Annotated in this window: 100 protein-coding genes, 1 tRNA gene, 2 pseudogenes and 1 riboswitch (2 of these 104 only partly in view); of the genes and pseudogenes, 53 read left to right on the top strand and 50 right to left on the bottom strand. The window is 54.7% G+C overall.

The window, feature by feature from the left end; all coding sequences use genetic code 11:
* Positions 1–1,293: the 3' portion of a sensor histidine kinase gene (locus tag ACP4CD_RS07530; RefSeq protein ID WP_426994119.1), read on the top strand. 3 nt of this gene lie to the left of the window's left edge; the window shows 1,293 of its 1,296 coding nt (coding positions 4–1,296); its start codon lies beyond the left edge, outside the window; the stop codon is at positions 1,291–1,293.
* The gene (locus ACP4CD_RS07525; RefSeq protein ID WP_064028542.1) at positions 1,290–1,931 is read left to right on the top strand and encodes a response regulator transcription factor; all 642 of its coding nucleotides are present in this window, start codon (positions 1,290–1,292) and stop codon (positions 1,929–1,931) included. Before ACP4CD_RS07530 ends, ACP4CD_RS07525 begins: the two co-directional genes overlap by 4 nt.
* 6 nt (positions 1,932–1,937) lie before the next feature.
* On the opposite strand, the gene ACP4CD_RS07520 is transcribed toward ACP4CD_RS07525, so the two are convergent.
* From ACP4CD_RS07520 to ACP4CD_RS07505, 4 genes are all read right to left on the bottom strand, one after another.
* Entirely contained in the window at positions 1,938–2,768 is an 831-nt protein-coding gene (locus ACP4CD_RS07520) for an HDOD domain-containing protein (protein WP_426994118.1), read from the bottom strand.
* Positions 2,769–3,032: 264 nt separating this feature from the next.
* The gene (locus ACP4CD_RS07515; protein WP_064028545.1) at positions 3,033–4,784 is read right to left on the bottom strand and encodes a methyl-accepting chemotaxis protein; all 1,752 of its coding nucleotides are present in this window, start codon (positions 4,782–4,784) and stop codon (positions 3,033–3,035) included.
* 563 nt (positions 4,785–5,347) lie between these two features.
* Positions 5,348–6,178, bottom strand: a complete 831-nt coding sequence (locus ACP4CD_RS07510) for an MOSC domain-containing protein (RefSeq protein WP_064028547.1) — start codon at positions 6,176–6,178, stop codon at positions 5,348–5,350.
* An 8-nt stretch (positions 6,179–6,186) separates the two neighbouring features.
* Positions 6,187–6,585 (bottom strand): PilZ domain-containing protein, encoded by a 399-nt coding sequence (locus tag ACP4CD_RS07505; protein WP_082885517.1) that lies wholly within the window; start codon positions 6,583–6,585, stop codon positions 6,187–6,189.
* A 138-nt stretch (positions 6,586–6,723) separates the two neighbouring features.
* On the opposite strand from ACP4CD_RS07505, the gene ACP4CD_RS07500 reads away from it, so the two are divergent.
* Both ACP4CD_RS07500 and uvrB read left to right on the top strand, forming a co-directional pair.
* The gene (locus ACP4CD_RS07500; RefSeq protein ID WP_426994117.1) at positions 6,724–7,971 is read left to right on the top strand and encodes an ABC transporter substrate-binding protein; all 1,248 of its coding nucleotides are present in this window, start codon (positions 6,724–6,726) and stop codon (positions 7,969–7,971) included.
* 17 nt (positions 7,972–7,988) lie between these two features.
* Positions 7,989–10,082, top strand: coding sequence for an excinuclease ABC subunit UvrB (uvrB, locus tag ACP4CD_RS07495; RefSeq protein ID WP_426994116.1), 2,094 nt, complete (start codon positions 7,989–7,991; stop codon positions 10,080–10,082).
* Between the two features lie 2 nt (positions 10,083–10,084).
* On the opposite strand, the gene ACP4CD_RS07490 is transcribed toward uvrB, so the two are convergent.
* The 6 genes from ACP4CD_RS07490 to ACP4CD_RS07465 form a co-directional block, all read right to left on the bottom strand.
* Positions 10,085–11,323, bottom strand: coding sequence for a right-handed parallel beta-helix repeat-containing protein (locus ACP4CD_RS07490; RefSeq protein ID WP_426994115.1), 1,239 nt, complete (start codon positions 11,321–11,323; stop codon positions 10,085–10,087).
* 97 nt (positions 11,324–11,420) lie between these two features.
* Positions 11,421–11,627 (bottom strand): dodecin, encoded by a 207-nt coding sequence (locus ACP4CD_RS07485; protein WP_064028551.1) that lies wholly within the window; start codon positions 11,625–11,627, stop codon positions 11,421–11,423.
* Complete coding sequence (thiE, locus tag ACP4CD_RS07480) at positions 11,620–12,201, bottom strand: thiamine phosphate synthase (protein ID WP_426994662.1); 582 nt, start codon at positions 12,199–12,201, stop codon at positions 11,620–11,622. Before thiE ends, ACP4CD_RS07485 begins: the two co-directional genes overlap by 8 nt.
* A gap of 49 nt (positions 12,202–12,250) precedes the next feature.
* Positions 12,251–13,030 (bottom strand): bifunctional hydroxymethylpyrimidine kinase/phosphomethylpyrimidine kinase, encoded by a 780-nt coding sequence (thiD, locus tag ACP4CD_RS07475; protein WP_426994114.1) that lies wholly within the window; start codon positions 13,028–13,030, stop codon positions 12,251–12,253.
* Complete coding sequence (locus tag ACP4CD_RS07470) at positions 13,027–14,982, bottom strand: BRCT domain-containing protein (RefSeq protein WP_426994113.1); 1,956 nt, start codon at positions 14,980–14,982, stop codon at positions 13,027–13,029. Before ACP4CD_RS07470 ends, thiD begins: the two co-directional genes overlap by 4 nt.
* A gap of 227 nt (positions 14,983–15,209) precedes the next feature.
* Complete coding sequence (locus ACP4CD_RS07465) at positions 15,210–15,698, bottom strand: transcriptional repressor (protein WP_064026639.1); 489 nt, start codon at positions 15,696–15,698, stop codon at positions 15,210–15,212.
* Between the two features lie 194 nt (positions 15,699–15,892).
* Here ACP4CD_RS07465 and ACP4CD_RS07460 point away from each other — a divergent pair, with 194 nt between their 5' ends.
* The gene (locus tag ACP4CD_RS07460; RefSeq protein WP_313728242.1) at positions 15,893–17,101 is read left to right on the top strand and encodes a GGDEF domain-containing protein; all 1,209 of its coding nucleotides are present in this window, start codon (positions 15,893–15,895) and stop codon (positions 17,099–17,101) included.
* Positions 17,102–17,134: 33 nt separating this feature from the next.
* Here ACP4CD_RS07460 and ppdK read toward each other — a convergent pair whose 3' ends face one another.
* Positions 17,135–19,876 (bottom strand): pyruvate, phosphate dikinase, encoded by a 2,742-nt coding sequence (ppdK, locus tag ACP4CD_RS07455; protein WP_071159598.1) that lies wholly within the window; start codon positions 19,874–19,876, stop codon positions 17,135–17,137.
* Positions 19,877–20,224: 348 nt separating this feature from the next.
* Here ppdK and ACP4CD_RS07450 point away from each other — a divergent pair, with 348 nt between their 5' ends.
* The 8 genes from ACP4CD_RS07450 (at position 20,225) to queA (ending at position 26,477) form a co-directional block, all read left to right on the top strand.
* A complete protein-coding gene (locus tag ACP4CD_RS07450) occupies positions 20,225–21,559 on the top strand; it encodes a citrate synthase (protein ID WP_168031449.1) in 1,335 nt (444 codons plus the stop codon).
* Positions 21,543–21,716 (top strand): DUF1674 domain-containing protein, encoded by a 174-nt coding sequence (locus ACP4CD_RS07445; protein WP_426994112.1) that lies wholly within the window; start codon positions 21,543–21,545, stop codon positions 21,714–21,716. Before ACP4CD_RS07450 ends, ACP4CD_RS07445 begins: the two co-directional genes overlap by 17 nt.
* Positions 21,701–22,117 (top strand): succinate dehydrogenase, cytochrome b556 subunit, encoded by a 417-nt coding sequence (gene sdhC, locus ACP4CD_RS07440; RefSeq protein WP_368086610.1) that lies wholly within the window; start codon positions 21,701–21,703, stop codon positions 22,115–22,117. The genes ACP4CD_RS07445 and sdhC overlap by 16 nt, the downstream gene beginning before the upstream one ends.
* Positions 22,118–22,132: 15 nt before the next feature.
* Positions 22,133–22,510, top strand: coding sequence for a succinate dehydrogenase, hydrophobic membrane anchor protein (sdhD, locus tag ACP4CD_RS07435; RefSeq protein ID WP_426994111.1), 378 nt, complete (start codon positions 22,133–22,135; stop codon positions 22,508–22,510).
* A 3-nt stretch (positions 22,511–22,513) separates the two neighbouring features.
* The gene (gene sdhA / locus ACP4CD_RS07430) at positions 22,514–24,298 is read left to right on the top strand and encodes a succinate dehydrogenase flavoprotein subunit (RefSeq protein ID WP_426994110.1); all 1,785 of its coding nucleotides are present in this window, start codon (positions 22,514–22,516) and stop codon (positions 24,296–24,298) included.
* Positions 24,298–25,077 (top strand): succinate dehydrogenase iron-sulfur subunit, encoded by a 780-nt coding sequence (locus ACP4CD_RS07425; protein ID WP_071159588.1) that lies wholly within the window; start codon positions 24,298–24,300, stop codon positions 25,075–25,077. Before sdhA ends, ACP4CD_RS07425 begins: the two co-directional genes overlap by 1 nt.
* On the top strand, positions 25,078–25,317 hold the full coding sequence (locus ACP4CD_RS07420) for a succinate dehydrogenase assembly factor 2 (RefSeq protein ID WP_071159586.1): 240 nt from the start codon (positions 25,078–25,080) through the stop codon (positions 25,315–25,317). It abuts the gene before it with no gap.
* Positions 25,318–25,457: 140 nt separating this feature from the next.
* Positions 25,458–26,477 (top strand): tRNA preQ1(34) S-adenosylmethionine ribosyltransferase-isomerase QueA, encoded by a 1,020-nt coding sequence (queA, locus tag ACP4CD_RS07415; RefSeq protein ID WP_426994109.1) that lies wholly within the window; start codon positions 25,458–25,460, stop codon positions 26,475–26,477.
* Between the two features lie 6 nt (positions 26,478–26,483).
* Here queA and ACP4CD_RS07410 read toward each other — a convergent pair whose 3' ends face one another.
* The 7 genes from ACP4CD_RS07410 to nadB all read right to left on the bottom strand — a co-directional run bounded on the left by ACP4CD_RS07410 (position 26,484) and on the right by nadB (position 35,803).
* Entirely contained in the window at positions 26,484–26,954 is a 471-nt protein-coding gene (locus ACP4CD_RS07410) for a type IV pilin protein (protein WP_071159582.1), read from the bottom strand.
* A 64-nt stretch (positions 26,955–27,018) separates the two neighbouring features.
* Entirely contained in the window at positions 27,019–31,017 is a 3,999-nt protein-coding gene (locus tag ACP4CD_RS07405) for a pilus assembly protein (RefSeq protein WP_426994108.1), read from the bottom strand.
* Positions 31,018–31,090: 73 nt separating this feature from the next.
* Positions 31,091–31,573 carry a pilus assembly PilX family protein gene (locus ACP4CD_RS07400; protein ID WP_064026616.1) on the bottom strand — a complete coding sequence of 161 codons (483 nt, stop codon included), beginning with the start codon at positions 31,571–31,573 and terminating at the stop codon, positions 31,091–31,093.
* An 8-nt stretch (positions 31,574–31,581) separates the two neighbouring features.
* Positions 31,582–32,643, bottom strand: coding sequence for a PilW family protein (locus tag ACP4CD_RS07395; RefSeq protein WP_082885425.1), 1,062 nt, complete (start codon positions 32,641–32,643; stop codon positions 31,582–31,584).
* On the bottom strand, positions 32,640–33,113 hold the full coding sequence (pilV, locus tag ACP4CD_RS07390; RefSeq protein WP_064026612.1) for a type IV pilus modification protein PilV: 474 nt from the start codon (positions 33,111–33,113) through the stop codon (positions 32,640–32,642). The genes ACP4CD_RS07395 and pilV overlap by 4 nt, the downstream gene beginning before the upstream one ends.
* The gene (locus tag ACP4CD_RS07385) at positions 33,110–33,706 is read right to left on the bottom strand and encodes a GspH/FimT family pseudopilin (protein WP_064026610.1); all 597 of its coding nucleotides are present in this window, start codon (positions 33,704–33,706) and stop codon (positions 33,110–33,112) included. The genes pilV and ACP4CD_RS07385 overlap by 4 nt, the downstream gene beginning before the upstream one ends.
* Before the next feature lie 450 nt (positions 33,707–34,156).
* Positions 34,157–35,803 carry an L-aspartate oxidase gene (nadB, locus tag ACP4CD_RS07380; protein WP_071159576.1) on the bottom strand — a complete coding sequence of 549 codons (1,647 nt, stop codon included), beginning with the start codon at positions 35,801–35,803 and terminating at the stop codon, positions 34,157–34,159.
* A 182-nt stretch (positions 35,804–35,985) separates the two neighbouring features.
* Between nadB and rpoE the strand changes: the two genes are divergently transcribed.
* From rpoE to ACP4CD_RS07335, 9 genes are all read left to right on the top strand, one after another.
* On the top strand, positions 35,986–36,576 hold the full coding sequence (rpoE, locus tag ACP4CD_RS07375) for an RNA polymerase sigma factor RpoE (protein WP_064026608.1): 591 nt from the start codon (positions 35,986–35,988) through the stop codon (positions 36,574–36,576).
* 10 nt (positions 36,577–36,586) lie between these two features.
* The gene (locus tag ACP4CD_RS07370; protein WP_071159574.1) at positions 36,587–37,090 is read left to right on the top strand and encodes a sigma-E factor negative regulatory protein; all 504 of its coding nucleotides are present in this window, start codon (positions 36,587–36,589) and stop codon (positions 37,088–37,090) included.
* A gap of 4 nt (positions 37,091–37,094) precedes the next feature.
* Positions 37,095–38,045: a MucB/RseB C-terminal domain-containing protein gene (locus ACP4CD_RS07365; RefSeq protein WP_168031472.1), complete on the top strand. Its 951-nt coding sequence runs from the start codon at positions 37,095–37,097 to the stop codon at positions 38,043–38,045.
* A gap of 39 nt (positions 38,046–38,084) precedes the next feature.
* Entirely contained in the window at positions 38,085–39,491 is a 1,407-nt protein-coding gene (locus tag ACP4CD_RS07360; RefSeq protein ID WP_426994107.1) for a DegQ family serine endoprotease, read from the top strand.
* A gap of 18 nt (positions 39,492–39,509) precedes the next feature.
* Entirely contained in the window at positions 39,510–40,418 is a 909-nt protein-coding gene (cysK, locus tag ACP4CD_RS07355) for a cysteine synthase A (protein WP_426994106.1), read from the top strand.
* Between the two features lie 40 nt (positions 40,419–40,458).
* Positions 40,459–41,715 (top strand): hypothetical protein, encoded by a 1,257-nt coding sequence (locus ACP4CD_RS07350; RefSeq protein WP_064026601.1) that lies wholly within the window; start codon positions 40,459–40,461, stop codon positions 41,713–41,715.
* On the top strand, positions 41,708–42,772 hold the full coding sequence (locus ACP4CD_RS07345) for a hypothetical protein (RefSeq protein WP_426994105.1): 1,065 nt from the start codon (positions 41,708–41,710) through the stop codon (positions 42,770–42,772). The genes ACP4CD_RS07350 and ACP4CD_RS07345 overlap by 8 nt, the downstream gene beginning before the upstream one ends.
* Entirely contained in the window at positions 42,753–43,508 is a 756-nt protein-coding gene (locus ACP4CD_RS07340) for a hypothetical protein (protein WP_064026598.1), read from the top strand. The genes ACP4CD_RS07345 and ACP4CD_RS07340 overlap by 20 nt, the downstream gene beginning before the upstream one ends.
* Positions 43,509–43,625: 117 nt before the next feature.
* Positions 43,626–44,159 (top strand): hypothetical protein, encoded by a 534-nt coding sequence (locus tag ACP4CD_RS07335; RefSeq protein WP_281023000.1) that lies wholly within the window; start codon positions 43,626–43,628, stop codon positions 44,157–44,159.
* A gap of 10 nt (positions 44,160–44,169) precedes the next feature.
* Here the strand turns inward: ACP4CD_RS07335 and ACP4CD_RS07330 are convergent, their stop codons facing one another.
* A complete protein-coding gene (locus ACP4CD_RS07330; RefSeq protein ID WP_426994104.1) occupies positions 44,170–46,251 on the bottom strand; it encodes a carbon starvation CstA family protein in 2,082 nt (693 codons plus the stop codon).
* Positions 46,252–47,125: 874 nt separating this feature from the next.
* Here ACP4CD_RS07330 and ACP4CD_RS07325 point away from each other — a divergent pair.
* From ACP4CD_RS07325 to ACP4CD_RS07305, 5 genes are all read left to right on the top strand, one after another.
* Positions 47,126–48,127 carry a nucleotidyltransferase domain-containing protein gene (locus tag ACP4CD_RS07325; protein ID WP_426994103.1) on the top strand — a complete coding sequence of 334 codons (1,002 nt, stop codon included), beginning with the start codon at positions 47,126–47,128 and terminating at the stop codon, positions 48,125–48,127.
* Positions 48,127–49,425 carry a ThiF family adenylyltransferase gene (locus tag ACP4CD_RS07320; protein WP_426994102.1) on the top strand — a complete coding sequence of 433 codons (1,299 nt, stop codon included), beginning with the start codon at positions 48,127–48,129 and terminating at the stop codon, positions 49,423–49,425. The genes ACP4CD_RS07325 and ACP4CD_RS07320 overlap by 1 nt, the downstream gene beginning before the upstream one ends.
* Before the next feature lie 297 nt (positions 49,426–49,722).
* Positions 49,723–50,340: a Mov34/MPN/PAD-1 family protein gene (locus tag ACP4CD_RS07315; protein WP_426994101.1), complete on the top strand. Its 618-nt coding sequence runs from the start codon at positions 49,723–49,725 to the stop codon at positions 50,338–50,340.
* Complete coding sequence (locus ACP4CD_RS07310; RefSeq protein ID WP_426994100.1) at positions 50,340–51,428, top strand: SAVED domain-containing protein; 1,089 nt, start codon at positions 50,340–50,342, stop codon at positions 51,426–51,428. The genes ACP4CD_RS07315 and ACP4CD_RS07310 overlap by 1 nt, the downstream gene beginning before the upstream one ends.
* 655 nt (positions 51,429–52,083) lie before the next feature.
* Positions 52,084–52,545, top strand: coding sequence for a hypothetical protein (locus ACP4CD_RS07305; RefSeq protein ID WP_426994099.1), 462 nt, complete (start codon positions 52,084–52,086; stop codon positions 52,543–52,545).
* 612 nt (positions 52,546–53,157) lie between these two features.
* Here ACP4CD_RS07305 and ACP4CD_RS07300 read toward each other — a convergent pair.
* The gene (locus tag ACP4CD_RS07300; RefSeq protein ID WP_426994098.1) at positions 53,158–56,841 is read right to left on the bottom strand and encodes a PAS domain-containing protein; all 3,684 of its coding nucleotides are present in this window, start codon (positions 56,839–56,841) and stop codon (positions 53,158–53,160) included.
* Between the two features lie 1,139 nt (positions 56,842–57,980).
* Positions 57,981–58,058, top strand: a riboswitch (cyclic di-GMP riboswitch).
* A gap of 326 nt (positions 58,059–58,384) precedes the next feature.
* Between ACP4CD_RS07300 and ACP4CD_RS07295 the strand changes: the two genes are divergently transcribed.
* Positions 58,385–58,957 (top strand): hypothetical protein, encoded by a 573-nt coding sequence (locus ACP4CD_RS07295; protein WP_426994097.1) that lies wholly within the window; start codon positions 58,385–58,387, stop codon positions 58,955–58,957.
* Positions 58,958–59,509: 552 nt separating this feature from the next.
* Here the strand turns inward: ACP4CD_RS07295 and ACP4CD_RS07290 are convergent.
* Entirely contained in the window at positions 59,510–60,184 is a 675-nt protein-coding gene (locus ACP4CD_RS07290) for a TetR/AcrR family transcriptional regulator (protein ID WP_071159550.1), read from the bottom strand.
* Between the two features lie 162 nt (positions 60,185–60,346).
* Between ACP4CD_RS07290 and ACP4CD_RS07285 the strand changes: the two genes are divergently transcribed.
* From ACP4CD_RS07285 to ACP4CD_RS07255, 7 genes are all read left to right on the top strand, one after another.
* Positions 60,347–61,108 (top strand): MlaA family lipoprotein, encoded by a 762-nt coding sequence (locus ACP4CD_RS07285; RefSeq protein ID WP_281023010.1) that lies wholly within the window; start codon positions 60,347–60,349, stop codon positions 61,106–61,108.
* 226 nt (positions 61,109–61,334) lie between these two features.
* The gene (locus ACP4CD_RS07280; RefSeq protein WP_071159894.1) at positions 61,335–61,973 is read left to right on the top strand and encodes a TetR/AcrR family transcriptional regulator C-terminal domain-containing protein; all 639 of its coding nucleotides are present in this window, start codon (positions 61,335–61,337) and stop codon (positions 61,971–61,973) included.
* Positions 61,970–63,436: an efflux transporter outer membrane subunit gene (locus tag ACP4CD_RS07275; RefSeq protein ID WP_426994096.1), complete on the top strand. Its 1,467-nt coding sequence runs from the start codon at positions 61,970–61,972 to the stop codon at positions 63,434–63,436. Before ACP4CD_RS07280 ends, ACP4CD_RS07275 begins: the two co-directional genes overlap by 4 nt.
* Positions 63,433–64,560: an efflux RND transporter periplasmic adaptor subunit gene (locus ACP4CD_RS07270; protein ID WP_426994095.1), complete on the top strand. Its 1,128-nt coding sequence runs from the start codon at positions 63,433–63,435 to the stop codon at positions 64,558–64,560. The genes ACP4CD_RS07275 and ACP4CD_RS07270 overlap by 4 nt, the downstream gene beginning before the upstream one ends.
* Before the next feature lie 151 nt (positions 64,561–64,711).
* Positions 64,712–67,816 carry an efflux RND transporter permease subunit gene (locus tag ACP4CD_RS07265; RefSeq protein ID WP_426994094.1) on the top strand — a complete coding sequence of 1,035 codons (3,105 nt, stop codon included), beginning with the start codon at positions 64,712–64,714 and terminating at the stop codon, positions 67,814–67,816.
* A 133-nt stretch (positions 67,817–67,949) separates the two neighbouring features.
* Positions 67,950–68,867 carry a phosphate/phosphite/phosphonate ABC transporter substrate-binding protein gene (locus tag ACP4CD_RS07260; RefSeq protein WP_426994093.1) on the top strand — a complete coding sequence of 306 codons (918 nt, stop codon included), beginning with the start codon at positions 67,950–67,952 and terminating at the stop codon, positions 68,865–68,867.
* Between the two features lie 17 nt (positions 68,868–68,884).
* On the top strand, positions 68,885–71,488 hold the full coding sequence (locus ACP4CD_RS07255) for an ATP-binding protein (RefSeq protein ID WP_426994092.1): 2,604 nt from the start codon (positions 68,885–68,887) through the stop codon (positions 71,486–71,488).
* A 78-nt stretch (positions 71,489–71,566) separates the two neighbouring features.
* Here ACP4CD_RS07255 and ACP4CD_RS07250 read toward each other — a convergent pair whose 3' ends face one another.
* Positions 71,567–72,376, bottom strand: coding sequence for a response regulator (locus tag ACP4CD_RS07250; RefSeq protein WP_064031760.1), 810 nt, complete (start codon positions 72,374–72,376; stop codon positions 71,567–71,569).
* A 140-nt stretch (positions 72,377–72,516) separates the two neighbouring features.
* On the opposite strand from ACP4CD_RS07250, the gene ACP4CD_RS07245 reads away from it, so the two are divergent.
* Entirely contained in the window at positions 72,517–73,080 is a 564-nt protein-coding gene (locus ACP4CD_RS07245; protein ID WP_426994091.1) for a DUF447 domain-containing protein, read from the top strand.
* A pseudogene (locus tag ACP4CD_RS07240) lies at positions 73,077–73,753 on the top strand ((5-formylfuran-3-yl)methyl phosphate synthase). Before ACP4CD_RS07245 ends, ACP4CD_RS07240 begins: the two are co-directional and overlap by 4 nt.
* A 125-nt stretch (positions 73,754–73,878) precedes the next feature.
* On the opposite strand, the gene ACP4CD_RS07235 reads toward ACP4CD_RS07240, so the two are convergent.
* Positions 73,879–75,186: a DUF3422 family protein gene (locus ACP4CD_RS07235; protein WP_064031757.1), complete on the bottom strand. Its 1,308-nt coding sequence runs from the start codon at positions 75,184–75,186 to the stop codon at positions 73,879–73,881.
* Between the two features lie 432 nt (positions 75,187–75,618).
* On the opposite strand from ACP4CD_RS07235, the gene ACP4CD_RS07230 reads away from it, so the two are divergent.
* On the top strand, positions 75,619–75,792 hold the full coding sequence (locus ACP4CD_RS07230; protein ID WP_157198016.1) for a hypothetical protein: 174 nt from the start codon (positions 75,619–75,621) through the stop codon (positions 75,790–75,792).
* A gap of 96 nt (positions 75,793–75,888) precedes the next feature.
* Here ACP4CD_RS07230 and ACP4CD_RS07225 read toward each other — a convergent pair whose 3' ends face one another.
* A complete protein-coding gene (locus ACP4CD_RS07225; RefSeq protein WP_426994090.1) occupies positions 75,889–76,230 on the bottom strand; it encodes a hypothetical protein in 342 nt (113 codons plus the stop codon).
* A gap of 403 nt (positions 76,231–76,633) precedes the next feature.
* On the opposite strand from ACP4CD_RS07225, the gene ACP4CD_RS07220 reads away from it, so the two are divergent.
* The 10 genes from ACP4CD_RS07220 to ACP4CD_RS07175 all read left to right on the top strand — a co-directional run bounded on the left by ACP4CD_RS07220 (position 76,634) and on the right by ACP4CD_RS07175 (position 87,573).
* Positions 76,634–76,709: transfer RNA gene (locus ACP4CD_RS07220), tRNA-Phe, on the top strand.
* A 142-nt stretch (positions 76,710–76,851) separates the two neighbouring features.
* The gene (gene rimP / locus ACP4CD_RS07215) at positions 76,852–77,337 is read left to right on the top strand and encodes a ribosome maturation factor RimP (protein ID WP_064031755.1); all 486 of its coding nucleotides are present in this window, start codon (positions 76,852–76,854) and stop codon (positions 77,335–77,337) included.
* Entirely contained in the window at positions 77,327–78,838 is a 1,512-nt protein-coding gene (gene nusA / locus ACP4CD_RS07210) for a transcription termination factor NusA (protein WP_064031754.1), read from the top strand. Before rimP ends, nusA begins: the two co-directional genes overlap by 11 nt.
* Positions 78,839–78,852: 14 nt before the next feature.
* On the top strand, positions 78,853–81,522 hold the full coding sequence (gene infB / locus ACP4CD_RS07205) for a translation initiation factor IF-2 (RefSeq protein ID WP_064031753.1): 2,670 nt from the start codon (positions 78,853–78,855) through the stop codon (positions 81,520–81,522).
* On the top strand, positions 81,523–81,921 hold the full coding sequence (gene rbfA, locus ACP4CD_RS07200) for a 30S ribosome-binding factor RbfA (protein WP_426994089.1): 399 nt from the start codon (positions 81,523–81,525) through the stop codon (positions 81,919–81,921). It abuts the gene before it with no gap.
* Complete coding sequence (truB, locus tag ACP4CD_RS07195) at positions 81,921–82,832, top strand: tRNA pseudouridine(55) synthase TruB (protein ID WP_426994088.1); 912 nt, start codon at positions 81,921–81,923, stop codon at positions 82,830–82,832. Before rbfA ends, truB begins: the two co-directional genes overlap by 1 nt.
* A 105-nt stretch (positions 82,833–82,937) precedes the next feature.
* Positions 82,938–83,207, top strand: a complete 270-nt coding sequence (gene rpsO / locus ACP4CD_RS07190; protein ID WP_064031750.1) for a 30S ribosomal protein S15 — start codon at positions 82,938–82,940, stop codon at positions 83,205–83,207.
* Between the two features lie 84 nt (positions 83,208–83,291).
* Complete coding sequence (gene pnp, locus ACP4CD_RS07185) at positions 83,292–85,370, top strand: polyribonucleotide nucleotidyltransferase (RefSeq protein WP_426994087.1); 2,079 nt, start codon at positions 83,292–83,294, stop codon at positions 85,368–85,370.
* A gap of 674 nt (positions 85,371–86,044) precedes the next feature.
* Positions 86,045–86,692, top strand: a complete 648-nt coding sequence (locus tag ACP4CD_RS07180; RefSeq protein ID WP_426994086.1) for a helix-turn-helix transcriptional regulator — start codon at positions 86,045–86,047, stop codon at positions 86,690–86,692.
* A 251-nt stretch (positions 86,693–86,943) separates the two neighbouring features.
* Positions 86,944–87,573, top strand: a complete 630-nt coding sequence (locus ACP4CD_RS07175) for a hypothetical protein (RefSeq protein ID WP_426994085.1) — start codon at positions 86,944–86,946, stop codon at positions 87,571–87,573.
* A 345-nt stretch (positions 87,574–87,918) separates the two neighbouring features.
* Here the strand turns inward: ACP4CD_RS07175 and ACP4CD_RS07170 are convergent.
* Positions 87,919–89,003, bottom strand: a pseudogene (locus ACP4CD_RS07170) (IS5 family transposase).
* Positions 89,004–89,153: 150 nt separating this feature from the next.
* On the opposite strand from ACP4CD_RS07170, the gene ACP4CD_RS07165 reads away from it, so the two are divergent.
* The gene (locus ACP4CD_RS07165) at positions 89,154–89,414 is read left to right on the top strand and encodes a hypothetical protein (RefSeq protein WP_426994084.1); all 261 of its coding nucleotides are present in this window, start codon (positions 89,154–89,156) and stop codon (positions 89,412–89,414) included.
* A 1-nt stretch (position 89,415) separates the two neighbouring features.
* Here the strand turns inward: ACP4CD_RS07165 and ACP4CD_RS07160 are convergent, their stop codons facing one another.
* The 8 genes from ACP4CD_RS07160 to ACP4CD_RS07125 form a co-directional block, all read right to left on the bottom strand.
* A complete protein-coding gene (locus tag ACP4CD_RS07160; RefSeq protein ID WP_426994083.1) occupies positions 89,416–90,045 on the bottom strand; it encodes a DUF1353 domain-containing protein in 630 nt (209 codons plus the stop codon).
* Positions 90,046–90,082: 37 nt separating this feature from the next.
* Positions 90,083–91,333: a hypothetical protein gene (locus ACP4CD_RS07155; protein ID WP_426994082.1), complete on the bottom strand. Its 1,251-nt coding sequence runs from the start codon at positions 91,331–91,333 to the stop codon at positions 90,083–90,085.
* A gap of 321 nt (positions 91,334–91,654) precedes the next feature.
* Positions 91,655–93,004: an autotransporter outer membrane beta-barrel domain-containing protein gene (locus ACP4CD_RS07150; protein ID WP_426994081.1), complete on the bottom strand. Its 1,350-nt coding sequence runs from the start codon at positions 93,002–93,004 to the stop codon at positions 91,655–91,657.
* Positions 93,005–93,135: 131 nt separating this feature from the next.
* Positions 93,136–94,209 carry a molybdenum ABC transporter ATP-binding protein gene (gene modC, locus ACP4CD_RS07145; RefSeq protein WP_426994080.1) on the bottom strand — a complete coding sequence of 358 codons (1,074 nt, stop codon included), beginning with the start codon at positions 94,207–94,209 and terminating at the stop codon, positions 93,136–93,138.
* Positions 94,206–94,892: a molybdate ABC transporter permease subunit gene (gene modB, locus ACP4CD_RS07140; RefSeq protein WP_071159510.1), complete on the bottom strand. Its 687-nt coding sequence runs from the start codon at positions 94,890–94,892 to the stop codon at positions 94,206–94,208. The genes modC and modB overlap by 4 nt, the downstream gene beginning before the upstream one ends.
* Positions 94,893–94,894: 2 nt before the next feature.
* Positions 94,895–95,665, bottom strand: a complete 771-nt coding sequence (gene modA, locus ACP4CD_RS07135) for a molybdate ABC transporter substrate-binding protein (protein ID WP_071159508.1) — start codon at positions 95,663–95,665, stop codon at positions 94,895–94,897.
* A gap of 312 nt (positions 95,666–95,977) precedes the next feature.
* Positions 95,978–97,483 (bottom strand): alginate export family protein, encoded by a 1,506-nt coding sequence (locus ACP4CD_RS07130; protein WP_426994079.1) that lies wholly within the window; start codon positions 97,481–97,483, stop codon positions 95,978–95,980.
* A 352-nt stretch (positions 97,484–97,835) separates the two neighbouring features.
* The gene (locus ACP4CD_RS07125; protein ID WP_426994078.1) at positions 97,836–98,177 is read right to left on the bottom strand and encodes a cupin domain-containing protein; all 342 of its coding nucleotides are present in this window, start codon (positions 98,175–98,177) and stop codon (positions 97,836–97,838) included.
* A 30-nt stretch (positions 98,178–98,207) separates the two neighbouring features.
* Between ACP4CD_RS07125 and ACP4CD_RS07120 the strand changes: the two genes are divergently transcribed.
* Positions 98,208–98,852 carry a DoxX family protein gene (locus ACP4CD_RS07120; protein ID WP_426994077.1) on the top strand — a complete coding sequence of 215 codons (645 nt, stop codon included), beginning with the start codon at positions 98,208–98,210 and terminating at the stop codon, positions 98,850–98,852.
* A 4-nt stretch (positions 98,853–98,856) separates the two neighbouring features.
* Here ACP4CD_RS07120 and ACP4CD_RS07115 read toward each other — a convergent pair whose 3' ends face one another.
* Complete coding sequence (locus ACP4CD_RS07115) at positions 98,857–99,156, bottom strand: DUF2288 domain-containing protein (protein ID WP_064026028.1); 300 nt, start codon at positions 99,154–99,156, stop codon at positions 98,857–98,859.
* A gap of 87 nt (positions 99,157–99,243) precedes the next feature.
* Here ACP4CD_RS07115 and ACP4CD_RS07110 point away from each other — a divergent pair, with 87 nt between their 5' ends.
* Complete coding sequence (locus ACP4CD_RS07110) at positions 99,244–99,951, top strand: hypothetical protein (RefSeq protein ID WP_426994076.1); 708 nt, start codon at positions 99,244–99,246, stop codon at positions 99,949–99,951.
* On the opposite strand, the gene ACP4CD_RS07105 is transcribed toward ACP4CD_RS07110, so the two are convergent.
* On the bottom strand, positions 99,936–100,487 hold the full coding sequence (locus ACP4CD_RS07105) for a DUF1415 domain-containing protein (RefSeq protein ID WP_064026023.1): 552 nt from the start codon (positions 100,485–100,487) through the stop codon (positions 99,936–99,938). The two genes, ACP4CD_RS07110 and ACP4CD_RS07105, sit on opposite strands and share 16 nt — an antisense overlap.
* A gap of 15 nt (positions 100,488–100,502) precedes the next feature.
* On the opposite strand from ACP4CD_RS07105, the gene ACP4CD_RS07100 reads away from it, so the two are divergent.
* Complete coding sequence (locus tag ACP4CD_RS07100) at positions 100,503–101,327, top strand: thermonuclease family protein (RefSeq protein WP_426994075.1); 825 nt, start codon at positions 100,503–100,505, stop codon at positions 101,325–101,327.
* On the opposite strand, the gene ACP4CD_RS07095 is transcribed toward ACP4CD_RS07100, so the two are convergent.
* The 14 genes from ACP4CD_RS07095 to queF form a co-directional block, all read right to left on the bottom strand.
* Positions 101,324–101,632: a hypothetical protein gene (locus ACP4CD_RS07095; protein WP_313728190.1), complete on the bottom strand. Its 309-nt coding sequence runs from the start codon at positions 101,630–101,632 to the stop codon at positions 101,324–101,326. The two genes, ACP4CD_RS07100 and ACP4CD_RS07095, sit on opposite strands and share 4 nt — an antisense overlap.
* A gap of 433 nt (positions 101,633–102,065) precedes the next feature.
* The gene (gene tpx / locus ACP4CD_RS07090) at positions 102,066–102,569 is read right to left on the bottom strand and encodes a thiol peroxidase (protein ID WP_064026017.1); all 504 of its coding nucleotides are present in this window, start codon (positions 102,567–102,569) and stop codon (positions 102,066–102,068) included.
* A gap of 66 nt (positions 102,570–102,635) precedes the next feature.
* Entirely contained in the window at positions 102,636–104,027 is a 1,392-nt protein-coding gene (gene der / locus ACP4CD_RS07085) for a ribosome biogenesis GTPase Der (RefSeq protein ID WP_426994074.1), read from the bottom strand.
* Between the two features lie 3 nt (positions 104,028–104,030).
* Positions 104,031–105,242: an outer membrane protein assembly factor BamB gene (bamB, locus tag ACP4CD_RS07080; RefSeq protein ID WP_426994073.1), complete on the bottom strand. Its 1,212-nt coding sequence runs from the start codon at positions 105,240–105,242 to the stop codon at positions 104,031–104,033.
* Between the two features lie 16 nt (positions 105,243–105,258).
* Positions 105,259–105,915 carry a YfgM family protein gene (locus tag ACP4CD_RS07075; RefSeq protein ID WP_426994072.1) on the bottom strand — a complete coding sequence of 219 codons (657 nt, stop codon included), beginning with the start codon at positions 105,913–105,915 and terminating at the stop codon, positions 105,259–105,261.
* Between the two features lie 13 nt (positions 105,916–105,928).
* A complete protein-coding gene (gene hisS / locus ACP4CD_RS07070; protein ID WP_168031546.1) occupies positions 105,929–107,236 on the bottom strand; it encodes a histidine--tRNA ligase in 1,308 nt (435 codons plus the stop codon).
* Positions 107,237–107,243: 7 nt separating this feature from the next.
* Entirely contained in the window at positions 107,244–108,011 is a 768-nt protein-coding gene (pilW, locus tag ACP4CD_RS07065; RefSeq protein WP_426994071.1) for a type IV pilus biogenesis/stability protein PilW, read from the bottom strand.
* Complete coding sequence (rlmN, locus tag ACP4CD_RS07060; protein WP_426994070.1) at positions 108,001–109,122, bottom strand: 23S rRNA (adenine(2503)-C(2))-methyltransferase RlmN; 1,122 nt, start codon at positions 109,120–109,122, stop codon at positions 108,001–108,003. Before rlmN ends, pilW begins: the two co-directional genes overlap by 11 nt.
* Complete coding sequence (ndk, locus tag ACP4CD_RS07055; RefSeq protein WP_064026003.1) at positions 109,097–109,528, bottom strand: nucleoside-diphosphate kinase; 432 nt, start codon at positions 109,526–109,528, stop codon at positions 109,097–109,099. The genes rlmN and ndk overlap by 26 nt, the downstream gene beginning before the upstream one ends.
* A 153-nt stretch (positions 109,529–109,681) precedes the next feature.
* On the bottom strand, positions 109,682–111,529 hold the full coding sequence (secD, locus tag ACP4CD_RS07050) for a protein translocase subunit SecD (RefSeq protein WP_071159494.1): 1,848 nt from the start codon (positions 111,527–111,529) through the stop codon (positions 109,682–109,684).
* A gap of 75 nt (positions 111,530–111,604) precedes the next feature.
* A complete protein-coding gene (gene yajC / locus ACP4CD_RS07045) occupies positions 111,605–111,946 on the bottom strand; it encodes a preprotein translocase subunit YajC (RefSeq protein ID WP_064025993.1) in 342 nt (113 codons plus the stop codon).
* Positions 111,947–112,042: 96 nt separating this feature from the next.
* A complete protein-coding gene (gene asd, locus ACP4CD_RS07040) occupies positions 112,043–112,903 on the bottom strand; it encodes an archaetidylserine decarboxylase (protein WP_426994069.1) in 861 nt (286 codons plus the stop codon).
* A 3-nt stretch (positions 112,904–112,906) separates the two neighbouring features.
* Positions 112,907–113,185 (bottom strand): EscU/YscU/HrcU family type III secretion system export apparatus switch protein, encoded by a 279-nt coding sequence (locus tag ACP4CD_RS07035; RefSeq protein ID WP_064026042.1) that lies wholly within the window; start codon positions 113,183–113,185, stop codon positions 112,907–112,909.
* Positions 113,186–113,201: 16 nt separating this feature from the next.
* Complete coding sequence (gene queF, locus ACP4CD_RS07030; RefSeq protein ID WP_064025988.1) at positions 113,202–113,591, bottom strand: preQ(1) synthase; 390 nt, start codon at positions 113,589–113,591, stop codon at positions 113,202–113,204.
* A 576-nt stretch (positions 113,592–114,167) separates the two neighbouring features.
* Between queF and ACP4CD_RS07025 the strand changes: the two genes are divergently transcribed.
* A complete protein-coding gene (locus ACP4CD_RS07025; RefSeq protein WP_426994068.1) occupies positions 114,168–114,749 on the top strand; it encodes a TVP38/TMEM64 family protein in 582 nt (193 codons plus the stop codon).
* Between the two features lie 101 nt (positions 114,750–114,850).
* Here ACP4CD_RS07025 and ACP4CD_RS07020 read toward each other — a convergent pair whose 3' ends face one another.
* Positions 114,851–115,343 carry the end of a TIGR03118 family protein gene (locus tag ACP4CD_RS07020; RefSeq protein ID WP_426994067.1) on the bottom strand. The gene runs 650 nt beyond the window's last position, so the window shows 493 of its 1,143 coding nt (coding positions 651–1,143); its start codon lies beyond the right edge, outside the window; it ends in the stop codon at positions 114,851–114,853.

Raw genomic sequence — 115,343 nt, 5'->3', positions numbered from 1 at the left:
AGTTTAAGAAATCAGATCATTTCACGGATACTGCTGTCCTCGCTTTGCATCTTGCTGATCGGCGGCGCGATTGCGATTTGGCAGGCGCGGCAGGCCGTTAAGAAAGAGGTTGACGCCTCGATCAATATGGCGGTGCAGTTAATATCGCTGGGTTTGGATGCGCCGGTCGAAGATCTGTCGCGGTTCAGCGCATTACAACAAACCAGGCATCTGAGCATTCAGTTGCTAAAGCCGGACGGCCAATTGGTACATTTTTCCGGAGCGGGTCAACCGAGTCATCCCGAAGACATGCCGCCCGCATGGTTCGTGACCTGGGTGCGAAGCGATTATCCGAAGGTCGAACATCAGCTGCACACCAGGGACGGCAAACCGATGACCTTGGTCATTCAAGCCCAGCCGTTGGACGAGATTACCGAGGTGTGGGAGGAGAGTGTCGGTTTTTTCGCATCCCTGTCGCTACTGACTTTGCTGAGTTTTTTAGCGGTCAATTTGGTGTTGAGTAAATCGCTGAAAGCGATTGCCTCGATTGTGGAAGCCTTGCGTATCATCGAAACCGGCCAATATCGCTACCAATTGCCGCAATTTTCGACGATGGAGTTCGACAGTATCGCCAATGCCATCAATCATATGACCGTCGAATTGGAAAAGAGTCGTCAGGAAAATCGAGCATTGACGCAACACTCGTTAGCCATACAGGAAGAAGAGCGTCAACGGCTGTCGCAAGAATTACACGATGAACTGGGGCAGTCGTTAACCGCGATCAAGGTCATGGCGGTGACGGCGGCTCACCAGCGCGCGGATACGGCCAAGATTACCTCGGCCATCAGTGATATTTGCGATCACTTGATGACCGTCGTCCGTTCGATGATGCAGCAACTCCATCCCTTGGTTCTGACTGAGCTGGGTTTGAAAGCCACGTTGGAGGACTTGGTAAATCATTGGTCGGAGCGTAACCCCGATTTGAACCTAACCATCGATTGCGGCGATGAGGTCGACAGTTTGGACAAGGCGGTCACCATTCAGATTTTCCGGGTGATACAAGAGTGCCTGACCAATGTCGTGCGGCATTCTCAGGCTGGACGGGTCGCGATCGTTTTGCGTAAACTCAATCGGCCAGCCTTGTTGCAACTGCGCGTCGAAGACGACGGTCGAGGCTGCGATTTGACGACCGTCAATCGGGGGTTTGGATTGCGCGGCATCAAGGAGCGGATCAAGTCGCTTGACGGCGAGCTGGATATCCGGTCCGCACCCGATAGCGGGATGACCATACAAGCTAGGATACCTTTGGCATGAAACGCGCTGTCGGTATTTTGTTGGTGGACGATCACGCGGTAGTCAGAGCCGGATTTCGGATGTTGTTGTCGGCCAGTCCCGGCATTGAGGTGATCGGCGAAGCCGAACGGGGTGAACAAGCGATACAGTTATACCAAGAGGTAAAGCCCGACGTATTGGTCATGGATTTGTCGATGCCGGGCATTGGCGGTCTGGAAACGATTCGTCGCATCGTACAGCGTGACGCCGACGCGAAAATACTGGTATTCAGCGTCCACCAAGAGCAAGTCTACGTCAGTCGGGCCTTGGATGCCGGGGCCTTGGGGTATATCACCAAGAACAGCGCCCCTGGCATTTTAGCGGAAGCGATAGCTGCGGTCCTGCAAGGCGTCACTTACGTGGAGCGCGGCTTGATGAAGTCCTCCGGCGAGCACTTGTCCGGCAATCATCAGACGATTATTGCCGATTTTTCGCCTAGGGAATTTGACGTCTTCAGTTTACTTGCGCAAGGTTTGACGGTCCATAAAATTGCCGACCAACTGTGTTTGGGCCATAAAACGGTGGCCAATTATGCCACGCAGATAAAAAAGAAACTGCAAGTCGCGACGACGACCGAACTGGCGCACATTGCCGTCAATTTGGGGCTGATGCAGCGTTAATTTTACTCAATCGATCAATTCGTCCAAATCGCTGCCCAATTCCAGCATCTCGTGCAAGCGCGATTGAACGAAATCCACCGATAAACTCAAACCTTCGGCGACCGTTAGTGGAAAGGCTTTAATAATCTGGTCGGAGGATTGATTGGCTTCGAGAGCATTTGCGGTAAAACGACCTAAAAAGACCGCGCATGCCAAGCGATTTGGCGTTCCTGATGCCAACGGATCGGCCGATTGTTCGACGGCCTGGGTTAAGTCGTCGGGAAATTTCCAGCGGCGGCAGAGTTCCGCGGACGCAGTTGGCGTCACGAACCCCAGCCGGCGCAGCTCGATATCGGAACGCGAATTGCCGGCTTTGACGTGTTGATCGATCTCGTTAGCCTCGCTGGGTAGTCCTAAATGGATCAGCACGTTACCAAGGTCGGCTATCAAACCGGCCGTGTAGGCAATATCGGTTTGCAAGCCAGCTTGCGTGGCAAGCCAGCCGGCATGCGTAGCCGTTCGAAAGCTTGTTCGCCAAAATTGCTTGAGATCGAAATTGGCCAGCTTCGGAAACGAACCGACAAATCCGGAGGCAATGACCAAGGTTTTTAGTTGATTGGTGCCAAGCATCGTGACCGCTTCTTCTATCGAGCCCACTTTTCGGGATAGGCCGAAGTGGGCGGAATTGACCAGCCGCAATACCTTTAAGGTAATGACTTGTTCTTTTTCCACATCCTTGACGATTTGCGGCATGTGGAAATTAGGATCGTTGAGTTGTTTGACAATAGTTCGGACGACTTCGGGAATTTGCGGAAGTTGATGGATTTGATCGAATAGTTGGTTAATTGACGCTGGCATGGTTGCTCTCTTGTCCCTAAAAAAACCGCAAGCCCGGATGGCGTGGAGCGAGTCTGACGCTACCGGGACGCGGAGTGCGCGACGATCATCCGCGGCATTCGGCCATGGATGATTTTAAGTTCAACAAAAACGAATTTCTGTTTTTACGACGGCGCGAAGACACCGCTCACGATGTTTGGGCTCCGTGGTAAAAAGTATAGACGTCATTTGGCGACGCGATAACGGGGCGTAGCCTACCTAGGCTAGGTAGGCTGATTCGCTAGCCTAAGTTCTAAAGCTACCAACGGTCGTGCGAAGTTGATTGGCGAGTTCCAGCAATTCCCGGCAAGCGTCGGCGGTATTTTTCGCGCCAATCGAGGTTTCTTCGGACACGTGGCTGATGTTGCTGATATTCCGATTGATTTCCTCGGCCACCGCGGTTTGTTCTTCGGCGGCACTGGCAATCTGGTTGTTCATGTCATTGATCGTATCGATGCGCTGGCTGATCGAGGTGATCGATTCGCCGGCCGATGCCGCTTGATCCACGCTCGAAGCGGCACGTTTGCGGCCGTTCTCCATTACCGAGACGGCTTGTTTGGCGCGCCCTTGTAAACGTTCGATGGTTTGCTGAATTTCCAAGGTCGAATTTTGAGTCCGGCTGGCCAGCGTTCGGACTTCATCGGCGACGACCGCGAAACCGCGGCCTTGTTCGCCGGCCCGAGCCGCTTCGATGGCGGCGTTTAAAGCCAGCAAATTGGTTTGCTCGGCAATTCCTTGGATCACGCCAAGCACCTCGCCGATACTGTTGCTGTCGTTTTCCAATTCGTGAATCACATTCGCGGCATTTTCAACTTCGCTGGCCAAGCTGTTAATACCGTTGACCGCGTCCTTGACGATATTCTTGCCGGTCGAGGCTTCTTTATCGGCAATTTCGGCGGCCTCGGACGCTCGGACCGCGTTTTTAGCGACATCCTGAACCGTCGAGGTCATCTGCTTCATCGCGTTGGCGACCAGCGTGGTCTCGTGCAATTGCCTCTCGACGCCGCTTTGTGTCGTATTGGTGATGGTCGCCAATTTGTGCGAGGCGCTGGCCAGTTTTTCGCTAGTCGCGCTGATTTCATCGACGGTTTTGGCAATTTTACGGACAAAGGAATTAAAGCTATGAGCGACCCAGGCGAACTCCGATTTACCGGAGGCATCCAATCTAGCCCGCAAGTCGCCGTCGCCGCTGCATATGTCCTGCAGCTTGAGCGCCAACGCGGTTAGCGGACCGATGATGATTCTACTCATCATAAAGTAGCCGGTGAAGCCGATGATAAATAGCGTGGCAATTAAAAACCCGATGGCGTAATAGGTATCGGATTTTAACTGGGCCAATGCCACCGAGAACGGCGTAATGATTTCGAAGGCTCCGTGCAAATCGCCGGCATGCCGATTCTCCATCGTATAGCCGAGCAAGTCTTGGCCTTTGTCGTTACGCCAAAGCGACTGCGAGTTTTGCGGATCCCCGTGGCACAGTTCGCATTGTTTGGCCAATTTAACTGGCCGCAGATAGCGGATTTCCTGCTTGTCTTCATCGATGTAACTGTATTCGCTGGCGCTCGGATTATTCCGAAAATAATCCAATGCGGTGCGTTCGATTTCGTCGGCGGCGTTACGCGGGTTACGCGGATTGTTAGCGGGCGCCTTGAAACGGAAGCCGTATTCCTTGGCCTTGGTTTCTATGACATCCCAGGCGTTCGCGGTTGGCACGGTCGCTAGCACCAACTCTCTGGATTTCGCCAAGCCGAATTTATCGATGAGTTGATTGAGCTGTTCGGGAGAATAGACGCCGGTCTCCCATTTCTTGACGACATTGTCGCGAATCGACTCCGACAAAACCAATAACTGACGTGACGACTCGATCTCCCGATCGATCATCTTTTGCTTGCCGACATTGGCGTAGACAATCAGTATTAGGATGCCGACACCAGTGAGTACCGACATCGTAATCGCTACTACTTTCACACCTACGGAATGCCAGTTCATCATCAACATTCGAATCTCCAGAAATGCTTTGTATAGTTATTATTCGCTCTTGCGGCCGCGCGCCGTAAGGATAGGCGCCGTGAGTATAGCCTACAATTTAACGTCAACTAGCTGGAAAACTTTATTAGTTGTGCGGAAAATTCCAACGCCCTCTTTTCGCTACGCAGGATGTAATGTCTAAAAGTTTAGCGAAGTATCGAATACTCCATTCACTCTTACGGATCCGAGGCCATCGCGGCCGCCTATTTCAACCCGTTTTGGTGGGTTTCGCGTAATGAGAGTGCCGCACGTGCCAACGATCAATATGTCGAATTTGCGAACCAGTCCGCGTTGTGAATTGGCCTATCGCTAGGCGACTTCGGCAACTTTTCCAAGCGCAATGGCTATCAATTCAATAAGGTCCTGAGTTTGCGCTAGCACATCCGCAATTGGCGTTTTCGAACGGAGTTTATTCTATGTCGATCAACCCGTTACGCGTATAGGGATGTGATGTCGCTGACAGTATCCGGATTTGGTCGTGACGTCTTAGCGTACGGTGCGATCACCAAGCGATCGAACGGCGCTGGACTGTTTTAACGGTCTTTACCTAACGGAGGTTGCGCCGAACCGGTCTCGTGAATGACAACGGGCTGACCGACGCTAAGCAAGCCCGTCCGGTCGTGCAAGGCATTTTGACCGAAATAGACTTTGTTGTTCCATTTGCGTAGTCGATTTAACGTCGTTAAAGGCTCCTTACCGGGACGTGCGGTTTCCGGATCGATCGTCGGAATCGCGCAGCGCGAGCAGGGTTTGGGCAGGCGGAACACGATATCGTTGATGGAGATCCGGCGCCAAGTATCCTCGGCATAACTGTCGCATTCAGCGACCACCAGATTTGGCCTAAACCGGTTCATATCCAAGGGTAATTGCATTGCCATGTTCAATGCATTCAGCGAGTTTTCCGAGACCAGTAAAAATGGGAAGCCGTCGGAAAAACCGGTCTGATCGGTATCGAAGGCATAGTCTGGATCGACTTTGCGGACGTCGACGTCGGCCTGCCGGACCAAACGGCAATCGCGGTCCAGAAATCGACTCAACCACTCATCCGCCGCGGAGCCGCAGCCTATCCCGATGCAACGATCGTCCCAAACCGTGACTTCGATCGCTTCGCCGGCGACTTCGAGTAACGGTAGGCGCAAATCCGCTTGACCGGACGCTGACAGGATTAGCGCATCGCTCTCGATACGGGTTTTGATCAACGCCATTTTCGGCAGTCGCCGTTGGCTGAGAAATTGCCGGTCGGTATCGACCAACATCCATTTACGGTCGTATTGTAAGCCGCGCTGGTCGACCGGCCAGACGTTTACCTGAAAACCGGCCAGCGATTTGACAGGGTAAACGTGTATTTGACTAAGAACGGGCATAGATGCAATTAGCTGAAGTGCAAATCGGTTTGGGTGTGCAGCAGGTGTTCGGCCAGCTCGGCGTGGCGGCCGTCGAATTTTAGGCCGTAACGCTGCTTTTTATGATCGCAGTGTACCACCGTGGCGACGACGTCAAAGCGTTGGCCGTCCGGGAACATCAGGTACAGGCTAACCTTGCTTTTGCGGTTCAGTTTGTCGTTGCTGATGACTGCCGCGCCGCGGCTGCTGATGTCGTAGAGTACCACATGAAACAAGCGCGGAAATAACAGGCTATGCACCTTGATCGCCGCCCGCAGGTCGGTTCGCCGGTAACGTACAGCCATGCGCTGGTTCGGCTGATCGGTGTCCAGGTTGATCTCCCGGTCCCAATCGTCGTGATCGTGCAATGGGAAGTCTGACTCGGACATGGCACAGGCGCTGGTTTAGAAGGTGGCTAAGTATTGACGGGAAGCCTTGGAAATTCAATAGCGCCCGCTGGATTATTGCTGACGCCGCGGCACGAATTTTCGTTAAAATTCGGTTTTTACGAAAACAATTGGAAGGACATGAAGCTATTCTACCGCTGGAGTCGTTGGGGATTGATTGCCGCCTTGCTCACAGTACCGGCCATCGTGACCGCGAAGTCGGTCTCCAAAGCAACGAAAGCGCCGCCGGCCAAACAGGAATCCAAGCCAACACCAGCCGCCGCGCCGGCCAAGCAAATCGTCAAGATCGTCTATTTCAGTCAGGAAGTCGAGGCGCCGCCGGCCTTGTCCAATCTCGACCCCTTCATCCAAAACAAGGGCCTGGTCGGCGCCGAGTTGGCTGTAGCCGATAACAATACCACCGGTCAATTCACCGGCCAGCAATACGACCTGCAAAAAGTGATCGTGCCGGTGGGTGGCGACGCTTTGCAGGCCTTCAGCCATCTAGCCGGCGATAGCAGCCTGGTGGTGCTGAATCTGCCCGCCGAGACCCAGCTTAAATTGGCGGATTCGCCGGCCGCGCAAGGCAAGTTGCTGTTCGACGCCAGCAGCAGCGACGACGAACTGCGAGCCGGCCAGTGTCGGCGCAATTTGTTGCACCTTTTGCCGAGCCGGGCGATGCGCGCCGACGCGCTGGCCCAATACATGCTGAAAAAACGCTGGCAAAAATGGTTTTTGGTGACTGGCCGCGAGTCGGCCGACCAAGCCTTCGCGGCGGCGATCAAACGCGCGGCCAAACGTTTCGGCCTGAAACTGGTGGCCGAAAAGGCATGGAGCAACGATTTCGATGCGCGCCGTACCGCGCAATCGGACGTGCCGGTGTTCACCCAGATTGAAGATTACGACGTGCTGGTGGTGGCCGATGAACAGGGCCTGTTCGGCGAATATTTGGATTACCGCACCTGGCTGCCGCGTCCGGTGATCGGTACCCAGGGTTTAGTAGCCACGTCCTGGCACCGGACGCACGAACAATGGGGCGCGGTACAGTTGCAGAACCGCTTCAAGGACAATACCGGCCGTTGGATGGAAGAGGCCGACTACGGTGCCTATCTGGCGGTGCGGGCGATTGGCGAGGCGGCGGTGCGCAGCAAATCCAATCAGGTAGCGCCGATCCGCGACTACATGCTGTCCGACAAATTTGCGTTGCAGGGCTACAAAGGCATGCCGCTATCGTTCCGAGCTTGGGACGGCCAATTGCGTCAGCCGATATTGCTGGCGGCGCCGCGCGCGCTGGTGTCGGTCGCGCCGATCGAAGGTTTTTTGCATCCCAAGACCGAACTGGATACGCTGGGTTACGATCAGCCCGAAACCGGCTGTCATTTTCAATAGCATGCGGGAGTAAGGCTATGACCAGTAAACGGCGCATGGAATACAGTCAGGTGGCGATCAGCGGCGGACCGGAAGGTCTGGATCAGGTCGCCGAACTGGCCGGCGGCCATAAGCCGTTCAAAATCCGCAGCAACTACCAGCCGGCCGGCGATCAGCCGACCGCGATCACCCAACTGGTCGAGGGCCTGAACGACGGCGAACTGCATCAGACCTTGTTGGGCGTAACCGGCTCCGGCAAGACCTTCACGATAGCCAACGTGATCCAACGCACCCAACGGCCGGCGATGATCCTGGCGCCGAACAAGACCTTGGCCGCCCAGTTGTACGGCGAGATGAAGGAGTTTTTTCCGGAGAACAGCGTCGAGTACTTCGTATCCTATTACGACTATTACCAGCCGGAAGCCTATATTCCGTCGTCGGATACCTTCATCGACAAGGACGCCTCGCTGAACGATCATATCGAGCAAATGCGCTTGTCGGCCACCAAGGCGCTTTTGGAGCGCCGCGATACCGTGGTCGTTGCCACGGTGTCGGCGATCTACGGTTTGGGCGAGCCGGAGTCCTATTTCAAAATGGTACTGCATCTGGTGCGCGGCGACATGGTCAAACAGCGCGACGTGCTGCGCCGGCTCACCGAAATGCAATACACCCGCAACGACACCGAACTGCGTCGCGGTACCTACCGGGTGCGCGGCGAAGTGATCGACGTGTTTCCGGCCGAGTCCGAGGAACACGCGTTGCGCATCGAATTGTTCGATGACGAGGTGGAGCGGATGTCGATGTTCGATCCGCTGACCGGCGAAGTCGTGCAACGGGTGACGCGCTATACGATTTACCCGAAAAACCACTACGTGACGCCGCGCGACCAATTGCTCAGCGCGGTCGAGAAAATCAAGATAGAGCTGGCCGAACGCCTGGAGCAATTGCGCGATAACCATAAACTGGTCGAAGCGCAACGTCTGGAGCAACGTACCCTGTTCGACATCGAGATGATACTGGAAGTGGGCTATTGCTCCGGTATCGAGAACTACTCTCGCCATCTGTCGGATCGCAATTCCGGCGAATCGCCGCCGACCATGTTCGACTATTTACCGAACGATGCGTTGGTCATCATCGACGAAAGCCACGTCACGGTGCCGCAGATCGGCGCGATGTACAAAGGCGACCGCTCGCGCAAGGAAACCCTAGTCGAATACGGCTTTCGGCTGCCGTCGGCGCTGGACAACCGGCCGCTGATGTTCGACGAGTTCGAGCGTATCTGCGGCCAGCGCATCTACGTGTCGGCCACGCCGGGCGGTTACGAGAAAGAGCATTCCGGCGCGGTGGTCGAGCAGGTGGTCAGGCCGACCGGTCTGGTCGATCCTCAGGTCGAAGTCAGACCGGCCACGACTCAAGTCGACGATCTGTTGTCCGAGATCAATCTACGCATTGCCGTTCGGGAGCGAGTGTTGGTCACCACGCTGACCAAGCGCATGTCCGAGGATTTGACCGACTACCTGCTGGAACACGGCATCAAGGTGCGTTATCTGCATTCGGACATCGAGACCGTCGAGCGCGTGGAAATCATCCGCGACCTGCGTCTGGGCGTGTTCGATGTGCTGGTCGGCATCAACTTGCTGCGCGAGGGCCTGGACATTCCCGAGGTGTCGCTGGTGGCGATATTGGATGCCGACAAGGAAGGTTTCCTGCGCTCGCTGACCTCGTTGATCCAGACCATAGGCCGCGCCGCGCGCAACGCCAACGGCAAGGTAATTCTGTACGGCGACAAAATCACTCGTTCGATGCAGCAAGCGATCGACGAAACAGATCGCCGCCGCGACAAGCAGCTCGTTTTCAATGCCCGGCACGGCATCCAGCCGCGCACGGTATTCAAATCGGTGACTGATATCCTGGAGCTCTCGATTCCCGGTGCGGGCGGCTCGATCAGTCATGCTCGAGCGAAGGCCGCCGAACCGGCCGGCGAATACAAATCGCTGACGCCCAAGCAGGCCGCCAAAACCTTGAAGCAACTGGAAGAAAAAATGTTCCAGCACGCCAAAAACTTGGAATTCGAGGAAGCCGCGCGCATCCGCGACCAACTGCGCTTGCTGCAGGCGGAGATGACGATTTGATTTTAGCGTGATGGTACTGGGGAGCTTTGTTCGCGCGCGTGAGGATGCGTATGGCCACGGGGCGACAGCTGATCGGAAGGTGCAAACTCGTAAGCGCCCACATCCAGGGTGCCCGAGCCGAGCCGTTTTTCGATGCGCGCGGGGTGCCGGTATTGATAGGCGGGCGATAACAGAAAGCCGTTGGCGGCGACGCCGGGATCGATGCCTTGATCGATAGCGCTCGCTCCGGCCGATAGCCGGTAATCGAACGCGCCTCGGTTTCGAAAACCTTCGCTGTTCGCCACGATATTATGCTGTCGGTCGCTCGATTCCAAGCCGATCAAACTTGCACCGACCAGTAAATTGTTGATCAAAATAGGGCGGACGATGCTGTGGTTGTTCAGAAACATACCGTCCGGTTTATCGTTGACCAGCGTGTTGTTGATCAAAATCAGCGTTTGATGGGGCAAGGTCTGATTGTGTTCGGCGGCAAACGACAACATGGCGCGGTTCTCCGACGCGGCGCTTTGCCGGAATTGGTTGCCGATCAAGTAGGCCTCGCCACCGTCCGGGAAATCCACCAGATAGCTCGAGGCGCGGGTTTCATCGCCTATTCGGTTATAAAGTAGGTGGTTTTCGCGGGCTCGCGACTTAACGTTATGGCCGGTATTGGCGTCATGCACATAACAGTGATTAAGGGTAAAACGCTTGATGCCGCCAATATAGATGTTGTGACCGAGTTTGCCGAGCAAGCGATAATCGACCGTATTGTCGTTGAATTCGGAGCCTTCGATAGTAATTTCGCTGCTGGGGTTGGCGCCGGTCAGGATGCCCATTTGATTGTCGTGAAAATGACTATCGCGTATCGTTAAGTTGGTGCCTTCGAAACGAATGCCGGCACCGTTCAAGGCCTTGGCTCTGGCGCCGGAAAATTCGATGCTCTCTATCGTGACGTCGTCACCCTTGATAACCCAGGTGGCCTTGCCTTCGGCGTTGTTACCCATCGCCTCGAGATGCGCGCGGCCGCCGATTCCCCGCAGAATCAAGCGGTGCTGCGGCCAAGTCGCGACATCGTTAGGATACAGACCCGCGTCGATTTCGACGATGTCGTCATTCCCGGCCACTATCGCAGCCTGACTGGGTAGTTTCAGTTCTTGGGATGGTCCGACCTGCCAAGTGGCGCAATCGCCCGAACCCGCATACAGCAGCAATACCAGTCCCCAGCGACAATAAGCGAGAGCTTTGGCGTCAATTCCGATCATCAATAACCAGCAGCACCAAGTGAGTGGCGTTCAATTGGAATGAAACGGCGCATCGGAATCCGATCGGCAAGCAGGCAACGGCATTGTAAATGCGAGGTTAGGGTAGGGTATATCCGACTTTGATGGTGACCTGCCAGTGCGCCACCTTGCCGTTGTCGATGTGGCCGCGGGTTTCGACGACTTCAAACCAGCGTAAGGTCTTGATGGTTTCGCCGGCTTTGGCGACGGCGTTTTCGATGGCGGCTTCGATACTGACGGCTGACGAACCGGTCAATTCAATTTTTTGATAAACATGGTCAGGCATGGCGTTCTCCGTTGGCTTGAAACAATGCTTGAAAACGACGGGCGGCGGGCAAAGGCTCGGCGTCGAACAGGCCGCCGATCACCGCGAGCAAGTCTGCGCCGGCCGCCAACAACTGTCCAGCATTATCCGGTAGGATGCCGCCGATCGCGACGATGGGCACATTCAGCGTCTGTTTGGCTAGCGACAGCGTGGCAATGTCGGCCGGCGCCGCCAACGGCTTGGAGCCGGACGCGAAAAAGCGGCCGAAGGCGACGTAATCGGCGCCGGCTCTTTCCGCGCGCGTCGCGCGGTCCACGTCGTTGTAGCAGGACACGCCGATGATCGCGTGGCTGCCGAGCGCGGTTCTGGCGGCGGCGATGTCGCAGTCGTCGCGGCCCAGATGCACGCCGTCGGCACCGATTTCGGCCGCCAGCTCGACGCTGTCGTTGATTAGCAGCGGAACTTGATAGGCATGGCAAACGACGAGCAGTTCGCGCGCCAGCCGGGCGGCGTCCAGCGGCTGCTTCTCGCGGTATTGCACGACGGCCGCGCCGCCTTGCAGGGCCGCTTCGACTTCGGCCAGGACTTGGGCGATGGCTTTGCCTTCGGTCTGGGTGATCGCGTACAGGCCGCGCGGGGAAACTTCAGGAATCCAGCCAAAACCAGCGCTCCGGGTTGTGTTGCCCTTGGCCGGGGCGGTAGGCGGCTTGCAGGCTTTGCCACGTGAATTCCTGGGCCTCGTTGACGGCGCTGAACAGGTCCAAGCCTTGAGCCAGTAATGCGGCAACGGCGCTCGCCAAGGTGCAGCCGGAGCCGTGGTAGTGATACGGCAGGCGCTCCCAGTTGAAGGTTTCGTCCAGACTTTCCGGGCCGAACAAACGGTTGTGGACCAATGCGGAATCCTCGTGGGTGCCGGTGATCAGGACGTGTTCGGCGCCGAATTGTCGCAGTCTGGCGCCGCAGGCGGCCAAATCGTCAACACCGGCCAAACGGCGGGCTTCGATACTGTTGGGTGTTGCCAACGTCGTTAACGGCAATAGGTGTTCGACGATGGCGGCGATCAGTTCCGTGCCGGCCAAATCGGTGCCGCCGCCGGCGGCTAGCACCGGATCGAGTACGACCGGCACTTTGCCGGCTTGGCGGATCACGTCGGCGACCGCGACGGCGATTTCGGCCGAACCGAGCAGGCCGATCTTGATCGCGGCGACCTGGAAATCTTCCAGCAGGGTTTGCGCCTGATTGACGACGTCTTGCGGTCGTTGCGGCAAGACTTTTTTGACGTTGCGGCTGTCCTGTTCGGTCAACCCGGTGATGATGCTGGCGGCGTGGCAGCGGTGGCTGACGATGGTTTCGATGTCGGCTTGTACGCCGGCGCCGCCGCTGGGGTCGTGGCCGGAAAAGCACAACACGATGGGGCGGGTCATTCCACGTCTCCGTTTAACAGTTGCAGAAATTCCGCTTCGTTGATGACGGTCACGCCTTTGTCGCGGGCGGCGGCGGTTTTGTTGGCGCCGACGTTATCGCCGGCCACCAGGTAGTCGGTCTTGGCGGACACAGAGCTGCCGACCTTGGCGCCCTTGGCCTTGGCTTGCTTGGCGAGGTCGTCGCGGCTGCCGCTGTGCAGGGTGCCGGTGAAGACGAGGGTCTTGCCGGATAGCGGATGCGCCGACGAATCGCCTTTGCGTTGGCTGGCTTGGAGGTTGAAGCCAAGCCCGGTCAGCTTTTCGTACAAGTCCTTGATGTTGGCGAAGCCTTCGCTGATCACCGCCGCGGTTTTTTCGGCGAAACCCTCGATGGCGACGATGTCGGCTTCGGTTAGCCCGAAAATCTGGTCGAGCGGGTAGCGAGCCAGCAGCCGCTCGCAATTGCCCAAACCCATTCGAAACACGCCGAATGCGGCTAGAAAACGCCAATCCTCGACCGCTTCGCTACGGCTGCGCGACAGTTGCTCGACCAGATTTTGCGATTGTTTGGGGCCGAAGCCCATGCTTTCGAATTGTTCGGCGGTCAGCGCGTAGATTTCGTCAACGCGGCGGATGCCGTACTCGTATAGCTTTTTGATCGTCGCGGCGCCGAAGCCGTCGTTGTTTTTCAGCACCCGGAAAAAATGTTCCATGCTGTTGCTGATTTGGGCCGGACAACCGAGGTTATTCGGGCAGATCAGGTAATCGTTATCCCAAATCAGCTCGTGACCGCAACTGGGGCAGTGCGACGGCACTTCGGGTTCGGCGGGTTCCAGGACTTCTTCAATTTTGGGGATGACTTCGCCGGAGCGGGCCAAGCGAATCAAAGCGCCGGGACCTATACCTTTATCGACCACCATTTTGTAGTGGTGGGCCGTGGCGCGGGAGAGCAGGGCGCCGCTCAGGCGGGTTGGTTCCAGCTCGGCAACCGGCGTGATACGCCCGGAACGCGAGGTTTGCGGCGTTACGCTCACGACTTTGACGTTGGCTGTCGCCAAGTTTTCCTTGTAGGCGATCTGCCAGCGGTGATGATGGCGGGTCGCGCCGAGGTATTGCTTGAGTGGCTCGTCGGTGATTTCCAGAATCACGCCGTCGACGTCGTAATCGACTTTATGCCAGATGTCCTGAACGATAGCTTCGAAATCGGCGATCAGTTCGCTCCACGGACCGGACCAATGAGGCAGCAAGGCAAACGGAAAAAACACCGCCGCGTGGTCGGCGATGGCTTTTAAAGCATGTTCCTCAAGTTCTTTTTCCTTGATGACGCTGGCTTGAAAGTTCCGGGGGTTATCGAAGTGTTGAGCCAGATTCTCGTCGAAATAGCGGCGGCCGACGACGATTTCGCCGGCACCCAGGCCGCGCGCGCCTTGCCCGGCAACTTGCAAGCCGCGCTCGAACACCCGGGTGATGTCCTGACCCTTGCGGCCGTCACCCCGTGTATACAGCAATTGTCCGTCGTCGTAGGCGGCGTAGCCGTCCAATTTGGGCGTCACCTTGAAGGTCAGCGCGCGAAAGTCCTCGCCGATATCGGCGGCGGCTTTCTCTATCCGTGCCGCCCAGCGTTCGATGTCTTCGCGGCTGTAAGCCTTGTCGGTGGACAGCATCACCACCGGCAAATCGACGGTCTTGCCGGCGAATACCGGTTCAGGCTCGACTTCGTGAAGCAGGGGATGCTCGGGTTGGCGTCGCTTTAACTCGTTTAGATACACGAAATCGTAGTCGGCGTCGCTGACGATGGGGGCGCCCGCGCGGTAGAGGGCGTTGGCGACCTCAAGCGCGGCGATTAAATCTTCGTCGCCGGCGGCATTGATCAATGCTTGGTTGGCGAGTAGCTCAGTAACGCGGGCCAATTGGTCGGCGCTAAAGTTTAAGTTGGCTTGATCGAGAATTTGGCGGTGACTATCGGAAAACATGGTACCGGTCGGATTGGAGTCAAGCCGGGATTATAAAAGATAAGCGCTCGATGCAGGATCGGCGCATAAAAAAGGGCGGGAGTTTTGAGGCTCCCGCCCAGGCATCTATCTTTCAAGAGGATCATGTCAACGGTAGGAAAGCGTGTGACATGGGTTGTATCGTATCGATTTTCCGAAGATTGACGTTGATCTGGGTCAATGTTTGCTGGGTTTTACCAAAACGTGACTCATTGCGGGCGACAACTGCGACACAGTCCATGAATCTCGATAGTCTTGCGTTGGGGAGAAAACCCGGCGGTTTGCAATTCCTCGCTCAACGACTGGATCACGCTCGGCGCGCCGCGTTCTTCGACGGTGTGACACGCGGTGCAGATCAATAGCAACTGATCGTGCTGGGTGCCGGAACGGTGGCAGCCAACGAATGCGTTAAGGCTTTCCACCCGATGGATCAATCCTTGTTCCAACAGAAAATCCAAAGCTCGGTAGACGGTAGACGGCTTGGCGGCGTCGTTGACCGGTCGAAGTTGGTCGAGCAGGTCGTACGCTTTGACGGCTTTGTGGCTGTTCCAGATCAGTTCCAGGACTTTGTGGCGTATGGGCGTCAGTTGCACGCCGCGTGACAAGCAAAGTTGTTCGGCTACACTGATGGCATTGCGAATGCACAGATTGTGGTCGTGCTCAGGTTCCGGCGCATGATCTGGATCGAAGTCGGTCATCGGTAAAGGGTGAAAGGTTTCATTCATTTGCTACGAGTATTCCGTTATAGTGCCAGCATCATTCGCCTAATTCAATTCGGCCGAATCACGGCAGCTTTTGCTGGCATTCGCCATGTCTCCATAGTATGGTTGTTTGGCAGGCACCCGAAGAACTTTCACGATTACACAGGTAGTAATTTCGAGGCAATCAATTAATGAGAAGGATCACGTTCCTGGTTTATGCAGTCTTGTGGATGATGCTGATCAGCCTCAGCTACTACCAGCAGCTTAAGGATACGAAGCGTTATGCCGAGGACATCGCTATCCGCCAGGCGGCAATGTTTTTCGATCACATTGTGTTGATTCGGCAATGGAACAGTTCTCATGGCGGGGTGTACGCCGTTGACGACGGCCAAATTCGGGTGGACAGTACCGCCTCGCCGTTCGTGGAAACCAAGGACGGCCGCCGGCTGGCCTGGATAGGCCCCACCCAAATGGCCCGTGAATTGGCGGATGCCGCCAAGAGCAAGACCGTGATTCGTTTTCATGTCGCCAGCATCCGGCCCTCGTCGGCGGATAACAAGGCCGACGATTGGGAATTGCGCGCATTGCTGGCCTTTAGAAACGGCGAGACCAGCGTCAGGGGAATCGCGGTACTGGATAATCAGCCTTACTATCGGTATATCGCGCCGCTGCCGACGGCTGAAAATTGTTTGACTTGCGCAGGCCTGGACGATGATGGCGGCGGCGCGATCAGCGTCAGTATCCCGGTAGCGAGTATCGATGCGTTTATCAGCGAGCGTCTACGCCAATTAGGCGTCACGCATGGGATTATCGCCAGCGTTGGCGTTATCGTGCTGCTATTGTCCTACCTCGCGCAAGTTCGACTCAGTAAACGCTTGGACAAAGCGAAAAGCCGTTTGCAATTGGCCTATTTGGATTCGTTAACACTATTGCCCAACCGCCGATATTACGATGCCTTCGTCAAGCGGGAATGGAAACGGGCGATGCGGCATCAATATCCGATTTCGATGATCATGATCGATATCGATTACTTCAAAGCCTACAACGACAGCCTTGGGCATCCCGAAGGCGATCAATGTTTACGCCAAGTCGCGCGGACCTTGAAGCGTTTTTTTCGCCGGCCCGGCGATTTGATCGCCCGTTACGGTGGCGAGGAGTTTTGCGTTGTGGCCGCCTGCGACGCCAATCAAATTCTGGCATTGGCGGAAATTCTGAGAAAGGCCATCGAAAACATGCGTTTGCCTCACCCCAATTCAAAGATATCGGAGTTCGTGACGATTAGCTTGGGTGTTTCGACGATAGTACCTCGCGAACATCAGGAGTTCGAGCAGTTGTTGCACGCCGCCGATCAGGCCTTGTACAATGCCAAGGCCTCGGGACGTAATCGCGTCGGACGCTAACGGATCGGCGGGCTCGAGCCGATCGAGCGCTTGTTAACCGGTGGCCTCTTCCAACAATTTGGCGTGGGCGGCCGCTAAGCGAGCGATCGGTATCCGCGGTGCCGAGCAAGAGACGTAGTTCAAGCCGATGTTATGGCAAAAGCGGATCGAACGCGGATGTCCGCCATGTTCGCCGCAGATGCCGATCTTCAAATCCGGCCGTTGTTTGCGGCCCAATTCCACGGCCATTTTCATCAATCGGCCGACCCCTTCCACATCCAACGTTTCGAACGGATTGTCTTGCAGTAACCCGGATTCTTCGTACAAGGGCAGAAATTTGTTCTCGGCGTCTTCCCGCGAAAACGAGAATGTGGCTTGGGTCAGGTCGTTGGTGCCGAACGAAAAGAAAGCCGCCGTCGTGGCCAGTCTGTCGGCTCGGGTGCAGGCCCGGACCGTTTCGATCATCGTGCCGAATTTGAAGTTGAGCTTGAGTTTGTATTGACTTTCCACCTCCGCTTGAATTTCGTCGACATACTGTCTGACTTTGATCAGTTCCTGAGCGGTAATGACCTGCGGGACCATGATTTCCGGCTCCACCGGAGTCTTTTGTTTGACGCAACGCGCGGCGGCTTCCAGAATGGAGCGAATTTGCATCCGATAAATTTCCGGATAACTCATGCCCAACCTAACGCCACGGTGGCCGAGCATGGGGTTAACTTCGTAAAGCTCCAGTACTTTGTTCAACATCATCTGCTTTTTGGCCAACGCGTCAATCACCACTTCTTCGTTGAGGCGGTTGAACGGTGCGGGTAATTCATGCGGTTTGGCCAAGGTTTCCAGCGTGACGCGTTGGCCCTTGATAATCGTCAAGTAATGTTTCAAGGCGTCAATTTCGTCCAGCAGTTGATGCTCGTTGGGTAGAAATTCGTGCATAGGCGGATCGAGTAGGCGAACCGTGACCGGGTGCGGCGACATGGCTTCGAACAGTTGCTGGAAGTCGTCGCGCTGAATGGGAAACAACTTAGCGAGTGCCGCCTCCCTTTCCTCGGTGTTTTGGGCCAGAATCATATCGACGACCAGCGGCAGGCGATCGGCGGCGTTGAACATGCGTTCGGTACGGCATAGACCGACGCCCTTGGCGCCGTAACTGGCGGCCAGACGCGCGGTTTCCGGGGTGTCTACGTTGGCATGTACCCGTAATTTGGCAATGCTATCGGCCCAGCTTAATAAGGTTTTCAATTCCTCGGAGAATGAAGGCGGAATGGTCGGGATTCGACCGAGATAGATGTTGCCATTGCTCCCGTCTATCGTGATCAAGTCGCCTTCCTTGATTAAGATGTCTCCGACCATCGCGATGCGAGACCGGACATCGACCTTGATGTCCTCGGCGCCGGCCACGCAAGCCTTGCCCATGCCTCTGGCGACCACCGCCGCGTGCGAGGTTTTGCCGCCGCGACTGGTGAGGACCCCTTGAGCGGCGAAAAAGCCATGAATGTCTTCCGGCTTGGTTTCCTCTCTAACCAGAATCAGTTCTTCGCCGGTCTTGCCCAACCGCACAGCCGTGTCGGCATCGAACACGCATTTGCCGCAGGCGGCACCTGGCGAGGCTGGCAGACCTTGGGCGATCGGCTGATTGTGATGGTTTCGCGCTAGTTGCGGCAGCAGCAGTTGTTCCAAAAGTTCGGGATTGATGCGAAGCAGGGCGCGTTCCTTGTCGATCAAGCCTTCCTTGACCATGTCGATCGAACTTTTCACCATCGCCGCCGCGTTCATTTTGCCGTTGCGGGTTTGCAAGCAATACAGTACGCCGCGCTCTATCGTGTATTCGTAATCCTGGACTTCATGATAGTGGGCTTCCAGCTTGTTGCGCAGTTCTACCAGCTGCCGATATTGTTCCGGCATTTCCTGCGCCATTTCCTGCACCGGCTTGGGCGTGCGGATACCGGCAACCACGTCTTCGCCCTGTGCGTTGACCAGATATTCGCCGTACATTTCATTGGCGCCGGTACCGGGATTTCGCGTAAAACCGACGCCGGTCGCGCAGTCGTCGCCCATGTTGCCGAAGACCATGGTTACAATGTTGACCGCGGTTCCGTTGGCGACGTCTGGCGTGATGTGAAATTCCCTACGATAGTCGACGGCGCGCTTGCCGAGCCAGGAATTGAAGACCGCTTTAATCGCAATTTCCAGTTGTTCGTAAACGTCTTCCGGAAACGGTTTGCCGGTCTCCTCGTGGACAACTTTCAGAAAACGGTTGCTGATTTCCTGCAGTTGTTCGCTATTCAGTGCTACATCGGCCTTGATACCGGCTGCGCGCTTGACTTCGTTGAAATGCGAGTCGAATTTTTCGTCCTCAATCCCCAGCGCAACTTTACCGAACAATTGAATGAAGCGGCGGTAGGCGTCGTAAGCGAAGCGCGGATCGTCGGTCATTTCGATCAAGCCGGTCAACGTTTGCTTGTTCAAACCAAGGTTCAGGATAGTGTCCATCATACCCGGCATCGAAATCGCCGAGCCGGAGCGTACCGAAACCAGCAGGGGTTCGCTGGCGCCGCCGAAGGTTTTGCCGGTTGCCCGTTCGATGTCGGCGATCTGTTGGTGGACTTCGTCCAACAAACCGGCCGGCAATAACTTGTTTTCAAGGTAGAGCAGGCAGGTTTGGGTGGTAATGACGAATCCTGGCGGCACGTTGAGGCCTAATTGGGTCATTTCGCAAAGGTTGGCGCCTTTACCGCCCAGCAGTGCTTTGTTTTTACCGTCGCCTGAATTGAATGAATAACTATATTGCGGATTCATGGTGTCCTGTCCGGAAGGCAAGAGGTTGGGATTTTTGCTAAACGGCCGCGGTTGACACGGCCGTGGCTGTGCTTGGCTAGCGTTAGGATAGCGGTTTTTACCGGGTTTTGTAGGCTTTTACAAGCGACTGGATCCGGCTCGCGACATAATCGCCAATCCGATCGAATTTCATTCTTCGATTTCGAATCGGGAGCCGGCGCGTCTGTCCTGACAATCGTCGAATGTGCGAGCTTGTCGCCGGCTACATTCATTATCCTTGCTCATGTCGCAAAGGTTTGGACGATTCGCGTGCCTGTGTGATAATCCGAACCAATCCGTCAACTTTCGCGATCGAAAACTGAGGAAACCATGGCAAACGACACTTTGCTGGTCAGACATACCGGCACCGGAAGGGAAGTGGAGTATCCATTGTTGCGGGGGACGATGGGTGCGGATTCGGTCGATATTCGCGCATTACCGCGAGACTTGGGCTGTTTTACCTACGATCCCGGGTTTATCGCGACGTCCAGTTGCAAGAGCAAAATCACCTATATCGACGGCGAAAACGGTATTTTGTTATATCGCGGCTATCCGATAGAGCAGTTGGCCGAACACTGCGAATTCACCGAAGTCGCTTATCTACTGATGAACGGTGAATTACCGAATCAGACGGAGCTTCGCGATTTTAACGAAGAGATCAGCGATAGAGCCATAATCCACGAGTCTCTCCGCAAATTTTTCGACGGTTTTCATTATGACGCGCATCCGATGTCGATGTTGGTCGGCGTGGTGGGATCGTTGTCGGCGTTTTACCACAGCGAGTTGAATATCAAGGATTCGACGCACCGCAAGGTTTGCGCGGCTAGATTAATCGGCAAAATGCCGACTATTGCAGCGGCGTCCTATCGCCACTCGGTGGGACGTCCCTTCGTTTATCCTCGTATCGACCTGAGCTACTGCGAGAACTTTTTGAACATGATGTTTTCGCGTTCCTCGCAAAACTACATCGACCAAGACCATTACATCGACCCGTATTTGGTCAAGGCCCTGAATTTACTGTTTATCTTGCATGCCGACCACGAGCAGAACGCCAGTACCTCGACGGTACGACTGGCCGGCAGCACCGGCGCCAACCCGTATGCGTGCATCGCGGCCGGTATCGCGGCGCTCTGGGGACCGGCTCACGGTGGCGCGAACGAAGCGGTACTCACTATGTTGGCACAAATCGGCAGCGCTGATAACGTTCCAAAATTCATCGCCAAGGCCAAGGATCATGACGATCCCTTCCGTTTAATGGGGTTCGGGCATCGGGTCTATAAGAATTTCGACCCGCGCGCGACGATTATTCGCAAGACCTGTCACGACGTACTGGCGCGTACCCAAAAATCCGATCCGCTGTTCGATTTGGCCTTGGCCCTAGAAGAGCAGGCATTGAACGACGATTATTTTATCGAGAAAAAGCTTTATCCCAATGTGGATTTCTATTCGGGCATTATTTATAAAGCCTTGAACATCCCGGTCGATATGTTTACCGTGATGTTTGCAATTGCTAGGACGGCCGGCTGGGTTGCTCATTGGCTGGAGATGATGGAAGAGTCGGCGCCACCGATTGGTCGACCGCGACAGCTCTACATAGGCCCCGCTCGTCGCGATTTCCTGCCTAAAGGCCAACGATCAGGTGATACCCATGTCTGCAACGGATAAGCCGGAGTCCCCGCGACGTAATTCGACTGAGCGGGTCATCGAAATACTTACGCCGCCCGAGAAACAAGGCGAACGACGGGAAATCGGCGGTCCTAGAGGCCCGGAGCCGACTCGCTATGGCGATTGGGAACGCAAGGGCCGTTGCGTGGATTTTTAACCGATACGCCAAGCTTAACGAGGTCAATCATGGCAGTTCATAACCGGCCCTTGTCGCCGCATTTGCAAGTTTACCGTTTGCCTATTACAGGTTTGATTTCGATCACGCATCGAATTACTGGCGTGTTGTTGTCGGGTGCGTTGCTGTTCGCGGTCATAGCCTTATTTGCGATTGCGGCCGGACCTGAACAATACTCCAGTTTTCAAGCGTGCTTGGCTTGGCCGCCATCGCGGTTGGCTTATTGGGGTATTATTTTCGCGCTATATTTTCACCTGTGCCACGGAATTCGGCATTTGATATGGGATGTAGGAAAAACCTTTGAGAAAGCAGCTTTGACGCGTTATGCGGTTATCGAACTAGGTGTCGCTGTGTTGCTGTTTTTAATCACTTTTATTTCTTAATTTGACGAGTACCGCATGGATCAGTCTCTAAGGAACGGTGCCGCCGACTCGGCGGTAAAAAGCCATCCGGTTCGCCACTGGTTGCATCAACGCCTGACCGCGCTGTTGCTGATACCTTTGACGGTTTGGTTATTGCTCTGGTTCGACAAGTTACCGCACGCATCGCACGCCGAAACCAAAGCTTGGTTGCTACAACCGCTCAATGGGTTGGCAGTGTCGCTCTGGATGCTGCTGACGGTATACCATGCCGCGCTGGGCATACAGGTGGTGTTGGAAGATTACGTGTCGAATCCGAAGTTGCGCCGAACCGCGATCGGCGCTGTCCATGCGGTATTCGGGATTTTGGGATTGTTGGCTTTGGCTGCGATGGCCATAATTTGGACGGGAAACTGATTAATGGCTGCGGCTTACGAAATTATCGAGCATCAACACGACGTGGTCGTGGTGGGCGCCGGCGGAGCCGGTTTGCGGGCGACATTCGGCATGGTCGAAAAAGGCTTGAAGACGGCATGCATCACGAAAGTGTTTCCGACGCGCAGCCATACCGTGGCCGCGCAGGGCGGTATTAGTGCCGCGCTCGGCAATATGGGCGAGGATGATTGGCGCTTCCACATGTACGATACCGTGAAGGGCTCGGATTGGTTAGGCGATCAAGATGCGATCGAGTACATGTGCCGGGAAGCGATACCGGCGGTCATCGAATTGGAACGTTACGGCGTACCGTTCTCCCGGACCGCCGACGGCAAGATTTACCAACGGGCGTTCGGCGGCATGTCGGTCAATTACGGCAAGGGGCAAGCGCAGCGCACCTGTGCGGCCGCCGATGTCACCGGCCACGCGATCTTGCATACCTTGTATCAGCAAGCATTGAAGCACAAGGCGGAATTCTTCGTCGAATACATTGCGCTGGATTTGATTATGGAACACGGCGAATGTCGCGGGGTATTGGCCTGGTGTCTGGACGACGGTACGATTCATCTGTTTCGCGGTCATCAAACAGTACTGGCCACCGGCGGCTACGGTCGGGCTTACTTTTCGTGTACCTCCGCGCACACGGTGACTGGAGACGGCAACGGCATGGTGCTAAGAGCGGGATTGCCGCTACAGGATATGGAGTTCGTTCAGTTTCACCCGACCGGCATATACGGCGCCGGTTGCTTGATTACAGAAGGCGCGCGCGGCGAGGGCGGTTATTTGACCAACTCGGAAGGCGAACGCTTCATGCCGCGTTACGCGCCGCACGCACACGATTTGGCCTCGCGCGATGTGGTCAGCCGGGCGATCACCGTAGAAATCAATGCCGGTCGCGGGATAGGACCGAAAAAAGATCACGTTCATCTTCATCTGGAGCACCTCGATCCGGCCGTCGTCCACGAACGTTTGCCCGGCATCGCCGAGCTTTCCCGGATATTTGCCGGAGTGGATGTGACCAAGCAGCCGATTCCGGTGTTACCGACGGTACATTACAACATGGGCGGCATTCCGACCAATTATCGAGCCGAAGTCGTGACATTGAAGGATGGCGACCCGGATTACGTTGTTCCCGGTTTGATGGCTATCGGCGAGACCGCTTGCGTATCGGTGCACGGCGCCAATCGCCTTGGTTCCAACTCGCTGTTGGACTTGGTGGTATTCGGCCGAGCGGCGGCCATCCGCTGCACCGAACTGATTAAACCGGGTATGCCGCTGAAGCCGCTGGCGAAAGACGCTTGCGAGACGGCCCTGGCCCGATTCGATCGAATTCGCCATGGTAATGGTAGCCGGACGACAGCGGAAATCCGCATGGACATGCAAACCACGATGCAATCCAAGGCGGCGGTGTTTCGCACCCAGTCCACGCTCGATGAGGGCATCGCGGCAATGGCGGATATTTCCGAGTCGTTCGCGGACGTCAAGCTTGCCGATCGTTCATTGATCTGGAATACCGATCTGGTCGAAACCCTGGAGCTCGACAATTTATTGGGACAAGCTCAGGTGACGATGAACGCCGCGGGGAACCGCCACGAAAGTCGCGGCGGTCATGCGCGGGAAGACTATCCGCTACGGGACGATGAAAACTGGTTGAAACACACGTTGACTTGGCGAGAGAACAACCGGGTCAAAATCGATTATCGGCCGGTGCATCTGTACACGCTAACCGACGAAGTCGAAGTCGTCGCGCCGAAAGAGAGGGTCTATTAATGGTCGAGTTTGCGCTGCCGAAAAATTCTCAGCCGATGCCTGGCAAACACTTTTCCGCGCCGGGCGCGACGCATGTCCGAGTATTCGAAATTTATCGCTGGGACCCGGACAGCGGCGATAATCCGCGTATCGATCGTTATGAAATCGACATGGACCATTGCGGACCGATGGTGCTGGATGCCATCTTGAAAATCAAGAACGAAATCGACTCGACACTGGCTTTTCGCCGCTCTTGTCGGGAAGGCGTATGCGGTTCTTGCGCGATGAATATTAACGGCCGTAATACGCTAGCCTGCACCAAGGCGATTGCAGAATATTCGGGCACGATCAAGATTTTTCCTCTGCCGCACATGGCCGTGGTCAAGGATTTAGTGGCCGACATGACCCACTTCTTCGAGCAATATGCGTCGATCAATCCGTGGTTGACGAACAGCGCGGAAGCGCCGGTAGATCACGAACGGCTGCAAAGCCGAGACGAACGGGCTAAGCTCGACGGCCTTTACGAGTGTGTATTGTGCGCGTGTTGTTCGACCAGTTGCCCGAGCTATTGGTGGAACAGCGATCGCTACCTCGGGCCCGCGATACTGCTTCAAGCCTATCGTTGGCTGGCGGACAGCCGCGATGACAGTGACGCCGAGCGCTTGGCGCAACTCGACGACGCGTTTAAGGTGTACCGGTGCCACACCATCATGAATTGCACGGATACCTGCCCGAAAGGCTTGAATCCCGCGCAAGCGATTGCCGAAATTAAAAAGCTGTTGGTAGTGCGCGAACGTTAGATGGGCGAAATCGATAAACTGCGTTGGCGGTGTCGGCGCGGTACGCTGGAACTGGATTTGCTGCTGACTCGCTACTTGGATATTGCTTATTCTTCGGCGCCTTCGGAGCGACGCCAGGCCTTTTGGCGGCTTTTAGCCTGTGAAGATAGTTTGTTGCTGCGTCTATTCACTAGCGACACGCAGGCGGAAGATCCTGAACTACGGGCCATTATTGCCGAAATCCGCGCCCTGCCCAACTAGCTTCGCGGTACTTGGCGACCAGACCAGGTCGCCGTTCGATGCCGGTCGAGAGACCGGATGCCCGTGTAAAATCCCACATTTGATCTTTTCCGAGTTCGATCGCTCCTACGAGAGCCTTCGGCGTTCATTGATTATTGCGAATGAAAAAAAGCGACTTTTTCTACCACTTGCCCGACGATTTAATCGCCCAGCAACCTTTACCGGAGCGCTGTGCCAGCCGGATGTTGTGCCTGAATAGGTTAACTGGGGAGTTGGGCGATGCTCGATTCCTGAATATCGTCGACCGGCTGACACCGGACGATTTGTTGGTGTTCAACGATACCAAGGTCATACCAGCTCGCTTGTTTGCTGAAAAAGAAACCGGCGGCCGTGTCGAGATCTTGATCGAGCGCATCGAAAACGAACGGCAGGTATTGGCGCACGTCAAAGCGAGTAAATCGCCAAAATCCGGCGCACTGTTGTTGCTGAAAAACGGAGTTTTCTTCAGAGTCGTGGATCGCGAGGGTGACTTGTTTCGCTTGCGATTGGAAGCCGAAAATACCGTTCTGCAGGTGTTGGCCGACATTGGCCATATGCCGTTACCGCCGTATATTCATAGGGCCGACGACGCAAGCGATTTGGATCGGTACCAAACGGTGTTTGCCTGCCGCGCCGGTGCCGTCGCGGCGCCCACCGCCGGTCTGCATTTCGACGAAGCCGTTTTGCTCAGGTTAGCCGAAAAGGGAGTTCAACGCACCTTTGTTACGTTACATGTCGGCAGCGGTACCTTCCGGCCGGTGCGGGTGGAAAATCTCAGCGAACATACGATGCATAAAGAGTTTTTCGAGGTCACCAAGGAATGCGTGGCGGCGGTACGGTACACTCGCGCGCGCGGTGGGCGGGTCGTGGCGGTAGGGACTACCGCAGTCCGGGCTTTGGAGTCCGCGAGCATCAGCGGCGAACTACAAGCGGGAGTCGGCGAAACCGATTTATTCATTACACCGGGTTACGGTTTCAAATCGGTCGATGCCATGTTAACCAACTTTCATTTACCGGAATCGACTTTACTGATGCTGGTCTCCGCCTTCGCCGGATACGAAAACGTAATGGCGGCTTATCGCCATGCGATCACGCAACGTTATCGTTTCTTTAGTTACGGCGATGCGATGTGGCTTGCCTGAGTCCTATCAGCGATTCCAACAAGTTGCCGCATCCAGTGTGGCGCCAGATACGGTTTTCTGGTTCAGATTATCAAGAATCAACGTCCCGCATTTATCGCCGGCTTGCGTGCCTGTCGGTGCCGCTTGTATCGTGTAAGTAGTGGCGGTAGCGGCCGAGAGTGTCAGAAGATAATACGCAGTGCCTGTCGCCGGACTTTGCGAAGCGAACACGGTAGGCGACGGCGAGCCCGTATCGTTAACCGCGCTACTGCCGCAGGCATCGGCGCCGCCGCTGCCGCCGGCGTCGCAGTAACTATTATTGGTCGTGAAGTGTTTTTCCAGCGCGCTGGCCAAGCCCAATAGGGCACCCTTGGCATCGGCTCGATGCGACTTCATGACGCTATCCTGGTAGGCGGGGATGGCGATAGCCGCCAAAATGCCGACGATAGCGACGGCAATCATCAGTTCGATCAGGGTGAAGGCTTGTTGTCTGTTCATAAGTAGTTCGCTGGGTGAATGGTCCGATGAAAACGGCGGCTTGCCGTTTTCATCGGCAGTCGAGTTATTGAATTTGCAACCAATATTCTCGGTTTACGGTACCGGTGCCGGTGGTTGGGACCGCGCAACGGTTCCTGACGGTCATGATGTCGCCGGTGGTGCCGGACAGTTCCTTGAACGCCTTGCAATCGGTGGTGCCTGAGCCAGACTCGAGCCAAATCGGAACCTTGGCGATGCCCACCGTGGACTTGACTCCCGTCACGGTATAGTAATTGCCGTTGATCAGGATTTTGTCGCTGTTATTGAAAGTACTGTCGCTATTGATGTCAAACGATGAGTTCGTTGGCGCTCCTCCGGTTAGAAAATCGAGTTCCATTAGCCACGTGTCGCCTCCCGCGTCGCAGGGGTCCGATTTCGGTTGAGTGGTAGCAAAAACCGCTCTGTCGTACTTGATAATCGGCGTGGAGTTGCCACGTTCGCCAGCGGGAAAATCCAGGTGCCAACCACGCTTGCTACTCCAGTCCACGCTATTCGAGGTCGAAACTCTGACGTTAACGCCATAGGCCGTGGTAGTGTCCGTAATGCTCTGTTCCTGCAACTGGGCGCGAGTCACCGTGCCCGTCGTGGCACTCGGTTTGTCCCAGATGCCATAGGCTGACTGAACTTGAGTATTCGCCGTGTCGGTGGTGGTCAAATAACTGCCGGTATTGAATATCACTAATACGCCGCCATCCTGGTGGCCGGCGACCACCGGTGCGGAGGTGATAGGCTGTACTTGGCTGGACGGGTTTATAGCGGTAAACAGCGGTAACTGACTGTTGCTCAATCCCCACGCAGTCGAACTAGTGCTGCTCAAGTCGAATTTCCATAAGTTACCTTGTAAATCGCCAGCGTATACCGCGTCGACGATTTTGTCGTTATCGGAATCGTAAAGATAGGGTGTCGATAAACCATTGCTGGTCGCGGTGTTGGTCGCGATCTTTTTGATTAGGCTACCGTCGCTCAAATTGACGATATAGAGGTAGGCCTTGCCATTACTACTGTTATAGCCGTTTCCAAAAATCGCCGCCCATACGCCGTTATGCAACAAGCCGATTTGCGGCTGACTGAAGGTGTAACCGAGATCGGTCGCGACCGTCGCGTCTAAATCGATATTGCTGGCATTGGGAAATTCCCACATGACCTTGGTCTGATCGAAACTGGTCGGACTGGTAACGTCCAGCGCATAAATGGTTTTACCGCCCTTGCCCAATCCACCGACCAGCACGGTTTTCCATGCGCTGCTCAGATAGGCGTCTCCGGCCTTGGGCGCGCCGTCAACGTAATATTTGTGGACGTAATCCGGATCGGTGAGTTGGTATAAATTTGCGTATACGCCGGCCGGTATGTAGGCGAATAATTCCTTTCCGGAATTGGTTTGGCCTGTATCGGCTTGAAACGCATGCAACATGCCGTCGTTCGCTCCGACGTAGACGACCGGCGTGCGGCTGGCGTTAGTACTGATGTAGCTTGCGTAATTGGATTGCCCGGCAGTCGTGCTCGGTAAAGCGGTATAGCCGAAATCGGTATTTTTGACGTACATCGGATCGGAATTGACGATGTCGCCCAACAACGAGTTTTTTCGCTCGCGGAAGTCGCTGATCGTGGTTGAGCCTCTAAGCCAGTTAAGCCGGTCGGTGCAGCGGCTGTCGTCGCTGTCGAGCGCCGATTTTTGGCTGGCGCTTAGCGTGTCGCAACTGGTGAATTCCACGCCGGCGGTACCGGTATAGGTGTAAATGTCGCGTGCGCCGGCCTCGGGAATCAGGTCGCCGGCGTCCCAAATTTCACTACCGGGCACACCGGTTGTTACATCGATATTCTTGGTCAGAAAATGTCCGGACCAATCGGACGGATTGAACTGGGCCTGATAAAGTTGCGTCGATGTTTCCAGCGCCGTCGAGTTTGCGGCAAGCGCGGCGGCGGTCATACTTTCGTCGGCCACTTCTTCGAGGATGCTATTGAACGCGGTCACGATATCCGAGGAACTCTCGGTTCCGAAAAACTTGCCGCGACTGGCTATCGCCGCATGCCATAGATCGTAAACCTTGGCCGGTGTGGTGCCGACAAAGCCGCTACAGCTCTCGCCATTCTTGGTATAGGGCCAACAATAACGAGATGAGGTGCTGGTAGATGTGGTGCTCGTTGGGCAGGAAGTCCCCGCAACCAAATTATCATAGTCCCCCGCATAGGTACTTCCGCCCCAAATAGGGTAGGGCGACACCAAACTGCCGCTTAAACCTAGGCCGACGGTATAGGTATTTAAGTGCTGCCAAGTAGCGGGGTCATTTTTCGGGTTCAACCATTCGGCGGTAGCCTTAGCGGAAGCGTCGGTTAAACTGGACGGATCCGAGACAATTGGCGAGATTTTGTTGTCTATCCCGCTTTGCAAGTCGTTAGCCCAATAATAAAAGGCAATATCCGCCAAATTGGTGTTTTGACCATCACGGTAGGGTGCTAAAGGTGTCCAACTATAGTTGCTTGACCCATCCGGACCTTTGGGGACACTAGTGGCAGTACTATTGACGTCGGCTATTCCTGAATAGTCTGACGAAGTATCGCCGCACCAGTAGCCGTCGGTCATCATCACATGCGCGCTTCTCCGGCAGGCGTAGTGATTGCCGTCGGTAATTTGCGGATCCTCGGCGTAGGGGTGATGGATATCAACCGTACCCTGGAAATATTTGCCGGCATTGTTTGCCGATTTCAGCAAATAAGTGCCGCCGGAAGCTGGAAATCGCGACAGCCAATAATATAAATCTTGCCGGTGGGTGAGCTCTTCAGTGTCGTAAACCGTGGTCGTGGCGGTTTCGGTCCAGGTAACTACCACACTAGTAATCGTTTGGTCTGATGAAAACGATTGAGATATTGTGATTCGGTAAGATGTGTAGGAATCGTTGTAGGAAGTATCCTTCACGGTATAGTTTTTGCAATACGTCGAATTGCTGCAACTGACAGTAATTTGACTAGAGTTTGCGTTCAAAGGCGAACCCGTTCCGGTTAGCGGGGGGAACGTATTGTCTTGCGCGGAAGGCAGAGTCCGATTGCAGCTAGACAGCTCCAGACGATCATCGCCATCCCGCTGATTAAACTTGACTGTGCAAGTGTATGAATAATCGACCGACGTTTCAGTCTGGCTTAGCACAGTATTTGTGTTTATTGTTCGGGTGACTGCATTTAGGCGCCTGATGCGATTGTCGATATCCTGACCGGGCGAGCCCCAGCCGTCGCAGTTGGTTCCGAAACTATTACAAGAATTGATTGCCTGCCAAGCGACGCGGATATTCCCGCTCATACCCGCGAAACCGGACATGGCACCCGATACCGTCGCTAAGTTTCGGGTTCGGTAATACGAGTACCAATTGGCGAAATTTTGTTTGGCAACGGTGGCTTCGTTAACATCACTGGTGCTGGCGTCGTCGGTAATAGCCGTAACGTCGACATAGGTATAGCAGTCTTCGTCGGTTAGACCGCCATCCGTACCGGAAGTGACGCAGTTAGTATTGGTGGGAACGAATTTGTAGTAAAACGCCGCGCCTCCGGAAGATGGCGTCGAAACAAAACTCTGACTGCTCGAACTGGGATCATACTCCAGCGTAGGCCGGTAATTGGTGGATAGGTTGACCGTGCCTTTGCTGGTATCGAATCCGTTAATCGGCGCGGCGGTAAAGCTGACGTTTGGATAGCAGGTGCTGGGGTTTGACGAATCTAATTTGCAGTTGCCGCCGTTGTATTTCGGCGGGGGTAGGTATGTATTGGCCGGGTTGTAATACAGCGCGTTGAATGAAGAAGACTTGTAGCGTTTATTGCCGCCGGTTCCAGAAATACCGTCGGGAACGTAAGCCCAAGCCATACTGCCGGAATCGTCCAACGTTAAAACGATATTCGGCGGCATCGTGGCGGTGACAAATAACGGCAAGTCGGAAATGTCCAGGTCTACCGCTAAGGCATTGGCGCTCGCAACCAATAAGGCAACGCTCAAGACCGTTGGAGCGGATTCGAATTTGATTCGGTTCAAAGTATTCATGGCTGGCTCCTGTTCAGTGGGCGCGGCACTGTTGATTTAGGCGCGGAGCAAACCGCGTCGAAGTTATCTCGGGTTACGGCGGCGGAGTGTAGCTCAAGCCCGCCTGGAGGATTACCACTGCATTGGTGTCGCCGCCAACGCCGCGCGCGGTCACTCGGTATTGTTCAACGGTGCCGATGTCCGGCAGCTTTTCAATAATATACGTGGCGCTCGCGCCGCTGACGGTAGCGGTCTTATAACTGGCCCAGTTATCGACGTCGCCCCAGTAACTCACATCGTTGGTATGAGTGGGGTTGTTGGCCAAGCCGGCCGGTACCGTGCCAGTCCAGGGTCCGACCCGCCAGGTCGTCAGGGTATTTTCCGCTTGCTTAAGTGCCGCCTCCGCTGCTTGGAATGCTAGGTCGCGATTGCGAGTATTGCCGGCCATGCGTTCTTCCAGGCTGCTGGTTTGCATGGCACTACTACCTAACAACATCAACATGATTAAAAAAATCAGCGCGGTAAACAAAACCGCACCGGCTTGTCGTTTGTTGATATTCGGAAAGTCGACGTTCATGGCGATTCCTACAAACGGTTTCTGATCGCTATCGTAGTGGTGAACACCTTACGCAGCTTGGTATCGCTAGAGGTGTACGAACTGCCGTTGAAGGTATAGGTTTGTTGGCCGGATACACCCAACTCCTCCGACCGGGAGACCATCAACAGGCTAATTCGGATACCCAGGACCTTGGACCAATCGGTGACCGCATTGGCCGCGACGTAACCGTCGATATTCTGATCAGCGGTTGCCGAGGTATCCACACCATAGCTGATCTGCATGTCTTCGACGCCTTCCACCAACTCTTGCGCGGTTCCAGAGTAAGACTCGCGGTACAAGGACGGCTCTCCGGCCGGATTGCTGCCGATATAGTAGGTGTTGGCGCTGAACTCGAACACGCTGGAGTTTGCCGGATAAGTGATCACCGAACCCGTGGACGAACAATTGGCCGGTACTGTTCCGAGTTCGGCGGTGCAGTTGCCTGGACTACTGCCACCATCCGCGTGGGTGATGGTTTTCGAGGATTGATTGACTGCGCTGGCTTGAAAAATCGAGGTATTGCTGGCATTGCTGATAATCACGAGTTGCCCGGCGCTGATCGAATGCGCGTTGGTGAGTGTAATCACGGGCGGACTGGCCGCCGTATTGTGACTGGCGACGATGTATTCGTTGAACTTGTCCGCGCGTATCACCGAAAACGAATCGCCGGCGATGCGCGCGCTGGCGGTCATATCGGAGGGCAGACTAGCTTCGTAGCCTGCTAACGGTTGGGTCAGAAGCTTATGGTTCCACCAAGTTGTCGCAGTGTTCGTGACATCGTTACACTGCGAAGCCGTGCATGAGGCGTAACCAGAAAACCCGGTCATGCGGATATCGCGATCGATCAGTTCGAATGCAAAGCGGGCGTTTTCCTGCATCCTGGAGAGAACGTCCTGAGTCCGAAAGCTTTGCCGGCTAGCCAAAAATATCGCGCCAATCGCCGCCAGGATGATCAAACCTATAGTCAGTGAAACCATCAACTCAATCAATGTCGTACCGCGTTGATGTTCTGAAAAAGAGATCGGTATTCGGCTTGAATGCGGGTTCATATCAAACTATTGGTGCTAAAGCTGGTGACGACACCATCGCCGTCGTCGTCCCATTGAATGGTAATCGTGGCAGTGCCGCTGCTGCCAACCGACAGGCTGGCATCGCCTGCTGGGAGCGCTTGGCCGACCAAGGTTTTCCAATCACCCAGATCGGTGCGTAAGGTTGAGCTGCAGTTGGTGAGTTGATTCGGCGAATTGGGTGGAGCGGCACCGAATGCCACGTTACAGTTGCCGCTTATCGCAATCGTACGGCTGAGGCGTAAACGCTCCAGCACGTCATTTGCCAGAAACGTGGCTTGACTGCGCAAAAAAGCGGTGTGATTGTTTTTCAAGGTGGTCGTCAGCATCGCCGCGTAACCCAGTAACCCGATCGCGACTACCAGCATTGTAATCAACACCTCGATCAGGCTGCTGCCGGTGGTTGTCCTGGCGCGACGTATAATCCGTAGAGAAGCGCGATGAGTGGTCATGGACTGCTACAGCTATCCAAGTCGTCAGGGATATTGTTGTTGTCCAAGTCTTCACCTAGGCGAACTCGACCGACCATCGTGACAACGACCAACCGTGCAGTACCTGCTTCAGCGGTGTCGTTCCCGTCGGCGTTGTCGCAAATAGCAAACGAGCCGTTTTTCGATTCTCCGGACGCTTTAAAATAGATATAGTCGGCAACAGTGCCATTTCCACGCAGTGTAAAGCCGGTCGGTAAGGCATCGTAAACTCTTAACAGGCAATCTTCATCAGCCTCGCAAAGCGGGGCGGTATTATCGTCGTTAAAAACATTGGCGTTGGAGCCCGAGCGATCCACATCGACAAAGGTTTGCCAACCACTCTCCCAATTGGTGCCAGTCTTCCTGACGACGACATATTGGCCCCGTTTGATTGCTTCGCTGCGCGCATAATTCAACGCGGCGACAAATTGGTTGGTTGCGCCGGTAAGACGACTATTCCTTACCGCACTGATAAAGCTAGGTATCGCGATTGCACTCAATATACCGGCGATCGTCAGCGTGATCATGAGCTCGATCAACGTGAATCCTCGGTTGTTAGGGTGTGAATAGCGCATTTCGGAAATGGCTCCATGATATCGAGGCGACTCGTTCGGGGAATGGCAGATGGATTGAACGCGGTTGAAGATAGCACAGAATTAAACTTAGTTTTGCGAGTCTCACCGCATAGGAGTTGACTGCGGTGCCGACACCAGCGAGTGCTAGATTTGACTGGGATTCAGTTTAGTTCGGTTTAGATATTCATTTTTTTGTGGTGACTAGAGAGTAGTCTCCAGCGAAATGCCAGCTCCATGATCACGAGCGAGTTCAGTGGAGGCCAACAAAAACCGACGCTCTCACCGACTAAGAAAGTCACTCGCTTCACCAGGCTGTTTTTCGCACTGCGGCGAGAAAACAGCGGGCAACTAAAAAGTCTCTTCTGGGTTATCAATACCGCGACTTAGCAGACTAATATTTGTATACTCCAGCCTGGAAGATGTTGGGATTCTTCAAGTAAAATCAATCGCCTAATCGATTATTCCGGTCCAATTGCTTGGCGTCAGCACCGTGTTTTCTGGCGGACGGCTATTATCCAAATTCGGATAATCCTTGGTGTAATGCAGGCCGCGGCTTTCCTTGCGCTGTTGCGCGCAACGGATGATTAATTCGGCAACGGTGACCAAACTGCGCAGTTCCAATAGGTCGCTGGTCACGCGGAATTGACCGTAGTACTCGGCAATTTCTTCTTTCAGCAACACCAATCGGTTCATGGCGCGTTCGAGACGTTTATTGGTGCGAACGATGCCCACATAGTCCCACATAAAGCGCCTGAGCTCGTCCCAGTTATGGGCGATCACGACTTCCTCGTCGGAATCGCCGACTTGCGATTCGTCCCAATCCGGCAGGGCGGGCGGCATCGGAATAGCATCGAAGCAATGGCGAATATCCTGGTTGGCTTGCTCGGCGAAAACCAAGCACTCGAGCAGGGAGTTACTAGCCATCCGGTTAGCACCGTGCAAGCCGGTGCAAGCGACTTCGCCGACTGCGTATAGGCCTGGAATGTCGGTGCGGGCATGGGCATCCGTCAATATACCACCACAGGTGTAATGAGCGGCGGGGACTACCGGTATCGGTTGCTGACTGATGTCGATGTCCAGCTCCAGACATTGGGTATAAATTGTTGGGAAATGTTTTTGGATGAATTCCCGCGATTTATGACTGATGTCCAGATAAATGCAATCGATACCGTGTTTCTTGATTTCGTTATCAATGGCGCGGGCGACGATGTCGCGCGGCGCCAGTTCCAAGCGGGCGTCGTAACGTTGCATGAAACGCTCGCCATTCGGCAGAATTAAATGACCGCCTTCGCCGCGCACCGCTTCGCTGATTAGGAACGAACGTGCGCTGGGGTGATAGAGACAAGTCGGGTGAAATTGCATGAATTCCATGTTGGCGACCCGGCAGCCGGCCCGCCATGCCAGCGCGATGCCGTCGCCTGTGGAGATATGCGGATTGGTGGAATAGAGGTAGACTTTGTTTGCGCCGCCGGTGGCAAGTACCACCACTCTCGCGGCGATAGACAAAATATGGCCGGTTTGGCTGTTCAAAACATAGGCACCGCAGACCCGTCGCTCGGTTAGTCCCAATTTGTCAGTGGTGATCAGTTCGACGACATTATGATTTTCCAACAACGTCACGTTGGGATGCGCCTTGGCGCGGTCGATCAACGACAACGAGACGGCTTTGCCGGTAGCATCGTCACTGTGTACGATGCGACGGTGCGAATGGCCGCCTTCGCGGTTCAAATGCAATTGCTTTTCGCCGTTAGCGGTGTTTTCCTCGGTGAAGCTGACCCCTTGGCGGCATAGCCATTCAATGCTTTCTCGACCTTGGGAAACCGTCAATCGGACGATATCTTGATCGCAAAGACCGGCTCCGGCGATCAAGGTATCCTCGATATGAGACTCTATGGAATCATGCTGATCGTCGAACACCGCCGAAATACCGCCTTGAGCGTAATAAGTGCTACATTCGGTCAGTGCGAATTTGGCAAGAACGGCCACTTTATAAGTATCGGCAAGGCGGAGGGCCAAGCTTAAACCGGCGCCACCGCTGCCGGCGATCAGAATGTCGTAGTAGGGATGGCGGGAATTTCCTGGGCGTTGGTCTGTCAAGGCGGTCTATGTAAGCAAAAATGACGAGAGCGCGGCGGCGGAATCGGTGAAAATCCGGGCATTCCGGCGAGGCTGCGCATGAGCCGGAAAATCATATCTTGTTTTAAGGGTGCGGTAATTTTTTTTGTATTGCCAGAACTAATGATGTTTAATTCTGTCCACTTTTATATCAAAACAGAGCAGTGAACGAGCAAGTAAGGCAGACCGAGGATTTGGACCAAGATCTAGTGCAACGCGTGCAGCAAGGCGATAAATCCGCCTTCGATCTCTTGGTGATCAAATACCAACATAAAATCGTCCATCTGGTGAACCGTTACGTCAAAGATCCCAGCGAGGCGCAGGACGTAGCTCAGGATACCTTCATTAAGGCATATCGGGCGTTGGGCGATTTTCGCGGCGAAAGCGCTTTTTACACTTGGCTGTACCGGATCGCCATCAATACCGCGAAAAACTACCTGCTGTCCCGTTCCAGACGCCATTTTGACTATGAAGTCGATGTTCAAGATGCCGAGCAGGTTGAAAATGCTCCGCAATTGAAGGATATCGAAACGCCGGAAAGCGTCTTAGCCAACGAACAAATTGTTCGAGTAATACGCTCGGCGATCGAAAATTTGCCCGAGGAAATGCGGATCGCGATCACGCTACGCGAGTTCGAAGGCATGAGCTACGAGGAAATCGCCATCGCGATGGATTGCCCGATCGGTACGGTGCGATCCAGGATTTTCCGGGCGCGGGAAGCGATAGAACAAAAACTTAACCCATTGCTCGACTAAAGGTATTTCGATGCAAGACCAACTTAACGAAAAAATTTCTCAATTGGTGGACGACGATCTGGCCAACGGCGAAGCGTTGCGACTCCTGCAGCGCCTACGCCACGACGACGAACTCGGCGCGAAATTGCGACATTACCAGATCATCGGAGAGGCATTTCGTAGCGACGAATGTATCGTGCTGCGTAAAGATTTCGCCGACCGCATACATAGCGAAATCCGGGCCGAGCCCATTTATCTCTTACCTCGCAAAAAACCGGTCCTTAATTGGCGGAAAGCCTCGCTGGCGATAGCGGCTTCGGCCGTATTGGCGGTTGTTTGGATGGCCAGTTACATGAACTCAAACCAGCCTGCCAAATTTGGCGGCGTAGAAACGATCGCGCAACGCCAAATCCCCGCCGGCGAGATGCATGCCCGCTTCAAGGAATATCTGCAAGCTCACGATAACTCTTTGTATGTGAACAGCGAGCCGCGTCAGCAGCCCTATACCCGCGTTGTAGGCTACCAACAGGAATGATGGCGTGAAAGTAATAGCGGTGTTTCTGTTTTGGGTGGTTTGCCAAACCGTCCGAGCCGACGATGTGGCCGGCGGTGCCCTGAAATGGCTGGAAAATATGAGTCTCGCGATGAAGACCCTCAGTTTCCAAGGTACGATCATCTTCATGAAGAACGGCCAACTCGACACGATGAAGTACCATCATCTGGTTGAGAACGGGGTCGAGCAAGAACGTTTGACTTCCCTGAATTCGCCGATGCGGGAAGTCGTCCGAAAGTCCAACGAAGTGACCTGCATTTTTAAGGAAACCCAACAAAAAATCGTCAATCATCACCCGTTGGATAGTTCCTTTATTATCAACATGCCGCGGAATACCGCGGGCCTGGAAAAAAATTATCAACTAGGTTTGGAGGGGCAGGAAGCGGTTGCCATGCTCCCAACCCAAATCGTCACGATTCAACCCAAGGACGATCTGCGCTACATCCGTAAGATCTGGATCGACACCCAGTTCTACCTGCCGTTAAAAGTGGAAGTGTACAACCTGGACGGCACCACGCTGGAACAAGTGGTGTTTACCGATCTCAGCAGGGACGGTGTCGGCACGGCGGCCCCCGCTGCGGCCACCGGCGACGACAGTCGGTTCCACACCAAACATATCCATACCAGTCAGGCCGAGCCGCTGGAGCAAGCGCCTTTCGAACTCAAACAATGGCCACCCGGCTTCGAACCGGTGTTTTTCATCCGCAATTCAATCGAAAAGTCCGGCAAAGCGGTGGATCATTTGTTGATTAGCGACGGTTTCGCAACGGTTTCGGTTTATCGAGAAGCTAAGGAAGCGCAAGGCATCGAAGGTTTGCATACGCTCGGTTCCGTGAATTCGGTCAGTCGAATCCTTGGAGAACAACAAATCACCGTTCTCGGCGAAGTGCCCGCCAAAACCGTCGAAATGATCGCCGCCGGTATTGTGTTGCGGTAAACGCGCGAATTCGTTTTTCTTTGTAAATTTGGAGCTTACATGCTGAATAGGCTGTTTTTCGGAGTCTTGATCTACTATGCGTCGGCCTTTGCCGCCGCCCATGCGCAATTGCCGGACTTTACCGAGATGGTAAAAACCAACGGCGACGCTGTCGTCAACATCAGCACCACGCAAAAATCCACCGACCCGCAAGCCGACGGCGACCAACAGCCAATTCCGCAGGATGTGCCGCCTGAAATGGAAGAATTATTCCGGCGCTTCTTTCAGGGACCGGGACGCGGTTACACCCCCCGCGAAACCAATTCGCTGGGTTCCGGCTTCATCATATCCCGCGACGGTTATTTGCTGACGAATCACCACGTGGTTAATAACGCGTCGGAAATCGTCGTTAAGCTCAAGGATCGCCGCGAATTGATCGCGAAATTGATCGGCTCCGACGAAAGCACGGACGTCGCATTGCTGAAAGTCGATGCCAAGGATTTGCCTGTCGTCGAAATTGGTGCTCCGGAGCAACTACAGGTTGGCGAATGGGTCTTGGCGATCGGTACGCCGTTCGGCTTCGATCAATCGGTCACCGCGGGCATTGTCAGCGCCAAAGGGCGTAGCCTGCCAGACGGCAACTATGTGCCGTTCATTCAAACCGACGTGGCAATCAACCCAGGCAACTCCGGTGGACCGTTATTTAATATGCAGGGTAAGGTGGTCGGCATCAATTCGCAGATTTATAGCCGATCCGGCGGCTACATGGGATTGTCGTTCGCGATTCCGATCGATGTCGCGATGAACGTGGTCGAGCAAATCAAAAGCAAGGGTAAAGTCTCGCGCGGCTGGTTGGGCGTCCAGATTCAAGACGTCAACCGCCAGTTGGCTGAATCCTTCGGCATGGATAGACCGCACGGCGCGTTGGTCGCCAAGGTCGTGCCGGGCGGACCGGCGGAAAAAGCCGGCCTGCAAATCGGCGACATCATCGTCGAATTCAACGGCCACGTCATCGAAACCTCCGGCGAATTGCCGCCCCGCGTCGGCGTGACCCCTATTGACGAAAAGGCCAAGGTCAAGATCATTCGTCACGGCGAACAACAGGATATCAGCGTCAAAATCGGTTTATTGCCGGCGCAAAACACCGCTGCGTTATCGAACGCGCCGACAGCCGCCGAAACGCAAATCAACCGCTTGGGCATTGTGGTGGCCGACTTGACCAGCGAACAGCGTCAGCAAGCTCAGGTCGAAAAAAACGGTGTGTTGGTACAAAAGGTCAATAAAGGTATCGCGTTGGATGCCGGTATCCAGCCGGGCGACATTATTCTGCGAATCCAAAACACCGTCATCCGCGATTCGGCGGATTTCAACGGCGTGATCACCAAACTGCCGGCCGAGAAATCGATCGCGGTCCTTGTCCAACGTAACGGTAACCCGGTATTCTTAGCGTTTAAGATAGACAAGTGATCTGATTGAGGTGACTCAATGGCTACGGCAAGCAATGTGACGCAATTGATTGGCAACACGCCGCTGTTGAAGCTGCAAAAAGTCGTTGCGGAGCACTCCGCGACGGTTTACGTAAAGTTGGAGTCTCGTAACCCCGGCGGCTCGGTTAAGGACCGGATCGGCATGGCGATGATCCAGGCGGCCGAGCGATCGGGGCAATTGAAGACCGGCGGCACGATTGTCGAGCCCACCTCGGGTAATACCGGTATCGCGCTGGCCATGGTCGGCGCGGCGCGCGGCTATCGCTGCATTTTGACGATGCCGGAGACCATGTCGGTCGAACGTCGGCAGTTGCTGGCCTTGTACGGCGCCGAGATTGTCCTGACGCCGGGCAGTGAAGGCATGAAGGGCGCAATCGCTAAAGCCTGGGAAATCGTTGAACAAACGCCTGGCGCGTTTATGCCGCAGCAATTCGAAAATCCCGCCAACCCGGAAGTGCATCGACAAACCACCGCTCAGGAAATCTGGTCGGCGACCGACGGATTGGTTGATGCTTTCGTCTGTGGTGTCGGTACCGGCGGTACCATCTCCGGCGTTGCCGACGTCATCAAGAACCGGAATCCAAGGTTTTTGGCGATTGCGGTCGAGCCGGCCGAATCGCCGGTCATTTCCGGCGGCAGTCATAGTCCGCATAGAATTCAAGGCATTGGCGCCGGTTTCGTACCGAAGAACTTGGATGTCGATTTGCTGGACGGCATTGAGCTGGTTGGCACCGAACAGGCGATGGCCATGCGTAAACGTCTAATCGGCGAAGAGGGCATCATGGTCGGCATCTCCTCCGGTGCCAGTATTTGCGCGGCACTGCGGGTGGCCGAGCGCTTGGGGCCGAACAAATCCGTCGTCACTATCGCCCACGATACCGGCGAACGCTATCTGAGCATGGGCTGAACCGGTTCACCGGCCGCCGTTAATCCGTTTCCCGAGACCTATGGCGGACATCAAACTTAAATCGCGCTCCGGCGGTCTGGGCTATCTGATCAACCGCATCCAGACGCTGTTCGTCAGCATGTTGCGGATCTGGACGATACCCATCGTGTTGATGTTGAGCCTTTCGTCCGGATTCACCACTTACTACGGCCTGTCCCATTTTATTACGCCGTGGATCGCGTTGGTCATTACCATCGCGATTCAATCCATCATCGTCATCTGCTCGTTGGAAATCGCCGGTATCCATTGGAAAGCCAACCGGATGCGATTTTTCAGCGTCGTCGCGTCGTTGACGATAGCCTTGGCGGCGTCGGTGACGTTCTCTTATTTCAAGTTTTACGAGATTTCCGAAGCCGAAACCCTGCACATCAATCGTTTGCATCAGTTGCGCGAGCAAACCAAAACCTACCTGGATGCGGTATTGCAGCTCAAGGCCCGCGTACTACAACAGCAAAAACAGGCGCTGGACCAAGCGTCGCTGGACGTGTCGCAAGCTTATTTCGGCACGCACAATCAAATTGCCCCCGGCTATAAAAACCAAGTGGGTGAAGGTCCGTTTTGGCGGCATTACAACCAGCTCTACCAGGAGAAGAAACAGCGCTTCCAGCAACAGGAACAAGCATTTGCGGCGCTGGACGCACCTCTGCGAGAATTGCAAGTCCATTTGAACGAATTGGACGTGACACGCGACGTCGAAACTACCTACGGATTGTTCCTGAAAAGCTATCAGGACCTGCAAGCCGGAATCAACCAGATTGTTGGCGGTAGCGGCGAGGCCTTGCCGGATGCGCCGCTGGTGATGACTTACAAGCAGTTCACCGAGGAAGTCAAACCGTCGTTCGCGATGTGGCGCGGTTTCTCGTGGTTTGCCTTCGCTTGCGCGGCGATGGTGGATTTCTTCACGGTGTTGTTGTCCTATCGCCTGGAATTTACCGCGCCCGGTCCATTGACCGAACAGGAAGAAGAATTGGTGTTCGAATGCCTACGCCAGTTCAGCGAATTTCGGATCAACGAAAACGACGAACTGGAAATGATCATCGAAAGAACCGACCTGGAAAAGGCTCGGCGCTATTCGGATTGGTCGCGGATGTTCGTCGTCGGTTTATTGCTCAGCCGAGGCTTTCTGCGCAAGGTCGACGAGCGTACCGTGGAGTTTGCTCCCAACCTCTATCCGCTGATCGCCGAGAAAATGTCCGATAAAATCGCCGCGATCAAGCAAAAAGCCGCGGACACCAGTCGTGGAGCCGGCGATGCCTAACGAGCAGTCCGAACTCGACGCATGGTTGACCGGCGCCGATTTGGCCGACGGCGATCCCGCCGATGCGATGCCCTGGGTGGCCGATTTCGATCCCGATCGGCAAATGGTGTTGCGTCGCTTGGGGCCTTACCAAAAATATTACCCACGCCCCAAGCGCTTCATCAAACGTTTTTATCACCGTTTGTACCCGTTAGCGATTGCCTACTGGCCGCAGCGCAAACAGATCAAACTGTTCGACGAATTTTGCACGCTGGATTTACGTTTGGAGTTGCGCTTTCAGGCGACTTTCGACTACGCGATGAAGAATCTGGACCGTTTGGAGCATCTGAACGAGCATATCAAACAACGTTATGCCGACATCGTCGAAGATGTCGTACAACGTGAACTAACCAATCTGGCCGACGGCGCCTGGATACAAAACGGCCTGAACGCTGTCGAAGCGCGGATGGCGTTGGCGTTAGCCGAGACTTTCGTGCAACAAAGCCTACAAGCGCAGGCGATGTGCCGAATCGACGTCGAGTTTAGCGAATTCGAATCGGTGAAATTGGGTCGGGACAGCGTCTATCTGAACGTGCTGCGCAAGACCTACGAGTTCAACCGCGACCGAACCTTAGAACTGGCCCGTCAGCAACGCTTGCTGGAGCAAGAGGAAATCGTCGAACGCCGCCGCCAGTTGGAGCATCTGGCGCAAACGGCCGAATTGGACTTGCAAGCCCAGGCCATCGAAGCCGACAAACAATGCCGCTTGCTGGCGGCTCAACAAGGTCAATTGGCGGAACAATTGGCGCTGGAAAAACGCTTGCAAGTCGAACGCCTGCGCCACGAAATGGAACTGCAGGAAATGCGGCAGGAAGCCGAATTGCGCAGCCAGGAAAAACAAGCGGCGCGCCGGCGATTGGCCGAAAGTCTGCATCTGGCCGACCAATTGGCGCATCAGGCCGCGCAGCACGAAAAACAGGTCGCCGCCGACATTCAGCGGCGGCTGAGGGAGCAACATTTACGGCAAACCAGCCTACTTAACGACGAGGGATTGAATCATGACAACCAGACCGAATAAGCTCATTTTTACCCGCTTTCTAGCCCTGATATTGTTGGCTCTGACCGGCGCCTGTGCGACGACCCCGCAGCCGTTGCGGTTTCGTACCGAGATCGATGCCTTGACCGCCGCCGACGTACAGTCCGTCGCCGGCAAGCGTTACGTCATCCTGCCCGGCAATACCGACGGCAACCCGCAAGACTTACAATTCATCGAGTTCGCCGGGTATATAGAAAAAATCTTGAACAATCGCGGTTACCTCAAGGCCGATAAGCCGCAAAACAGCGATTTGGTGATGTTTTTAAGCTACGGCGTCGGATCGCCGGAGTCGCGGCAATTGGCATATGACGTGCCGATGTGGAACGACTTCTATCCTTACGGTCCCTACGGCATGGGCATGTACCGTTATTACCGGGGTTACTATCCCGGTTGGGGCGTCGGCGGTTATAGTCAGCGCGTGGAATCCTATACCACCTTCCGGCGCTATTTGTTGTTGGAAGCTTGCGAGACCGCCACGTATCTGCAAAGCGGGCAACGCAAACAAATCTGGCGCGCTAATGTGCAAAGCAGCGGTCTCAGCAACGACTTGCGGTTGGTTTTCCCTTATTTGGCGGCGGCAATGCAACCTTATCTCGGCACCAACACCGGCCATATGGTCACGGTCGACATCGACGAATCCGATCCCTTAGTCGGCAGTTTATTGGGGCCGTTTCGCGGCACCGGGATTACACCGCAACCCAACAGCGTCGGTCGTTAGCTCTTCGACCGGCTCCGGCTTGACTTCCCGATAGGCTAGCGCCAGACTTGTCAACCCCGGTGTAGGTAACATCGGGGTAATTCAGGGACTATCAAAAACGACAATCGGGAGCATACGATGAAGCTACTTACCGCCGTCTGGCTATTCGCCGCCGCACTGACCGCCGCAAACCCGGCCTGGGCCAAATATGAACTGGCGCCTGGCGACACCGTCCTGACCAACTGCCGCGACATCTACACCAAGGGCGTCATCAAGGCCAAGGTCGATGACGGCTACACCGTGCATTTTCCAAAGAACGCCGGCCCTATCCAATGCCCGCCGTTTCGGTGGCACGCCGAATTCGTATTGCCTTTCCAATCGGTGCCGGAATATCGGCTGAAGTTTTTGGGCGGCTTCAAAAAAGACATCGTGTTTCGGACCGGCGAAGCGGTGACGCTACGCTTCGAAGCCGATAAGCGTATCGTCAAGAGTCGGGCCGTCGTCGATATCGACGCCCAGATCACCGACATCAGCGCCAACGGCGCCATTGCCGTCAAATTGCTCAGTCAGGACCCCGAGGCGGCCGCGACCTTCTGGCAACAAGTCGGCAGCAATTATGTCGATGTGCGCCATAAAGCTCTGGAAGCCGAGCGCGACAAGCGCGCCCGCTGATCGACCGGTTTCAATCCCTGACCCAGTTCTCCACCAGCCGGCTGGGAATATGTGCCGACTCGCTGGAACGGGGGTAATCCTTGCCGGCAATCACGCAGTACACCACCCGCAAGGTATCGCCCAATAGCAGCCAGGTGATTAGCATGAACAAGCCGGTCAAGCCGGCGTTCAGGTAATCGTTGAAAATCAGATGCGGCGCCTTGCCGGCCATGTCCGCGCTGAGTGCGCCGGCCTGAAGTTTGGCCGACAGGTCTTCGGCGTGGCTTAAAAAACCGATTCGTAAATCCGCCGAAAACAGTTTCTCCCACGCCGCGCTACTGGTGACCACGATCAGCCAGAACAAGGGCAGGGCGGTGACCCAAACGTATTTCAATTTATCGGATTTCACCAAAATCGTGGTGCCGACGCACAGCGCGATCGCCGCCAGCATTTGATTGGCGATGCCGAACAAGGGCCACAAGCTATTGATGCCGCCCAGCGGATCGATGGTACCCATGTACAGGAAATAACCCCAGGCCGCGACCACCGCGCCGCTGGTCAAAATGATGCTAGCGTAATGATTGCTTTGGCCGGTGCCGATGCCGAAATTGCCCAACATGTCCTGCAACATAAAGCGGGCTACCCGGGTGCCGGCGTCCAACGTGGTCAGAATGAACAAGGCTTCGAACATGATCGCGAAGTGGTACCAGGCCGCCAGCATGTTTGCGCCGAACACTTGCGCAAACAAATTGGCCATGCCGACCGCCAACGACGGCGCGCCGCCGGTCCGGGCAAACAGCGTCGATTCGCCCATGGTTTGCGCCAATCGCTGCATTTGCTCGACACCGACCGGAAAGCCCCAACTGCTGATTTTGGCGACCGCATCGGCCGCATTCGCGCCGACGATGCCCGCCGGGCTGTTGATCGCGAAATACACGCCGGGTTCAAGCACGCTGGCGGCAATCATCGCCATGATCGCGACAAAGGATTCCATCATCATCGCCCCGTAGCCGATAAAGCGGGCATCTGTTTCGTTAGCCAGCAGCTTGGGCGTGGTACCGGACGCGATCAACGAATGAAAACCGGAAATCGCGCCGCAGGCTATCGTAATAAACACAAACGGAAATAACTTACCGCCGAAAATCGGCCCGCTGCCGTCCACGAACTGGGTTAAGGCCGGCATCTTCAAATCCGGGCGCAATACGACAATCGCCACCGCCAGCGCGGCGATCGTGCCCAGTTTCATGAAGGTAGACAAATAATCGCGCGGCGCCAACAACAACCAGACCGGCAACACCGCCGCCGCGAAGCCGTACAAGATCACTATCACCGCCAATTGCGGCGCGTCGTAATCGAACCAGGCGCGCAAGGTCGGATTCTCGTCTATCCAGCCTCCGCCGACTACTGCGAAGATCAACAACGACACGCCGATCAAGGTCGCCTCGGCGACCCTGCCGGGCCGCAGATTATGCAAATACAGCCCCATTAACACCGCGATCGGAATCGTCGCCGCCACCGTGGAAGTCGCCCAGGGGCTGTGCTTCATCGCATTAACCACCACCAAACCCAAGACCGCGATTAGGATCACCATGATCATCATCACCCCGACCATCGCCGCGCCGCCGCCGATGGCGCCGAGTTCGTCCTTCGCCATCTGGCCCAGCGAGCGCCCGTCGCGCCGCACCGAAAAAAACAAGGTCACGAAGTCCTGCACGCAGCCGCCCAACACCGCGCCGATCAAAATCCACAGTGTGCCGGGCAGATAGCCGAATTGCGCCGCCAGGGTCGGGCCGATCAACGGGCCGGGGCCGGCAATCGCCGCGAAATGATGGCCGAACACCACCCATTTGTGAGTCGGCATGAAGTCGCGGCCGTCGTCGAAACGTTCGGCCGGTGTGGCCCGGCCGGCATCCAGCATCAACACCTTGGCGGCGATGAACGCGCTGTAAAAACGGTAGCCCAAGGCGTAAACGCAGATCGCGGCGACGATGATCCACAAGCTATTAATGGTTTCGCCGCGTTGCAGGGCAATGCCGGCTACGGTAAAAGCGCCGATCGCGGCGATGACTATCCACGGTAAATGAACGGGTAAGCGTGAGCTTGAGCTCGGCATGACCAAATCCTTGATGGTGCAAATGAAAAATGTGAGGGCAATCATGGTATCACGACGGCGGAATCGCCTGAAACCGTGAAGCTTTCCGGATGGGCATCGTGCGGGGAGGGCGGGGCGGCGTAATCATGGAGGAAAACGCTTGAGTTGGCGATGGTGCCATCTCAATTGGTTCTAGCGGCGCCACTGGAAGCGATCTTGCGGGCCGATTATGATAGAGTCCAGTCTATACCAGACGCTTATGTAGAATGATTGAGCGTAAACGGTCTTCCCTTCGCTGGCTTGCGGCTTGGTCTGTTGTTTGTTCATGACGAGACCGGTAACGCCTTCTAACGATCATGAAACCGCTGCATCACCCCGGAACATGAAAGTCAGTGGCGTAGGAGCGGCTTTAGCCGCGATCGATGGCGTTCCGATACAGAATTGGGTGGCGGCGTCCGGCGACTTTCAGAGTAACTTATTTCTACTTTGCCAGACTCTCGGTAGTGCTCGTCATTTCGGCAAGGATTGCCGAAATCCAGACCCCACGGACGGAGCTAAGCTTGCCATCCACCAGGCATGACGGCGTTGCTTAAATCTGACAAAGTAGAATTATTTAGCCGAATGACACGATCGATGCGGTTCACTTCGTTCACCGCATCCTACGTGCTGGCTCGTGACTCGGTCGATTGTTTGCTCACGGACAGACTGGGAACGACCCTTTGTTGACTCAGGTTTGTGAAATTTATGTGACCGGAATTGGGTGCTAAGCGGTCCTTCAGGCTAACATGCCTCCCCAAAAAACGTCATCACGCTGAGAATTTTCTTGTCAATAGGTATTGAAATTATCGAGACCGACCCTAGATATACAGTTTAAGGCAAACTCAGGGAACATCGCATGGCTGACGTACATAAGCAATTCACCGAATTCCACGATAAAATTAAGCTGTCGGACGAAAATGAAATTCTCAGGGAGAAAAGAGGTAAGTTAAAAGAAAATCTTGAGGAAAAAATTTCTGAAGATGCACCTGCTATAGAAAGATACCTTTTACAAGGTAGCTACGCCATTTATACAGGCATCAACCCACCCAATCACGATTATGATATTGATGTAGGTGTTGTTTTCGATTGCACTCGCGACGACTACAAACCGATGAAGCTTAAAGAGATGGTTCGAGATGCGTTGGACCACTCAAGTCGCAATCCAGTCGTCAAAAACCCATGCGTTACGGTTCACTATAGGGAAAATGGCGACGATGCTTACCATGTCGACATGCCCGTATATGTAAAGCGGACAGATGGCATTGGCTATGATTTAGCATGGGGTAAAAGCGCATCTACAGAATGCTGGAAGCATTCAGATCCTGATGGCCTTATTGAGCACATTAATGATGTATCAACAGATGCCGCAGTTCGTGCGCAATATCGTCGAATTGTTAAATATCTTAAGTTTTGGAAAAGCAAAAAATTCACGAGTTTCAATGTGCCCAGCATAGGTCTTACACTTGCTGTACGGAATGATTTTGTACCCAGTCTTGGGATTTACGACGACAAACCAAATGATCTAGTTGCTCTACGCGATACCCTTACGAAGATGGTCAATCGTTTTTCTTGGGTCGGTCTTGATGAAAACAATAATCACCGCTATCGATGGAAAGTTGGTCTGCCAGTAGTTCCGTATGGCGATGTCTTTGAAAAAATGACCGACAATCAAATGACTCAATTAAAGACAAAGCTTGAAAGTCTTCAAAATGAGTTAGACAAAGCTATCGCTGAAGAACGGAGTGAAAAAGCCTGTGAAATCTTATCCAGACAATTTGACGGCTTTCCAATACCACCGCTACAGCAAACCGCAAGAGCTACTGTGAGAAGCATGAATAACACAGGATCTTCTTCTTAGTGTCCAAAGATATTTTTACAATATTGCAAGGCCTTCCTTGTGTTTCCTTGGTTGAGCCATCAACTAAGGACGTGGGTGCTGCTGGACAAGCATTTCACATTCATGCTCATAAAAATGGGCGTGAATGGAAGTTGATTATTCATGTAAGCGATACCTTTCCCTTTGACCTACCTAAAATTTCAATCGAGAATGCTGCCGATTATCAAGCAATGGGGCATATCGATTGGCATGGAGACGTTTGCTATATCGATAAGCAGGGATTAGTTATAGATTACAATAGAACTCAGGATTTAATATTGGATTGCGTTGATGAAGCACTAGAAACACTAGATGAAAATTTCAACGATCCACATAAAGTTGAGCTACAGAATGATTTTAAATCCTATTGGGAAAGCCTTCCGTCCCTCGGGTTTAAAACAACCTGCTTTGTATCCTATGATGGTAATGTAAAAGAACTCACCGCTTATCGCGATAGTCGAAATGAGCGTAAAACCAAAAAAACTACTTGCTTTGCAGTGGTTGAAGATAATCACGGTATTGTCAATTATTATTATCTTATCAATACGCTCAAAGGTAAAAAAACTGAAAAATCAATCTATATCCCATTGGATATGCCAGCAACTCCACCTTCACCAAAACAACACTGGAATGCTGCTGATATTGTCAACGTTTTTGAAGCATTAGCAAATACAAATATTAAAAAAATTGCTCTAAATCTAGCTAAAAAACAGAAGTGGTCTAATTATTTTACAATCATTTTCTCGCACCCTAGATCCGATAGTGGTCATATTTTTTGGGGTGTGCAATTTCATAGAAAAGATACCGCTCCACACCCTCTACTTGATCCAAAATCAGATTGGGACATATCCCCACTTCTTCTTGGTCTTCATAATAAAGAGCATTTACTTGAAAGATCAGCTAATACTGCCAATTTAGATAAAAATAGGGTTGCTATTGTAGGTTGCGGTTCAGTAGGTAGCGGCATCGCCGTTCAACTTGCAAAAGCTGGCATAGGCGAACTTCATTTAATTGATTTCGACAAAATGGAAGTTGAAAATATTTATCGGCATACCTTAGGCGCAACTGCGCTAAACAATGAATCAGATGGCTTTTATAAAACTGATGCATTGTTATTTAAAATTGCAACTGATATACCGTATACAAAAATAGTCAACTTTAATGATCATTTGCTGAATTTAACTGTGAAAAAAGGATTTTTCGAATATTTTGATGCCATTGTTATTGCAACTGGTGACTTTACTTGCGAGCTTTTTTTAATCGATTACATAAAACATTAAATAATATTTCAAAAATAGTTCCGGTTATTTATGCGTGGCAGGACGGATTTGGCATCGGTGGTCATTCGATTTGTGTGTCGAATAATAAAGTATCTGGATGTCTAGAATGCTTGTACACCGATGTAGATGGTTTTAAACCGCATCCAAAAACGAGTTTTATCAAATATGGGCAAACCATTAGTAAACACTTGGGTGGATGCTCTGGCGTATTTACGCCTTATTCGTTCTTAGACGCATCGGAAACAGCATTATTGGCAACCAGGATGACGCTAGATGCATTACAAGGGAAAGTGGTTAATGAAATTAGAAGTTGGAAAGGATCCGATGAACAACTTAAAGCAGAAGGTCATTTATCATCTATCTGGTACGAGAAAAGTCCTGGATACTTCATCAAAGACAGCAATAACTATATCTCATCAAACTGCTCTGTCTGTGGAAAATACCATCAGATTTGAAAAATCCGATGGATACCGATTAATAATTGATGGCTCCGTCGTAAACAAATTTATCGCTTACCAACAACATGGGATCAATGATAAAGAAGCCGGCGGTCTTTTGTTGGGAAGACATTTGAAAGATGGATCGCATCTGGCTGTTGATTATTTGTCAGAACCGCAACATGGCGACAAACGATCACGCTTTGGATTTTTCAGGGGTAAGGGTCATCAAAAAATCGCCCATCAATTTTGGGATGATCAAAATGGCACCTGCACCTACCTTGGTAATTGGCATACTCATCCAGAGCCATATCCAACTCCATCGATAACGGACAAAAATGACTGGACGAATGTGTTGCGAAACGATACCTATGAAGGAAATCACCTGTATTTTATCATTGTTGGCACAATTGAAATCGCTTGCTGGGAAGGTGCGAGAAACAGTCAGGTATATACTAAACTCACTGAGCACAAATAATGCCTAATAACGTTGAGTATATTAAATCATTTTTTTGGAAAATATTGACCTGGGTGGCTCGCCCTAAAAATGCAATTTTGACTGTGGGAGGATTATTTTTTACTGTTGGGCTGGGTGGTGGCTTATTTTTTAACAATTTCAATATCAAGTATTCTGCGGCGAATGGGGATAATACTGAAATTAGTTTTGGTGCTGACCAAACTCCTTATTACATTCAATACTTGCTTTGGGGAATTGGCGTTCTAGGTGTGTTCATATTGATTGCTGAAGTGATTTATATTGCGATTGGAAGATCTAAAATTAAGGTTATCGGCGTTGAACACATCGGTTTGAGAAAGCGGATTGCAACTTCACTTTCATCATCCATAAATAATGCATTCACAATTCCTATCGACTTAACTGACTGTTATGAAAATGATAAGATTTCAAGTCCAGAAAAAGCTTTAAACCTAACCAAATACGGCATTGAGGAAACATTAAGATTAAAAGCGACAGAAATTGGAAATCACGATGCTACCATAGCCTACGGTGGCACACCACCTGTTAGTCTTGGCTTTCTCGCTGGATATTTGATGTCAAATACCTATCATGTAGATGTATGGGATTACAATCGAAACGCTAAAAATGGCAAGAATTGGTATAAGGTTGAAGGCTATGCCGATGCTAATAGACCCATTATAGATCGCAGTAATTACGTGCCTGACCAGGACGTTTGTCTGTTGATGTCCATTAGCCATCCAATTTCCATCGATCAAGTTCGAGCTAAATTCGTCTATCCATCGTACATTGATATAAGACTATCTGAAATCAAATATGACAGCATGTCGAGTATAGAAAAGCTTAAAGACTTCGAAATGGAATTTGCAGAATTACTGAAAAATCTTGCCGCTGATGGTGTGGACAGAGTTCACATTTTTTGTGCCGCCCAATCTTCCTTTAATTTTTCTATGGGGCGCCAAGTTACTCGCAATCATCCAGCTATTATTGTGTATGAATACGACATTAGAGACCCTAAAAAATATCCTTGGGGGTGTTGTTTAATACAAAAGACAGTTCCTCGCCAGCAATTATTAATTAAAGATTTGTAATTATTCGAAATAATACTCTTGCTTGGATTTTATAAGATATGCAAAAAAGTAGAAATCAGATTTTAATTAAGAATTCTTTACTAAATGGCTGACTGGTTCATTCAACTGCGGTCATCGACAGTGGAAATACAGTCGGCGGCTTTTGGCCGATATGTGACTGTCAGCTGATATGATCTTCGATAGTCTAGCGGTCTTCATCGCGGGCAGCTCGGATGGGTAGAGGCAAAGCCGAAACCCATCACGAAGGCCTTAAATCATTTGACGGGTTTCGCTGTCGCTCTACCCATCCTTGATTAATCTGGCCAAGGTCCGGTAGTACGCACCGCGTAGCTTTTGGCGTTCGTTGTCAAGATGCCGTCTCAATGGTACGCGATGCGTACCCTACATATTCTCGAAAATTTAGATCATCGTTGTCATCCGGCGCCACTTCGATTGCGCCGCGTGCCGTTCCTGCCCATTGCCATAAGATCGATGGGTGTAGGCGGCTAGGTTTATCCGTAGTTCGCTGTTTTCCGAATCGTCAGGTTTTAAAGGAATTCGGTTTAAATTTAGACTAGCATAAAAACTCATTCATCTTTTCTGAAACTGTCTACGTTTTAACACTCGGAATGAGCTGTCGTTCCGAGTGTTTGACAATCCGTTTAAGGAGATTTCGATGACTCAAAATTTAATTTCGATCAGTTTTACCGACGGAGCGCTCGCTGAAATCGATACGGCGCTGAGTGTTTTGGAAAACCACTTCTCCGGTTTTCTTAGCCTGTCGCCCGACGAGCGGCGCAATCTGGCCAAGATGGGCGATAAGACCGAAGCCTTTTGCCGGCAGACGTTGATCGTCTCCAGTCAAAATCGGCAAGCCTTGCCGCCGAGTCTGGATATGGGGGAAGCCGTGGCCGACTTGACCGCGCTGGATCAATTGCGTCCGCGCCTGCACCGTTTGCGAGAGTTAATGACTCGCGGCGACGATACCGACATGGCGCTGGGTAGCGATATTTACAGTTTCTGCTTGGACGCCTATGCCTCGTTAAAGATCGCCGGCAAGGGCGCCGCGCTGGAAACCTTGCGCGAAGCCATGTCGGTGCGTTTTAATCGCGGCGCTAAAGCCAAAGCGGCCAGCTAAGCCCCGCCAACCGTCCCCATTCCCTTGCCCTGCGGTGCGCCGGCCGGCCCGGCTCGCCGCGATCGGCGCCGATTTTATCTTAAGTGTGTTTCGGCTATCGGCACGGTGCCCGGCGCCAGGTTTATCGGGCTTAGCGCTCGGTTCGCGAGCTTGGCGGGCCGTGTTGCTCGCTAGTAGACGATTGCCGCCGGATGCCCGGACCCAATCGAAAGGCATCTCGCCTTGCGCGCAAGGCAAAAAGCCATTCGCGCAAGCCTCCGAATCCCAATCGCAAGGCTACTCGCCTTGCACGCAACGCTAAAAGCCTTGCGTACAAGGCAAAAAGCCATTCTCGCAAGGCTCGGAATCCCAATCGCAAGGCTCCGAGCCTTGAACGCAACTCTAAAAGCCTTGCGCGCAAGGCAAAAAGCCATTCGCATAAGTCTCCGAGTCCCAATCGCAAGGCTACTAGCCTTGCGCGCAAGGCAAAAAGCTATTCGCGCAAGTCTCGGAATCCCAATCGCTAGGCTAAAAGTCTTTCGAGCAAGCGAACTAGAATCGCCGGCAGGGTATAAAACGATTAATCCAGTCCGAAATTGGGGTGTGTCCCAAATTTTGTGTAAACGGAGGTATTCACGGCAGTTGGAGTGTGGTTGCCTGCAATGCGTTGAGAATGCTTGGGTAGTCGAAATTTTCCGCCAACTTCGACAGGTTTTTGTAGAGGACTAAATCGTAAGGGAGAACTTGCTCGATCACCGTGTCGATATGTTCTTGTTCCAGGCTTTTTAACGCCTGGATGAGTTCGTTGCGTAATTCTTGGGGCAATACGGATAGTCTTTCAGTCGTCAATTGCAGGGTATCCGGTTCGGTCGGCTGCGAGTCGGTATAAATATATTGCACGCCTAATTGTCTGGTCAGACATTCGTAGATTTCGTTAAAGCGGTAGGGTTTGCGCACGAAGTCGTCCATCCCCGCATCCTGCATTTCTTGCTGCTGTTCCTTGAAGGCCGAGGCGGTGACGGCGACGATCTTTACCGTTTGACCATCTTGCAATTGACGCAGGCGTTTGGTGGCTTCTATGCCGTCCATGACCGGCATGCGCCTATCCATCCAGATCAAGTCGGGGCGCCATTCTTGGAACACGTCCAAACATTGTCGGCCGTTCTCTACTATTTTCACGACGAAGCCGAGGTCTGTCATCAGGCGGCGGAGCAGCAACTGATTCTCGCGCTGATCCTCGACAATCAGGATTCGATACCGAGGCGTTCCTGGTATCGGACTCACCACTTCGCCAGGTGTTCGAATTTCCGGTCCGTGAATATCGGCAGGGCTTGCCAGTTCCAGTGGCAAATCCACCCGGAACAGCGATCCCTTACCCGGGGTGCTCTCGACGGCGATGCTACCGCCCATCATCCGCACAAACTGGCGGGTGATGGTCAGCCCCAAGCCGGTACCGCGTTGTCCGCCACCTTCCGTCAGCTGTACGAAAGGTTCGAATAGGCGCTGATGATCTTCAGGCGCGATGCCGGGTCCGGTGTCCTCGACTTCGATCAATATGTGCTGGCGGGCGTTGTTCTTGACGCCCAAACGTAGCGTCACGCCGCCCTGCTCGGTGAATTTCACGGCGTTATTGATCAAATTAATGATGATTTGACGAATGCGGGCTTCATCGGCCTTGATATAGCGCGGGAACTCGGATGACTGATCCAGGGTCAGCGACAAGCCTTTTTCCCGAGCGCGGAGTTGCATCATTTCAGTGACTTCCCGCACTAGCCCGCCTAAATCGAAGGCGGTGGTTTCCAGTTGCAGCCGTCCGGCTTCGATCTTGGCGACTTCCAGTACGTCGTTGATCAGGGTCAAGAGATGCTCGCCGCTACGGTTGACGATATCGAGGTTTTCGCGTTGGTGTTCGGTCAGATGCGGATCGCGGCGCATGATATTGGAGAATCCGAGTATGGCATTCATCGGTGTACGTAGTTCATGGCTCATATTGGCCAGGAATATGCTTTTGGCCTTGTTAGCGGCTTCGGCAGCATCTCGTGCTAACAACAGTTCCGAGGTCCGTTGCCGCACGGTATCCTCCAACCGGTCCTTGTAGCTCAACAACTCTGCCTCGGCCAGTTTGCGCTCGGTAATATCCAATGAGGTGCCGATAAAACGCACCGGTCGCCCATCCTCGTCGAAATAAGGCTCGCCGCGTTCATGGATGTGTTTCACGCGGCCATCCGGGAATAGCAGTCTGTGCTCGACCTGATACAAGCTCTTATCGATGATCGCCTGGTTATAGGCTAATGTCACCTTGTCTCGGTCTTCGGGGTGCACCGTCGCTAAGAATGCGGCAAACGTCGCTTCAAATTGCGTCTTGTCGATCTCCCAAATACGGAATATTTCGTCGCTCCAAATCAACACATCGTTGATCATATCCACATCCCAGCTACCAATGTGGCCAATACGTTGCGCTTCTTCCAGCGCCGACTGACTGCGTTGCATCGCTTCCTGGATCCGCTTACGCTCGGTGATGTCCATGTTGGTGCCAATCATGCGCAGAGGCTTGCCTTCGCTATTCTGTATCGTCTGCGAGTCCGCCTTGATATAGCGGCAGGAGCCATCCGGATGAATGATGCGGAATTCAGGCGAGTACTCGCGCTCGCCCCGCAGGGCGGCCTGAATTTCTCCGTCTATATACGCCTTGTCCTCCGGATGAATGGTCCGTATCCAAGCGTCGTAATCGCCACTGAAGCCGCCTCGTTGAATACCGTAGAGTTGGTACATCGAGTCATCCCACACCAACTCGTTCTTGACGATATCCCAGTCCCATATGCCGATCTTGGCGACGCGTGTGGCCAGTTGCAAGCGCTCCGACGAAAGACTCAAAGCTTCGTCGGCCAGCTTACGCTCGGTGATGTCTATCGCCACGCCATCCCACACCGTTAGATCATTGACCAATCTGGGTCGGGAATTTATCTGAAACCAACGGTTTGTTCCATTAGCATGCAAAAACGGCAGTTCGATTGAGAAATCGCTTAATCTCCTGGCGCTGTCTGCTTCCGCTTCCTCAAGCAAAACCTTATATTGGGGGTCTAATTGAGTTAATAGCAATGCGGAATGCTTCAGAACTTGTTCCGCTTTTAGTCCATGCGCCTTTTCAACGCCGGCGCTGATAAATTTAAATTCATGCTCGCCATCCGTGGAGATTGTATATTGAAAAATATAGCCATTGGGTAAGTTGTTACCAATGGAACGCAGTTGCTCTTCGTTGGATTTAACGATTTGCAAAAGGTGAAAAGTCGAAACTTTCTCATTTTTTAACTTAATGTTCAGTATTTTTATTCTAACAGTCGTTACCAGCAATGCCAGTACAATGACGCCGAATACAATAATTTGCCAAGAATATTGCTTCAAAAAATCCAGCAGGGTGATTCGATCGATGCGATCGTACGGAGGGGCGTGTATTGCATGTAAAAGTTCGTACACCGGGGAATAATTGGCAGGCAGATCAAAGCCGCCAATAGTTAGCTTATCGATTAACTCCCGGTTGTTGTTCATGGAAAGCAGCGTGCTCACCAAATCGCGTTTTAACTGTGGGTCGATATTGCTGACGGACACTAGCGGCCACTCCGGGTACAATATCGTCGAATGTCGATAAGGGTAGCCGGGAGAATTCATGGCATGAATGATTTTAACGCGATTGAGATCGACTTTATTCTCCTCGGCCATATGCTCCAAAATACCGGAGCGGATAAACCCAACCTCCGCTCTGCCGGCGAGCACTTCTTCAACGACTTTATCCTGCGGCATGCCGGTAAAAACGATATCTTTCAGATTAGGTAAATCTAAGCCCTCCGCCTTAAACAAGTATAGCTGCGCCTGGTAACCCCCCAGCGAATCTTCAAAAACGGCTGCTATTTTGCGGTTTTTAATGTCGGCTAAAGAGTTAATATCCGTATGATCCTGAGTCGTGAATATGATGCCGCCAAAACTACTTAAACTGTAACTAGCTTCGCGATTAATTAAAGTTGCCAGCGGCTGAGTTAAGTTAAATTTATGCGAAAGCAATACATAATGCGAAGGGTTGGTCAACACAAACTCAAAACGGTTTTCTTCTATCGCCCGTACAAGTCCCGGATAATCGAGTACTTTTACCTCAAAATGATAACGTGGAAGCGATTTTGTCAAATATTCGGCCAAGTTATTCCATCTCGCCTGTTCCTGTGGGATGGGCCGAGGGGATAACATCCCGATGGTTACAAGCTCTTCTGCCGAAATAGCGGTGCAAAAAAGCAGTATGCAAAAAAATGAAATGACTTTTGCCGACATATTCTGTTTATAGGTATACGAGAGCTCAAGGAAATTGAATATGTTTATAAGCGTCTAGTAAAAATTTAACCGGAATTCGTGCTCCCAGTCGTCTAAACGCCACCGATTGCGCATAAGCGCTTTTTATCGGTCGTCCGGGCCATGAGCTCATTATTTTGCGCGGTCTACTGTCGAATTTTCCTCAAAAACCCCGGTATTTCCTTTCGCCGTCGCATGTTCTAGCTATTTGGCCGCTAATCGGCAACCGCAGATCGGGGGAAGGCGAGTGCTTTGATCGCGTCGCGTTCGTCGCGCTTATCCGCCCATCGACCACCGCTTCGATGTTGATGATGTCCAGGCATGTCCCACCAAGGCCAACGAGGAATACGAGGTGAATTCTGTTTTTAACGCCGTCGGTTTGAAGCGGGCCATGACCAGTACGGTTCAAGGAGCCAATGGTAATTGTCCTATATATATCGTTCTGATTACTCATAAGCCTCGGTCAATTTGAACAAACGCCCTGACTGGCATGGCGGAGTATTGGCCTCCGCGATGAAAAACCTGATCATCATAGTCTTTGCAGATCGAATAGGTGGTTGAATCGATGCCAACACTCGGCTAGATGGCGCGGCGAATCTTTGGACTTGGATCGCCAGAAGCCACACTGTCAGAGGCCGTTTGGTACCTTCAAACAGCGTCCCCGTTGGTCAGTGGCGCTGGGTGATGACAGGCCGTACATTGACAAAGTTTGCGGGTCTTGACCACGTTAAAACGATAACCACCATAACTTGGGTATTGAAAACCGGCGGTCATCGTGCCTGAAATAGGGTTTCGGCGTACTGGGCATCGGTAGTTTACAGCTTCAGAACATCCATCAAATCGAAGCCTTTTTGAAATTGGATCGGGTTCTTCTTAATGTCAGGATCCTGCAGTCTGACTAATACTTTCATCGGACTTATCGGAGGCTTCTAAGTTGTTGAGGCTTATCGATAATCAGCGTGGACTATGGCATATGCCGCAACAATTAATTAGAACTGTGTCAAATCCCGTAGAGCGGACGGTCGAATGAATTAACAGGGGTGTTGGGTTTTTAATAAGTATATGAAATTTATAGTGATTGTTCTTTGGTCTTTATATTGCTTTCCAGTAAGTGCTCTATTTTGAGCGCTAGCCAAACCTGTCGCGAGGCAGGGCCGGAAAGCCACGGGTCTTGTAGGCAAGATAGCCGGGTTGCTGTGTCACGGGTAGGGATGCCGGGAAAGACTGCTTTTGCCTTGAAGAGGGTTAAAGCAAGTGACGCACACACAGTTGAGAAGTTTATCCATTCAACCCTTCTTTTTTGAAACAAGGTAATTAAATGAATTTGGAAATTAACGCAATACGCAAAACTAAACTCGCGGGATTGGCTATGATGTTGGCCGCCGCGACTCTGGCCCCGCAAACCGCTAGCGCGGCCCTAGTCTCAGGAACAGCGACCATCTCGCTAAACGGTGTTTGGAACTCGGCGTTTCTCGCTTCAGGATGGGCTCCGACGACTTTTTTCGATTCGTCCTTTAATAACACGATGATAACCGGCTCTCTCGCCGGCGGAACCGCGATTAGCGGCTTTACCGGTGCTTTCGAGGCACCGATTAACACCAATACGACGACGATCGTCATCGGTGGTTTCGGTACCGCCGGCACCATTCAGGCGACGACGATGGATACCAGCGATTCGTCGGTCGGGGTTATCGGCCTTAGCGGTGCCTTTCGGTTTACCACCCCTTCGCTGTCAACCTATCTGTCGTCCGAGGATTGGACTTTGCAAAAAATCGGCGGTACATGGAACCTGGTGGACCACTCACCCGGCTTTCCGGATAACACCTTATTCCAACTGGTAAACGTCGTCGATAATCTGGCGACGACCGGCATGCTTGACGGAGACCTGCAGTTCTTGCCGGATCCGGCCCATCAAGCGGGTGGCTTTTCCTACTCGGGCTTTTTGGGTGCTACCGGAGCAAAACTCAGCACGACTATAGGTCATCTGAGCATCGCGCCGGTCGCGGCGGTACCTCTGCCAGCCGCGGCATGGTTGTTTGGCACCGCTTTGTTGAGTTTGTTCGGTATCAACCGCCGCAAAAACAGCATCAGCGCCTAAGTCGTTCATGGAATACGGCGTGGATTTAGCGCTAGATTGCCGCACGATGAGGCTTGCGGTATTCAAGATTAGAATTATTCCAATCGTTCTTGAAATTCATACATCGCCTGTGGTTGTCGTGACGGCGTAAACGTTGCGAGAGCACGTCCATGCTTCCCCCTGAGCAGGATTTGGGCCAGGGGTTGTTTTTTAGCGCTATCCTCCGTTTAAACCTTTTCGAAGATTTCTGATTTGATGGGCCCCTGCTTCAACTAAATGTCACAACCCTGTCAAATCAAACCAACTTAACCCAAATTTTAAGGGTCTCGCGCGGTGTTAGCGGAGAGGCTTTCCACGGCGCCCGACGCAAGATCGTGCCGCCATTGCCAAGGCGTTTATATCCAAAAGGACGTATATCGCCAAAATGGTCTACAACCAGACGACTCGGGTAATGCCGGACGGCCCGACGGATAGTGCCTCTAGGCGAATTTATGGTTGGGAGCGTAAGAATGTTTAGCGCCCGCGTGATACACCCACCAACAAGCGGCCGTGCCAATTGCCAAGACCCTATGCTTAGTTATTTTGGTCGCGCTCCGGGCCGTACGCTCTCATGAAAACGTCGACGGCGCGCTCGACCACGCCTTCGATCAAATCCGGCGTCAGTTCGTGAAGGATATTCAGCAACCAGGGTTCGAAGATCTCCGACTCCAGCAAACCGTGAAAATGCGCGGCCACCAGCTTCGGATCGGCCGGGCGCAGTCGACCCGCCGCGATGACTTCGCCAAAATACTGCTCTAAATATTTCATGCCTAATCCCGGCCCGCGTTCGTAATACAGACGACCGATTTGGCCCTTGCCGGATTCGGCAACAATCATGCGTTTTAACGCTAGCCGTTGCGGCGTGAAAAACACGCTCAATATTCGCTCGCCAAGCCGCTTTAAGGTGAAGGCCACATCTTCCGACGGTTGAAGCAGGGCGAGGGTCGAGCGAATTTCGTCGGGATCGAAATTGGTTTGTTCGCCGACGTAGATCGAGTGCATCTGATCCAAATGTTGATCTGCGGACGCTTCTATCAATTCCACGAATAATTCGTTTTTGGCACTGAAGTAGCTATACAAAGTTGCTTTCGATACGCCCGCCAGAGCGGCAATGTCCGCCATCGTGGCCCGTTCGAATCCCAATTTCTCGAAGGTGGTTTTTGCCGCATCCAAAATCGCTTGGCGACGCGCCGGGCTTTTCTTTCTCAAGTTCGACTCCTTAACTAGACCAATCGGTATATTTTTGTTTGACAAGCGCGCGGGGTCAAGCCTAATCTTAACTATACCGTTTAGTTTAGTTATTATTCAAAATCGCTGGTAAACGGTTGTAGCTCTTAAGCGGGGTTTTTACCAACTATTACACAGGCTTATATGAATATGCGAGTTGAGTTTGCTAGAACACTGATCTTGAACGGCACGTTCGCCTTGTTGAGCGCCTGCGCCGCCACGCCAGCGACGGATCCGAGAGATCCTTACGAAAACTACAATCGAAAAGTCCAGTCGTTCAACGACGGACTGGACGATTACTTGATGAAACCGGCGGCGGAGGCGTACCGGTCGGTGACGCCGGATTTCGCTAACCGCGGCATCAGCAATTTCTTTAGCAACGTGGACGATATTGGCGTGATCGCTAACGAGGCCTTACAAGGGAGTTTTTCGCAATCCGGCCTGGACGGCGCCAGATTGCTGATCAATTCCACGGTGGGGCTGGCGGGATTTGTGGATGTCGCCACGATGCTGGATTTTCCCAAGCATGAGGAAAGTTTTGACAAGACGCTGGCGATTTGGGGTGTCGAAACCGGACCGTATTTGGTGTTGCCGGTGCTGGGGCCGAGTTCGGTTCGAGGCTTGGGTAGCGCGGTCGGCGACGCGGCGCTGAATCCGGTCACCTATCTCGGCCTGCCGGTGGCCGCGTCGGTGGGTTCCGGTGCCTTAAGCGCGGTCGACAAACGCGCCGATCACTTAGCGATCGAAAAAATCGCCAGTGAAGCGGCAATCGACCGGTACGACTTTTTCAAGAACGCCTTCCTATCGCATCGGCGTTATGCGGTCGAAGTGGGCGACTTGCGGGAAGACGATCCGCTCGAGTCCGCCGATTCGGACGATAGTCAAACAAAGGAGGCCGGAAATTAACGGCCGCGCGTAGGCATCGAGAGGCTCGTCAAGTCGGTGCGGTTCAGCGCGGCGACGTGAGGCCGTCGGCAAGCCGCCGGCGGGTCGGACGCCTAGATCAGCGGGTTTTTGCGAAAAACGCCAATATTTTTTGCATTGGTACTTGTCGGGAGGCGATTCTTCGGGAATAATAAAAACGAAACATTTTATTTTTATTTCCCCGGAGCAAATTATGGCAGCGGAAACGATGAACAAACCCAAAGTAGGGCGGCCGAGAGCCGGTACCGAAACCGAGCGGAACGACTATCTGCTGGATCAGGCTCTGGCGCTGTTCATGCGCGAGGGCTATGCCAACACCAGTATCGCTAAAATTGCGGCGGCGGCCGGGGCTTCGACCCGAACTATTTACGAGCGCTATAAAAACAAAGCCGAATTGATGCTGGCTTCGGTGGACCGCTTGGTCGAAACCGATATTTCCGAACTGCAGCGTATCGATGGCTTGGCGACAATGTCTTGCAGCGAGGGTTTGACCGCGCTCGGCGAAACATTGCTGGCTAAAGTCATGCAGCCCGACATGATCTCGTTTTACCGCATGGGCGTTGCCGAGGCGCGGCAATTTCCAGAGCTGAGCGATTTGATCGAAACCAGCGGTCCTCAACGGATTTACCAGATGATTGCCGAATATTTGCGCGGCCACGACGAGATAAGCGGGTTATCCGCTTCAGAGCGTCAGCGCGCGGCGGCCCTGTTCTTGGAAATGTTGGTTGCCGAGCCGAGAAACAAGGCGCTATTCGGTTGCCTGGCTGCCGACTGGGATGCCCGCGCCCACGTCGAATTTGTCGTTAAGGTGTTTTTGTTCGGCATTGCCGACGGGAGGTCTGCGTGAGAGCGGCCTTATTGACTATTCTGGCCGGCGGCGCGTTGGCCGGATGCAGCGTGTTTCCCGACTATGTCCGGCCGAGCATCGACACGCCTGCCCAATGGCAAGCCCAAAGGACCGAAGCCGCCGGCGCGGCGGAGCGGCTGGACTGGTGGCGCCAGTTCAACGATCCGGTGTTGAGCCGTTTGCTCCAGGCCGCCGAACAGGATAATCCGACGCTGGAGCAAGCCGTGGCGAATATAGCGTCGGCGCGCGCCAGCCTGGCCGGCGCGGAGGCGGGCGGCATGCCCAGCTTGACCACCAAAGGGGCTTTCACTCGCTCCAAGGGTGGCACCTCCACCGGCACCAGCGCGCAAACCACCAGCGTTAGCGGCTCGAGTTTCAATACCGGCATTACTCAAATTTTGTCCGGCAGTCTCGATGCCAGTTGGGAGTTGGACTTATTCGGCAAGTTCGCCTTCAACCGGCAGGCCGAGCAGGCCCGACTGGCGGCGGCCGAATTGACGCTGCACAACGCTAAAGTGAGTTTGGCGGCCGAGGTAGCGAGCGATTACGTCAGTTACCGGGCCTGTCAACTGACGGCGACCGCCTATCAAAACGCGATCGCTTCCAAACAAGACACCGCGCGCTTGACCGGCGTGCTGGCCGGTGCGGGATTTTCGTCGCCGGCCGACGCGGTATTGGCCGACGCCAGCTTGCATGCCAGCGAATCCAGTCTGATCGCTCAACGCACGGAGTGCGACAACACCGTCAAGGCCTTGGTGGCATTGACCGGTCTGGCGGAAGCCGATTTACGCGCTTGGCTGGCGGCTGGCGGAGGCATACCGGTACCCGCGCAATTTCAAGTGGATAGTGTGCCGGCCGATTTGCTGACCCAGCGGCCGGATTTGGCCGCCGACGAGCGTAAGTTGGCGGCGGCCAGCGCCGACATTGGCAACGCGGTCGCCAAACGCTATCCCAGCGTCAGCCTGACCGGTTCTATCGGCAAGCGCAAAACCGAAACCACCGGATTGACCTTGAGCAGCAACACCTGGTCGATCGGACCGACCGTTACCTTGCCGATCTTCGACGGCGGCGAATTGCGTTCGAAGGTCGATAGCGCAGAAGCGGCTTATGCCAGCGCGCTGGCTACCTACCGGAGCGACATTCGCAGCGCGGTCAAGGAAGTCGAGCAAGCCCTGGTCAATCTGAGCGGTGCCGAGCAACGGGAACGCGTGGAAGGCCGTAGCGCCGAGCAATATCGCCAGTATTTTCGCGCGGCCGAGCTCAACTGGCGGTCAGGCGGTCTTAGTCTGCTGTCGCTGGAGGACGCGCGCGGCCAGATGATCACCCAAGAAATCAGTCACATCACCCAACAACAAAATCGCGTGCAGTACTGGATCGCGTTGTACAAGGCGCTGGGCGGCGGTTGGCGCGCCCAGGACACGCAATTGAGCGCCGGCGACACCCAGCGCGAGGAGTCATTATGAATATCAGCCAAACATTTTCGATACCGACCTGGATTGCCGGGTTAACCTTGGCCGGTCTAAGCATTGCGTTACCGGCTCTGACCAGCGCGCCGGCGCCGGCGGCGGTAGCCGCTAAATCCAAGGCGGTGCTGGCGGTCGAAACGCTGGTGCCGACTAGACAGGAGTGGCCGGTGGCTATTAAGGTCAACGGCGCGGTGGCGGCTTGGCAAGAAGCCAAAATCGGCGCCGAAATCGGCAGTCTGCGCATCAAGCAAATTTTGGTCGACGTCGGCAGCCGGGTTAAGCGCGGTCAGGACTTGGCGGTGTTGGCCGACGACACCGTCCTCGCCGAACTGCACAAGCAACAAGCGAGCGTCGACAAGAGTCGGGCCACTCTGGCTAAGGCTCAGGCCGACGCCGCCCGCGCCCGCGAAATTCAAGACAGTGGTGCCTTGTCGTCGCAGAAAATCGACGAATATTTAATCGCCGAGCAAACCGCCCGCGCCGATCTGGCCTTGGCGCAAGCGGAGCTGGAAAACCAGCGGATCCGCTTGAGCCAGACTCATATCGTCGCGCCGGACGACGGCGTGATTTCAGCGCGCGGCGCCGGCCTGGGTGACGTGGTCGCGGCCGGGACCGAGTTGTTCCGGCTGGTGCGCCAGGGCCGGGTGGAGTGGCGAGCCGAGGTCAATGCCCAACAGCTTGCGCAAATCCGCGTCGGCCAAGCGGTGGAATTGAGCTTGCCCGACGGCGGCAGCGTGATCGGCAATGTGCGGATGACCGCGCCGACCGTGGACGATACCACCCGCAACGCGCTGGTTTACGTCGATATTCCCAACGCCGGGGCCAAGCCGGGCATGTATTTGCAAGGCAGCATCGTCGTCGGCGCGCAAACCGCCTTGGTCGTGCCGCAGACCGCGTTGGTCTTGCGGGACGGCCGCGATTACCTGTTCGAAATCGCCAAGCCCTCCGGCACGGCGGACCAAACCGCCAGGTCGGTGATTCAACGTAGCGTCGTCACCGGCCGCAGAGTCGGCGACTGGGTGGAAATCCGCGAAGGCATCTCCGGCGATGCCAGTTTGATCGCCGGTGGCGGGGCGTTTTTGAAGGATGGCGACATCGTCAACGTAACGCCTAAAACCTGAACCGCGCCGAAGCAGTCCGCCCGGTAGCGCGCCGGCCTGACGCCGGACCGTCCGCCTGCCAACGGCGACTTTTTCAGCCGCGATGCCGAGCGCATCGTTATTTATCAATGTCCAAGCACCGCATCGCGGTCTTGGGCGTGGGAGCAAAATCATGAACTTTTCCGCATGGGCCATCCGCAAGCCGGTACCCAGTCTATTGTTGTTCGCGGTGCTGTCCATCCTGGGCGGCATGGGTCTCAAGCAACTGGGCAAACAAAACTTCCCGGACATCGAAGTGCCTATCATCACCGTCGCCGCCACGCTGGAAGGCGCGGCGCCGGCGCAATTGGAAACCGAAGTGGCGCGCAAGATCGAGGACAAGATCGCCGCCATCGGCGGCGTCGAGCACGTGCGCACCACGATCACCGACGGCTCGGTGGCGATTAAGGTGGAGTTCAACATCGACAAGAACTCCGAGGAGGCGTTGAACCAAGTGCGCAACGCGGTGGATGGCGTCCGCGCCGAATTGCCGTCGGCGATGGCCGCGCCCATCATTTCCAAGACCACGACGGCCGGTAACGCCATTCTGACTTATGTGGTCAGCGCCGAGAATATGGATGAAGCGGCACTGTCGTGGTTCGTCGATAACGATGTCAGCAAGCGTTTACTAGCGGTCAACGGCGTCGGCAGGGTGACGCGCACCGGCGGGGTCGATCGCGAGGTCCACGTCGATCTCGATCCGGTACGGATGGCCGGCTTGGGCGCCCAGGTCAGCGAAGTGGCGACGCAGCTGAAAAAAGTCCAGCAGGATGCGTCCGGCGGTCGCGGCGACATCGGCGGCGGCGTGCAGGCGGTGCGTACCTTGGGCCGGGTGGCGACGGCCGGCGAATTGCGTAACCTGGATATTCCGCTCGCCAACGGCAGCCACATCAAGCTGGATCAAATTGCCGACATCAGCGATACCATCGCCGAACGTTCCACCTACGCGACCCTCGACGGCCAGCCGGTTATCGGCTTCGATATCGTCCGCAACAAAGGCACTAGCGAAGTGACCGTGGCGGAAGCGGTGCGCGCGGCACTGGCCGAGTTTGCCGCCGATCATCCGCAAGTGAGCATCCGCGAGGCCTTCGACACCGTCCAGCCGGTCGAGGACAACTATACCGGCTCGATGCATTTGCTGTACGAAGGGGCCTTCCTGGCCGTGGTCGTGGTTTGGTGGTTTTTGCGGGACTGGCGGGCGACGCTGGTCGCGGCGGTCGCGTTGCCCCTGTCCATCCTGCCGACTTTCGCGGCGATGTGGTATTTCGGCTTCAGTCTGAACATTCTGTCGTTGCTGGCCTTGGCGCTGGTGGTGGGGATTTTGGTGGACGATGCCATCGTTGAAATCGAAAACATCGTGCGTCATTTAAGGATGGGTAAGACGCCGCTGCAGGCGGCAATGGACGCCGCCGACGAAATCGGCTTCGCGGTGATCGCCACTACCTTTACCTTGGTGGCGGTGTTCTTGCCGACCGCGTTCATGGGCGGGGTACCCGGCAAATTCTTTCGTCAATTCGGCATGACCGCGGCGGCGGCGGTATTGGCCTCGTTATTGGTGGCGCGCTTGCTGACGCCGATGATGGCGGCCTATTGGTTGAAACCGCATCCGGAACGCGACAGCGGCGATAATCCGGTTATGCGGGCCTATCTGAAGATAGTGAACTGGTGCCTAGGCCATCGCTGGATGGTTGGCGTCGGCGTGGTGGCGTTCGTGGCCGGTTCGCTGAGCCTGATGCCCTTGCTGCCCAAGGGCTTCGTGCCGGCTTCCGACAACAGTCAAACCAAGGTTTCGCTGGAATTGCCGCCGGGCAGCACGCTGGCGCAAACCCGCCGAATCGCCGCCGAGGCCGAACGCCGTTTGCGCGAGTTGCCGGACGTCACCCAAGTCTTTACGGCGGACGGCGTTTCCAGCAGTGGCGGCGGTGGTCCGGACGCCGCCACCACCAACTACGAGGTGCGCAAGGCCACCTTAACCCTAAGCCTGCGCGACCGTACCGAACGCCCGTATACTCAAACCACGATCGAGGCGGCGATACGCGACAAACTGGCCGATTTGCCCGGCGTGCGCGTGGCCGTCGGCAGCGGCGGTAGCGGCGAAAAGCTGCAACTGACGCTGGCTAGCGACGATCCACAAGCCTTGCGCCGGGCCGCCGACGCGGTCGAACTCGAACTGAGGCAAGTGCGCGGCCTGGGCAACATTACGTCGAGCGCTAGTTTGCAACGCCCGGAGATTCAGATTACCCCGGATTTCAACAAGGCCGCCGAATTGGGCGTCACGGTCGAGGCCTTGGCCGACGTGGTTAGGGTCGCCAGTTACGGCGACTATGCCAACGTGATGGCCAAGCTGAATCTGCCGCAACGGCAAATCCCGATTCGGGTGCGGCTGGCCGAGTCCGTGCGCCACAGTCTCGACGAAATCGGCCAACTGCGGGTGGCCGGACGCGCCGGCAGCGTCAGTTTGGCGACCTTGGCCGACATACGGTTGGCAGGCGGCTTACAGCAGATCGATCGCTTGGACCGGATGCGCAACACCACCTTCGAAATCGAGTTGGGCGAGCGCGTGGTCGGCGACGTGTTGGCCGAAGTCATGCAATTGCCGACCATGCAAAACCTACCGGCCGGCGTGCGCACGATAGAATCCGGCGATGCGCAACGGATGAACGAGTTGTTCGGCAGTTTTGGCGGGGCGATGGCGATTGGCGTGCTGTGCATTTACGTGGTTTTAGTGCTGTTGTTCGGCGACTTCAGCCAACCGGTGACGATACTCGGCGCGTTGCCGTTGTCGCTGGGCGGAGCCTTCCTGGCCTTGCTGATGACCGGCGGCAGCTTCGCGATGCCCAGCGTGATCGGGCTGTTGATGTTGATGGGCGTCGTCACCAAAAACTCGATACTGCTGGTCGAATACGCGATGATTGCCCGCCGCGAGCGCGGCATGAGCCGGCTGGACGCGGTAATCGACAGTTGCCGCAAGCGGGTGCAACCGATTTTGATGACGACGATCGCGATGGGTGCCGGCATGCTGCCGATCGCGATGGGGCTGGGCGCCGATCCGAGTTTCCGGGCGCCGATGGCGATTACCGTGATCGGCGGCTTGCTGACGTCGACCGCGCTGAGTCTGGTGGTGATTCCGGTGGCGTATACCGCGATCGACGATTTGATGAGCACGCTACGTCGCGGCTTGGTTTGGTTGGCGCGGTTACGGCTCCGGCCGGTTTGGCGGGGATCGCCGGCGCGTTGACGTCTCGCCAACGGTGCGCGGGCGGCGGCTATCGGCGAAGTCCGCGTGGCGTCGTTGGTGGCCGCTTAGACTATCCTTAGTCAACGTAGGGTATGGAAGACCGGCGTGAATTGAAACTCTTGGGGGGATCGGGATGCCAACCATGCTAAGTCGCATGTTAAGGCGCGGTAGATCGTGGCTATTGCTGTCGTTAACGGCGATGGCTTGTCAGCGCGCTGAAGAACCGGCTTATAGTCCTAGTCTGAGCGATGTGCCGACGGAAATCGTCGAATATGTCGTCGGCATCCATCCCTTGCATAATCCGCAACGCTTGATGGAAATATACGGCCCCATCGTAGATCATATGAACCGGTACCTGCCCGACGCCCGCTTCAAGCTGGAAGCTTCGCGCAATTACGAAGAATTCGACAAAAAACTGTATGCGGGCCATTTTTCGTTCGCGATGCCTAACCCCTATCAATCGGTCGAGGCCCTGCAACACGGCTATCGAATCTTCGCCAAAATGGCCGACGACGAGAATTTTCGTGGCATCATCCTGGTGCGCAAGGATGGCGGGATCCGGGAGCTAAGCGATTTGAAAGGCAAGGCGGTGGCTTATCCCGCTCCGACGGCGTTGGCGGCGACGATGTTACCGCAATATTTTTTGCAGACCCACGGTATCGACGTTAACCGCGACATCGAGAATCGCTACGTCGGATCGCAAGAGTCGGTGATTATCAACGTATTGCTCGGCCACGTCGCCGCCGGCGCGACTTGGCCGGTGCCTTGGGCCAGCTTTTCCAAACAGCGTCCGGAGCAGGCCGCCGAATTGGAAGTGAAATGGCGGACGGATACGCTACCGAATAACGCCTGGGTCGTTCGCGCGGATATTCCAGGTGGGCTGGCCGGACGCTTCGCCGAGGAATTGCTGGCATTGCAGGATAGCGAGGAGGGCAGAGCGATTCTGGCTGGTTTGCCGGTATCGCGTTTCGAAGTGGCCGACGCCGAGACCTACCGGCCGGTTCGCGATTTTCTGGTGAAATTTTCGAGCGCGGTGAGGCCGTTAGACTGAATGAACGACAAATTTCGATGAAAGGGCTACGCGAGTTGCTGGCCGGCGCGTACAGCTTTTGGGGGCGTTCTATCCGTCGCCAGATGGTTTGGTCGTTTTCGCTGGCGGCTTTGGCGACAGTCGCCGGTGCCGGAATATTACTGTTATCGGCGCAACGCGAATTTTTATATGAGCAAGGTCAGCGAAGCGCGTTCGAGTTGGCCAGGACGCTGGCCTTCGGTAGCGCTTCGTGGGTATTGGCCAACGACCTGGCCGGCTTGCAAGAAGTCTTGAAAGGGGCGGCGGAAACCACCGATTTGAGTTTTGCCGTCGTCATTTCGCCGCGCGGAGAAGTCTTGGCCTCCACTCGGCCTGAGTATATCGGCCGATATTTCACCGATCCGGTCAGTCTGAGTTTGTTAGGCCGGTCCGCGGAGCCGCAAGTCCTTTTGAATCGGGATGACTTGATCGATGTCGCGGTCCCGATCAAGGCCAACAACGCACCGATCGGTTGGCTGAGAGTCGAATTGAGCCGGGTCGGTAAAATCCGTGAACTGCGCTCGTTGGCCTTTGCCGGCTTGGGGATTGCCGGATTGTTGTTGCTGAGCATCGTCGTGATTGCAACCGCGCTGTCGAGGGGATTGACCCGCGGCCTGAATCACTTGATGACCGTCGCGATCGATGCCGAACATGGTCGGACCTTTCGGCGCGAGGCGCTGACCCGTCGAGACGAGGTTGGCGTTTTGGCGCGCCATCTCTATCGTATGCTGGATGCGATCGAGTCCGAAAAAGCCGCCAAATTCGCCAGCGAGGCGCGTTTTCGCCGTTTGGTGCAAGTCATGCCGATACCATTGGGTTCGGCCGACAAGGACGGTGTGATCCGGGAGTTCAACGATTGCTTCGCGGAATTGTTCGGATACTCGCGCGCCGACATTCCGACGCTGGATGATTGGTTCCAAAAGGCCTACCCGGATCCGGACTACCGAATCTGGGCTATCGCTACCTGGGATGCGGCCGTTCAAGAAGCCATGGAGAGCGGCGAAAGTATTCGTCCGCGCGAATACCGGGTGACTTGCAAAAACGGTGACGTGCGGGTCATGGATATTGCCGGCGTGGTGTTGGGCGATGACGTGTTGGCGATCTTCATCGACATGACCGAGCGGATGCGGAATGCCGAGCAACTCCGGCGTTATAAAGACCATCTCGAGGACGAAGTGCAGCAGCGCACCGCGGATTTGGTGTTGGCCCGCAATGCCGCCGAAACCGCCAACAAGGCCAAGAGCACTTTTCTGGCAAATATGAGCCACGAGTTGCGCACGCCGCTGAACGCCATTATGGGCTTTTCCAATGTGATGCGCGGCGATCCGCAATTGCGCGACGATCAGCGTATGAATTTGGACATTATTAACCGCAGCGGCGAACATTTGCTAAATCTAATCAACGACGTACTGGAAATGGCCAAGATCGAGGCCGGTCGGTTTCAATTGGAAAACGTCGCTTTCGATTTGGGTGGTTTGATTCGCGATATCACCGAGATGCTGGACATTCGCGCCAAGGAAAAGGGCTTGCGCTTGTTGGTCGATCAGTCGTCGCGGTTTCCGCGTTACGTGGTTGGCGATCAGGCGCATTTGCGCCAAGTGTTGATTAACTTGGTCGGGAATGCGGTTAAATTCACCGAGCAAGGCGGGGTGATCTTGCGCTTGGGTGTGCGGGAGAACAGTACCTCGCACCTAGTGATCGAAATCGAAGACACCGGTCCCGGTATCGAGCCGCGCGACCAGCAACGGGTGTTCGAGCCGTTCGAACAATTGGGCGAGCAGGGCGCCAACAAGGGCACGGGATTGGGTTTGACGATCACCCGTCAGTTCGTGCGGTTGATGGGCGGCAAATTGGAATTGCGCAGCAGCCCTGGGGTGGGTTCTATATTCGCAGTCGATCTGCCGCTGATCGAGGCGGACGAAGCCGACGTACTCAGTTCGCCGCGCCGAGAGCCGGCCAACGTGGTCGGCTTGGTACCCGGACAGCCGAATTATCGTATCTTGATCGTCGAGGACCAGATCGAAAATCAATTGTTGTTGAGCAAGCTCATGGAGTCGGTCGGTTTGCCGGTCCGGGTTGCCGAGAACGGCGAGCGCGGGGTAGCGCTATTTCGCGAATGGCGGCCGGATTTAATCTGGATGGACCGGCGTATGCCGGTCATGGACGGTCAGGAAGCGACCCGAATCATTCGCGGCCTGCCGGGCGGCGAGCTTGTCAAAATAGTGGCAGTCACCGCGTCGGTATTCGTCGAACAGCGCGAGGAGTTATTGCGATCGGGAATGGACGACTTTGTCCGCAAGCCCTACCGGTTCAGCGAAATTTACGATTGTTTGTCTCGGCAATTAGGCATCCGGTTTATTTACGAGGGTTCGTTCCGGCCGGAACAGCAAACCGCCGTTTTGACGCCCGGCAGTTTACTGGTGTTGCCGGCGTCGCTACGCGAAGAGTTGGCACAAGCCTTGGAGAGTCTGGAGGCGGAACGGATCGCCGATGTGATCGGCCGCATCACCGCGAGCGATCCGGGTTTGGGTAAAACCTTGACTCAATTCGCCGAGGATTTCGACTATCCAGCCATTTTGAAAGCCTTGCAGGCCTTGAATTAAACGGCGGCCGCTGTTCGCGGGAATTTGGCCGGCGGCGGGCTGGGTTGATCCAAGTTTGAGAATCCGAGCCGCCAACGCTCAATCCGGTTCCAGTACCCGGTAGAGCATTTCCTTGACCGTGTGCGGATCGAAGGGTTTGTCGCAAATCGCCGACACGCCGGCCTTGTGGACGTTGCTGAGGCGGGTTTGGTTATCTTCGCTGGTGACCATCAGAATCGGCACGATGGAATTGCCCAGGACCTGACGGATGTGTTTGATCAACTGCTGACCATCCATGATCGGCATGTTGTAGTCGGTGACGATCAATTCGAAACCATCCTGATTTTGCTCGAACAGTTCGACGCCTTCCTTGCCGTCTCGGGCTTCGGTGATTTTTACGATGCCCATGTTGTTCAATACCCGGCAAATATGCTTACGGGCCAAATTGCTGTCGTCGACGACCAGGACCCTGACATTCTCGATGTCGTAATGCTCCAGGCTAATTTCCTGCGGATCGATGAATTCTATCGTCGCCCGTAGCGCATTTTTTAAGTCCTCGTGGGCGAAAGGTTTGGGCAGAATCGCGACCACGCCGGCTTGGCGGATAGCGTCCAGGACCGAGAAACTCGATTCGCTGGAGATCAGCATAAACGGAATGGTGTGTAGTTTAGGATCGTGACGGAGTTGTTCGACCAGTTCGACCGCCGTCATATCGGGTAAATACAGACTGCTGATGATTAAATCCGGCGGACTGCCGGTTTGCAGCAGTTTCAACGCGTCGGCGGCGCTTCCGACGCCTTCGATGGTGCTGACGCCCTCGCCGCGTAAATGCTGGACGATGACTTTCAGTTGAGTCGTGGAGGGCTCAATGAGTAGAATCGATAAGTCGGCTATGTTGATCGCATGCATGATGTCATTGCTTGAATAGTGACGCGAGGCGACGGCGATAAATAAATTACCCCCAAGAGTGGGCGTCGCGATTAGAATTGCGCGCTCGCCGGCCGATGGACTGGTGATTATTTCCCGATTCAGAATAGACCTTATTCCCTATGATTCAAGAAACCGTGGTGACGACGGTCAACCGCCAGGGTCGTCCGCATATCGCACCGATGGGTATTCACGTCGCGGAAGGCGGCTTGGCGATTCTGCCGTTCAAGCCGTCGACGACACTGGACAACATCCTGGAAACCGGGGTGGCCGTCGTCAATTATTGCGACGACATACGGATTTTCGCCGGTTGCGTTACCGGTCGCCGCGATTGGCCGCTAACACCGGCCGAGCAAGTCGCGGGCATGTATTTGACCGACGCGCTGGCGCATAGCGAAGTGCGCTTGAGCCGTCTGGAAGAGGATGAACATCGCCCAAAGCTGTTTTGCGAGGCGATATACACCGCCAATCACAAACCGTTTCGCGGCTTTAACCGGGCGCAATATGCGGTGTTGGAAGCGGCGATTTTGATTAGCCGTCTGGGTATGCTGCCGTGGGAAAAAATCGATGCGGAGCTAAGTTATTTGCGGATAGGTCTCGATAAGACAGCCGGCCCGGTCGAGCGCGAAGCCTGGGCTTGGTTGATGGCGGCAATAGCCGATTTTCGCGGCAAGGAGGCTTCATGACCGGGATGTTGGCTAGCGTCGATTGCTTGGACGAAGCGTTGCTGATCGAAGCGCTGGATGTCGATATCATCGATTTGAAGCAACCGGCCAGGGGGCATTGGGTGCATTGGACGTGGCCGACGTGGCGGCGATCGTTGCAGCGCTACGAGCGGACACGGTGGTCAGTGCGACAATCGGCGATTTGCCGATGCGGCCGGATCTGGTCGGCGCGGCGGTGGCCGGGATGGCGGCCACCGGCGTCGATTACGTTAAGATCGGCCTGTTTCCGGGTGGCGACTGGTCGGGTAGCATTGCCGCCGCCGGTCGATTCGCCGATAAGCAATCCCTGATAGCGGTCCTGTTTGCCGACACTCGGCCGGATTTTTCGGTGGTTCCGCTGCTGGCGCGCGCCGGCTTTCGTGGGGTGATGCTGGACACGATGGATAAGAGCGCCGGTTCGCTGACCGATTGGCAGAGCCTCGAGCGACTCGAGCGGTTTTTGAGCTTGGCGCGCGAGCACGCGCTGCTGACGGGCTTGGCCGGATCGTTGCGATTGGCGGACGTGCCCGGTTTATTGCCGTTGGCGGCGGACTATCTGGGCTTCCGCGGCGCCTTATGCCGGCAACACAACCGGGTGGCGGCGTTGGATCCGGCTCGTATTGATGCAATACGCGCGCTATTTTCCGGAGTCTAGGTTGGCGGATGCGTCGATTGCGGTCCGGCTTGAGTGGTCGTTATCGGTGTACCGCGAGTCCTAGCCGAACGTTTTTGCTGGTGTAATCAACCACCAAGACGCTATTTCGCGGATCGGAGTTGCGTTTACAGGTCGGTCGTATCGGCGATGTTTTTATGGATGAGTTTGGTGCCGATCGCGATGATCACCAGAATAAACGGAATGGCGGCCGCTTCGACCAGCGCCGGGTCGATAGGCCAGCCGGCGGCGTGCAAACCTTCGGCGATTTTACCGGTCAGGCTGGCGGCGTAGTAGGCGATCGCGACGATGGAAATGCTTTCGACCGTTTGTTGTAAGCGCAATTGCATTTTAGCGCGTAGGGCCATCGACGACAGCAATCCTTGATTTTGCCGCTCGATGATAATGTCGACCTTGGTGCGCAACAACTGGCTGGCGTTGCTGACCCGCTCCGAGACCAGGTTGAAGCGGTGCGAGAGCGAGTTGCACGTCGTCATCGCCGGATCGAGTCGCCGCTTTAAAAATTCTCCCAAGGTTTGAATGCCTTGAATTCGTACTTCGCGCAGGTCGGTCAGGCGTTGGCCGACTAGCTGGTGATAAGCGCTGGCGGCGGCGAAGCGGAACTGGTGGCTGGAAATTTGGTTTTCGACCTCCGCCGCCAAAGCGGTCAGTTCGTCCAGCAGTTTCGCGTCGTCGGCGTCGGGTTGGGTCATCGAGTTGGTGATCGCGTAGAGCTGGCGATCGGCCTTTTTAAGTTCCGGGTATTGCTTGCGGGCTATCGGGAAGGCCAACAGCGCCAGGACCCGATACACTTCAATATCGAACAAACGGTGCAGCAAGCGGCCGGCTTGCGCGGTCTTCAATTCGTGGTTGACCACCAAAAAGCGGCTGAAGCCGTCGACGTGAATTCTAAAATCGGTAAATACCGACGCGGCTCCGCCGGTCACTTTCGATCCGGCGACGGCATTGCCGACGAAGTAAGCGGTCAGTGGCGACAAGTCCGTTTCGTCTTGATACCGAATTTCTTCCGCCGAGACCACGGCGGCGTGCGCGGCGACGATGGTTTGGCCGCCGATTCGGGCCAGCCAGTCCACCGGCACTTTACTCAAAGCCGGGTCCTCGAAGGGTTCATCGGTGGCATCGTAAGCGTAAAACGTATACGTGCTGAATTCGCCGTGCTGCTCCCAACTCATCTGAAAAGCATCGAAACTGGCGCTGAAATGATCGGCGTCGTTGCCTGGCGGAATGACGCCGAAACGTTCGCACAGCGCTTTCAGGTGCGGGCGTTCCAGGATTTTTTCGTCGTTCGACAAGGTCAGCGCTAGGTAACTGGCCCTCACCGGCAGGCGCGGAATCGACGATGCCCGGGCATGGACTTCGTTGTGCAGCACGAAGCGTTGCGGATGGTTTTGCGGGATTTGAAATAGCTTGGCCACGAGATCTGTAATAAAAGTCGAAGTGTTTAGGCAAGGTTGGTAGCCATTTTACTCGGAATTCGCCGGCTCAATGCGTTCAGCCTAACCGGCTGGCCCTTTGAGGGAACTGAGCTGCGTCAACAAGCAATCTGGCGCTGGCAATTTGCTTGAGCTGAATATTCTCAGTACATGCAAGCGAGCCGTTGTAGTTCGGTGTCGGTTTTGCCGAATGGCAGCAGGGAGATGCCAGCCAAATTTCACGCGCACATCGATTGATTGCGTGAAGCAAAGCTCGGATGCCGAAACAAGCATGCCCTAATATTAAGCCTATACTGCTTATTGTTACTTTTGCGGAAACAATTAATCAATATCCAGCGGTATTGTGTAATTTTCTATCGGCGATATAGTGGAATCGTATTCACTCATCGACCGAAATACGGTTTAGGAGGCAAAATGACAATTCCGAAAATTGGAAAACCCGGCCCGGCTATCGGACTTTTGGCATCGGCAGGCGTATTAGCGGGTTTACCTTTAGAGTTCGTAGTGTCCGCGTTGTTATTTGCTGCGGTTATTCGCGGTAGCGTCTACATGATCGATCGGGCGATTCAAGGCGACCCGAACACCTAAAGAGCGTTATCGGCTCAAATCCAAGTGGTTTAGGTCTTGTTTTACAGCGGATTCGGTTGATCCGCTGTAAAACGCCGTAAGTTTGCGTTCCGAGTTTTACCTTTGGAACGATTTCGAAAAGTCAATCGGCCAATTCCAATGCCGGCGCGTCGTTTTGAGGACCTCCGCAATCAATATCAGTTGAGCGCTTAATTGCGGCATCGCCGGGACTTTCCAGGTCGTACTGATCAATTTGGCTAGCAAATTGCGCAGCCACCGTTCGTCCGAGCACGCGTGGCAAATAATGAAGCGGTAAGGCTCTCCGTCATGAAATACTGAAAAATCCTCCAGACACAGCTCCAGCGAGTCTTTTTCGCCATATGGGCGCTTCTTAAGGCGGATTGTTCCGCCAACTAAATCGAGCTTGAATTCGGCTAATCCGACGATACCTTTTAGCATCTAGTTGGCGGCCATACCGGCAACAGATTGGGAGGCGTTGGCCGTTCGTATTAAAAGGGATTTTAGGCCTGTACTCGGATTTTTAGGGGAGTCAAAAATACCGAATCCTCCTGGTTTTGCTTGCGGGTCTGCGATTCGGCTCAACCTAACCACCGAGCCTATATCCGGGGGCACTCGGCTCGCTACGCCAGGATTAAATTCTTGAAATTTAAGATAGCTTTATCTCTCGCCAATTCGACGCGTCGTCGAGATCGCAGCGTTGTGTTTGTATTGCTTATCTAAAAAACGCTAGGCAAGGTCGTCCGATTTGGGTAGAATGGGCGCTTTAAGTTTGGCTGCGGTTAATCAGATTCGAAAGTTCGGCTGGTTCTTACGTATCTCAAATCTTATGGCCGAAAACATTGCCCAGGTAGCTCAGTCGGTAGAGCAGAGGACTGAAAATCCTCGTGTCGACAGTTCGATTCTGTCCCTGGGCACCACGTTCCGGTTGGTGGATCTCGAAAGCCCCTTTTAGGGGTTTTTTGTTTTGTGGGTCTTCGAAATGGCGAAGCTCGCAAGTTCTTGGTTGTTTATGGAAGAGCCTGAGGCTCTTTTTTTTGGGTTTGAAAAGGTTAGGCGGTCATGAAGCAAGCTCCCGAACATTTGGTCGAGTTGATAGAGCCGATTGTCGAAGGTCTTGGCTACGAGTGCGTGGGCATCGAATACAATCCGCATCCTCAGCACGGCATGCTGCGCATCTACATTGATAGCGAAAACGGGATTTTATTGGACGATTGCAGCAAAGTCAGTCATCAGGTCAGCGGCGCATTGGATGTCGAGGACCCGATACAAGGCAATTATCAATTGGAAGTTTCGTCGCCCGGCGCGGATCGGCCGTTTTTCAAGCTAAATCAATTCGAGCGCTACATCGGCAGCAGCGTTCAGGTCGCATTGTTCAAGCCGATAGACAAACGCCGCCGGATCACCGGGGAAATCAAGGCGGTCGAGGGCGACGCTGTCGTGTTACGGGAAGGCGAACGTTTAATCGCCATTCCGTTTCACACGATGAGTAAGGCGCGCTTGGTACCCGAATATTTACTGAATAAAGGAGGTCGCAATGGCAAATAAAGAAATTTTACTGGTGGCGGATGTTTTCGCTAACGAAAAAGACATAGACAAGGAGTTGATCTTTCAAGCCATTGAATCCGCTCTGGAAGCGGCGACCGTCAAACGTTACGAAAACCCGGTCAAGGCGCGGGTGGAAATCAATCGCCACACCGGCGACTATACGACTTACCGGCGTTGGCAGGTGGTCGAGGCGAACCCGGATATTAACGGCGACGTCGAGCATCCGGGCTGGCAAATCCTGTTGGAAGCCGCTCAGATCGAAGAGCCGAATATACAAATTGGCGACTACGTCGAGGAAGAAGTCGAATCGGTGGAGTTCTGCCGGATCGCCGCGCAGACCGCCAAACAGGTCATTATTCAAAAAGTTCGCGAAGCCGAGCGCCGCAAGATCGTCGAAGCCTACGAAGACCGGGTTGGGGAATTGGTGACCGGCATTGTCAAACGCGTCGAAAAAGGCAGCGTTTACTTGGACTTGGGCGGTCACGTCGAAGCCTATATTGCCCGCGAAGACATGATTCCCAAGGAACCGGTCCGAATGGGCGACCGGGTGCGCGGTTACTTGAAGGCCGTTCGTTCCGAACAGCGCGGTCCGCAATTGTTTGTTAGCCGTACCGCGCCGGAGTTGTTGATTGCGCTATTCCGGCTGGAAGTGCCGGAAGTCAGCGAAGGCTTGATCGACATTTTGGCGGCCGCCCGCGATCCGGGATCGCGGGCCAAAATCGCGGTCCGCGCCAACGACCCGCGGCTGGACCCGGTTGGTGCCTGCGTCGGCATGCGCGGCTCTCGGGTACAGGCTATTTCCAACGAATTGGCCGGCGAACGGGTCGATATCATTCTCTGGAACGCCAACGAGGCTCAATTCGTCATCAACGCCATGGCACCGGCCGAGATTCAATCGATCGTCGTCGACGAGGATAAACACAGCATGGATGTGGCGGTCGCCACCGACAGCCTGTCGCAGGCTATCGGGCGCGGCGGCCAGAATGTGCGCTTGGCCTCCGAGTTGACTGGCTGGGAGCTGAACATTATCGACGCCGCTCAGTTCGGCAAAAGCCACGACGAAGAAGCGGCCAAATCCAAGCAATTGTTTATGGAGCAACTGGATGTGGACGAAGAGATCGCCACGGTTTTGGTCGAAGTCGGTTTGAACAACATCGAAGAGATTGCCTACATCCCGGTCGAGGAAATGTTGGAAATCGACGGTTTCGACGAAGAATTGGTCGAGGCGCTGCGCAGTCGGGCCAAGGACGCCTTGTTGATCAGCGCGATCGCGTCGGAAGAAAAAATCGAAACCGCCGAGCCTAGCGAGGAATTGCTGGCGATGGAGGGCATGGACGAAGAGTTGGCTCGCGAAATGGCGGCCAAGGGCATTGTCACGTTGGACGATCTGGCCGAACAGGCCATCGACGATATCATCGGCTTTGCCGGCATGGACGAAGAACGTGCTGGTAAACTAATCATGAAGGCCCGCGAATCTTGGTTCGCAGAGGACAAGGGCTGAGACGGGAGGACACTATGAGCGATAAAACAGTTAGAGAGTTGGCGGAGGTTGTCGGCATACCTCTGGAGCGTTTCTTGGAACAGCTTAAGGAAGCCGGATTGAGCGCCAGTGATCCCGACGACGTGATAGACGACCAGGAAAAATTCAAGTTGCTGGCTCATTTACGCAAACGCCACGGTAAAGCGGAAACCGATCCGGAGGCCGCCGCGCCTAAGCGCATCACCCTGAAGCGCAGCACCAAAACCGAATTGAAGCAGGCTTCGCCGCCGGGCAGTGCCGTAAAGACCGTCAGCGTGGAGGTCCGTAAGCAAAAAACTTACATTAAGCGCAGCGAAGCGCATGTCAGCGATGACCAAAAAGAGGCCGAACGCGCCAAACTGGCGTTGGATGAGCAGAAAAAGCGCTTGGCGGAGGAAGAAGAGCGTCGTCGCCAGCAGCAGGCCTTAAAAGCCCAACCGGCCGGCGACGCCAGTCAGCCGGTGGAAGTCGCGCCGACTATCGTCGAGGAAGCCGCTCCGGTGGTTGCCGTCTCGCCCGCCATCGAGGTGTCCGCCGAAAAACCGGAAGCGGAAATCGTCGTCGAGCCTGTTCAACCGAAAGCCGAAAGCCCGGTCGTTGAATTGACCGAGGAACAGCGTCTGGAAAAAGAGAAGAAAGAGCGTCTCGAAGCGGCGGTGCAGCGCAACGCCGAAAAGGTCAAGAAAAAGGCCGAAGCCAAGCAGCAACAAACACTGCACAAGAAAAAGGCCGAATTCAAGCCGACCCGCGGCACCGTTCCGGAAGTCGATGTCGATAGCGCGCGTAGCGGCGATCCGCGACGCGGCAAGGGTAAAAAGGCCAAGCCGCAACCCAAGCGCGACAAATCCGATTTCGAGCCGGATATTCAGGCTCGCCATAAGTTCGAAAAACCGGTGGCGCCGACGGTCTACGAAGTGACAATTCCCGAGACTATCATCGTGTCCGATCTGGCGCAAAAGATGAACGTCAAGGCGGCCGAAGTCATCAAGCATTTGATGAAATTGGGCATCATGACCACGATCAACCAAACCATCGATCAGGAAACGGCGGTGATCTTGGTTGAGGAAATGGGGCATAAGCCGATCATGCAAAGCGAGGACGATTTCGAGAAAGAAATGCTCGCGGAAGTGATGGCCGAGTCCGACGAAGTCAAAGTGGTCGGCAGGGCGCCCATCGTTACCATCATGGGCCACGTAGACCACGGTAAAACGTCGTTGCTCGATTACATTCGGAAAACCCGCGTCGCCGCCGGCGAAGCGGGCGGTATCACTCAGCATATCGGTGCTTATCAGGTTAGAACCGATCACGGCGCGGTCACCTTCCTGGATACGCCGGGCCATGCCGCGTTCACCGCGATGCGGGCGCGCGGCGCCGAAGTCACCGACATCGTGATCGTGGTGGTGGCCGCCGACGACGGCGTGATGCCGCAAACCAAGGAAGCGATCGAGCATGCTCGCGCCGCTAACGTGCCTATTATCGTGGCACTGAATAAGATCGATAAAAACGAAGCCAACCCGGATCGGGTCATGCAAGAGTTGGCGACGCTGAACGTGGTGCCGGAAGAGTGGGGCGGCGACGTGCAGTTCCTGAAAGTATCGGCAAAAACCGGGGTCGGTATCGACGATTTGATCGAAGCCTTAATCGTGCAAGCCGAGGTGCTGGAATTAACGGCGCCTAAAGAAGGCGTTGCGTCCGGGGTTTGTATCGAATCGCGGCTGGATAAGGGGCGCGGCGCGGTGGCGACGGTGCTGATCCAGAAAGGTACGCTGAATAAAGGCGACTTCGTGCTGTGCGGTCACGAATACGGCCGGATTCGGGCCATGTTCGACGAAAACGCCCACGCCATCAAAACCGCCGGACCGAGTACGCCGGTTGAGATTCTGGGTCTTTCCGGAACGCCGGATGCCGGCGACGAGTTGCTGGTTGTGCAAAACGAACGGGTGGCCCGCGAATTGGCGGCCCACCGCGAGGAACGCAAGAAATCCAGCCGCCACGCGGCGATGGGTGCTTCCAAGCTGGACGACGTATTCTCACGGATGACCGCCGGCGAAACGTCGACATTGAACGTGGTGATCAAAACCGACGTGCAGGGCAGTTTGGAAGCGTTGCGCGAATCGTTGGTAGGTTTGTCGACCGACGAAGTTCAAGTCAAATGCATCTTCGGCGGCGTTGGCGGCATCAACGAGGGCGATGCCAATTTGGCGCTGGCGTCCAATGCGATTCTGATCGGTTTCAACGTGCGGGCGGATGCGGTGGCGCGTAAGCTGATCGAAGAAAAAGACATCGATCTGCATTACTACAGCATCATTTACGAAGCGATCGACGAAGTGAAACGCGCGATCAGCGGCATGCTGGCGCCGGATATTCAAGAGAAAATCGTCGGCTTGGCCGAAGTGCGCGACGTGTTCCGCTCGCCGAAATTCGGCGCGGTCGCCGGATGTATGGTCATCGACGGTTTCGTCAAGCGCAATCTGCCGATTCGGGTGTTGCGGAACAACGTGGTCATTTACGAAGGCCAGTTGGAATCTTTGCGCCGCTTCAAGGACGACGTCACTGAAGTCAAGATGGGCATGGAATGCGGCATCGGCGTGAAAAACTACAATGATGTGCAAAACGGCGATCAGATCGAAGTGTTCGAGCGTATCGAAGTCAGACGGGAAATCTAAATGGCGAGAGAATACGGCCGCAGCCAGCGGGTTGCCTCGGAAATGCAGAAGGAACTGGCGGCGATTTTGCAGCGCGACGTCAAGGATACTCGCCTGGGTTTCGTGACGATCAACGATGTCGAGCTGTCCAAGGATCTGGCGGTGGCTAAAGTGTATATCACGGTGTTGAACGGCGACGACGCGGCCAAGCTCGCCAACGTCAAGGTATTGAATGAAATCTCGCCGTTCATTCGCCACGAGTTGGCGAAGCGGATGCGGCTCAGGCATATATCCGAGCTGCATTTTTATTACGATCATTCCTTCGACACCGGTATGCGCGTCGCGGAATTGCTGCATGATCTGGAAGGGCGGCAGGACGAGGGCGATGCGCCTGTCGTCGGCAAGCCTGGGGACGAGTAATGGCAAAACGCAAGTCCGGGCGCGACGTGCACGGCATCGTCTTGCTCGATAAACGCCAGGGCGTGTCGTCGAATAAGGCCTTGCAGGAAGTCCGGCATTTGTTGAATGCCAACAAGGCTGGCCACACCGGCGCGCTGGACCCGTTGGCGACCGGATTGTTGCCGCTTTGTTTCGGCGAAGCCACCAAGGTGTCCGGCATGCTTCTCGACGACGACAAACGCTATACGGTATCGATGCGGCTGGGCGTGATGACCGACACCGGCGACAGCGACGGTAACATCGTTGCCGAAATGCCGGTTCCGGTGTTTAGCGAAGCGGTGTTACAAGCCGCCTTGCTCCGCTTTACCGGTGCGATAGACCAGGTCCCGCCGATGTATTCGGCGTTGAAGCATAACGGTCGGAAGCTTTACGAGCTGGCGCGCGAAGGCTTGACGATAGAACGCAAGGCGCGGCCGGTTTCGATTTATGCGCTGACACTATTGGCGGCTAGCGATCGGGAATTGACATTGGACGTGGTTTGCTCGAAGGGAACTTACATTCGTTCCTTGGTCGAGGATCTGGGGCAAGAGTTAGGCAGCTGCGCGACCGTGATTGCATTGCGCCGAACCGAAGCCGGATTGTTTCGTTTGGCGCAAGCCTACACGTTTGAGCAATTGCAGGCCATGAGCAGCGAGCAGCTTCAAGCGGTTTTGATCGCGCCGGACGAGCCATTGCGCGGCGTGCCGGCGCTAGCCTTGGCCGCTGAGGAGGCTGGTCGGATACGGCAGGGACAACAAATAGAAGTCGGCGGCGGCCAGCCGGGGCCGGTGAGAATCTACGGTCCCGAAACCTTTTTGGGGTTGGGCGAAATTCTATTGAATGGTAAACTAGCGCCTAGAAAACTGTTTCTGATGGATGATCGAAATGCTTGATTATCCTCGAAAACCGCGTACGCTCCTACACCCTATTGTGGAAGCGGCGCATCTTCGCCATCGTCCGATGGCATTCTTTTAATTGATTAATCGATAGGGATTAAAATGGCATTAACCGCAGAACAAAAGAAAGCAGTCGTCGAAGAATATCGTTTGTCGGATTCCGACACCGGTTCCACCGAAGTTCAGGTGGCTTTGTTGACCGCGAACATCAACCAGTTGACACCGCACTTTGCCGCTCACAAAAAAGACAACCATTCGCGTCGCGGTCTGTTGCGCATGGTTAACCAACGCCGCAAATTGCTGGATTATCTGAAAGAAACCGATGTGGCCCGCTACCGCTCCTTGATCGAGCGTCTGGGCATTCGTAAGTAATACCGCCCGGAAGAAACGGCGTGTCGAACGCCGTTTCTTTTTTAGGCACATTTCAGCACAACCTTTAAAAAAAGGAACCTTATAGTGAATCCTATCAGGAAACAATTTCAGTACGGGGATCGTCTCGTCACGCTAGAAACCGGCGAAATCGCCCGCCAAGCCAACGGCGCGGTGATCATTGATGTAGAGGGCACCACCCTGCTGGTGACTGTGGTCGGTAAAAAGGAAAGTAGCGGCGGCGACTTTTTTCCATTGACAGTGGACTACCAAGAGAAAGCCTTTGCCGCGGGCAAAATTCCCGGCGGCTTTTTCAAACGCGAAGGCCGTCCCAGCGAAAACGAAACCCTGATCTCGCGCTTGATCGATCGACCGATTCGCCCATTGTTTCCCGAAGGCTTTACTAACGAAGTACAAATCATCGCGACGGTATTGTCGCTGAACCCGGAGATAGACACCGAAGCGCCGGCGATTATCGGCGCATCCGCCGCGTTGGCGGTTTCGGGCCTACCGTTCAACGGCCCGCTGGGTGCCGCGACTATCGGCTATATCGACGGTCAATACGTGTTGAACCCGACCTTGCCGCAACTGAAGGAATCGCGCTTGCGTCTGATGGTGGCCGGCACCCAAAAAGCCGTGTTGATGGTGGAATCGGAAGCCGATTTGTTGCCGGAAGACGTGATGCTGGGCGCGGTATTGTTCGGTCATGAGCAAATGCAGGTCGCGATTAATGCGATCAACGAACTGGCCGCCGAAGTCGCTACGCCGGCCATGAACTGGGCGGCGCCCGCCGACAACGAGGCCTTGAAAGCCGCCGTTGCCGCCGAAGCCGAAGCGCAAATCAAAGCCGCCTACCAAATTCCCGAGAAACTAGTCAGACAAGACGCCTTGAGCGCGATCCGCGCGGCCGTCGTCGAAAAATTGACCGCCGACGCTCTGTTTGCCGAAAAAGACATACGCGACGTTATCGAGACCTTGGAATACAACGTCGTTCGCGGAGCGATTCTGAACGACCGCACCCGTATCGACGGCCGCGATTTGACCACGGTCAGACCGATCACGATTCGTACCAGCGTATTGCCGAGAACCCACGGTTCGGCACTGTTCACCCGCGGCGAAACCCAAGCCTTGGTCGTCGCGACCCTGGGTACCGAGCGCGACGCGCAAATCATCGACGCACTCGCGGGCGAATACAAGGATACCTTCCTGTTCCACTACAACTTTCCGCCGTTCAGCGTTGGCGAGACCGGCCGCACCGGTTCGCCCAAACGCCGCGAAATCGGTCACGGCCGCCTGGCCAAGCGCGGCGTGCAAGCCGTGACGCCCACGATCGGCGAATTCCCCTACGTGATTCGCGTGGTTTCGGAAATCACCGAATCGAACGGCTCCAGCTCGATGGCGTCGGTGTGCGGTAGCAGTTTGGCGCTGATGGACGCTGGCGTCCCATTGAAAGCCCCGGTCGCCGGTATCGCGATGGGTTTGATCAAGGAAGGCGATCAATTCGCCGTGTTGTCCGATATTCTGGGCGACGAAGATCATTTGGGCGACATGGACTTTAAAGTGGCCGGTTCCGAAACCGGCATTACCGCGCTGCAAATGGACATCAAGATCGACGGCATTACCCCGGAAATCATGAAAGTCGCGCTGGATCAAGCCAAGCAAGGCCGCCTGCACATCTTGGGCGAAATGAACAAAGCCTTGTCCACTTCGCGCACCCAAATGTCGGACTTCGCGCCGCGCATCATCACCTTCAAGATCGATCCGTCCAAAATCCGCGAAGTGATCGGTAAGGGCGGCGTGACGATACGGGCGATCACCGAGCAAACCGGCGCTAGCGTCGATTTGACCGACGACGGTACCGTGAATATCGCTTCGGTCGATAAAGCCGCCGGTGAAGAAGCCAAGCGCATGATCGAGGAAATCACCGCCGAGGTCGAAGTCGGTAAGACTTACGAAGGTAAAGTCGTTCGGTTGATGGATTTCGGCGCATTCGTGACGATACTGCCCGGTAAGGACGGCTTGGTACACATCTCGCAAATTTCGGAAGAACGCGTCGAAAAAGTCAGCGACAAATTGTCGGAAGGCGATGTAGTAAAAGTCAAAGTGCTGGAAATCGACCGCCAAGGCCGGGTGCGTTTGAGCATGAAAGAAGTCGATAACGCTTGATCTTCACGCGTTAAACGATAAGAAAAGGGCCGCGAGGCCCTTTTTTGTGCTCCGAGACCGGCGTGCGTTCACCTGTATTCGGACACTAAAGCTTACTCGGCGATGGCAGCATTCAGGTTGACCGTTCAGGTTTAGAATTGCCGAACATATTCGCCGCGCGACTCCTAAGACGGCGAATGACCAGGGCCGCCCCCGCGTTAGCCGGTAAACTGAACGCTTAGGGTCCTAGCGTGGTTGGAACGCGTTATTCTGGATTATCCGGCGGCGCGGCACGCTAGATAGTGTTACGGTGTTAACCGCGATTGCGTCAGTCGGTAGGCCTTGAGTGAGTATTCCAATTAATACCGCCGCTGATTCCGAGTTGAAAACCGCAGTCGTTCCGTTCGCCATGCCGCCACCGGTTCCGATTCATACCCGACCAGATTTTGAATGCCTTGGATTGGCCAAAACCTGTCATTGACTAGTCGCAATTCCAAGGGCAAATTTTGGAACTAAAGCGGACCGTCGCCTTTACTGCCATGCACCTCTTCAGACCGAACAACTGATTGGCATTGCTTAGCCAACTTATCCCTAGCTACCGATACTACAGGACTTAACTAAAATTGGCCGGCACATTCACATCGACCTTATATAATTATGTGCGACTGATTTCGTTCACTAAGGAGAGTCAAGCCATGCTAGAGCGCAGCGGACAATTAAGACGCAGAGAATCAGATCGCGTCGAGGACGATCTTTACAAGACATTTTCCACCCCGCATTGCCATCATTGTCTGCAAAGCTGGGATGAAAATGAACTGTTACTGGATAGCCAAAGACAACTGATTTATATCTCGCCACAAGCCATCGACATCATCAAACAACACCCCAAGCTATTTACCCTGTCACCGGGATTTAGACTACTCAACCCGCAACACGCCGCCAAACTGGAAAACTTCGGTACCGGCAAAACCCACGAATCCGAGCCGCTTTGTCTGTTGCTGGAAAATGACCAGGAACCGCAAAGAATCCTGTTGAGCTGCCACCAATTACCCAAGCCGTCAACCAGTATTCCCCACGCCGCCCGCTATCTGCTTAAGCTGCATTATTTCTGTCATTTTCAATCCCTGAAATGGCAGCAGTTCATTCGCCAATACACCCTGACCCGCGCCGAAATCCGCCTATGTAAAAGTCTGGTGGAAGGATTAACGCTGACTGAGTACAGCGCCCAGTGGAATATCACCACTGGTACGGCGCGTAGCCAATTGCATGGCGTGTTAGGGAAAACTGGGACGAGACGGCAGGCGGATTTGTTACGGGTGATTTATTTGTTTACTCAGGGGTAGGTGACTGGTTTTGTCTATCAGTTGGTAGATGTGGCGGTTTAAGCTCACTGATAACCTGAAATTGCGGTTTGTGGACGGTAGGTGTGATTAGTTTAACGTAATCAGACGAACGAATCAGTTCGGGGGCTTAAACCGGGTGGTCTATTCAACCCGCTCATTAGGTTTGTATTAACTTAAAACAGGTTTGAAAGGTTCGGAACGGGGAATATTCCCCTTTCTGCTCAGGAGTAAATTCTATCGGAGGGTAATCTATGATCAAGCGAGAATGCAGTTTTTTCTTATCGGCTATTTTTCTTTTGATTGCATTAACGAGTCAAGCGCATGCGCTGGAGGCTGTGGGCCCAGTAGCTAAAGGCACTGATGTGCCGCTCCCTATTGTGGAGGGTTTCGAGTGTACCGTAAAGGCACCGGGTGGTTTTGAATGTTCAATAAAAGCAGAAAAAGTATGGGGCTTTAAGCTGACTCCAACAGAGGTTGAGGACTTTACTAAATGGATCACATCAACTCTGAAGGGATTTGGTCTGTTGTCTGACAATTCTAAGATACCTGGCGACTTTAAAAGCTTTGAGGTGGATTCGCCATTAATCAGTACGATAAATCAAGACGGTACGGTAACCGTTGCTCCTATATCTCCAATTGATACCCCGCAAGATTTACTGGTATTCGGAGGGTTTTCAATCGAACTTCCAAGTGGATATAGTTACACTGGTATTCAAATTGAAGGGACGGCCCAGGGTTCTTCAGGTTTCACAGAAGCTCTAGGTTTTAGTTCCATTCCCGTCCCAACGGCAGTGCCATTACCTGGCGCGATGTGGTTATTTAGCGCAGGAGTACTAGGTTTATTTCGCCTTTCTCGCCGTAAATTCGTAAGCGCCTTATAAACTCCATCATTGATTTCACAAACAGAGCGTTACGGGTTTGTTAGGTTATTGAATTGTTGAAAGTCCGTAAGCCCGTAAGTCGGATTCGCTTCAGGTAATCCAACATAGTTTTACAGTTTTCTTCGGGAAACCTACAAGGTTAGAGCTGGAGGTATTCCCCATCCCGCTCAGGAGCTCCTAACAGGCTGTTGAAATTTGCCGATATACCTTCGGTTTCGACGCCATTTTCCGAAGCACCGGGTGGTCTGGAAGCCTGATTGGGCCTCAAAAACCGGTTTTAGCCGGTTATATTCACCCCGAAGGGGGTCAATTCCGCCTTTGGGCGGATTTCAGGCGTACTAGCGCCTAGGCGGTCGTGTAACGCCAGCCGAAAATGGCGCCCATCCGCGTTAGGTTATAGGCCGCAAACGTAAAAATCGTTTGCGCGGCGACTTTCTTCAAACCCCGGAACTTGGTTTGCCGTAGCGGACCGACGGTCTTGGCCCAGCCGAAGACCTCTTCGATCCGCTTGCGGATTTTGAGGCTTTTGCGGTAGCCGTCGTGTCGGGTGGTGCGGCCGTCGATGGCCGAGCCTTTGTCCTTGCTGGCGACATGCGGGGTCACCTTGCGCTGGCGTAGATTGGCGACAAAGTCTTGGGTGTCATAGTTTTTATCGGCACCCAAGGTCGCGCCCGGCTTGTGGATCGTACGCTTGACCATGGTTTGAGCCGCTTCGCGTTCCGCTGTTCCCTTGGCCTGAGTGACTTCGACATCGACCACCAGGCCGTTACGGTTTTCCATCAAAGCATGACCAAGAAATGCCAACTGCGATTTGTCGCCCTCGCTCTTTTTGTACAGCCGCGCATCGGGATCGGTACGTGATACGTGAGTCTCGTTACTGCGCTTCTCGCCCTTGAAGTTGACCGTGGGATTACGGCCGCCGTCTTCCGGCGGAGGGGTCGAGCCGTCTTTTTTGACGAAACTCTTGTGCGAGGCCCAGGCCTGAATCAGCGTACCGTCCACGGAAAAATGTTCGTCGGACAGCAACTTTTGCCAGTCCGCCAAGGCCAACACCCGTTCGAAAAACAAACGACTGATGCGCTCGTTCAGCAAGCGGTCGCGGTTGGCGCTGAAGGTGGAGTGGTCCCACACGGCGTCATCCATGGTCAAGCCAACGAACCAGCGGTAAAGCAGATTGAAGTCGATATGCTCCACTAACTGCCGCTCCGAGCGGATGGACAACAAGACTTGCAGCAGGCTGGCGCGTAACAGGCGCTCCGGCGGGGAATCCCGGCCGCGACGGGCGTAGAGCGCATCGAACTCGTCATCCAATGTGGCCAGCAACAGATCGACCACTTTGCGCAGCTTGCGGAGCGGATGTTTTTTGGAATCCGTTCTTCCAGGGTTCGGTAACTGAACAGTTCTTCTTGGGTAATGTCGGCGCCGCGCATGGATTCGATGGAATATGTGGAAAACAAAAGCATTTTGCCATTTATAACAACGTGTTATGAATATATCCAGCACCTAACTCAACGAATCAATGCGGCTTGCGGGGGAGATAAAATCAACAGCCTGTTAACGGATTGAAATGCGTGGAGTAGATGCGGTTTGCCAAGCGCTTACACAAGATCGTCAACGTCAGCCAGATCGAAACCTATCATCCGGTGATTTGGGGTGGCGACAAGGTCAAGCTGCATTACGCCAAGGCCGAGGATTTGCGGGAATATTTGAATCTGGTGGCTATCCGGGGCGAGGTGGTGGTGCAGTTTTGGCTGAGGCCGGGGGATGAGGCGGTGGAGTTGAAGTTTGAAGGTGGTGGAAAAGCATCAACTCCGAAGATGTTAGAGCGAATTTTTAACTAAACTAATGGGTAAAAAATGTACTTTTTGGATATGTAATTTCTATAAATTTGTCGATATCTTCAATAGTCGGATTCTTTTCGGTGACCCAGTCGACAATTTTATTAGCGTCTGCACTGGTTATTTCTGGAATATTTACCACTCTATGCTGTCTATCTTGCTTGTAATGTGGGTCGATGTCATGACAACTATAACAATTTGAGTGATCAGATCCCCATTTAGGACCACCAACTCGAACAGCTGCGTAAAGAATCTTTGCTTTAGTTTCTGATATGCCTGAAGCTCGATTAGCATAGTAAAAAATACGATGCACATCTTTCCAAGGCTCAGTTTTAATATCGCAGTACTGGTCATGAATTACTGCGGCCTCTCGGTATTGTCCATCAAATGGACCACCAACAATGGACCAAAATACTTTGGGTATAGATGCCCCATCTGTTTCATAACCTTTAGGAGCAATCCATTGTTTACCGCTTGGATCAACATATACAAAATCCTCCAATAACTTCATTCTCCTTTCCGATTCATCTCCTCTTACCCATTCAACTTTTATACTATTTTCGAAGTGTCCAAAGTTCATTGGTTTTGAACAGCCTACCAACAGAAACAAAATTAACGAAAAACGGATCAACATATTTCGCCACCAGTAAAAAATTTACTTAAATAATTTTTTATTCAGGACGATACACAGGCAATTTTAAGCCATCAAAAATGTATAAGTCTGACACGTCTGTTTTTACTGATTTTTTTTGCTTGTTTGGATCTATTATATTAGATTGAGAACAATTTTTTCCATCAATATCACAACCACTAGCTAAATATAGAGTTTGAAACTTAAACTTATTTACTTCTTTCAGATGGTTGAAGCAAAATTGTTTTAAATCTGGTAAATCGACTGGAGCAAGTCCAGAATTTCCAACATTGCCATGAAATAAAAATGATAAACACTCATCGGTTGTAAACGTTTGATGAAGATGAGTTGTTTGCATTTCTTGAATTGTGTTAGCAATAGTGGCTGCTGCGTTTGCATCAGCTCCAGGCGTAATTAAAGCCCCGCCAAACTGGGCTGTTGCCCCTTGGCTACCCGATGCTGTTTCGGTCAGCGCTTTATCCCTGACAGACTCAAGGTTTGTGCGATTATTGGTAGCCTCGGTCCATGCGCTCTTATAGCTAGCAGCGTCTTTTTTTGCCGCCGTTAATTCGTCGTTAGCTTTAGTAGTGGCATCCTGCTTGGCCTTGTCCGCCGGCGCCGCGTCGCTGGTCGCCTTGGCCGTATCATAAGCCGTTTGTTTATCGTCTTGGATTTTCTTTTTTTGCTCAAAATCGGTTTTGAGTTTGCTTTCATTCGCCCTGGCAGAATCTAGCGATGCTTGAATTGATGCTAGATCTTTGGCTGATCCTGTTCCTGCACTACCTCCACCTAACGCAACAATACTTGGTTTCGCATACCCGGTCAGTTGCTCAATAGCTAGCATGGTGACCATAGTATTTTGATAGCGGTGTAGTTCTGTAGCTAATTGGTCTGGTCGGAGAGTACCATTTAGAGAATTAACGCAAAGCTGATACAGCAATTCATTTTGAGTGTCGGTTAACTGAGTATGTAAGCGATAAGATGCGGCGGCTTCGGAACTTGAGCCAGCTCCGGCCATTTTAGCGGCAATTTGATTAGCTTCCTCAACGCTTAAAGAGCCATTAAAAGCCGTACTTAATGCTTGGAAAACATCAGGGCTCTTAGCGGCGCAAGCTTGCATGACACCGTTACGATCAACTTTGACAACAGTGGCGGCCTGTTTTGCATCGGTAAAAATGATTTGATTTCCATCACCATTTTCTGATCGGTAAATGGAATTGAAATTTGCCCCACAACCAGTTAATAAAATTGCACAGGTTATAGTATTCACATAAAGGCTTAAACATTTCATCAGTCTTTCTCTTTATTATTGTTATTAGTTTCTAAGTCAACTAATCTTGAATTCTAGTTCATCTGTCAGATCTTGTCTATTGTTTGACGTAATTCACTTTTTGGTTTCAAGCCTTAGGGGTCGATTGCAACAATTCATCACTTCCGAAAGCTGTCATTCAACGCTGGCGCAATCATTTCGGAATCGATGGCTGGGTTTGCATCGGAACCGGTGGCGGTTTTCAAGCGGAATGGCTAGCTGATTTTGGTCGGAATACGGACTTGAGTCTTCGCAGCGATCCGATTCGTTCGGATTCGTTTGACTTGTCTCGGACCAAGCCGGTTAAAACTCCCAACGCAATCCGCCTTCCAGCGCGTGGTTGTAGGAGCCGGACATAATCAAGGCCTGATAGCCCAAATTCGCGGCCAAGCCGTTCGGCAGATTGAGTTGCAAGCCGGCGCCCATGTTGCCCCAATCGCGTTCGGCGGCGTTGGAGACGATGCTCGCCGCCAAGCCGGAGCGGGTAAAGGCGCGGGTGACTCGCGGATCGTTGGCGTATTCGCGCACCCACTCGCCGTTGACGCGTGGCGTCAGCACGCCGAACGGCAGGCTCCACGCATAGGTCAATTCGACGCCGAAGGTGCTGGTGACCGAGACCACGTATTGCTCCGGTACCGTCAGCAGGCCGCTGCCTGCACCCAGCAGGCCCTGTTCGCGGTAGCCGCCGATATTCATGTAAATCGTCGAGGCTTGACCGTAGCCGCGCAGGCTCCAGGCGCCGATGTTGTGGGTATAGCCGGTGCCGGCCAAAATGTTGAATTCGTCGGTTTCGAACTGGGCTTTGGCCCCGCCGCCGCAAGTCAGGCATTGGCGGTTCGCCGCGTTATCGTGTTTGGCGTAACCGGCCGCCAGATCGATATAGGTGTTCTCGGTGGGCGTTAAGGTTGCGAAGGGCGAGAATCGAAAAATGTTGGCATCGAAACGGCCTTGCCCGCGGTCCAGCTCGGCGGCGGAACTGGTATAGCCGAACAGAATGCCGGTCGCGAAACGCTCGCTGATTTTAAAATCGAGCGCGGCGTTGAAATTGCGGTTGTACAACGCAAAGCCGGCACTGCCGGTGTTGCCGTCCACGTGGCCCCAGGAGCCGCCGGCGTTGACGAAAAGTCCGAACGGTCCGACCATGCTGTACAGGTCGTCGCCGGCACCGCCGCCTTTCGCGGTGGAATGATCGATGCGCAGATGACGGAGCGACTGTAATGAGCTGGAAATCTGGGTGGTGCTACGGTTGAGTTGCAAACCGATCGTGGTGGCGTCGTTGACGGCATTTAGGCTTTTCTGCTCTTGAGGAGTGGTGCCGGTCGCGAAATTGCCGGTCGCATAGGCGGTAAGACTGGCACAGTCCTCGATTGAAGTGGCGGTACGGCCTTGGTAGTAACAAGTCAGTAAACCGCCCAGCGTGGCTTCCAGGGTAAAGACATCGTCGGTGACGACGATTTTTGCGGTAGACAAGTCTAGATTGTTGCTGGTTTCGTAGTTCAGTAACTGAGTGTAGGCGGTTTCGATCAGCGAAGCCGACGAAAAGTCGTTAATCGAGTAGCTTTGCAGCGAATCGGAACTGATCAGACTGCCGGTGATCGTCGCGTGGGCGGAAATGCTCAATCCTAAACCGGCCAGGGCCAATAGTGTTTTCACGGTTCAACTCCATGGTGTTGAGATGGTAAACCCTCGGGATTATAAGGCCTTAGGCAACTTTGTCACGGTCTAGTCGCCTTGAAACCGCGCGGACTCTGGATGCCCGGTTTGGGCACGTCTCCCCAAGCGACTTAGTTCAGGATGGAAGTGCCCTTGATTTGTGCGTAGACCAGCATGCCGGTTTTTAAGCCCAACACGACGGCGGATTTTTGACTGACGTGCGCCAGCAGCGGCAACGGGCCGACTTGCAAGCCGACCACGCATAGGCCGTCGCACTCGGCGGCAAGCCCGGTGACCGTCGCCGGCAATACGTTGAGGATGCTGGTCGCCGCCGGTTTTTCCAGCGCGATGCTGACATCCCGCGCCTGAATTTGCAGGCGTAGCGGCGTGCCCGCGGCGGCGGGTAAAGCCGCCAAGCTCAGCGAGCCGGCGGCGGTTTCCACTCGGGTTAGATGGTAATCGGATTCATGACTCTGAATGAGGCCTTGCCAAACCGTGGCTGCTTCGCGGTCCTGAGCTAGCGGCATGTCCAGTCGGCTCTGGGTTTCGGCGAGCGGGCCAGCGGCTAAAACGTGGCCGTTGGCCATTATTACCAGATGGTCGGCGAGTTGAGCGACTTCCTGTTGCGAATGCGTGACGTAGACCACCGGGATTTTCAGTTCCCGGTGCAGGCGGGACAGGTAGGGTAGGATTTCCTGCTTGCGTTTGAAATCCAGTGCGGCCAGCGGCTCGTCCATCAGCAGTACTTTAGGGTTCAGGGCCAATGCCCGCGCTATGGCGACCCGTTGGCGCTCGCCGCCGGACAGCGCGTCCGGCATGCGTGCCAACAAATGGTCTATGCCCAGCAGTTCCAGAATGTGGGTCAGGTCGACGCCGGCTTGGCCGGTGCGTTTCAAACCGAATTGCAGATTACCCTTGACCGACAGGTGCGGAAATAGATTGGCTTCCTGAAATACGTAGCCCAACGAACGTTGGTGGGTTGGTAAAAACAGCCCGCGTTCGCTGTCCTGCCAGACTTCGCCGTTGATCTGCAAAAAGCCGCTGCTGGATTTTTGCAAACCGGCGATGCAGCGCAGCAGCGTGGTCTTACCGGAGCCGGAATGTCCAAACAGCACCGAGACGCCGCTGCCGGGCAACACCAAATCTACATTCAGTCGAAATTCGCCGTAGTCGAGGTCGAATTCGGCGCGGATGGGTGCGGTCATTTAAGTTGATGGGCGACGGGGTGGGTTTTCAACGCGCTGTACAACGCCATTAGAACGGTAAAGGAAAACAATAGCAGGCCGCCGGCTAACCAGTGGGCTTGTTCGTACTCCATGGCCTCGACGTGGTTATAAATCTGTACCGATACTACTCGGGTCCGGTCCGGGATATTACCGCCGACCATCAACACCACGCCGAATTCGCCGACGGTATGCGCGAAACCTAAAATCGTCGCGGTCATGAATCCGGGTTTCGCCAAAGGCAGCACGACGCTGAAAAAGGTATCCAACGGTCCGGCCCGTAGCGTCGCGGCGGCTTCCAAGGGTTGCCGTCCGATCGCGGCAAACGAGGCTTGTAGGGGTTGAACGACGAAGGGCAGTGAATAAAACACCGAGGCCACGACCAAACCCGGAAACGTGAAAGGCAAGGTACCCAGTCCTAATTCGCCGGTCAGTTTGCCGATGGGGCCTTTCGGCCCCAGCGTCACCAACAAATAGAAGCCCAATACAGAGGGCGGCAATACCAGCGGCAAGGCCACCAACGCGTTGCAGAATCCTTTGAAACGGGAGTGGGTGCGCGCCAGCCACCACGCCAACGGGGTACCCAGGATCAGCATGATCAGGGTGGCCAGGCAAGCGACTTTAAACGTCAGCCACAAGGTGGCGATATCGGCGGAGTTGAGCATGCTTAGGGTTGGCTGGGCAGGCTGTAGCCGTATTTCAAAATGATGGTCGAGGCCGCTGGCCCTTTTAGGAATTCCAGCAATGCTTGCGCGGCGGGATTCTCGTCTCCCTTGTTAAGCAGAATTGCATCTTGCCGGATAGGGTTGTAGCTATCGCTGGGCACGATCCAGCCCGAGCCGCTGCCGATCTTGCCGTTATCGATGACTTGAGACAAGGCGACGAAGCCCAGTTCGGCATTGCCGGTACTGACGAATTGATGGGTTTGCGAGATATTTTCGCCTTGAACGATCAGCGGCTGCAATTTCTCCCGCAAGCCGAGTTTTTTCAAAACGTCAATCGCCGCGGCACCGTAAGGCGCCAGTTTGGGATCGGCCAGCGCCAGATGTTTGAAACCGCCCTTGGCGAGGATTTCGCCTTGCTCGTCGACCAAGCCCGGCGTTGCCGACCACAACACCAGCTTGCCCAATGCATAAGTAAAACGAGTGTCGGCGACCGCCAACTCGGCGTTGACCAATTTGACCGCGCTTTCCTGATCGGCGGCCAAGAAGACTTCGAACGGCGCGCCGTTTTCGATCTGCGACACGAATTTGCCCGAGGAGCCGAACGACAGCTTGGCCTCGTGACCGGTGGCTTTTTGGAATTCGGCGGCGATTTGTTCCATTGGTTTGGTGAAGTTGGCGGCGACCGCGACCAGCGTGGTTGCGGCCCAGGCCGACGACGCAGGCAATAGCGAGGCCGCCAGAACGATGGCGCGAAGGGTAAGGCGATGTATCATAGGGTTCTCCTAAAGGTTTAAAACAGCAGGTTCAAAATTCAAACTGACGTAAACGGGTGCCGGCACGAATCGGCACGGCGAAAGCCTCGCCGATCAGGGATAGGGTTTCGGTCATCAACGTGCTTGGTACAAAGTCGAGCCTACCGATCATTAATGGCTACCGGAGTTCGTGAATGCCGAATCATTTCATGCCGAGCAATTTCGGGTTTGACGCTGCCGCCCCCAAGTCAGGAATCCGTTACCGATCATCTTACTAACTGGCCTTCTAAAAACCCTTGACCTATCGGATCAGTCGCGACGTGAGGTGGCGCGTTAAAACCGAAACAAACTTTGCACATAGAAGTAATCGATGTCCTGAGGTGCGGGTGCGTTGGTCGCCGTTTTGGCAAACGTCCCTTTAAATAAGTGAGTCCAGCCGGTTTCGAAATTCAGACTGCTGTTAAAGTCCCAGCGCGCGGTCAATTCGAGTTGCTGGCCGATGAAGTTTTTGGTCTTCCCGGTTCTGTCGCGCAGCATGGTGGTCGCGGTGCCGGAAGTTGTCCAGCCGTCTTTATCCTCGGCCAGCCAGAAAAAACGATGGCTCAGGCCGAGCTGGACTGCCGAAGTCGGCGCAAGATTGATGCGGTAGCCCGGCGAGTTGATGTTGCTGCGAGCGAAGGCGCCATAGATGCCGGTCGCGCCGAAGTCTCCCCGTCTGACGCCGTATAAGGTATCGAAGCGTTGATCTTTGTTGTCGTTGGGATCGTGGTCGCCGCTGGCGTAATCGTATTCCAGACCCAGTCGCGGAGACCAAGGGATTCCCAGGGTATAGCCGACATCCAGATGTTGGAACCAGGCGGAGTGTTCTTGATCTAGGCTGGCGGAGGCGGCGGTCGATGCGCGAACCGTCCCGAATTGGCCGATGGTTTCGGTTTGGAAGTCGAATTTGTCCTTGCCGGGTTTTCGGTAAAAACGCATGCCCGGCGTAAAATAACGGCGATTGCGAGTTTGATTGCGAATGCTGTCGCCCTCGTCGAGGTTGTACAGGTATACCTCGCTGTTGACGCCCCAGCCGATGTCGAAAACCTCTAAAAAGCCGCCGGAAAACCAAGTATGGGTGTCTTCCTCATCGAATTCGTGGGTCTCGTCGAGGATATCGACGGCAGTGTTCGGGTAGCGAAGCACCGGCATCGTCACAAAACTGGTGAATTGCCATTTGTCGTAATCCAGAACCCGCAGTTTTACCCCGGTGAAGGTGTTCATGGTGTTGCGCATCGCGTTACGGGCGACCAGGCGGCGGCTCCCCAAATTCAGGGTTTGCCGGCCGACGACCACTTCGGTGCCTAAGCCGCTGTAAAACACGTTTTGGTCCGCCCAGGCAATATAACCTTGTAGAAAATCCGCGGTATCGGCGTGAGTGTTGTTAACGCCGGAGCCGCTGTCGGCGCCTAAGGCCCGCGAATCCACGAATTCGGTCGCGAAACGGAATTGACCGAGGTGCGCTTGCAACCACAAGTCGGTTTGCAATGGAATTTGCTGGTCGCCTCCCTTGGCGTTTGCTGTGAAGCGTCCATCCAGGCTTTCGTAGCGGGTGCGCTGTTCAATCGATATGTCCAACCATTTGGGTAACTGCAACGCATCGTGCAGATTCCAGACCGGCTTTTCGAATTTACCGCCACCCAACAACGCATCGTCCATTTGACTGGAGAAGGCTGTGACGGCGGGTTTGGTGTAGGTTTTTGCTTCGGCGCAGTCTGCCGGATTTGCGTTAACTCCAGCCAGCGCCATCGCAATCAGGTAGCGGCCGGAAGTGGGGGTGGAGAATGGGCAATTAATCATCACGGTATCCCTGGTTAGTTTGTCGGACGACGGCTCCTTCCGGCGGTCCGGTTTCGGAGTCTCGTGGTTAACCGGCAAAGACTGGGCTCAAAGTATATCAGCCGTTATGTATCATTGATAATAACGTAGAGCAAATACACTATTGCCGGTCAGTTAATTTTAGTCGAGGCTGCGCAAATGGCTGACTAGGGCGCGTTGCTAGGATTTTCAGGCGTTGGAGCCGTGTTCCGGGCGTAGCGGCGACCTCGATTGGGAGCGTCGTTTCCAAAACGTCGCCGGAACTGACGAGGCGGAGTAAGATGGCTGGCGCCTGTCGAGAAGTTCGGAAAGGTTGCGTGACCGAGAGCTGGATTTAGACGCTAGTCGATTTGGATTCTAGATGAATGGCCAGCCAGACGGTTTCGGTATCGGGATCGGTCCAATCGACCCGATGCCGGCAGTGCGCCGGAATCAGCAAATAGTCGCCGGCCCGCATCTCCAATACCGCCCGGTCCGCGAACGCGAGTCTGGCCCGACCTTGCAGAACGATGACCCATTCGTCTTCGGTTTGATCGTACCAAGCGTCCGGGTCGCTGGCATGGCCCCGAGAGACGATGCGCTCGATGCGGGCGGTAGGCGAGGCATGCAAGGTTTGGCATAATTCGGCCGGCAATCGGCTGGGAATGTCGGCGAAGATCGAAGAACAGCCAGTCATGATAAAAACGAACATTTCGAGGGGGAGAGCATGAATAATACGACGTTTGCCACGTTAATGAACATCGCGGCCGAAAAGGTGCCGGTCGCGGCGCGTTGGTGCCGAAAGGCTTGCGACACCGCCAGGTGTCTGGATTTTCTGGCGCCGCTGCTGATCCGGCTATATTTGGCGCCGGTATTTTGGATGGCCGGAACCAAGAAATTCGCCAACTTTACCGACACCGCCGCATGGTTCGGCAATGCGGAATGGGGCTTGGGCTTGCCAGCACCGTATGTGCTGGTGTTTCTGGTGGCCTTCGTCGAGACCTTCGGCGCCTTGTTTTTAGTGTTCGGTTTTGCAACGCGGGTGATCAGCCTGCCGTTGTCGGTCATCATGGTGGTGGCGGCCGTGACCGCGCATTGGCAAAACGGTTGGCTGGCCATCGCCACCGGTAGCGGTCTATTCGCGACCGATCGTACCGTGGCGGCGATCGAACGATTGGACAAGGCCAAGGAGATTTTGCAGGCTCAGGGCGATTACGCCTATTTGACCGAATTCGGCAGTCTGGCGATGCTGAACAACGGGATCGAATTCGCGGCGACCTATTTCGTGCTATTGGTTGCGTTGTTTTTTCTGGGCGGCGGCCGTTACGTCAGCGCCGATTACTGGCTTAAACGCAAATACCTGATCGATTGAGCACTCAGCGCGCTTGTACCAGCACCCACGGTTTGACGACGACGGCCCAAACCAGGCTGTCGTCGGCATACCAGCGTCCGGCTTGCTCGTCGCTAACATGGCCGATACGGCCGCTATTCAGCCATTGCTCGACTTGGGCCTTGTTGTCTTGGGAGAATTGCCAAGCCACGTCTACTAAATCCAAATCGGCGGCGACGGCAATCGCCAGTCCGGCCGCGAAGAAACGTTGCAATTCCCGCCAGGCGATGGCGGAGGTTTCCAGATTGATTTTGGCGAATTCGGTAGGGTTGGCGGTGTCGGTCATTAACATTTTCCGGCGGCTGGGCGATGGTGTAGTATGCACGGCTATTTTAACGCAACCCGATCGGTTAACCATCAGCGAGGATTTTAGATGTCGTTATTGAGTTCCATTAAAAAACGTTCGACGTTGGATGCGGCGATCAAGCAAGTTGCCCAAGCCCGCAAAGCCGACGGCGGTAGGGCCGAGCAATTGTTCAAGGGCGCTTATCAAGGTTTCGCCAGCGTGGTATCCGACCAGCCCCTGGTGGCGGACGGCTTGTATCATTGGGGTTTTGCGTTATTGCACGAAGCCAAGACCAAGCAAGGTCAGGAGGCGGTCGAAATCTACGAGGACGCGATTTCCAAGTTTTCGTTTTGTCTGTTGATCGCGACCAATTATCTGGGGGCCGCCATCGACGGCGGCGTGGCATTTATGGAATTGGCCCGGATCAGTCCGGACGAGAGCAAGCCCGGCTTGTATCAATTGGCCGAGAGTTTTTTCGAAAAAGCGTGCGACATTCAAACAGGTAGCGCCGCTTATAACTTGGCTTGCATTTTTGCGTTACGAGGCGACCAAGAGACTTGCCTGGCGGCTTTGCGGACGGCCCGCGATTACGGCAGCCTGCCTGACGAGCCCAACATACTGCAAGACGAGGACATGGCGGACGTGATCGACCAGGCTTGGTTCAAGGATTTTCTGGAAGAAGTCCGAGCCAAGGTAGCCGAACCCAAGGAAAAGCTTAAAGACGTTCAAATCGATGTCGAGCCGAATTTTAAGTTGAAAAAGACCGAAGATTTCGACTACTACTCCAAATCCTGAAAGCAACCGGCAAGGATGTCGCGTAATTTCTCCACCCCCATTCGCCGGGTCAACGCAATATTGCGTTCCGGGATCGTTTCGGGATGGGCGTAATGGGCCAGGGCCGCCGCGATGCTGGCTTCTCGGATCAGATGCAGCATCGGGAACGGCGCGCGATTGGTGTAATTGGCGGCATCCTCGGCATCGACGCGGTCGAAGCAATAGTCGGGATGAAAGCTGGCAAGCTGGTAAATACCTTCGTAGTCCTGATCGCTAAGCAACTGTTCGGCAATCGCCAACAGGTCCAGGAAATCGTCGAAATTCTGAAAGTCCTCGTTAAAAATCAACAAGGTGGTTTCGGTTTCCGGTTCGGCGTCCAGATGCAGGCACTCGCTAATCAAGGTTTCCAACGCGAATTCCAGGCTGTTGCCGGCGACGAGCCGGTATCGGATACTGCCGCGTTGATGCTCGCGCCGGGCGAAAGGGCAGATGTCGTAGGCAATCACAAAGTGTTCCAGCCAACGGCGGGTGGCGGTAATCGCAGGGTGTTCAGTCATGGTTAGTGGTTGGTAATGACGAAGCGGTGGGTATTATGCGCGTTGGGCATGCTGCTTGTCTCGGCGGCTCAGGGCGGCGACGTTTATCGTTGGACCGATGCGCAAGGGCGGCGGCATTATTCGGATCGGGGTACCGAAAGCGCCGAGGTTTTGAGCGTCGATCCCGGCATCGCGCTGGTCGAAGTCGAGAGGGTCTACGACGGAGACACTATTTTATTGGCAAACGGTGAAAAAATCCGATTTCTGGGAGTTAATACCCCGGAAGTTGCCGGTCGCAACAAGTCCGCCGAAGCGGGCGGAGAACAAGCCAAGGCTTGGCTGAGAGCCAAATTGGAGCGCCAAAAAGTGTATTTGGAAGGCGACGTCGAGAAACAGGACAAATATCAACGCCGATTGGCTTACGTGTTTACCGAGTCGCGTGAATTCGTCAATCTGGAGTTGGTCCGGGCTGGCTTGGCGATGGTCAACATATTCCCGCCGAATCTGAAATATGTCGATAGCTTGTTGGCGGCTCAGCGCGACGCAGAACGAGCCGGTTTGGGTATTTGGGGCCGGTCCGAGTACGCGGCGCAACCCTATGCCAGCTTGAACGCCGAAAATTATCACGGTTGGAAGCGGTTGACGGGCCGAATTAGCGGTATCAAACGCACCGCGAAATATAGCTATCTGCAATTTTCCGACGGGGTGGCCGTCGCGGTGGAAAATCGCTATGCGTCTTTGTTTCCGCCGCTTGCGTCCTATGTCGGCCGGCAAGTCGAGGCCAGAGGTTGGGTCCGGCGCAGCAAGGACAAATTCGCGTTGCAAGCGCGCCACGGCGGCGACATCCTGCTCGGCGACTAATCGTCGTCCGCGAACAGCTCGCGGATCATCTGTTTTTCGTCGTCGTTGAGCAGATCGTCGGCGGACAGCAGGCGAACCCGGCGGAAAGCGTGTTCGGTGGCGGCGGAGCGCAACGAGGCGCGCCTGTCCATCGCACGGCGTTCGGACTGACGCCGATCGCCCGCTCGCCGGTCGAATTTCGGCCAGAGCAGATATTGTTCCCGCATCATCGCAATCCATTCCTCGCTGTTGAAAGCATAGGGATTGGTTCTGCGTTCTGCTTGGCGACGTACGACGCTACGGCGCGCCGAGAGCTTGCTATCCATTAATGGCCGTTTTCCAGGCTGCTCCTACCCTGCTTGCTATTTGATCCGGCCGATTAAGGAACGACCGGATGGGTAGGCAATTGGTTTCGAATGCTGCTTTTTAGCGCGATTACCCTGGTAAATAGAGGTTTTTTCGCCTAAAAAAGCAACGGGCACCTTGATTTTATCTGGAAATCGACTAGCGGGCGAGACCTTCGGTCTCGGCGTTTTGAGGAGGAGCGTCCCGAGTCGCTTGGCGGCGGAACTGGAAAGTTATCCAGTAAGGGCGCAAGATTATGTTCCTAGGCCATTATTCGTGGGTTGGTCGCGCGTTCGAGTTGTACTGCCTTTAAAATGCAAAATTTGGTAAATTCCGCCGAAGCACAACGATTTCGACCGTGAAAGCGGTTGAAATCGTGGTTGCTCCTTAAGAAAGCGTTGCGAATTCGGCTGATCAGGCTTTGGAGAGAGCTGCCAGCGCTGCCGCGTAATCGGGTTCGTCGGCAATTTCGGCGACCAGTTCGGCATGAATCACGGTATCGGTTTCATCGAGTACCAAGACCGCGCGTGCGGTCAGGCCGGCCAGGATGCTGTCCAGCAATTCGACGCCGTAATCTTGCGCGAAGCTGGAGCGGAATGTCGAAAGCGCACCGACATGTTTGATACCTTCGATTTCGCAGAAGCGCACCTGGGCGAACGGCAGGTCGGCCGAGATCACCAAGACTTCGGTATTGTGCAGATGGGCCGCCTTCTCGTTGAACTTGCGGGTCGAGGTGGCGCAGGTTGGGGTATCCAAACTGGGGACGATATTCAGTAATTTACGCTTGCCGGCAAAGTTGGTCAGGCCGACATCTTGCATCTTTCGATTGGTCAGCTTGAAATCCGGGGCTTGGGAGCCGATAGTCGGTAAATCGCCGCAGGTATTGATCGGTTTGCCTTGGAAGGTGATGGTGGCCATGAAGTTCTCCGGGAATGGCTGAACACAACAGCCGGGCGTCGTACCTCGGCTCTGTTCGCGGGTTTGCTATTTGTGACGCTTGCTGAAATCGATCAGCCGCTTGCGTTTCTTGACTTGGCGGTCGCTAAGCTGGTTTTTCTGGCCGTGGAACGGATTCTCCGGCGATTTGAACACCAGCCTGACCGGTGTGCCGGCCAAGCGCAATTGCTCGCGGAAATAGTTCATCAGATAGCGCTTGTAGGCGCCGGGCAGCACATCGGTTTGCACGCCGTGAATCACGACGACAGGCGGATTGCGTCCGCCTTGGTGCGCGTATTTGAGCTTGATGCGTCGGCCGCCGACCAGCGGCGGTTGGTGGGCCGCAACCGCGTCGCTAAGAATGCGGGTCAACAGCGGCGTGGACATGTCCACCATCGCCGAGTCGTACAAGGTATGTACCACGTCGAACAGTTTGCCGACGCCGCTGCCGTGTAGCGCCGAAATCGGATGTTTTTCGGCGAAATCGAGGAAGGACAATTTCATCTCGATCTGCTTCTTGACGAAGTCCTTGTGTTCGGCGTTCAGGCCGTCCCATTTGTTCAAGCCGATAATCAGTGCCCGGCCGGCTTCCAACACCAAGCCCAAAATGTGGGCGTCCTGATCGGTGATGCCTTCGCGGGCGTCGATCAGGTAAATCACCACGTGGGCTTTTTCGATGGCTTGCAGCGACTTGATGATGCTGAATTTCTCGACGGTCAGCGATACCCGCGAGCGGCGGCGCATGCCGGCGGTATCGATCAGCGTGAATTTTTTGCCGTCGCGTTCGAACGGAATGTAAATGCTGTCGCGGGTGGTGCCGGCTTCGTCGAACACCACGACCCGTTCCTCGCCGAGCAGGCGATTGACCAGCGTGGACTTGCCGACGTTGGGCCGACCGACGACCGCAATGGCAATGCCGGGATCGACTTCCTGAAACTCATCGGCCTGAGGCGGGAGCAAAGTGTCGATTTGGCCCAGCAATTCGTGAACGTTGCGGCCGTGGACGGCGGCGATCGCCACCGGTTCGCCCAGACCCAAGCCGTAGAAATCGTTGGCGACGGTGTTGCTGTCGATGCCGTCGATTTTGTTGACGACCAGCACCACCGGTTTGCCCAACTTGCGCAGCATGTCGGCGATGGCTTCGTCCGACGCGTTGACGCCGTCGCGGGCGTCCACTAAAAAGAACACCACGTCGGCTTCTTGCAGCGCGATTTCGACCTGCTTCTTGGCGAACACGTCAATGCCGTCGCGCTCGTCGGTAATACCGCCGGTATCGACGACCAGGCAGTCGCGCTCGCCGCGCTTGACTCGGCCGTACTGGCGGTCGCGGGTCAGGCCGGGATAGTCGGCGACCAGCGCTTCGCGGCTGCGGGTCAGATAATTGAACAGCGTGGATTTGCCGACATTGGGGCGGCCGACCAGGGCGATGACGGGTAGCATGATTTAGTGGACTCTCAACGCGGCCAAGGTGCCGTCTTTAGCGTAAACGTAAACGGTATCGTCCACGACGACCGGCTTGGCCTCTATCGCGGCCTTGCCGACCTGAATGCGGCCCAGCTGGCGGCCGTCGGTAATAGACAGCCAGTGCACATAGCCCTCGTAATCGCCGACCACCACATAGTTTTGGTAGGCAACCGCGGCGGTCAATTGCCGATTGTGCAAATCCTTTTGTTTCCACAGCGACGCGCCGCTACGTTGATCCAACTGCCAGACCTCGCTTTTGGTATCGCTGACGTAGAGATAACGGTAATCCAGACTCAAGCCGCTATACGACGACACGGCTTCGTTGCGCCACAGCACATCGCCGTCGACTTCCGACACCGACGAGGTGCCGCCTTGAAAGCTGGCGATATAAATCGCCCCGCGGGCGGCGACCGGATCGACGTCCAGATCGACCAAGCGTTCGACTTCGGAACGTCCGCTCGGAATCGCGATCGTTGCTTCCCACAAGGCCTTGCCGTCCTTGAGCTGCAATGCCTGCAATTTACCGTTGGCCGAGCCGATGACGACGCTGTCGTCGATGACTATCGGCGCGCCGGTACCGCGTATGCTCAGGGCCGGCACGCTGTGCTCGAACGACCACAACACGCCGCCGCCGTTTTCCTGCAAGCCGAGGACCTTGCCGTCGGTGGTGCGGACCAAGACGATGCCGTGGCTGACCACCGGCGTCGCAAGTACTTCGCTGGGAACGTCGGTTCGCCAGCGTTGCTCGCCGGTGCCCTTGTCGAAGGCTACCACTTCGCCGGTGCTGGTGCCCATGATGACGCTGTGCAGCCCCAGACCGGGGCCGGCCGAAAAGCTGTACTCGCTATTGTTTTCCCAGGTCAAACTGCCGTTGCCGGCGCCGCGCGCTTGCAAATGGCCCTTGTGGTCGCCGACGTAGACGCTGCCCTCGGCGGCGGCCGGGATCAGCTTCAGATATTTTTCGTCGGCGCCGCTACCGATCGATTCCTTCCAGACGATTTCGGGCTGGACTTCCATCGTATATTCTTGCAACGTCGCCGGCGGGTCGGCGTTATCGTCGTCGCCGGTAATGTATTCGGTGATGCCGGAGATGAAGTCGCGGCCGGCATCCAGACCGGCGCAACCGCCGAGTAACGGCAGGCAGACGATCAGAGCGGCCAGCGGGTGAAGTCGATAAATCCTGGTCGGCATGTGCATTGAATGAGGGTTAATTGGCCGCTGGCGGCGCTAACGGTGTTTCGGTGCTCAGATCGTCCAGCTTGAATTGAGTCAGCGGCGTGGCCTGCCCGGTGCGGATCGCGCTTTGATAAGCGTTGCGGGCCTCGTCCGGCCGCTCCAGGGCGACGTAAAAGTCGCCTTGCAGTTCGTCGTAGGCGGCGGCAAAGCCTTCCGATTTGGCGGGATCCACCGACGCGATCATCTGTAGGCCTTGTTCGAATTCGCGGCTGGCCAGCAGCAACTGGAGCAGACGCAGGCGAGCGACATGGCGCAGTTCGTCGCTGGTGGTGGTTTCGACGGTTTTTTTCAACAGGGTTTTCGCGCCTTCCAGATCGCCTTGTTCGACCTTGGATTTCGCCAATTCCAGGCCGGCGAACTCGGCGTAAGCGGTTGACGGAAACTCGCTAGGCAGGCGCTCGGCCAGTTTTTCGGTCGATTCGCGGTTGCCGGAATTCGCGCTTTCCAGCATCTGCTGAAACATCAGGGAAGCTTGGCTGTTTTTATCGGTTTGATGGTTTTGCCACAGATTCCAACCGGTCACCAGGACCAGCGCGGTGACGACGCCGGCAATCACGGCTGTCTGATTGGCTTCCCACCATTTTTTCAACTGTTCCAGTTGTTCTTCTTCGGTATCGTAAATTGCCACGGTAATTCTCTACTTAGTTTGCGGTTGTGTGAAATCGTTGCAGTTGCCAGGCGCGCAAGGTTTCGATGAGCGCCTGATGGTCCAGCGTGGTTTGTTCCTGTTCAAGGCGCAACGGCTTTAGCGCCGCGACCTGGTTTTGGGCTTCGTCGTCGCCGATGATAATCGCGTATTCGGCGCCGGATTTGTCGGCCTTTTTGAATTGGCTCTTGAAGCTGCCGCCGCCGCAATTGACCTGGATTTTTAAGCCGGGCAGGGCGTCTCTCAGCTGCTCCGCCAATCGCATGCCGACGGTTTCGGCCTGTTCGCCGACCCGGATCAGATAAACGTCGACGCCGGCCGGAATGTCGACGTGTTCCAATTGCTCGATCAGCGCCAGAATACGTTCCATGCCCATCGCGAAGCCGATCGCATGATTGGCCTTGCCGCCGAGTTGCTCGATCAGGCCGTCGTAACGGCCGCCGGCGCAAATCGTGCCTTGCGAACCTAGGCGTTCGGTGACCCATTCGAACACGGTTTTGCCGTAGTAATCCAGGCCGCGTACCAGACGGGTGTTGATCGCGTACTTCAGCCCCAAGTCGTCCAACGTGGCTTTCAGACGGTCGAAATGCGCTAGGCTGTCTGTGCCCAGATGATCGAGCAGAACCGGCGCGCCGCGCAGCATCGCCTGCATGTCGGGGTTTTTGCTGTCCAGAATGCGCAGCGGATTGGTGTCCAGGCGGCGGCGGCTGTCTTCGTCCAGGCAATCCAGGTGTTGATTGAAGTATTCGACCAGCGTGCCTCGGTAGGCCAGCCGTTCTTCGGCGGTACCCAGCGAGTTGATTTGCAGTTCGACCATGTCGCGGATACCGAGGCGTTTCCAAAGCCGATCGGTTAACAAAATCATTTCAGCATCGATGTCGGGGCCAGCCATGCCGTAGGTTTCGACGCCCAACTGGTAAAACTGGCGGTAACGGCCTTTTTGCGGACGTTCATGGCGGAACATCGGTCCGTAATACCAGAGCCGATGGCTTTGATTGTGCAACAAACCGTGTTCCAGACAGGCGCGCAGACAGCCGGCGGTGCCTTCCGGACGCAAGGTCAGCGAGTCGCCGTTACGGTCGTCGAAGGTGTACATTTCCTTCTCGACAATATCTGTGACTTCGCCGATCGAACGTTTGAACAGCTCGGTTTTTTCGACGATGGGCAGCCGAATTTCCTGATAACCGTAGGCGCCGAGCACGTCGCGGGCATGACCTTCCAGCCATTGCCAGTGCGGCGATTGCTCGGGAAGAATATCGTGCATGCCTCGGATGGCCTGTATGGCCTGCTGTTGTTTTGCCATGTTGGGTTTACTTGCTGATCGCGGATTTAACGAGTTGAGCTTCCTTCGAAGCCGGGAAAGCGGATAGGAGTTTGTCGCGGTACTCTTCGGCCAGTTTGCCGTTGCCCAGCGAGCGTTCGGTTTGAAAAGCCAGCCACAGGGTTTCCGGGGTGTGATTGGCAACGGCCAGATAGCGTTCCAGGAAGCCGCGCGCCGACAGATATTGGCGGTTCTGATAACTGATTTTCTGCATCTCCAGCAAGGCCGGAGCGTATTCGCTTTGGGCTTGCAAGGCTTGGCGGAAATAGCCTTCGGCCTGCTGCGCGTCGTTTTGCTTGAGCGCGCAAGCGCCGAGATTGGTCAGTGCGAACCACGGCCGGGTGTTCATTGCCGAGTCCAGCGCTTGCTTCAATAGTTCCACGCCTTGGTCGACCCGGTCGCGTTCGCATTGAAAGCGGCCGTAATTGTTCAAGGTGCTGAAATTGGCGGGGTCGCGGCTTAAGGCGCTACGGTAGCTGTCGTCGGCGGCGTCGTAGTCCTTGACCCGCTCGTAAAACACCGCCAATGTGTTATGGATTTCGGCATTGCCGGAGTCCAGGCTGAGCGCGGTTTGCAATTTTTCGCGGGCGGCGTCCAACATGCCCATGTCCAGATAGCGAGCGCCCATTTGCAGATTGAGCGTGGCCTTTTCGGCATTGCTCATCGACGGCTTGATGTCTGGCAGCAAGCCGCATGCGCCGGTCAGAAGACCGGCGATGCCGCAGATAGCCCAGTATCGTATCGGTTTACGCGACATTGCCGCTGCCGTGCGCCTGCATCGCTTGGAGTTTTAGATGGCGGCGACTTTTATCCTGGACTTGGCCGACCAGTTGGCCGCAGGCGGCGTCGATATCTTCGCCGCGCGTTTTGCGTATCGTGGTGACTAGTCCCGCGTCCTGCAGAATGTCGCGAAAGCGCAGGATGTTGGCGCTGCTGGAGCAACGGTACGACGACTGCGGGAATGGATTGAACGGAATCAGGTTGAGCTTGGACGGGACGTTCTTCAACAGTTTGACCAGCGCGCGCGCGTGTTCGGCGCCGTCGTTGATGCCGTCCAGCATCACGTATTCGAAGGTAATGTGCTTGCGCGGACCGGTCTTGGCGTAGTCGCGGCAAGCGTCCATCAGTTCGGCGAGCGGGTATTTGACGTTGATCGGCACCAATTGGTCGCGCAGTTCGTCGTACGGCGCGTGCAACGATACCGCCATGCTGACGTCGCAGACGTCGCCCAGTCTTTTCATCGCCGGCACGACGCCGGAGGTGCTGATGGTGACCCGGCGTTTCGACAAGCCGTAGGCGAAGTCGTCCATCATCAGATTCATCGCCGCGACGACATTATCGAAGTTCAGCAGCGGTTCGCCCATGCCCATCATCACGACATTGGTGATGCGGCGCTCGGGCCCGAGGCGTTGTTGGGCCAGATAAAGCTGGCCGACGATCTCGGCGGTACTTAGATTGCGGTTGAAGCCTTGCTGGGCGGTCGAGCAGAAACTGCAGGCCAGCGCGCAGCCGACTTGCGACGACACGCACAAGGTCGCGCGCCGATCTTCCGGAATATAGACCGTCTCGACCCGATTGCCGCAGCGCATTTGCATCGCCCATTTGCAGGTGCCGTCGCTTGCCAATTGTTCCGTGACGATGTCCGGCGCCCTGACTTCGCAATGTTCCCGTAAGTACTGGCGCAACGATTTGCTCAGGTTGGTCATTTGCTCGAAATCGGCAACGCCTTCCTGATAAATCCACTTCAGTAATTGGGTGGCGCGAAACGGCTTTTCGCCGAGTTCGACAAAAAAGGCTTGCAGACCTTTTCTGTCGAAATCCAGCAAATTGACCAATGCCGGTTTAGCGGATGCGGTCGCAGAGTTCATTAGCGCTGAAGAAGTAAGCGATTTCTCTGGCGGCCGATTCCGGAGCGTCGGAGCCGTGAACGGCGTTTTCGTCGATGCTGACCGCGAAATCGGCGCGGATCGTGCCCGGCGCGGCTTCTTTAGGGTTGGTCGCGCCCATCAGTTCGCGATTTTTCAGAACGGCGTTTTCACCTTCCAACACTTGTACGACGACCGGACCGGAAGTCATGAAGCTGACCAAGTCTTTAAAAAAGCCGCGTTCCTTGTGTTCCGCGTAAAAGCCTTCGGCTTGGTCTTGGGTCAATTGCAGCATTTTCGATGCAACGACGCGCAGTCCGTTTTTTTCGAAGCGGCTGACGATTTCTCCAATCACGTTTTTTGCGACGGCGTCGGGCTTGATGATGGAGAAAGTACGTTCGATGGCCATTGATTTAACTCCCGTAGGTTTATGATTAAAAAATAGAATAGGGCATTATAACCCGTTCGCCGGGGTGATGAGAAACCCGGCCAAGCATATGGAGCGCCTGTGCCGGAGTAGCCCAGCGTATCGGCCGGGCTTCCGGACAGCGGCGCGGGCGGATTAGATCGACAGCCTGCTGGGGTCGCTGTTGCTGCCGTAGAACCAATTGACCAGCATCCGGGTGCTGGTGACCGCGGTAAACACCGAAGTGGCGATACCGATCACCAGAACCAGCGCGAAGCCCTTGACAGGGCCGGTACCGAAACCGAACAGCAGGATCGCGACGATGAAGTGGGTCACGTTGGAGTCCAAAATAGTCGCGAAGGCTTTTTCGTAACCCATGTAGATACTGGTTTGCAAGCTGTTGCCGTGGCGCAGCTCCTCGCGGATCCGTTCGTTGATCAAGACGTTGGCGTCCACCGCCATACCCACCGTCAATACGATACCGGCCATGCCCGGCAGAGTCAGCGTCGCTTGTAGCACCGACATGATCGAAATCAGCAGTACCACGTTGAACAGCAGCGCAAAGTTGGCGATTAGGCCGAAGGCTCGGTAGTAAATCACCATGAAGACCACGACCAGCAAGAAGCCGGCGACGATGGAGTTCATGCCTTGGTCGATGTTTTCCTGACCCAGGCTGGGACCGACCGTGCGTTCCTCGACGATTTCGACCGGCGCGGCCAGGGCGCCGGCGCGCAGCAACAAGGCCAAGGTGCGGGCTTCCTCGGGGCTGTCCAGACCGGTGGTTTGAAAGCGTTTGCTGAAACTGTCGCGAATGGTCGCGACGCTGATGACTTTTTCGACTTTTTCCTTGTGTTGAACTTTCTCGCCGTTGACGACGCGGGTCTCGGATTTGTATTCGATGAAGACGACCGCCATCGGCTTGCCGATATTTTCCTGGGTCAATTTGCCCATTTTTTTGGCGCCGGCGCCGTCCAAGGTGATGAAGACCGCCGATTGGCCGTCCTGATCCATGCCGGACGAAGCGTCGGTAATTTGGTCGCCGGTGACGATGACCGAGCGTTTCAACAAAATCGGATTGCCGTTTTTGTCTTTGTAAAGGCGCGCGCCGGCCGGTTCATGTCCGGACAGGGCCGATTGCACGTCGTGTTCGACGTCGACCAAGCGGTATTCCAGCGTCGCGGTGGTGCCGAGCAGTTCCTTGGCGCGAGTCGTGTCCTGTACGCCGGGCAGTTGGACGACGATACGGCTGTCGCCTTGCTGCTGGATAATCGGTTCGGCCACGCCCAGCTCGTTGACCCGGTTACGCAACGTCGTGATGTTTTGGCCCAGCGCCGATTTTTTAATGTCGCGCAATTCGCGCTCGGTGATCGACAACGTGAATTCGTTGGGGCCGGTTTCCTTCAGGTCCAGATTGCGGAAATCCTTGTTCAATACCGCCGCCGCCGCGACCCTGGCCTCTTCGTTCGGCAACACCACCTTGATGCCGTTCGCTTCCTTGCTGACCGACTGATAACGGACCTTGGCGTCGCGGAAGGCGGTGCGGATGTCGTTGTTATAGCGTTCTTCGGTTTGCTTCAACGCGGAGTCCATGTCGACTTCCAGCAGGAAATGCACGCCGCCCCGCAAGTCCAGACCCAGATGCATCGGCTCCGCGCCGATCATGCGCAACCAATCCGGCGTGGCCGGCGCCAGATTGAGCGCGACCGTGGCTTGCTCGGCCAGCTTGTCGCGCAACAGGTCGGCGACTTTCATTTGTTCGTCGGTATTGTTGAAACGGGCCAGCACCTTGCCGTCGGTAAATTCGAAGGCCTTGGTCGTGAAACCGGCGTCGCGGATGCTGGCGGCGACATCGTCCGCTTGGCGTTGTTGCAACGGCGTGGCGGAGGACGAAGCCACTTGCACCGCCGGATCGTTGCCGTACAGATTCGGCAATGAGTAGAGCGTGCCGATCACCAAAAGGGTCAGAACCATCAGGTTCTTCCAGACTGGAAAATGATTTTGCATAGGTTTCCGTTAATAGCTGCGCGAGCTAGGCCGCCGGAGGGGCGAGCGGATTGAGGGCGGCGTTGTGAGCAGTCGTTAGGCTTTTTTGTTCAGGGTTTTGTACGTGCCTTTTGGCATCATCGTCGCGACGGCGTGGCGTTGGACTTGGATGAAGGTGTTGTCCGAGACTTCCAATTTGACGAAATTGTCGTCCAGATCGACGACTTTACCCAGTATCCCGCCGCTGGTGACCACTTCCGAACCCTTGCCGAGCGCGGCCAACATTTGTTTTTGTTCCTTGTTGCGCTTGGATTGCGGGCGAATGAACAGGAAGTAGAAAAAGATCAGGATGCCAAGCGGAAACAGCATGCCTTCGATGCCGGGTTGTTGGGCGGCGGGTGCGGTTTGCGCAATCGCGTCTGAAATCAAGAAACTCATTGTTGTCCTCTAATTGTTATCGTTTTGTTAGCGGTCCGGCCGGGCGGACAGGCGCGCATTATGCCATAGCCCGCCGCCGATCGCATTTTAAGGGTGTTAAACCAAATGCCTACCGATGCTTTCGCCCAGCCGGACCGCCCGGCCGGCGGTCAGATCGGCATGCCAGGCGACTTGCTCGGGGCCGAACAGGACGATGATCGTCGAACCCATGTTGAAGCGGCCCATCTCGGCGCCTTTAGCTAGCGTCGGTGCGTCGGCGCCGTATTGCCAAACCCGCGCTTGGCTGACGGTTGGTGGCGTGACGACGCCGTGCCATACCGTTTCGACGCTGGACACGAAGATGGCGCCGACCAAAATCAAGGCCATCGGCCCGGCTTCGGTGTCGAAAATGCATGCCACCCGCTCGTTACGCGCGAACAGATTCGGCACCGCGCCGACCGTGGTGTTATTGACGCTGAACAGCCGGCCGGGTACGTGGATCATCTCTTTCAGCGTGCCGGCCAACGGCATGTGCAGGCGGTGGTAATCCTTGGGCGACAAATAAATCGTGGCAAACCGACCATCACTGAAAGCAGCTGCGCGTTCCGCGTCTCCTCCCAGCAACTCCAGCACGCTGTAGTCGTGGCCCTTGGCTTGGAAAATCCGCCCGGCCTCGATCGTGCCGGCTTGACTGACTTCGCCGTCCGCCGGGCAAGCCAGCTCGTCGCGGCCCGACGCAAAAGTGCGGGCGCCGTCTTGCAATTCGCGGGTGAAGAATTCGTTGAAACTGGCGTAACTGTCCGGGTCTGGATATTTGGCTTCCGCCATGTTCACGCCGTACAGGCGGACGATGGTCTTGATGAACAGGTTTTTCCAGGTCGGGTTTCGGCAATGGGTCAGCTTGGCCATCAGATTCGACAGCGCGTGATGGGGCAAGCCGTATTGCGGCAGGACGGTTAACAATTCTTTTAAATTCATGGATTACAGGTCGGGCGTTTTGCCGGCGATCAGATAGGCGAAGGCGATGACTTCCGCGACGGCGACGTAGAGTTGTTCGGGTATCTCGTCGCCGAGCGGCACCTGGGCCAGAATGCGCGCCAGTTCGGGTTGATTTTGTAGCGGAATGTCGTGTTTTTCGGCAATCGCCAGAATTTGTTGAGCGGTAAAACCTTCGCCCTTGGCGGTGACCTTGGGCGCGTTCTTGCCGTCGTATTTCAGAGCGACGGCGATGTCGGCGTTGTAGAAGGTTCTACCGCTCATCATCGGACGGATCGGATCAGGGCAACTGGACCGGCGTCGGCGCTTGCCAAGCCGGGTTGCGATGTTCGACGACCACCGTCGTATAGATCCCGCCGCGCACATTGAAGTCGGCGCGCAAGCGCATGAAATTCGGTTGGGTCGCCGCGGCGATGTGATCGAGAATTTCGTTGGTGACCGCTTCGTGGAAGGCGCCGCGCTCGCGGAAGGTCCACATATACAGTTTTAGCGATTTCAATTCGACGCACAGCCGATCCGGCACGTATTCGAGCGTCAATTTAGCGAAATCCGGCTGGCCGGTCATCGGGCACAGACAGGTGAACTCCGGAATGTCGATACGGATCGTGAAATCGCGCGCCGGTCTGGGATTTTCGAAAGTGGTCAGGTCGGAACTGGGTTGGGTACTCATGATGGACTTATTAGAATTGATCGCTCGAAATGCCGCCGAATGTCGGCGATCCGACAATTTTACCAGCTATCGGTTCGCAATGACGGCCGATTGTCGCGCGCGGGCGATCTTCGCTAGTTTCAGTTTAAATGCCTATGGTCGAACGGCGTTGTCTTATTGCCGTCATCCGGGCATGGTATCAATTGGAGGATTCTTCGCGAGCGGCTGTGCGGAAAGTGTTGGCCCGTGGGCGGATCAGCCGCCGAACGATCCCGTGAGGCTTATTGCCCCGAGAAATGGAATATAGAACATGTCGTTAGTCGCGATTGTCCGCCCCGCGCACGGGTTTAAATGGGGTTGTGTCCGATGACATTGACAGACTCTCGTTGGGTGTGGGTGTCACGTCGCGTTGATGAACGGACCTGGTCGGCAGAGAAACAACCAGTCGTACCCGCACGAGTTCTCCAGAGTGATACGGCTAGGGATTTATTCGAAGATGGCGGTTTTGTGATAATAAAAAAATATGCTTTGGCGTTGTTATTTATTTTGTTTTTGGCAGTTTCAATCTATTATGCCGACAATTTGACGCTGGAAACGGTGAAAACTAATAAAGTTTGGTTAAGTCGGTTTATTCAAGATCATTACTCGTTTTCGGTGGTTTTGTTTTTTCTGGCTTGTGTCGTTTTCGTCAACTCCCCGGTACCGGCCGCCGCGGCGATCAAAGTGTTGGGCGGCTATTGTTTCGGGTTTTATCTGGGAGCTATCTATAATGTCGGGGCGACTATTTTAGCCTGTTTGGTCGGGTTCGCCATTAGCCGCTATGCGTTAAAAGGGTGGTTTGAAAAAAGCTATTACGATCGAATAAAAAATATCGATACCGAGTTGGAACATAATGGCTTTTATTATTTCCTGAGTTTACGACTGGTCATGGTGGTGCCATATTTTATCATCAATATCACCGCCGGGATTTCCAGAGTATCGTTTCGGCAATATTGTCTGAGTACGATATTGGGCGTGTTGCCGACTTCGTTGATTTACGCCAACGGCGGCGAAAAACTGGAGCGGATCGCGTCGTTTAACCAGTTGTTGGAGCCGCCGGTACTTGCGGCTATTTTATTGGTCGCGGCACTGTCGCTGGTGCCGGTGCTGTTAAACAAGAAACATCCGAGCCGTGGTTGACTCCGATCCGTCCGGTCGAGGTACTCGGGACGGATGATGTCGGTAAAGCGCATCGTTCTCCGCCGATGCGCCTCATCCGTGAATTAACGAGAATGGCTTAATCAGCTTTTGGCGCGGCGCTTAGCGAATGAACCGAGGATTGCGGTCCCGAACAACCAAGCGCTTGCCGGAACCGGAACGGCGGCAACCGTACCGAAAAGTCCGTGCGCCTCGTCGTTGGGACCGGCCGTGAAATAAAGCTCGTTGGCGCTGCCGGCTAGCGCGCCGTTGCCTATCGATAAAGCCCACAAACCGTCGATGGTCAGCGGATTGCCGTCGGTACCGGTCAATTGTCCGGCGAAGCTATGGTCCGATGCCTTGAACGCGCTGATGGTGCCGTCGCCGAAGTTGCCTACCAATAAATCGCCGGCGAATTCGCCGAACGATGCCGGCGCGATTGCCAATCCCCACGGTGCATTCAACGTCCCTTGGCTGGCGACGCGTTGCAGTAAATTGCCTTGTAGATCGAACGCATCGACAAAGCCCAAGCCGGCGCCGGCCACTTCGTCGGGCGAGTTTGCGTCTTGCAAGGCGTAAGTGACGTAGAGCGTTCCG

Origin of the sequence: Methylomonas stagni, from assembly GCF_050154735.1 — a bacterium.
GTDB classification, from domain to species: Bacteria; Pseudomonadota; Gammaproteobacteria; order Methylococcales; family Methylomonadaceae; genus Methylomonas; species Methylomonas koyamae_A.
Note: the sequence above shows the minus strand (reverse complement) of the source record. Positions and strands in the feature narration are given on the sequence as shown.

Coding starts and splice junctions, on each gene's coding strand:
- ACP4CD_RS07350 (WP_064026601.1), top strand. CDS start 40,459: ATGGCGGACATCAAACTTAAATCGCGCTCCGGCGGTCTGGGCTATCTG.
- ACP4CD_RS07520 (WP_426994118.1), bottom strand. CDS start 2,768: ATGCCAGCGTCAATTAACCAACTATTCGATCAAATCCATCAACTTCCG.
- ACP4CD_RS07460 (WP_313728242.1), top strand. CDS start 15,893: ATGAGAAGGATCACGTTCCTGGTTTATGCAGTCTTGTGGATGATGCTG.
- ACP4CD_RS07345 (WP_426994105.1), top strand. CDS start 41,708: ATGCCTAACGAGCAGTCCGAACTCGACGCATGGTTGACCGGCGCCGAT.
- ACP4CD_RS07470 (WP_426994113.1), bottom strand. CDS start 14,982: ATGTTTTCCGATAGTCACCGCCAAATTCTCGATCAAGCCAACTTAAAC.
- ACP4CD_RS07260 (WP_426994093.1), top strand. CDS start 67,950: ATGCCAACCATGCTAAGTCGCATGTTAAGGCGCGGTAGATCGTGGCTA.
- ACP4CD_RS07160 (WP_426994083.1), bottom strand. CDS start 90,045: ATGTTGATCCGTTTTTCGTTAATTTTGTTTCTGTTGGTAGGCTGTTCA.
- asd (WP_426994069.1), bottom strand. CDS start 112,903: ATGAATTTAAAAGAATTGTTAACCGTCCTGCCGCAATACGGCTTGCCC.
- ACP4CD_RS07385 (WP_064026610.1), bottom strand. CDS start 33,706: ATGCGCTATTCACACCCTAACAACCGAGGATTCACGTTGATCGAGCTC.
- ACP4CD_RS07255 (WP_426994092.1), top strand. CDS start 68,885: ATGAAAGGGCTACGCGAGTTGCTGGCCGGCGCGTACAGCTTTTGGGGG.
- ACP4CD_RS07330 (WP_426994104.1), bottom strand. CDS start 46,251: ATGCCGAGCTCAAGCTCACGCTTACCCGTTCATTTACCGTGGATAGTC.
- truB (WP_426994088.1), top strand. CDS start 81,921: ATGGCAAAACGCAAGTCCGGGCGCGACGTGCACGGCATCGTCTTGCTC.
- ACP4CD_RS07445 (WP_426994112.1), top strand. CDS start 21,543: ATGTCTGCAACGGATAAGCCGGAGTCCCCGCGACGTAATTCGACTGAG.
- rlmN (WP_426994070.1), bottom strand. CDS start 109,122: ATGAACTCTGCGACCGCATCCGCTAAACCGGCATTGGTCAATTTGCTG.
- pilV (WP_064026612.1), bottom strand. CDS start 33,113: ATGACCACTCATCGCGCTTCTCTACGGATTATACGTCGCGCCAGGACA.
- ACP4CD_RS07325 (WP_426994103.1), top strand. CDS start 47,126: ATGGCTGACGTACATAAGCAATTCACCGAATTCCACGATAAAATTAAG.
- ACP4CD_RS07515 (WP_064028545.1), bottom strand. CDS start 4,784: ATGTTGATGATGAACTGGCATTCCGTAGGTGTGAAAGTAGTAGCGATT.
- ACP4CD_RS07500 (WP_426994117.1), top strand. CDS start 6,724: ATGAAGCTATTCTACCGCTGGAGTCGTTGGGGATTGATTGCCGCCTTG.
- rbfA (WP_426994089.1), top strand. CDS start 81,523: ATGGCGAGAGAATACGGCCGCAGCCAGCGGGTTGCCTCGGAAATGCAG.
- hisS (WP_168031546.1), bottom strand. CDS start 107,236: ATGGCAAAACAACAGCAGGCCATACAGGCCATCCGAGGCATGCACGAT.
- ACP4CD_RS07250 (WP_064031760.1), bottom strand. CDS start 72,376: ATGCATGCGATCAACATAGCCGACTTATCGATTCTACTCATTGAGCCC.
- ACP4CD_RS07100 (WP_426994075.1), top strand. CDS start 100,503: ATGACGAAGCGGTGGGTATTATGCGCGTTGGGCATGCTGCTTGTCTCG.
- ACP4CD_RS07130 (WP_426994079.1), bottom strand. CDS start 97,483: ATGATTAATTGCCCATTCTCCACCCCCACTTCCGGCCGCTACCTGATT.
- bamB (WP_426994073.1), bottom strand. CDS start 105,242: ATGCCGACCAGGATTTATCGACTTCACCCGCTGGCCGCTCTGATCGTC.
- thiD (WP_426994114.1), bottom strand. CDS start 13,030: ATGACCCGCCCCATCGTGTTGTGCTTTTCCGGCCACGACCCCAGCGGC.
- ACP4CD_RS07230 (WP_157198016.1), top strand. CDS start 75,619: ATGACAATTCCGAAAATTGGAAAACCCGGCCCGGCTATCGGACTTTTG.
- ppdK (WP_071159598.1), bottom strand. CDS start 19,876: ATGAATCCGCAATATAGTTATTCATTCAATTCAGGCGACGGTAAAAAC.
- ACP4CD_RS07225 (WP_426994090.1), bottom strand. CDS start 76,230: ATGCTAAAAGGTATCGTCGGATTAGCCGAATTCAAGCTCGATTTAGTT.
- ACP4CD_RS07270 (WP_426994095.1), top strand. CDS start 63,433: ATGAATATCAGCCAAACATTTTCGATACCGACCTGGATTGCCGGGTTA.
- ACP4CD_RS07405 (WP_426994108.1), bottom strand. CDS start 31,017: ATGAATACTTTGAACCGAATCAAATTCGAATCCGCTCCAACGGTCTTG.
- ACP4CD_RS07295 (WP_426994097.1), top strand. CDS start 58,385: ATGATAACCGGCTCTCTCGCCGGCGGAACCGCGATTAGCGGCTTTACC.
- rimP (WP_064031755.1), top strand. CDS start 76,852: ATGAAGCAAGCTCCCGAACATTTGGTCGAGTTGATAGAGCCGATTGTC.
- ACP4CD_RS07095 (WP_313728190.1), bottom strand. CDS start 101,632: ATGGATAGCAAGCTCTCGGCGCGCCGTAGCGTCGTACGTCGCCAAGCA.
- ACP4CD_RS07105 (WP_064026023.1), bottom strand. CDS start 100,487: ATGACTGAACACCCTGCGATTACCGCCACCCGCCGTTGGCTGGAACAC.
- ACP4CD_RS07120 (WP_426994077.1), top strand. CDS start 98,208: ATGAATAATACGACGTTTGCCACGTTAATGAACATCGCGGCCGAAAAG.
- ACP4CD_RS07175 (WP_426994085.1), top strand. CDS start 86,944: ATGATCAAGCGAGAATGCAGTTTTTTCTTATCGGCTATTTTTCTTTTG.
- ACP4CD_RS07115 (WP_064026028.1), bottom strand. CDS start 99,156: ATGACCGACACCGCCAACCCTACCGAATTCGCCAAAATCAATCTGGAA.
- ACP4CD_RS07490 (WP_426994115.1), bottom strand. CDS start 11,323: ATGATCGGAATTGACGCCAAAGCTCTCGCTTATTGTCGCTGGGGACTG.
- ACP4CD_RS07285 (WP_281023010.1), top strand. CDS start 60,347: ATGAATATGCGAGTTGAGTTTGCTAGAACACTGATCTTGAACGGCACG.
- rpsO (WP_064031750.1), top strand. CDS start 82,938: ATGGCATTAACCGCAGAACAAAAGAAAGCAGTCGTCGAAGAATATCGT.
- ACP4CD_RS07265 (WP_426994094.1), top strand. CDS start 64,712: ATGAACTTTTCCGCATGGGCCATCCGCAAGCCGGTACCCAGTCTATTG.
- infB (WP_064031753.1), top strand. CDS start 78,853: ATGAGCGATAAAACAGTTAGAGAGTTGGCGGAGGTTGTCGGCATACCT.
- sdhA (WP_426994110.1), top strand. CDS start 22,514: ATGGCTGCGGCTTACGAAATTATCGAGCATCAACACGACGTGGTCGTG.
- ACP4CD_RS07370 (WP_071159574.1), top strand. CDS start 36,587: ATGCAAGACCAACTTAACGAAAAAATTTCTCAATTGGTGGACGACGAT.
- ACP4CD_RS07425 (WP_071159588.1), top strand. CDS start 24,298: ATGGTCGAGTTTGCGCTGCCGAAAAATTCTCAGCCGATGCCTGGCAAA.
- ACP4CD_RS07505 (WP_082885517.1), bottom strand. CDS start 6,585: ATGTCCGAGTCAGACTTCCCATTGCACGATCACGACGATTGGGACCGG.
- ACP4CD_RS07340 (WP_064026598.1), top strand. CDS start 42,753: ATGACAACCAGACCGAATAAGCTCATTTTTACCCGCTTTCTAGCCCTG.
- der (WP_426994074.1), bottom strand. CDS start 104,027: ATGCTACCCGTCATCGCCCTGGTCGGCCGCCCCAATGTCGGCAAATCC.
- nusA (WP_064031754.1), top strand. CDS start 77,327: ATGGCAAATAAAGAAATTTTACTGGTGGCGGATGTTTTCGCTAACGAA.
- ndk (WP_064026003.1), bottom strand. CDS start 109,528: ATGGCCATCGAACGTACTTTCTCCATCATCAAGCCCGACGCCGTCGCA.
- tpx (WP_064026017.1), bottom strand. CDS start 102,569: ATGGCCACCATCACCTTCCAAGGCAAACCGATCAATACCTGCGGCGAT.
- ACP4CD_RS07310 (WP_426994100.1), top strand. CDS start 50,340: ATGCCTAATAACGTTGAGTATATTAAATCATTTTTTTGGAAAATATTG.
- ACP4CD_RS07300 (WP_426994098.1), bottom strand. CDS start 56,841: ATGTCGGCAAAAGTCATTTCATTTTTTTGCATACTGCTTTTTTGCACC.
- ACP4CD_RS07110 (WP_426994076.1), top strand. CDS start 99,244: ATGTCGTTATTGAGTTCCATTAAAAAACGTTCGACGTTGGATGCGGCG.
- ACP4CD_RS07165 (WP_426994084.1), top strand. CDS start 89,154: ATGCGGTTTGCCAAGCGCTTACACAAGATCGTCAACGTCAGCCAGATC.
- ACP4CD_RS07155 (WP_426994082.1), bottom strand. CDS start 91,333: ATGAAATGTTTAAGCCTTTATGTGAATACTATAACCTGTGCAATTTTA.
- ACP4CD_RS07420 (WP_071159586.1), top strand. CDS start 25,078: ATGGGCGAAATCGATAAACTGCGTTGGCGGTGTCGGCGCGGTACGCTG.
- ACP4CD_RS07315 (WP_426994101.1), top strand. CDS start 49,723: ATGAAATTAGAAGTTGGAAAGGATCCGATGAACAACTTAAAGCAGAAG.
- ACP4CD_RS07410 (WP_071159582.1), bottom strand. CDS start 26,954: ATGAACAGACAACAAGCCTTCACCCTGATCGAACTGATGATTGCCGTC.
- ACP4CD_RS07525 (WP_064028542.1), top strand. CDS start 1,290: ATGAAACGCGCTGTCGGTATTTTGTTGGTGGACGATCACGCGGTAGTC.
- ACP4CD_RS07360 (WP_426994107.1), top strand. CDS start 38,085: ATGCTGAATAGGCTGTTTTTCGGAGTCTTGATCTACTATGCGTCGGCC.
- cysK (WP_426994106.1), top strand. CDS start 39,510: ATGGCTACGGCAAGCAATGTGACGCAATTGATTGGCAACACGCCGCTG.
- ACP4CD_RS07245 (WP_426994091.1), top strand. CDS start 72,517: ATGATTCAAGAAACCGTGGTGACGACGGTCAACCGCCAGGGTCGTCCG.
- ACP4CD_RS07035 (WP_064026042.1), bottom strand. CDS start 113,185: ATGAGCGGTAGAACCTTCTACAACGCCGACATCGCCGTCGCTCTGAAA.
- ACP4CD_RS07305 (WP_426994099.1), top strand. CDS start 52,084: ATGACTCAAAATTTAATTTCGATCAGTTTTACCGACGGAGCGCTCGCT.
- ACP4CD_RS07465 (WP_064026639.1), bottom strand. CDS start 15,698: ATGACCGACTTCGATCCAGATCATGCGCCGGAACCTGAGCACGACCAC.
- ACP4CD_RS07335 (WP_281023000.1), top strand. CDS start 43,626: ATGAAGCTACTTACCGCCGTCTGGCTATTCGCCGCCGCACTGACCGCC.
- ACP4CD_RS07400 (WP_064026616.1), bottom strand. CDS start 31,573: ATGAACGTCGACTTTCCGAATATCAACAAACGACAAGCCGGTGCGGTT.
- queA (WP_426994109.1), top strand. CDS start 25,458: ATGAAAAAAAGCGACTTTTTCTACCACTTGCCCGACGATTTAATCGCC.
- modA (WP_071159508.1), bottom strand. CDS start 95,665: ATGATACATCGCCTTACCCTTCGCGCCATCGTTCTGGCGGCCTCGCTA.
- modC (WP_426994080.1), bottom strand. CDS start 94,209: ATGACCGCACCCATCCGCGCCGAATTCGACCTCGACTACGGCGAATTT.
- sdhD (WP_426994111.1), top strand. CDS start 22,133: ATGGATCAGTCTCTAAGGAACGGTGCCGCCGACTCGGCGGTAAAAAGC.
- uvrB (WP_426994116.1), top strand. CDS start 7,989: ATGACCAGTAAACGGCGCATGGAATACAGTCAGGTGGCGATCAGCGGC.
- ACP4CD_RS07450 (WP_168031449.1), top strand. CDS start 20,225: ATGGCAAACGACACTTTGCTGGTCAGACATACCGGCACCGGAAGGGAA.
- queF (WP_064025988.1), bottom strand. CDS start 113,591: ATGAGTACCCAACCCAGTTCCGACCTGACCACTTTCGAAAATCCCAGA.
- ACP4CD_RS07395 (WP_082885425.1), bottom strand. CDS start 32,643: ATGAACCCGCATTCAAGCCGAATACCGATCTCTTTTTCAGAACATCAA.
- modB (WP_071159510.1), bottom strand. CDS start 94,892: ATGCTCAACTCCGCCGATATCGCCACCTTGTGGCTGACGTTTAAAGTC.
- ACP4CD_RS07485 (WP_064028551.1), bottom strand. CDS start 11,627: ATGCCTGACCATGTTTATCAAAAAATTGAATTGACCGGTTCGTCAGCC.
- ACP4CD_RS07180 (WP_426994086.1), top strand. CDS start 86,045: ATGCTAGAGCGCAGCGGACAATTAAGACGCAGAGAATCAGATCGCGTC.
- ACP4CD_RS07125 (WP_426994078.1), bottom strand. CDS start 98,177: ATGACTGGCTGTTCTTCGATCTTCGCCGACATTCCCAGCCGATTGCCG.
- secD (WP_071159494.1), bottom strand. CDS start 111,529: ATGCAAAATCATTTTCCAGTCTGGAAGAACCTGATGGTTCTGACCCTT.
- yajC (WP_064025993.1), bottom strand. CDS start 111,946: ATGAGTTTCTTGATTTCAGACGCGATTGCGCAAACCGCACCCGCCGCC.
- pilW (WP_426994071.1), bottom strand. CDS start 108,011: ATGTCGCGTAAACCGATACGATACTGGGCTATCTGCGGCATCGCCGGT.
- ACP4CD_RS07510 (WP_064028547.1), bottom strand. CDS start 6,178: ATGCCCGTTCTTAGTCAAATACACGTTTACCCTGTCAAATCGCTGGCC.
- ACP4CD_RS07280 (WP_071159894.1), top strand. CDS start 61,335: ATGAACAAACCCAAAGTAGGGCGGCCGAGAGCCGGTACCGAAACCGAG.